The organism is Pseudomonas sp. GW822-FHT02G04, assembly GCF_058802085.1.
The window spans coordinates 1-91,740 of record NZ_JBXANU010000027.1; the positions used below are offsets into that span (position 1 = coordinate 1).

General features: G+C 60.4%; 77 protein-coding genes and 1 other RNA gene. 41 read left to right on the forward strand and 37 right to left on the reverse strand.

Annotated elements, in window-relative coordinates; translation table 11 throughout:
* Positions 1–90 precede the first annotated feature (90 nt).
* The 4 genes from guaD to xdhA all read right to left on the reverse strand — a co-directional run bounded on the left by guaD (position 91) and on the right by xdhA (position 6,222).
* Entirely contained in the window at positions 91–1,395 is a 1,305-nt protein-coding gene (guaD, locus tag AC1RO5_RS25365; protein WP_493178296.1) for a guanine deaminase, read from the reverse strand.
* 7 nt (positions 1,396–1,402) lie between these two features.
* Positions 1,403–2,254, reverse strand: a complete 852-nt coding sequence (gene xdhC / locus AC1RO5_RS25370) for a xanthine dehydrogenase accessory protein XdhC (RefSeq protein WP_493178297.1) — start codon at positions 2,252–2,254, stop codon at positions 1,403–1,405.
* Between the two features lie 124 nt (positions 2,255–2,378).
* Positions 2,379–4,775, reverse strand: coding sequence for a xanthine dehydrogenase molybdopterin binding subunit (xdhB, locus tag AC1RO5_RS25375; RefSeq protein ID WP_493178299.1), 2,397 nt, complete (start codon positions 4,773–4,775; stop codon positions 2,379–2,381).
* Positions 4,768–6,222: a xanthine dehydrogenase small subunit gene (gene xdhA / locus AC1RO5_RS25380; RefSeq protein ID WP_493178301.1), complete on the reverse strand. Its 1,455-nt coding sequence runs from the start codon at positions 6,220–6,222 to the stop codon at positions 4,768–4,770. The genes xdhB and xdhA overlap by 8 nt, the downstream gene beginning before the upstream one ends.
* Before the next feature lie 266 nt (positions 6,223–6,488).
* Here xdhA and AC1RO5_RS25385 point away from each other — a divergent pair, with 266 nt between their 5' ends.
* The 6 genes from AC1RO5_RS25385 (at position 6,489) to ffs (ending at position 15,891) form a co-directional block, all read left to right on the forward strand.
* Positions 6,489–7,148: a GntR family transcriptional regulator gene (locus tag AC1RO5_RS25385; protein WP_493178302.1), complete on the forward strand. Its 660-nt coding sequence runs from the start codon at positions 6,489–6,491 to the stop codon at positions 7,146–7,148.
* A gap of 2 nt (positions 7,149–7,150) precedes the next feature.
* A complete protein-coding gene (gene smc / locus AC1RO5_RS25390; protein ID WP_493178303.1) occupies positions 7,151–10,639 on the forward strand; it encodes a chromosome segregation protein SMC in 3,489 nt (1,162 codons plus the stop codon).
* Between the two features lie 258 nt (positions 10,640–10,897).
* Positions 10,898–11,749 carry a cell division protein ZipA gene (zipA, locus tag AC1RO5_RS25395; protein ID WP_477814470.1) on the forward strand — a complete coding sequence of 284 codons (852 nt, stop codon included), beginning with the start codon at positions 10,898–10,900 and terminating at the stop codon, positions 11,747–11,749.
* Between the two features lie 214 nt (positions 11,750–11,963).
* On the forward strand, positions 11,964–14,321 hold the full coding sequence (gene ligA / locus AC1RO5_RS25400) for an NAD-dependent DNA ligase LigA (RefSeq protein ID WP_493178305.1): 2,358 nt from the start codon (positions 11,964–11,966) through the stop codon (positions 14,319–14,321).
* A 154-nt stretch (positions 14,322–14,475) separates the two neighbouring features.
* On the forward strand, positions 14,476–15,639 hold the full coding sequence (locus tag AC1RO5_RS25405; RefSeq protein WP_493178306.1) for a zinc-binding metallopeptidase family protein: 1,164 nt from the start codon (positions 14,476–14,478) through the stop codon (positions 15,637–15,639).
* 155 nt (positions 15,640–15,794) lie between these two features.
* Positions 15,795–15,891, forward strand: an RNA gene (gene ffs, locus AC1RO5_RS25410) — signal recognition particle sRNA small type.
* A 183-nt stretch (positions 15,892–16,074) separates the two neighbouring features.
* Here ffs and AC1RO5_RS25415 read toward each other — a convergent pair.
* Entirely contained in the window at positions 16,075–16,389 is a 315-nt protein-coding gene (locus AC1RO5_RS25415) for a helix-turn-helix domain-containing protein (protein ID WP_007933342.1), read from the reverse strand.
* 405 nt (positions 16,390–16,794) lie between these two features.
* On the opposite strand from AC1RO5_RS25415, the gene AC1RO5_RS25420 reads away from it, so the two are divergent.
* On the forward strand, positions 16,795–18,495 hold the full coding sequence (locus tag AC1RO5_RS25420) for a putative bifunctional diguanylate cyclase/phosphodiesterase (protein WP_493178307.1): 1,701 nt from the start codon (positions 16,795–16,797) through the stop codon (positions 18,493–18,495).
* Between the two features lie 9 nt (positions 18,496–18,504).
* Here the strand turns inward: AC1RO5_RS25420 and AC1RO5_RS25425 are convergent, their stop codons facing one another.
* Positions 18,505–19,248, reverse strand: coding sequence for a substrate-binding periplasmic protein (locus AC1RO5_RS25425; protein ID WP_493178308.1), 744 nt, complete (start codon positions 19,246–19,248; stop codon positions 18,505–18,507).
* A 145-nt stretch (positions 19,249–19,393) separates the two neighbouring features.
* On the opposite strand from AC1RO5_RS25425, the gene dnaX reads away from it, so the two are divergent.
* From dnaX to AC1RO5_RS25445, 4 genes are all read left to right on the forward strand, one after another.
* Positions 19,394–21,481 carry a DNA polymerase III subunit gamma/tau gene (gene dnaX / locus AC1RO5_RS25430; protein ID WP_493178310.1) on the forward strand — a complete coding sequence of 696 codons (2,088 nt, stop codon included), beginning with the start codon at positions 19,394–19,396 and terminating at the stop codon, positions 21,479–21,481.
* 68 nt (positions 21,482–21,549) lie between these two features.
* The gene (locus AC1RO5_RS25435; RefSeq protein ID WP_007933349.1) at positions 21,550–21,888 is read left to right on the forward strand and encodes a YbaB/EbfC family nucleoid-associated protein; all 339 of its coding nucleotides are present in this window, start codon (positions 21,550–21,552) and stop codon (positions 21,886–21,888) included.
* A 328-nt stretch (positions 21,889–22,216) separates the two neighbouring features.
* Positions 22,217–22,819, forward strand: coding sequence for a recombination mediator RecR (recR, locus tag AC1RO5_RS25440; protein ID WP_019648283.1), 603 nt, complete (start codon positions 22,217–22,219; stop codon positions 22,817–22,819).
* 149 nt (positions 22,820–22,968) lie between these two features.
* Entirely contained in the window at positions 22,969–24,117 is a 1,149-nt protein-coding gene (locus AC1RO5_RS25445; protein ID WP_493178311.1) for an acyl-CoA dehydrogenase family protein, read from the forward strand.
* A gap of 63 nt (positions 24,118–24,180) precedes the next feature.
* Here the strand turns inward: AC1RO5_RS25445 and AC1RO5_RS25450 are convergent, their stop codons facing one another.
* The 16 genes from AC1RO5_RS25450 to ccoN (AC1RO5_RS25525) form a co-directional block, all read right to left on the reverse strand.
* The gene (locus AC1RO5_RS25450) at positions 24,181–24,729 is read right to left on the reverse strand and encodes an adenine phosphoribosyltransferase (RefSeq protein ID WP_086945126.1); all 549 of its coding nucleotides are present in this window, start codon (positions 24,727–24,729) and stop codon (positions 24,181–24,183) included.
* Between the two features lie 79 nt (positions 24,730–24,808).
* Entirely contained in the window at positions 24,809–25,543 is a 735-nt protein-coding gene (gene fnrA / locus AC1RO5_RS25455; RefSeq protein ID WP_007933357.1) for a Crp/Fnr family transcriptional regulator FnrA, read from the reverse strand.
* 92 nt (positions 25,544–25,635) lie between these two features.
* On the reverse strand, positions 25,636–27,018 hold the full coding sequence (gene hemN / locus AC1RO5_RS25460) for an oxygen-independent coproporphyrinogen III oxidase (protein ID WP_493178313.1): 1,383 nt from the start codon (positions 27,016–27,018) through the stop codon (positions 25,636–25,638).
* Positions 27,019–27,210: 192 nt separating this feature from the next.
* Positions 27,211–27,894 (reverse strand): sulfite exporter TauE/SafE family protein, encoded by a 684-nt coding sequence (locus AC1RO5_RS25465; RefSeq protein ID WP_493178315.1) that lies wholly within the window; start codon positions 27,892–27,894, stop codon positions 27,211–27,213.
* A complete protein-coding gene (gene ccoS / locus AC1RO5_RS25470; RefSeq protein WP_019648288.1) occupies positions 27,887–28,105 on the reverse strand; it encodes a cbb3-type cytochrome oxidase assembly protein CcoS in 219 nt (72 codons plus the stop codon). The genes AC1RO5_RS25465 and ccoS overlap by 8 nt, the downstream gene beginning before the upstream one ends.
* 22 nt (positions 28,106–28,127) lie before the next feature.
* Positions 28,128–30,578, reverse strand: a complete 2,451-nt coding sequence (locus tag AC1RO5_RS25475; RefSeq protein WP_493178316.1) for a heavy metal translocating P-type ATPase — start codon at positions 30,576–30,578, stop codon at positions 28,128–28,130.
* Between the two features lie 136 nt (positions 30,579–30,714).
* The gene (locus AC1RO5_RS25480; RefSeq protein WP_493178317.1) at positions 30,715–31,254 is read right to left on the reverse strand and encodes a FixH family protein; all 540 of its coding nucleotides are present in this window, start codon (positions 31,252–31,254) and stop codon (positions 30,715–30,717) included.
* An 11-nt stretch (positions 31,255–31,265) separates the two neighbouring features.
* Positions 31,266–32,681, reverse strand: a complete 1,416-nt coding sequence (gene ccoG / locus AC1RO5_RS25485) for a cytochrome c oxidase accessory protein CcoG (protein ID WP_493178318.1) — start codon at positions 32,679–32,681, stop codon at positions 31,266–31,268.
* Positions 32,682–33,128: 447 nt separating this feature from the next.
* Positions 33,129–34,112, reverse strand: a complete 984-nt coding sequence (gene ccoP, locus AC1RO5_RS25490) for a cytochrome-c oxidase, cbb3-type subunit III (protein ID WP_258670150.1) — start codon at positions 34,110–34,112, stop codon at positions 33,129–33,131.
* Positions 34,109–34,294: a CcoQ/FixQ family Cbb3-type cytochrome c oxidase assembly chaperone gene (locus AC1RO5_RS25495; RefSeq protein WP_003175465.1), complete on the reverse strand. Its 186-nt coding sequence runs from the start codon at positions 34,292–34,294 to the stop codon at positions 34,109–34,111. Before AC1RO5_RS25495 ends, ccoP (AC1RO5_RS25490) begins: the two co-directional genes overlap by 4 nt.
* Positions 34,295–34,299: 5 nt before the next feature.
* A complete protein-coding gene (ccoO, locus tag AC1RO5_RS25500; RefSeq protein ID WP_018925301.1) occupies positions 34,300–34,908 on the reverse strand; it encodes a cytochrome-c oxidase, cbb3-type subunit II in 609 nt (202 codons plus the stop codon).
* Positions 34,908–36,350: a cytochrome-c oxidase, cbb3-type subunit I gene (gene ccoN / locus AC1RO5_RS25505; RefSeq protein WP_007942208.1), complete on the reverse strand. Its 1,443-nt coding sequence runs from the start codon at positions 36,348–36,350 to the stop codon at positions 34,908–34,910. The genes ccoO (AC1RO5_RS25500) and ccoN (AC1RO5_RS25505) overlap by 1 nt, the downstream gene beginning before the upstream one ends.
* 483 nt (positions 36,351–36,833) lie before the next feature.
* Positions 36,834–37,787 carry a cytochrome-c oxidase, cbb3-type subunit III gene (gene ccoP / locus AC1RO5_RS25510; protein ID WP_493178319.1) on the reverse strand — a complete coding sequence of 318 codons (954 nt, stop codon included), beginning with the start codon at positions 37,785–37,787 and terminating at the stop codon, positions 36,834–36,836.
* Positions 37,784–38,002 carry a cbb3-type cytochrome oxidase subunit 3 gene (locus AC1RO5_RS25515; protein WP_493178320.1) on the reverse strand — a complete coding sequence of 73 codons (219 nt, stop codon included), beginning with the start codon at positions 38,000–38,002 and terminating at the stop codon, positions 37,784–37,786. Before AC1RO5_RS25515 ends, ccoP (AC1RO5_RS25510) begins: the two co-directional genes overlap by 4 nt.
* Positions 38,003–38,005: 3 nt before the next feature.
* Positions 38,006–38,614, reverse strand: a complete 609-nt coding sequence (ccoO, locus tag AC1RO5_RS25520) for a cytochrome-c oxidase, cbb3-type subunit II (RefSeq protein ID WP_007942211.1) — start codon at positions 38,612–38,614, stop codon at positions 38,006–38,008.
* Between the two features lie 10 nt (positions 38,615–38,624).
* Entirely contained in the window at positions 38,625–40,049 is a 1,425-nt protein-coding gene (gene ccoN, locus AC1RO5_RS25525; RefSeq protein ID WP_007942213.1) for a cytochrome-c oxidase, cbb3-type subunit I, read from the reverse strand.
* A gap of 94 nt (positions 40,050–40,143) precedes the next feature.
* Between ccoN (AC1RO5_RS25525) and AC1RO5_RS25530 the strand changes: the two genes are divergently transcribed.
* Positions 40,144–40,821, forward strand: a complete 678-nt coding sequence (locus AC1RO5_RS25530; RefSeq protein WP_493178321.1) for an alpha/beta family hydrolase — start codon at positions 40,144–40,146, stop codon at positions 40,819–40,821.
* Between the two features lie 146 nt (positions 40,822–40,967).
* On the opposite strand, the gene AC1RO5_RS25535 is transcribed toward AC1RO5_RS25530, so the two are convergent.
* The 3 genes from AC1RO5_RS25535 to acnA form a co-directional block, all read right to left on the reverse strand.
* On the reverse strand, positions 40,968–42,533 hold the full coding sequence (locus AC1RO5_RS25535; protein WP_493178324.1) for a methyl-accepting chemotaxis protein: 1,566 nt from the start codon (positions 42,531–42,533) through the stop codon (positions 40,968–40,970).
* A gap of 103 nt (positions 42,534–42,636) precedes the next feature.
* On the reverse strand, positions 42,637–43,428 hold the full coding sequence (locus AC1RO5_RS25540; protein ID WP_493178326.1) for a CPBP family intramembrane glutamic endopeptidase: 792 nt from the start codon (positions 43,426–43,428) through the stop codon (positions 42,637–42,639).
* A gap of 112 nt (positions 43,429–43,540) precedes the next feature.
* Positions 43,541–46,282, reverse strand: coding sequence for an aconitate hydratase AcnA (gene acnA / locus AC1RO5_RS25545; protein ID WP_493178328.1), 2,742 nt, complete (start codon positions 46,280–46,282; stop codon positions 43,541–43,543).
* A 487-nt stretch (positions 46,283–46,769) separates the two neighbouring features.
* On the opposite strand from acnA, the gene rlmM reads away from it, so the two are divergent.
* Together rlmM and tusA are read left to right on the forward strand one after the other, a co-directional pair.
* Positions 46,770–47,843, forward strand: a complete 1,074-nt coding sequence (gene rlmM / locus AC1RO5_RS25550) for a 23S rRNA (cytidine(2498)-2'-O)-methyltransferase RlmM (protein WP_493178330.1) — start codon at positions 46,770–46,772, stop codon at positions 47,841–47,843.
* A 214-nt stretch (positions 47,844–48,057) separates the two neighbouring features.
* Positions 48,058–48,309 (forward strand): sulfurtransferase TusA, encoded by a 252-nt coding sequence (gene tusA, locus AC1RO5_RS25555; RefSeq protein ID WP_007907805.1) that lies wholly within the window; start codon positions 48,058–48,060, stop codon positions 48,307–48,309.
* Between the two features lie 48 nt (positions 48,310–48,357).
* Here the strand turns inward: tusA and AC1RO5_RS25560 are convergent, their stop codons facing one another.
* Positions 48,358–49,767, reverse strand: a complete 1,410-nt coding sequence (locus AC1RO5_RS25560) for an MATE family efflux transporter (RefSeq protein WP_305480510.1) — start codon at positions 49,765–49,767, stop codon at positions 48,358–48,360.
* A 347-nt stretch (positions 49,768–50,114) separates the two neighbouring features.
* Here AC1RO5_RS25560 and pdxB point away from each other — a divergent pair, with 347 nt between their 5' ends.
* Positions 50,115–51,257, forward strand: coding sequence for a 4-phosphoerythronate dehydrogenase PdxB (pdxB, locus tag AC1RO5_RS25565; RefSeq protein ID WP_493178331.1), 1,143 nt, complete (start codon positions 50,115–50,117; stop codon positions 51,255–51,257).
* A 91-nt stretch (positions 51,258–51,348) separates the two neighbouring features.
* Here the strand turns inward: pdxB and AC1RO5_RS25570 are convergent, their stop codons facing one another.
* A complete protein-coding gene (locus AC1RO5_RS25570; protein WP_477812169.1) occupies positions 51,349–51,528 on the reverse strand; it encodes a PA1571 family protein in 180 nt (59 codons plus the stop codon).
* A 268-nt stretch (positions 51,529–51,796) separates the two neighbouring features.
* On the opposite strand from AC1RO5_RS25570, the gene AC1RO5_RS25575 reads away from it, so the two are divergent.
* A complete protein-coding gene (locus AC1RO5_RS25575) occupies positions 51,797–53,581 on the forward strand; it encodes an ABC transporter transmembrane domain-containing protein (protein WP_493178332.1) in 1,785 nt (594 codons plus the stop codon).
* Positions 53,582–53,660: 79 nt separating this feature from the next.
* Here the strand turns inward: AC1RO5_RS25575 and AC1RO5_RS25580 are convergent, their stop codons facing one another.
* Complete coding sequence (locus AC1RO5_RS25580; protein ID WP_493178334.1) at positions 53,661–55,589, reverse strand: transglycosylase SLT domain-containing protein; 1,929 nt, start codon at positions 55,587–55,589, stop codon at positions 53,661–53,663.
* A 213-nt stretch (positions 55,590–55,802) separates the two neighbouring features.
* Between AC1RO5_RS25580 and AC1RO5_RS25585 the strand changes: the two genes are divergently transcribed.
* The gene (locus tag AC1RO5_RS25585) at positions 55,803–57,725 is read left to right on the forward strand and encodes an ATP-binding cassette domain-containing protein (protein WP_018925314.1); all 1,923 of its coding nucleotides are present in this window, start codon (positions 55,803–55,805) and stop codon (positions 57,723–57,725) included.
* An 81-nt stretch (positions 57,726–57,806) separates the two neighbouring features.
* Here the strand turns inward: AC1RO5_RS25585 and AC1RO5_RS25590 are convergent, their stop codons facing one another.
* A complete protein-coding gene (locus AC1RO5_RS25590; RefSeq protein ID WP_007933196.1) occupies positions 57,807–58,244 on the reverse strand; it encodes a universal stress protein in 438 nt (145 codons plus the stop codon).
* 104 nt (positions 58,245–58,348) lie between these two features.
* On the opposite strand from AC1RO5_RS25590, the gene AC1RO5_RS25595 reads away from it, so the two are divergent.
* From AC1RO5_RS25595 to AC1RO5_RS25625, 7 genes are all read left to right on the forward strand, one after another.
* Complete coding sequence (locus AC1RO5_RS25595) at positions 58,349–58,786, forward strand: hypothetical protein (RefSeq protein ID WP_007933194.1); 438 nt, start codon at positions 58,349–58,351, stop codon at positions 58,784–58,786.
* A 514-nt stretch (positions 58,787–59,300) separates the two neighbouring features.
* Positions 59,301–61,448, forward strand: coding sequence for a fatty acid oxidation complex subunit alpha FadB (gene fadB / locus AC1RO5_RS25600; protein WP_493178335.1), 2,148 nt, complete (start codon positions 59,301–59,303; stop codon positions 61,446–61,448).
* 30 nt (positions 61,449–61,478) lie between these two features.
* Positions 61,479–62,654, forward strand: a complete 1,176-nt coding sequence (gene fadA, locus AC1RO5_RS25605; protein ID WP_493178336.1) for an acetyl-CoA C-acyltransferase FadA — start codon at positions 61,479–61,481, stop codon at positions 62,652–62,654.
* Between the two features lie 99 nt (positions 62,655–62,753).
* Positions 62,754–62,990 carry a DUF1653 domain-containing protein gene (locus AC1RO5_RS25610; protein ID WP_493178337.1) on the forward strand — a complete coding sequence of 79 codons (237 nt, stop codon included), beginning with the start codon at positions 62,754–62,756 and terminating at the stop codon, positions 62,988–62,990.
* Positions 62,991–63,104: 114 nt separating this feature from the next.
* Positions 63,105–65,732 carry a type I DNA topoisomerase gene (gene topA, locus AC1RO5_RS25615; RefSeq protein ID WP_019648305.1) on the forward strand — a complete coding sequence of 876 codons (2,628 nt, stop codon included), beginning with the start codon at positions 63,105–63,107 and terminating at the stop codon, positions 65,730–65,732.
* A 142-nt stretch (positions 65,733–65,874) separates the two neighbouring features.
* Positions 65,875–66,399, forward strand: a complete 525-nt coding sequence (locus AC1RO5_RS25620; protein ID WP_493178339.1) for a DUF6586 family protein — start codon at positions 65,875–65,877, stop codon at positions 66,397–66,399.
* A 141-nt stretch (positions 66,400–66,540) separates the two neighbouring features.
* Positions 66,541–66,774, forward strand: coding sequence for a hypothetical protein (locus AC1RO5_RS25625; protein WP_007933173.1), 234 nt, complete (start codon positions 66,541–66,543; stop codon positions 66,772–66,774).
* 94 nt (positions 66,775–66,868) lie between these two features.
* On the opposite strand, the gene sulA is transcribed toward AC1RO5_RS25625, so the two are convergent.
* Positions 66,869–67,342 carry an SOS-induced cell division inhibitor SulA gene (sulA, locus tag AC1RO5_RS25630; protein WP_493178340.1) on the reverse strand — a complete coding sequence of 158 codons (474 nt, stop codon included), beginning with the start codon at positions 67,340–67,342 and terminating at the stop codon, positions 66,869–66,871.
* A 10-nt stretch (positions 67,343–67,352) separates the two neighbouring features.
* Positions 67,353–67,961 (reverse strand): transcriptional repressor LexA, encoded by a 609-nt coding sequence (gene lexA / locus AC1RO5_RS25635; RefSeq protein WP_007933171.1) that lies wholly within the window; start codon positions 67,959–67,961, stop codon positions 67,353–67,355.
* 229 nt (positions 67,962–68,190) lie between these two features.
* Between lexA and AC1RO5_RS25640 the strand changes: the two genes are divergently transcribed.
* The 7 genes from AC1RO5_RS25640 to qhpG all read left to right on the forward strand — a co-directional run bounded on the left by AC1RO5_RS25640 (position 68,191) and on the right by qhpG (position 76,541).
* Positions 68,191–68,898: a TetR/AcrR family transcriptional regulator gene (locus tag AC1RO5_RS25640; protein WP_493178342.1), complete on the forward strand. Its 708-nt coding sequence runs from the start codon at positions 68,191–68,193 to the stop codon at positions 68,896–68,898.
* A gap of 155 nt (positions 68,899–69,053) precedes the next feature.
* Positions 69,054–70,064: a beta-N-acetylhexosaminidase gene (nagZ, locus tag AC1RO5_RS25645; protein WP_019579917.1), complete on the forward strand. Its 1,011-nt coding sequence runs from the start codon at positions 69,054–69,056 to the stop codon at positions 70,062–70,064.
* A gap of 12 nt (positions 70,065–70,076) precedes the next feature.
* The gene (locus AC1RO5_RS25650; protein WP_007991412.1) at positions 70,077–70,814 is read left to right on the forward strand and encodes an S-methyl-5'-thioinosine phosphorylase; all 738 of its coding nucleotides are present in this window, start codon (positions 70,077–70,079) and stop codon (positions 70,812–70,814) included.
* A 145-nt stretch (positions 70,815–70,959) separates the two neighbouring features.
* Positions 70,960–72,864 (forward strand): sigma-54-dependent Fis family transcriptional regulator, encoded by a 1,905-nt coding sequence (locus AC1RO5_RS25655; protein ID WP_493178343.1) that lies wholly within the window; start codon positions 70,960–70,962, stop codon positions 72,862–72,864.
* Complete coding sequence (locus tag AC1RO5_RS25660) at positions 72,864–74,582, forward strand: ABC transporter ATP-binding protein (protein WP_493178345.1); 1,719 nt, start codon at positions 72,864–72,866, stop codon at positions 74,580–74,582. The genes AC1RO5_RS25655 and AC1RO5_RS25660 overlap by 1 nt, the downstream gene beginning before the upstream one ends.
* Positions 74,572–75,249, forward strand: coding sequence for a subtilisin-like serine protease QhpE (gene qhpE / locus AC1RO5_RS25665; RefSeq protein WP_493178346.1), 678 nt, complete (start codon positions 74,572–74,574; stop codon positions 75,247–75,249). The genes AC1RO5_RS25660 and qhpE overlap by 11 nt, the downstream gene beginning before the upstream one ends.
* The gene (gene qhpG / locus AC1RO5_RS25670; protein WP_493178348.1) at positions 75,246–76,541 is read left to right on the forward strand and encodes a flavin-dependent monooxygenase QhpG; all 1,296 of its coding nucleotides are present in this window, start codon (positions 75,246–75,248) and stop codon (positions 76,539–76,541) included. The genes qhpE and qhpG overlap by 4 nt, the downstream gene beginning before the upstream one ends.
* A 111-nt stretch (positions 76,542–76,652) precedes the next feature.
* Here qhpG and AC1RO5_RS25675 read toward each other — a convergent pair whose 3' ends face one another.
* Positions 76,653–78,143 carry an aldehyde dehydrogenase family protein gene (locus AC1RO5_RS25675; protein ID WP_493178349.1) on the reverse strand — a complete coding sequence of 497 codons (1,491 nt, stop codon included), beginning with the start codon at positions 78,141–78,143 and terminating at the stop codon, positions 76,653–76,655.
* 301 nt (positions 78,144–78,444) lie between these two features.
* Between AC1RO5_RS25675 and AC1RO5_RS25680 the strand changes: the two genes are divergently transcribed.
* Positions 78,445–78,696 (forward strand): DUF1652 domain-containing protein, encoded by a 252-nt coding sequence (locus tag AC1RO5_RS25680; protein WP_493178350.1) that lies wholly within the window; start codon positions 78,445–78,447, stop codon positions 78,694–78,696.
* 45 nt (positions 78,697–78,741) lie between these two features.
* Here AC1RO5_RS25680 and AC1RO5_RS25685 read toward each other — a convergent pair whose 3' ends face one another.
* The gene (locus AC1RO5_RS25685; RefSeq protein ID WP_493178351.1) at positions 78,742–79,098 is read right to left on the reverse strand and encodes a hypothetical protein; all 357 of its coding nucleotides are present in this window, start codon (positions 79,096–79,098) and stop codon (positions 78,742–78,744) included.
* A 346-nt stretch (positions 79,099–79,444) separates the two neighbouring features.
* Here AC1RO5_RS25685 and peaA point away from each other — a divergent pair, with 346 nt between their 5' ends.
* The 4 genes from peaA (at position 79,445) to peaD (ending at position 84,009) form a co-directional block, all read left to right on the forward strand.
* Positions 79,445–81,025, forward strand: coding sequence for a quinohemoprotein amine dehydrogenase subunit alpha (peaA, locus tag AC1RO5_RS25690; RefSeq protein ID WP_493178353.1), 1,581 nt, complete (start codon positions 79,445–79,447; stop codon positions 81,023–81,025).
* 87 nt (positions 81,026–81,112) lie between these two features.
* Positions 81,113–82,543 carry a quinohemoprotein amine dehydrogenase maturation protein gene (gene peaB, locus AC1RO5_RS25695; RefSeq protein WP_493178354.1) on the forward strand — a complete coding sequence of 477 codons (1,431 nt, stop codon included), beginning with the start codon at positions 81,113–81,115 and terminating at the stop codon, positions 82,541–82,543.
* 1 nt (position 82,544) lies between these two features.
* Entirely contained in the window at positions 82,545–82,868 is a 324-nt protein-coding gene (gene qhpC, locus AC1RO5_RS25700; RefSeq protein WP_007971075.1) for a quinohemoprotein amine dehydrogenase subunit gamma, read from the forward strand.
* Between the two features lie 22 nt (positions 82,869–82,890).
* On the forward strand, positions 82,891–84,009 hold the full coding sequence (gene peaD, locus AC1RO5_RS25705) for a quinohemoprotein amine dehydrogenase subunit beta (protein WP_493178355.1): 1,119 nt from the start codon (positions 82,891–82,893) through the stop codon (positions 84,007–84,009).
* Positions 84,010–84,165: 156 nt separating this feature from the next.
* On the opposite strand, the gene AC1RO5_RS25710 is transcribed toward peaD, so the two are convergent.
* Positions 84,166–84,567: a lysozyme inhibitor LprI family protein gene (locus tag AC1RO5_RS25710; protein ID WP_493178356.1), complete on the reverse strand. Its 402-nt coding sequence runs from the start codon at positions 84,565–84,567 to the stop codon at positions 84,166–84,168.
* Positions 84,568–84,775: 208 nt separating this feature from the next.
* Between AC1RO5_RS25710 and AC1RO5_RS25715 the strand changes: the two genes are divergently transcribed.
* The gene (locus AC1RO5_RS25715) at positions 84,776–85,264 is read left to right on the forward strand and encodes an SRPBCC family protein (RefSeq protein ID WP_493178358.1); all 489 of its coding nucleotides are present in this window, start codon (positions 84,776–84,778) and stop codon (positions 85,262–85,264) included.
* Positions 85,265–85,895: 631 nt separating this feature from the next.
* On the opposite strand, the gene AC1RO5_RS25720 is transcribed toward AC1RO5_RS25715, so the two are convergent.
* Positions 85,896–87,221, reverse strand: a complete 1,326-nt coding sequence (locus AC1RO5_RS25720) for an aminotransferase-like domain-containing protein (protein ID WP_493178359.1) — start codon at positions 87,219–87,221, stop codon at positions 85,896–85,898.
* Between the two features lie 89 nt (positions 87,222–87,310).
* Between AC1RO5_RS25720 and AC1RO5_RS25725 the strand changes: the two genes are divergently transcribed.
* Positions 87,311–87,940 carry a LysE family translocator gene (locus AC1RO5_RS25725; protein WP_493178361.1) on the forward strand — a complete coding sequence of 210 codons (630 nt, stop codon included), beginning with the start codon at positions 87,311–87,313 and terminating at the stop codon, positions 87,938–87,940.
* Between the two features lie 26 nt (positions 87,941–87,966).
* A complete protein-coding gene (locus AC1RO5_RS25730; RefSeq protein WP_019648322.1) occupies positions 87,967–88,305 on the forward strand; it encodes an antibiotic biosynthesis monooxygenase family protein in 339 nt (112 codons plus the stop codon).
* 73 nt (positions 88,306–88,378) lie between these two features.
* Here AC1RO5_RS25730 and inhA read toward each other — a convergent pair whose 3' ends face one another.
* The gene (gene inhA / locus AC1RO5_RS25735; RefSeq protein ID WP_493178363.1) at positions 88,379–89,065 is read right to left on the reverse strand and encodes an isonitrile hydratase; all 687 of its coding nucleotides are present in this window, start codon (positions 89,063–89,065) and stop codon (positions 88,379–88,381) included.
* Positions 89,066–89,155: 90 nt separating this feature from the next.
* On the opposite strand from inhA, the gene AC1RO5_RS25740 reads away from it, so the two are divergent.
* Entirely contained in the window at positions 89,156–90,148 is a 993-nt protein-coding gene (locus AC1RO5_RS25740) for a GlxA family transcriptional regulator (RefSeq protein WP_493178364.1), read from the forward strand.
* Between the two features lie 57 nt (positions 90,149–90,205).
* Here the strand turns inward: AC1RO5_RS25740 and AC1RO5_RS25745 are convergent, their stop codons facing one another.
* Entirely contained in the window at positions 90,206–90,595 is a 390-nt protein-coding gene (locus tag AC1RO5_RS25745) for a hypothetical protein (RefSeq protein WP_493178365.1), read from the reverse strand.
* A 687-nt stretch (positions 90,596–91,282) separates the two neighbouring features.
* On the opposite strand from AC1RO5_RS25745, the gene AC1RO5_RS25750 reads away from it, so the two are divergent.
* On the forward strand, positions 91,283–91,657 hold the full coding sequence (locus AC1RO5_RS25750; protein ID WP_493178367.1) for a DUF6124 family protein: 375 nt from the start codon (positions 91,283–91,285) through the stop codon (positions 91,655–91,657).
* Positions 91,658–91,740 lie beyond the last annotated feature (83 nt).

A 91,740-nucleotide genomic window follows, 5' to 3' on the forward strand; every position in this document is an offset into this window, starting at 1 on the left:
AGCAGGCACAGCAAGGGGGAGCAAGCTCCCCCTTTAGTTTTTACCGGACACTAGTGACGCGGAGCGTGGGAACGATCAGCCCTAAAAACTTTAACGCTGATGCACCAGATTCCCCGCCGCGTACGTCTGCAGAACAGTCCGGTCATCCCCCAGCGTCATCAACACAAACAACGTCTCGGCAATGTTATTGGCCTGCTTCAGGCGATAGCTCAGCAGCGGCGTCGCGTTGTAGTCCAGCACCAGGAAGTCCGCGTCGGTGCCCGGTTGCAGGGTGCCGATCTTGTCTTCCAGCCGCAGCGCGCGGGCGCCGCCGAGGGTGGCGAGGTACAGCGACTTGAACGGGCTCAGCCGTGCGCCTTGCAGCTGCATGACCTTGTACGCTTCGTTCAGGGTTTGCAGCAGCGAGAAACTGGTGCCGCCACCGACGTCGGTACCGAGGCCGACATTCAGCTTGTGCTTCTCGGCCATCGGCAGGTTGAACAAGCCGCTGCCGAGGAAGAAGTTCGAGGTCGGGCAGAAGGCGATGGCCGATCCGGTCTGCGCCAGGCGTGCGCATTCCTCGTCGCACAAGTGCACGCCGTGGGCGAACACCGAGCGCTCGCCGAGCAGTTGGTAGTGATCGTAGACGTCCAGGTAGCCCTTGCGCTCCGGGAACAGTTCCTTGACCCACTCGACTTCCTTGAGGTTTTCGCTGATGTGGGTCTGCATGTACAGATCCGGGTATTCGCTGAGCAACTGGCCGGCGAGGGTCAGTTGCTCCGGGGTGCTGGTCGGGGCGAAGCGCGGCGTGACCGCGTAGTGCAGGCGGCCCTTGCCGTGCCAGCGCTCGATAAGCGCCTTGCTTTCGACGTAGCTCGATTCGGCGGTGTCGGTCAGGTAGTCCGGCGCGTTGCGATCCATCATTACCTTGCCGGCGATCATCCGCAGATCCAGTTGCTCGGCAGCCTCGAAAAACGAGTTCACCGATTGCGGATGCACGCTGCCGAAGACCAGAGCGGTGGTGGTGCCGTTGCGCAGCAGTTCCTTGATGAAAATATCTGCCACTTCGTCAGCGTGGGCCTTGTCGGCGAACTGGCTTTCGCACGGAAAGGTGTAGGTGTTCAGCCAGTCCAGCAGTTGCTCGCCGTAGGCGCCGACCATGCCGGTTTGCGGCAGGTGAATGTGGGTGTCGATGAAGCCTGGGGTGATCAGCGCGTCCTGATAATGGGTGATCTCGATGTCGGCCGGCAGCGTCGGTAGCAATTCGCTGGCGTGGCCGATGGCGTTGATCTGGCCGTTCTCGACCACCAGCAGGCCGTCTTCGAAATATTCGTAGGAGGCTTCGATACCCACTTCGGCAGGGTCGGCGATGCTGTGCAGAATGGCGGCGCGGTAGGCTTTGCGAGTTAGAGGCATGGGGTTCTCAATTTTGGTTCAAAGCTTGGCTGCGGCGTGAAGCAGGCAGCAGTTTGGCGATCGATGATCCGGCGCTGGCGGTGTGCTGGCCGAAATTCGCGTTATAGGTGGCGATGATTTCGCCGGCGATGGAGATGGCGATTTCCACAGGCAACTTGCCTTTGACTTCGCCCAGCCCCATCGGGCAGCGCATGCGTTGCAGCACGGCGCTATCGAAACCACGATCACGCAGGCGGTGTTCGAACTTCACCCGTTTGGTCTTCGAACCGATCAGGCCGAAGTAGGCGAAGTCGTTGCGCTTGAGGATCGCGGCGGTGAGTTCGAGGTCGAGCTGGTGATTGTGGGTCATGACAATGCAGTAGCTGCCAGCGGGCAGGTCATCGACTTCATCCAGCGGTTCTTCGGTGACGATTTTGCGCACGCCGTGGGGGATCTGTTCGGGGAATTCGGCTTCCCGCGAATCGATCCAGCGCACCCGGCAGGGCAGGCTGGCGAGCAGCGGTACCAGCGCCCGACCGACGTGGCCGGCGCCGAACACAGCAATCTGCGCTTGTACCTGGCCCATCGGTTCGAACAGCAACACGGTCACGCCGCCGCAGCACTGACCCAGGCTGGCGCCGAGGCTGAAGCGCTCCAGATGGGTGTCCTGCCGACCGCTGGCAAGCATCTCGCGGCCGATCTGCATGGCCTTGTATTCCAGATGCCCGCCACCGATGGTGTCGAACGTTTGCGTGGCGCTGATGACCATCTTCGAGCCGGCATTGCGCGGCGTCGAGCCGAGCTCTTCGATGATGGTCACCAACACACAGGGTTCACCCCGGGTTTGCAGGTCGGCGAGGGCGTCGATCCAGTTGTACATGTTCACCTCTCAAGATCGTTCCCACGCTCGGCGTGGGAATGCATCTCTGGACGCTCCGCGTCCGCTGTTCACAATGCGACGCAGAGCGTCGCGGGCTGCATTCCCACGCAGAGCGTGGGAACGATCAAACCACTACCTCCGACTCAGTTTCGACGGCCTTCACCGCCTTCAACTGACGCATCTGCTCACAGCCCCACAACACCCGCTCCGGCGTCGCCGGCGCGTCGATTTTCGGTTGATGCCGGTAGTCGCCCAAACTCGCCACGGCGTCCTTGATCGCGCACCAGACGGCGATGCCGAGCATGAACGGCGGCTCACCCACGGCCTTGGAATGGAACACCGTGTCTTCCGGGTTCTTGCGGTTTTCCACCAGCTTCACCCGCAGGTCCAACGGCATGTCCGCCACCGCCGGGATCTTGTAGCTGGCCGGGCCGTTGGTCATCAGTTTGCCTTTGTCGTTCCACACCAGTTCTTCCATGGTCAGCCAGCCCATGCCCTGGATGAAACCACCCTCGACCTGACCGATGTCGATGGCCGGGTTCAACGAGGCGCCGACGTCGTGGAGGATGTCGGTGCGCAGCATCTTGTACTCGCCGGTCAGGGTGTCGACGATCACCTCGGCGCAGGCCGCGCCAAAGGCGTAGTAGTAGAACGGCCGACCGCGAGCCTGGCTGCGGTCGTAGTAGATTTTCGGGGTCTTGTAGAAGCCGGTGCTCGACAGCGACACCTGGGCGAAATACGCCTGCTGGATCAGCGCTTCGAACGTCAGGATGTGATCGCGAACCCGCACATGGCCGTTGTGGAACTCCACGTCTTCTTCGCTGACCTTGTATTGCCGCGCGGCAAATTCCACCAGGCGTTTCTTGATGATTTCTGCGGCGTTCTGCGCGGCTTTACCGTTGAGGTCGGCGCCGCTCGAAGCAGCAGTCGGCGAGGTGTTTGGCACCTTGTCGGTGTTGGTCGCGGTGATCTGCACCCGGTCCATTTCTACCTGGAATACTTCAGCCACGACTTGCGCAACCTTGGTGTTCAGGCCCTGGCCCATTTCGGTGCCGCCGTGGTTCAGGTGGATGCTGCCGTCGGTGTAGACGTGAATCAGCGCACCGGCCTGGTTGAGGAAACTGGCGGTGAAGGAAATACCGAATTTCACCGGGGTCAGCGCCAGGCCTTTTTTCAGGATCGGGCTATTGGCGTTGTAGCGACGGATCGCTTCGCGGCGCTCGGCGTACTGACTGCTGGCTTCCAGTTCGGCGGTCATTTCCTCGAGCATGTTGTGCTCGACGGTCTGGTAGTAATGGGTGACGTTGCGCTCGGTCTTGCCGTAGTAGTTGGCCTTGCGCACCGCCAGCGGGTCGAGGCCCAGATGGCGGGCAATCGCGTCCATCACTTCTTCGATGGCGACCATGCCTTGCGGGCCGCCGAAACCACGGTAAGCGGTGTTCGACGCGGTGTTGGTCTTGCAGCGGTGACCGTTGATGGTCGCATCGCCGAGGTAGTACGAGTTGTCGGCATGGAACATCGCACGGTCGACAATCGAGGCCGACAAATCCGGTGAGCAACCGCAGTTACCGGCCAGCTCCAGAGCGATGCCGTGCAGGCGGCCGGTGCTGTCGAAGCCCACGTCGTACTCAACGTAGAACGGGTGACGCTTGCCGGTCATCAGCATGTCTTCGACACGCGGCAGGCGCATTTTGGTCGGTTGACCGGTCAGGTGCGCAATCACCGCGCACAGGCACGCCGGGCTGGCCGCCTGGGTTTCCTTGCCGCCGAAACCACCGCCCATGCGGCGCATGTCGACGACGATCTTGTTCATCGACACGTCCAGCACTTCCGCCACCAGTTTCTGCACTTCGGTGGGGTTCTGGGTCGAGCAGTAAACGATCATCCCGCCGTCTTCAGTCGGCATCACCGAAGAGATCTGGGTTTCCAGATAAAAGTGTTCCTGGCCGCCGATGTGCAGCGTGCCCTGGATGCGATGCTCGGCAGTGGCCAAGGCATTGGCCGAATCGCCACGCTGATGTGTATGACTGTCGAGCACGAAATGGCGTTTGCGCAGGGCTTCGACCACGTCCAGAACCGGTTCGAGGTCTTCATATTCGATGATCGCCGCCATCGCGGCTTTGCGCGCGGTTTCCAGGTCTTTCGCGGCGACGGCGAGTACCGGTTGACCGACAAACTGCACGTCATCGATGGCCAGCAGCGGATCGCCCGGCAACAGCGGGCCGATGTCTTTCAGGCCCGGCACGTCTTCGTGGGTGATGGCGATGCGCACGCCTTCGAAGGCGTAGCAGGGCTTGGTGTCGATGCTGATGATTTTCGCGTGGGCGCGGTCTGACAGCCGCGCGTAAACGTGCAGCTGATTGGGGAATTCCAGCCGGTCGTCGATGTACTGCGCTTCACCGGACACGTGTTTTTCGGCGCTGTCGTGCTTGACGCTGCGGCCGACGCCGGTGGTCAGGTCCTTGGCGAACAATTCAGCCAGTTCGGCTTGGGTCTTCTCTACGGCGTGATGATTAGACATAAGCGGTCACCCGAGTCTCGATGTGCGGTGTTTGCAGTTCGATGAAGTATTTGCGCAGCAGGTTCTGCGCGCTGAGCAGGCGGTATTCCTTGCTGGCGCGGAAGTCCGAGAGCGGTGTGAAATCTTCGGCCAGTGCGGCGCAGGCGCGTTCAATGGTGGCGTTGTTGAACGGTGCGCCAACCAGCGCGGCTTCGCAGTTTTTCGCGCGTTTGGGGATGGCTGCCATGCCGCCGAAAGCAACGCGGGCGTCGGCGACTACGCCATCGTCGATGCGCAGGTTGAATGCCGCGCAGACCGCGGAAATATCATCGTCCAGACGCTTCGATACCTTGTAGGCGCGGAACAGTTGTTCAGCGCTGGCGCGGGGCACGATGATCTTCTCGATGAACTCGCTTTCCTGACGCGCGGTGACCCGGTAATCGATGAAGTAATCTTCCAGCGCCAGGGTGCGGCGGGTTTCACCTTTGCACAGCACGATCTGCGCGCCAAGGGCGATCAGCAGCGGTGGCGAGTCACCGATCGGCGAGGCGTTGCCAATGTTGCCGCCGAGGGTGCCTTGGTTGCGAATCTGCAGGGAAGCAAAGCGTTGCAGCAATTCGCCGAAGTCCGGGTACTCTGCTTTCAAGGCCTCGTAGCAATCGGAGAGGGCGGTGGCAGCGCCGATTTCCAGGCGATCGTCGAAGCGCTCGATGCGCTTCATTTCGGCGACGTTGCCGACGTAGATCATCACCGGCAAGGTGCGGTGGAATTGCGTGACTTCCAGCGCCAGGTCGGTACCGCCGGCCAGCAGGCGCGCCTGTGGATAAGCGTCGTAGAGGTCGGCCAGATCGGCCACGGTCAACGGCACCAGGCAGCGTTTGTCGCCACTGTTGAGTTCACCGATGTCGGTGGGGGCGATGGCTTTCAGGCGAGCGATGGTTTGCGCTTCGCGAGCATCGAACTGATCCGGTTGCTTGTCGCAGCAGGATTGCTCGGCGGCGGCCAGGATCGGCCGATAGCCGGTGCAGCGGCAGAGGTTGCCGGCCAGGGCTTCGTGGGCCTTGTGGGAGTCCGGTTGATCGCTGTTCTTTTGCAGGGCGAACAGCGACATGACAAAGCCCGGGGTGCAGAAGCCGCACTGCGAGCCGTGGCACTCGACCATGGCTTTTTGCACGCTGTGTAGCTGGCCTTGGTGCTTGAGGTCTTCGACGCTGATCAGTTGTTTGCCGTGCAGCGACGAAACAAAGGTCAGGCACGAGTTGAGGCTGCGATAGCGAATGTGTTCGCGGCCATCGTCATCCGTCTGCAGCTCGCCGACCACCACAGTGCACGCGCCACAGTCACCGCTGGCGCAGCCTTCTTTGGTGCCGGGTTTGCCCACATGTTCGCGCAAGTAATTGAGCACAGTCAGGTTCGGGTCCAGGGCGTGCTCGCTACGGAGTTCCTGGTTGAGTAAAAACTGGATCACGGATGGCCTCGCAGACTCATTATTGTTGTTAACCGACATGAACCGAATTTATCAGGTCTGACTTTTCGGTCAATGATTTTCTGACTTAAAGGTCAGGAAATAGCATTTTGTCGATCAACGACTCGTTCCTTCATTATTGACCCTCGCGGGATAGCCTGCTTTTTGCTTGAATCGTGCCAAAAACCGCTGGGTGGGCACTCCGCCATGACCCCTCAATTGCGCTACACTGCGCCGCTTGTGCAGATCGAAGAGTTTGAAGGACAACCATGACGTTCAAGGCGCCGGACAGCCTCGCCGAGCAAATCGCTCACCACCTCGCCGAACGTATCATTCGCGGCGAAATGAAGCCGGGGGAACGCATCCAGGAACAGAAGGTCACGCTGGCCCTCAATGTCAGCCGCGGTTCAGTCCGTGAGGCCTTGCTGATCCTCGAGCGCCGCCACTTGATCGCGATTTTGCCGCGACGTGGCGCCCACGTGACCGAACTGACGGCGCACAAGGTGCAGAGCCTGTGCACGCTGATGAGCGAGTTGTACATCTTGCTCGGCAACGCCGTGGCCAGCGGCTGGCAAGTCCAGGCTGACATGGCGCCGTTCGTGGAGATCCAGCAGCGCCTGACCGCCAGCTACGAGCGCCAGGACATCCGCACGTTCGTCGACGACAGCTTCAGCGTGATGCGTGCCGCGTATCCGTTCGCCAATAACCCGTACTTGCAGGAAACCGTCGAGAATCTGCAGCCGGCCATGAGCCGTGCGTATTTCCTCGCGCTGGACCAGCGCAAGGCCTCGATGAGCGAGTTCCTGGAGCTGTTCGAACGCCTGCTGGCCGCCGTGCTGGCCCGTGATGTTGCGCAGATCCGCGTGGTGCTGACGGCGTATGCCCAGCGCAGTTGCGATCTGGTGATTTCTGCCCTGACGGTCGCTTAAGCGTGCGGCTCAAGTGCATCAAACTGGCGGGGTTCAAATCCTTCGTCGACCCGACCACGGTGAACTTCCCCAGTAACATGGCGGCGGTGGTCGGGCCCAATGGTTGCGGCAAGTCGAACATCATCGACGCCGTGCGTTGGGTGATGGGCGAGAGCTCGGCCAAGAACTTGCGCGGCGAGTCGATGACCGACGTCATCTTCAACGGCTCCACCAGCCGTAAGCCGGTAAGCCAGGCGAGCATCGAGCTGGTGTTCGATAACTCCGACGGCACTTTGATCGGCGAATACGCCGCCTATGCGGAAATTTCCATCCGTCGCAAAGTGACCCGCGACAGCCAGAACAGTTATTTCCTCAACGGCGCCAAATGCCGTCGTCGTGACATCACTGACATTTTCCTCGGCACCGGTCTCGGCCCGCGCAGCTATTCGATCATCGAGCAGGGGATGATCTCCAAGCTGATCGAAGCCAAACCGGAAGACCTACGCAACTTTATCGAAGAAGCGGCGGGCATCTCCAAGTACAAGGAGCGCCGGCGCGAAACCGAAAACCGAATCCGCCGCACCCACGAAAACCTTGCCCGCCTGACCGACCTGCGCGAAGAGCTCGAGCGTCAGCTTGAACGCTTGCACCGCCAGGCCGAGGCAGCCAAGAAGTATCAGGAATACAAGGGCGAAGAGCGTCAGCTCAAGGCCCAGCTGTCGGCCCTGCGCTGGCAGGCGTTGAACGAACAGGTCGGCCAGCGCGAAGCGATCATTGGCACTCAGGAAATCACTTTTGAAGCCCTGGTGGCCGAGCAGCGCAACGCCGACGCGGCCATCGAACGCCTGCGTGACGGTCATCACGACCTGTCCGAACGCTTCAATCTGGTGCAGGGGCGCTTCTATTCGGTCGGCGGCGACATCGCCCGGGTCGAGCAGAGCATCCAGCACGGCCAGCAGCGCTTGCGTCAATTGCAGGACGATCTGAAAGAAGCCGAGCGCGCGCGGCTGGAAACCGAATCGCACCTGGGCCACGACCGCACTTTGCTGCTGACCTTGGGCGAAGAGCTGGACATGCTCACGCCGGAACAGGAAGTCACCAGCGCCGCTGCCGAAGAAGCCGCCGCCGCGCTGGAAGAGTCCGAAACCACCATGCATGGCTGGCAGGAGCAATGGGACACCTTCAACCTCACCGCCGCCGAGCCGCGTCGCCAGGCTGAAGTTCAGCAGTCGCGGATCCAGCAGCTGGAAACCAGCATGGAGCGATTGGCCGATCGCCAGAAGCGTCTGGCCGAAGAGCGCGCGCTGCTTTCGGCGGACCCGGAAGACGCGGCGATCATGGAACTCAGCGAGCAGTTGGCCGCGTCCGAGGCGACGCTGGAAGACTTGCAGGCCAGTGAAGAGGCGCAAGTCGAGCGTCTTGAGCAACTGCGCCAAGAGTTGCAGCAAGCGTTGTCGGCGCAGCAGCAAGCCCAAGGTGATTTGCAGCGGCTCAACGGTCGGCTGGCATCGCTGGAAGCCTTGCAGCAAGCCGCGCTCGATCCGGGCACCGGCACCGCCGAATGGCTGCGCGAACAGCATCTGGCGGATCGTCCGCGCCTGGCCGAAGGCCTGAAAGTTGAAGCGGGTTGGGAGCTGGCGGTGGAAACCGTGCTCGGCGCCGATCTGCAAGCGGTGCTGGTGGACGACTTCGGTGATTTCGATCTGGCCGGGTTTGCCCAAGGCGATTTGCGCCTGCTCAGCCCGGCCAGCGATGGCGTGCGCATGCCCGGCAGTTTGCTCGACAAGGTCGAGGCGCAGATCGATCTGTCGCCTTGGCTGGGGCAGGTCAAACCGGTCGACAGCCTTGAACAGGCCTTGGCCTTGCGCGGTCAATTGGCTGCCGGCCAAAGCCTGATCAGTCGCGACGGTTACTGGGTCGGCAGGCACTTTTTACGCGTGCGTCGGGCCAGCGAGGCAGAAAGCGGCGTGCTCGCCCGTGGCCAGGAAATCCAACGCCTGGGCCTTGAGCGCGAAGAGCGCGAAGCCACGGTCGAAACCCTGGAAACCCAGCTTCAGAACCTCAGGGCGCAACAGCGTCAGCAGGAAAACGGCCGCGAACATTTGCGCCGTCTGCTGCAAGACGAAGCGCGTCAGCAGGGTGAATTGAAAGCCCAGTTGTCGGCTGGTAAAGCCAAGGTCGAACAGTTGACCCTGCGCCGCACCCGTCTCGATGAAGAACTCACAGAGCTCAGCGAACAGCGTGCCCTGGAGCACGAAAACATCGGCGAAGCGCGCCTGCAATTGCAGGAAGCCCTCGACAGCATGGCGGTGGATACCGAGCAGCGCGAGTTGCTGCTGGCCCAGCGCGACAGCCTGCGCGAACGCCTCGACCGGGTGCGCCAGGAAGCCCGGCAGCACAAGGACCATGCGCATCAATTGGCGGTGCGCCTCGGTTCGCTGAAGGCCCAACACGATTCCACCCGTCAGGCTCTTGAGCGGCTGGAAATGCAGGCAGAGCGCCTGACCGAGAAGCGCGAACAGCTGAGCCTCAATCTGGAAGAGGGCGAGGCCCCGCTGGAAGAGCTGCGGCTGAAGCTCGAAGAGTTGCTCGACAAGCGCATGACCGTCGACGAAGAGCTCAAGACCGCGCAAATCGCCATGGAAGACGCCGACCGTGAACTGCGCGATGCTGAAAAGCGCCGGACTCAGGCCGAGCAGCAATCCCAGTTGATTCGCAGCCAGCTCGAACAGCAACGCATGGAATGGCAAGCATTGACGGTGCGGCGCAAGACCTTGCAGGATCAATTGCTCGAAGACGGCTACGACCTCAATGGCGTGCTCGCCACACTGGTGGCCGGGGCCAGCGAGAAAGACGCCGAAGAAGAACTCGAACGTATTGCCGCGCGGATTCAGCGCCTCGGCGCGATCAACCTGGCGGCCATCGACGAATACCAGCAACAATCCGAGCGTAAACGTTATCTGGATGCCCAGAACGACGATCTGGTGGAAGCACTGGACACCCTCGAGAACGTGATTCGCAAGATCGACAAGGAAACCCGAAACCGCTTCAAAGATACCTTTGATCAGATCAATGGCGGTTTACAGGCCCTTTTCCCAAAAGTTTTCGGTGGAGGCAGCGCCTATTTGGAACTGACGGGCGAAGATCTACTCGATACAGGGGTAACGATCATGGCGCGGCCGCCAGGAAAGAAGAACAGCACCATCCATTTGCTCTCCGGTGGCGAAAAAGCCCTGACCGCATTGGCCCTGGTATTTGCCATCTTCAAGTTGAATCCGGCGCCGTTCTGCATGCTCGATGAAGTTGACGCGCCATTGGATGACGCTAACGTTGGACGCTACGCACGGCTGGTCAAAGAGATGTCGCAGACGGTGCAGTTCATCTATATCACCCACAACAAGATCGCCATGGAAATGGCCGATCAATTGATGGGGGTGACGATGCACGAACCGGGTTGCTCGCGTCTGGTGGCAGTGGATGTGGAGGAGGCGATGGCCATGGTGGACGCCTGAGTCATTGCATGTAGGGCAGGTAATTTTGAGCTGTAGGGCTTTTTTACCTGGCTTGACTTGCTGGCCAATCGACATATTCGCGCAAGCCAATGTGACAGACGGTGTAAAGTTATCTTTGGTCGTGCTAGTTTAATGTCAATTTTTCGTATGCGTGGGCAAAACGCCTGTCAGAACATAGAGTTGGCGCCACGTTTTAAAGCGGTTTGCACAATGTAAACCCCTTATTTTTCAGCATTTTTTATAGAGGCACGGGATTACATGGAAATCGGTCTGCGCGAGTGGCTGATCGTCATCGGCATTATTGTCATTGCCGGTATTCTTTTCGATGGCTGGCGTCGCATGCGCGGCGGCAAGGGAAAACTGAAATTCCGTCTTGACCGAAGTCTGTCCAACCTGCCGGACGAGGACACCAGCGCCGAGCTGTTGGGCCCGCCCCGCGTGCTGGACACCCAGAAAGAACCGCAACTGGACGAGCACGACCTGCCGTCGGTGAGCATGCCTGCCCGTGAGCCTCGCGAATCGGGTTCCAAGCGCGGCAAGCGTGGCCATGGCGAACCTTCCCAGGGCGACTTGAACCTCAATCTGGACCTGGACGGCGGCCCGAGCTTCAGCAGCCGTGACAACGATTTCCCGGATGACAGCAAGTCCGCCAGCTCACCTGAAAAAGATCAGCCACAAGCCGAAGAAGTGCTGGTGATCAGTGTGATCTGCCGCGACCCGGCCGGCTTCAAGGGCCCGGCGCTGTTGCAGAACATTCTGGAAAGCGGTCTGCGTTTCGGCGAGATGGACATTTTCCACCGCCACGAAAGCATGGCCGGTAACGGCGAAGTGCTGTTCTCGATGGCTAACGCGGTCAAGCCGGGCGTTTTCGATCTGGATGATATCGACCACTTCAGCACCCCGGCGGTGAGCTTCTTCCTCGGCCTGCCAGGCCCGCGTCATCCGAAGCAAGCCTTCGACGTGATGGTGGCGGCGGCGCGCAAGCTGTCCCAGGAGCTGAACGGCGAACTGAAGGATGACCAGCGCAGCGTGTTGACTGCCCAAACGATTGAGCACTACCGTCAGCGCATCGTCGAGTTCGAACGCCGCGCATTGACCCAGAAGCGCTAATGAAAATGGCTGGGGCGGGCTTCTGTGGCGAGGGAGCTTGCTCCCGCTGGGCCGCGAAGCAGCCCCATCCAGATACACCGCATTCACTGGTTTTACGACGGCTTCGCCGCCGAGCGGGAGCAAGCTCCCTCGCCACAGTGTCCACAGCTTTGCGCTACCGTATTTAAAAGATTGAGCAGCCTCGGCTGCTCTTTTGCTTTATGAGAGAACACCCATGACTGCCGCCGAAACCCGCATTCTAGAGCTGCGCGCCGAGCTCGATCTGCACAACTATCGCTACCACGTGCTGGATGAACCGAGCATTCCGGACGCCGAATACGATCGCTTGTTCCACGAGCTCAAGGCCCTTGAAGCGGCCCATCCCGAGCTGATCACCAGTGACTCGCCGACCCAGCGTGTCGGCAGCGCGGCGCTGTCGGCGTTCACTCAGGTGCGTCATGAAGTGCCGATGCTCAGCCTTGGCAACGCCTTCGAAGAAACCGACATGCGCGAATTCGATCGCCGGGTGACGGAAGGGCTGGACCTGCCGGTCGGCGACCTGTTCGGTGGCGGCGCAGCGGTGGAGTACAGCTGCGAACCCAAGCTCGATGGCCTGGCGGTCAGCCTGCTGTATCAGGACGGTATGCTGGTGCGCGGCGCCACTCGTGGCGATGGCACCACGGGCGAAGACATCAGCGTCAACGTGCGCACCGTGCGCAATATCCCGCTCAAGCTGCATGGCAGCGGCTGGCCGGCGACCCTGGAAGTGCGTGGCGAAGTGTTCATGTCCAAGGCCGGTTTCGAGCGGCTCAACGCCACGCAACTGGAAGTCGGCGGCAAGACATTCGCCAACCCGCGTAACGCGGCGGCGGGCAGCTTGCGACAGCTGGATTCGAAGATCACCGCCAACCGTCCGCTGGAATTCTGCTGCTACGGCATCGGCCAGGTTTCCGCCGATATCGCTGACACGCACATTGGCAATCTGCAGCAACTCAAGGCCTGGGGCATGCCGATCAGTCATGAGTTGAAATCGGCTCATGGCATCGATGAGTGCCTGGATTACTACCGCGACATCGGCGAACGCCGCAATGCGCTGCCCTATGAAATCGACGGCGTGGTGTTCAAGGTCAACAGCATTGCCTCCCAGCGCGAACTGGGTTTCCGTGCTCGCGAACCGCGTTGGGCCATCGCGCATAAATTCCCGGCGATGGAAGAACTCACCGAGTTGCTCGATGTGGAGTTTCAGGTCGGCCGCACCGGTGCCGTGACGCCGGTGGCGCGCTTGAAACCGGTCAAGGTCGCCGGCGTTACAGTGGCCAATGCGACGTTGCACAACATGGATGAAGTCGCGCGGTTGGGGCTGATGATCGGCGACACCGTAATCATCCGTCGCGCCGGTGATGTGATTCCGCAAGTGGTGCAAGTGGTCCTCGAGCGCCGTCCTGAGGACGCCCGGCCGGTGCAGATTCCCGAGCAGTGCCCGGTCTGCGGTTCGCATGTCGAGCGCACGCAGCTGGTCAAGCGCAGCAAGGGTCGCGAGACCATCAGCGAAGGCGCGGTGTATCGCTGCGTCGGCCGTCTGGCCTGCGGTGCGCAACTCAAGCAAGCGATCATTCACTTCGTTTCGCGTCGCGCCATGGACATCGAAGGGTTGGGCGAGAAGAGCGTCGAGCAACTGGTGGACGAAGGTCTGGTGAGTTCGCCGGCCGATTTGTATGCGCTGACCTTTGAACAAATCGTCGACCTCGAAGGCTTTGCCGAGCTGTCGAGCAAGAACCTGCTCGGCGCTATCGAAGACAGCAAACGGCCGAGTCTGGCGCGGTTCATCTACGCCTTGGGCATTCCCGATGTCGGCGAAGAGACGGCCAAGGTGCTTGCGCGCTCTCTCGGCTCGCTGGAGCGGGTTCAGCAGGCGTTGCCGCAAGTGCTCACGTACCTGCCGGATGTCGGGCTGGAAGTGGCTTACGAGATTCACAGCTTCTTTGAAGATGCGCATAACCAGCAGGTTATTGCCGAGCTGCTGACGCACGGCTTGCAGATCCAGGATCAGGGCGAGCTGGGTGCCGAGTTCGCCGCCAGTACCACGCTTGGTGGCTTCCTCGACAAGTTGCACATTCCTTCGGTCGGGCCGGGCGGGGCGCAGAAACTGGCGGACAGGTTTGGGTCGCTGGATGGGGTTTTTGCTGCTGACTGGCTGGACATGCGTCAGACGCTGCCGGAGAAACAGGCAAACTCGGTGCGTGAGTTTTTTGCGGTAGCAGAAAACCGTCAGCTCGCCGAGGCCGCTGAAAAGCAGCTGCGCGATTTTGGCATGCATTGGCAGAGCGAGAAAAAAGTCGTCGAAGGACTGCCGCTGGCTGGGCAGACCTGGGTGCTGACCGGTTCGCTGGAACTGATGAGCCGCGATGTCGCCAAGGACAAACTTGAAAGCCTCGGTGCCAAGGTGGCCGGTTCGGTGTCGGCCAAGACCCATTGCGTGGTCGCCGGGCCGGGCGCGGGTTCGAAGCTGGCCAAGGCCAATGAGCTGGGGTTGAAGGTGCTGGATGAAGAGGCGTTTGTCGGGTTTCTTGGCAAACACAATATTTCGGTTTAACTGATCGTTCCCACGCTCTGCGTGGTAACGCATCCCGTGACGCTTTGCGTCACAGCGGACGCGGAGCGTCCGGGGCGGCATTCCCACGCAGAGCGTGGGAACGATCATTGCTGAGGAATGATCTAGTCTTGGCAGTCCCCAGAGAGAGATCGCCATGTACCGCTTCTTCGAACAGCTCAGCTCGCGCATCGCCGCGCCCTTTATGGGTGAGCATTCGCGCAACAGCAAGGTCTGGCATTGTCGCTGCGGGCAGTCGCTGTTCTTTCGCAACAGCCAGTGCCTGGCCTGTTCGGCGGCGCTGGGCTATCAGCCGCAGCAAAGTCGCTTGTCGTCGCTGCAACCCGGCCCGCAAGCGGATACCTGGTTGCTCGACGCCGACCCTGACGCCGGTATTTTCCGCCGTTGCGCCAATCTCGATTCCCCGGCTGCGTGCAACTGGTTATTGCTGGCCAATCATCACGATGGGTTGTGCATCGCCTGTAGCCTGAATCGCACCATCCCCGACCTGTCGATTCCCGAGAACCACGAGCGCTGGGGCAAAGTGGAAACCGCCAAGCGTCGTCTGGTGGCGCAGTTGCTCAGCCTGGGCTTGCAGGTCATTCCCAAAACGGTAGACGAAGAGACTGGTCTGGCCTTCGATTTCATCGGTATCGACCTCGAAGGCAAGCCGCCGACCACCGGGCACGCCAATGGTCTGATCACCCTCGATATCAAAGAAGCCGACGACGCCCACCGCGAGCAGGTTCGCGTGCAGATGCACGAGCCCTATCGCACGCTGCTTGGTCACTTTCGGCACGAGACGGGGCATTATTACTGGGACCGGCTGATCGCCAACAGTGCCTGGCTGGAACCGTTCCGCAGCCTGTTCGGCGACGAGCGTGCCAGCTACGCCGAGGCTCTTGAACAGCATTATCAACAAGGTGCGCCGCTCGACTGGCAGCAGCATTACGTCAGCGCCTACGCCACCATGCACCCTTGGGAAGACTGGGCGGAAACCTGGGCGCATTACCTGCACATGATGGATGCGGTGGACACCGCCCTGGGTTTTGGCATGAGTGCGCGGGAAATGGATTTCGACTATCAGCCGTTTCCGCCCAGCACGCTGTTCGACCCGCAACACCCCGGCGGTCCGGCGTTCCTGTCGTTCGTCAATGCGTGGATCGAGCTGGCCGGCATGCTCAACGAACTGTCACGCAGCATGGGCCAGCCGGATTTCTATCCGTTCGTCTTGCCGCCAGCGGTGATCGCCAGGCTGCACTTCATTCACCTGGTGATCCAGCAAGAGGGCGGCCGGGCGGATGAGGTGTTGGTGCAATAGGATCAAAGGATCGCGGCCTGGTCGCGATCTTTTGAAGGCCGGCGCATGTCCTTGAAGCGGCTCATATTTTTTAATCCGTCCGAACGGTTGTAACTTCGTCTCAGATAGGTACAATGGCGCGGCTCGCCGTCAGGTGAGCGTCGTTATGGTGACCCCATCGGTCCCCCCGCAACGATTACCCGTGAACCTGGTCAGATCCGGAAGGAAGCAGCCACAGCGGGAACATTGTGTGCCGGGGTGTGGCTGGTGGGGTTGCCTCCATAACGCAACACGAACCCTCTTTCGTGTTTTCTATCTAAAAATACTGTTTTGCTTTCCCTGCCATGGAGCTCATCCAGGGCGGTTTTTCGTCGTTTCCGAATGAAACAGCGGGATATAAAAAGGAGGCCGATCTGTCGCATTCGACAGGTCGGCCTCTTTTTTTGTTTATTAGCATTAAGGCTTGGACAAGGCCTGGTCAACCGCTGCGATCAGCTTTCCCAGATCCTTCGGGGTGGCTTTGTGTATGACGCTGAACAGGTACGCTCGCTGTTCATCTTCGTCGCCTAGATCTGCGAAAAAGGCTTTCAGCTTCACGCCCAGCACGTCGGCAAGCAGGAACAATGCTTCCACGCTGGGGGTATAGGTGCCAGTTTCGAAGCGGCTGATGGTTTTGGGGTCAAAACCGGTTTTTTCGCCGAGTTCAGCCTGAGTAAGCCCCGCGACCTTGCGGTAGCGTCGGATGGCTGGACCCAAACTTGAAATTTGCATCGCTCAATTCCCATTTAGAATCAAGAACTTAACGATAGATTTTTGCATTAGGCAACTGCATGATCCATCACCTTGCTTTGCAAAATGTGATGCATTTCGTAGAATCGCCGCTTCGGAGGGGTATTTGGTGATCTGCTGTCTGAAGTTTAGGCGATATGAAACAGCCAGCATTGTCTTCCCTTGCCGGGTGTGCAGAGTAGCCGTTGGCGGTCTGAAACCCTCGCGAAATGTTACCAGAGTCGGTGTTACTACCTTGCCCGATAGTTGATCTTCGGCGGTCCGGGGGCCATCAAATGCTGTTCATGGAGTGATAACGTGTCTCTGCGCTGTACGTCTCAAAACATCTCTTCCGGGCATCCTGCGCTGGTCGAGCGGTACCTCCGCTAGCGACAGTGAGCCTCACTCATGGATGAGAAATACCGCAGGGCCGTGGATGCCGCCGCAATTTTTTCCGAGACTGATCTGAACGGCCGGATTACTTACGTCAACGATCAATTTTGCGCCGTGTCCGGCTACAGCCGCGAGGAGTTGCTGGGGCAAAACCATCGCCTGCTGAACTCCGGCCTGCATTCCGCCGATTTCTTCGCTGCCATGTGGCGCACCATTGCCCTGGGTAATGTCTGGAAGGGCGAGATCTGTAATCGCGCCAAGGATGGCAGGTTGTATTGGGTCGACAGCACCATGGTGCCGGTGCTTGACGACACCACCGGGCTCGTTGACCGGTACCTGTCGATTCGTTTCGACATCAGCGAAAAACGCCAATTGCTGCAATCCCTGCAATGGCGGGTCGGGCATGACGTGCTGACCGGGCTGCCCAATCGCGCGTTTCTGTCGGATTTGCTGGATCAGGCGCTGGAATTCTCCCGGCATGAAAACATTCCGCTGGCGGTGTGCATGCTTGACCTCGACGGGTTCAAAGCGGTCAACGACGGCTACGGTCACGCCAGTGGCGATATGTTGCTGGTGGAAGTGGCCAAGCGTCTGCGCGACATTGTGCGCGGCGAAGATGTGGTGGCGCGACTGGCCGGTGACGAGTTCGTGCTGGTGTTGCGTTACGTGCGTGATCTGCCGGAATTACGCGCGGCGCTGAACCGCGTGCTGGGAGCGATCTCGGCGCCTTACACGCTGCACGGCAAGGACATCAATGTGTTTGCCAGTATCGGCGTCACCCTGTTTCCCCATGACAACGAAGATGCCGAAACCCTGCTGCGCCACGCCGACCAGGCGATGTACGTGGCCAAGCAGCGCGGGCGAAACCGCTTTCATCTGTTCGATGTGTTCAGGGATCAAGAGGTCAAGGCCACGCACCAGACTGTCGAGCGGGTGCGTCAGGCGCTGGTCGCCGGTGAATTGCGCCTGCATTTTCAACCCAAGGTGAACATGCGTCGTGGTGAGGTCGTCGGTTTCGAGGCCTTGCTGCGTTGGCAGCACCCACAAGACGGCATGGTGCCGCCCCGGGAGTTTTTGCCGCTGGTAGAGGATACCGACCTGATCATCGATATCGGCGAATGGGTGATGGATCAGGTGCTGGCGCAGTTGCACCGCTGGCAGCAAGCGGGGCAGGGCTGGCCGGTCAGTATCAATATCGCGGCGCGACATTTTCAGCGAGCGGATTTCGTCGACCGGCTCAGACAGGTGCTCGCTCGGCATGCTCAGGTTGCCCCGCGGATGCTCGACCTGGAAATCGTCGAGTCGGTGGCGATCGAGAATATCCAGCACGTCAGCGCCTGTTTGCAGGCCTGTCAGGCGTTGGGGGTGCAGTTTTCCCTGGGGGATTTCGGCACCGGTTATTCGTCCCTGAGTTATCTCAAGCGTTTACGCACCCAGACCATCAAGATCGACAAGTCATTTGTGCGCGACATTCTGATTGATCGGGATGACCTGGCCCTGACCACGGCGGTGATTGGCCTGGCCCGGGCATTCGGTCGGCAAGTGATTGCCGAGGGGCTGGAAAGCCTTGAGCACGGTGAGCTGTTGTTGCGGCTGGGGTGCGAAGTCGCTCAAGGCTATTTCATCGCTCGCCCGATGCCGCCCGCCGAGGTGCCGGCCTGGGTGGCGGGGTTTGTCGCCCCGTCGCAATGGCAGGCACTCGATCGAATAGCCTGACTCGCTCTGCTACGGGGCCGGGTTACCGGTATAGAGCCGGATGATGTCATTGATCTCCCCCGACATTTTCATTTGCTGCAACGTGCGCAGAATGCGTTGTACAGGCACTTTGGGGTCATTGCGCACGTAACAACTGACAGGCTCTTCCTGCACCAGCGCTACACTTTTCAGTTGCCGGTCGGGCAGCAGGCGCTGGTTGAACCAGTCCAGGGTCCATTGGTTGCTCACCGCATAGCGATAGCGTCCGGCCAGCAGCTTTTCCAGCACCTGCTCCTGATTGCGTGCGTCCTCGCGGTGCAGCCGGTCGGCATCGAACAGCGGTTGCAGGGTCGGGTAGCTGTAGCCGAGCACGGTGCCGATCGACTGTTGTGGCAGGTCCGCTGGATTGACAGAGTCGGGTGGGCCTTGCCGGCCAATCAGCATGTCGCGCTGAACCAGCAGCGGAACACTCCAGATATAGTCGCCGGACGGTGTCGGCAACCAGTCTTGTGAGACAAAACAGCGCACATCGGCTTCGCCGTGTTCCATGGCGTTCTGTACTCGCGGCCGCGGCAAGACATGAAATTGCGCCGGCGCGCCGACCTGAGTCGCGAGACTGAGCATGATGTCGTGCAGAATGCCCTGGGTCGGCCGGCCGTGCTCGATCTGCACCATGGGCATGGCCCAGCTGTCCGGCACGACAAAGCGCAACGGCGCTTCGGCGGCAGCGCCACTCAGGCTGACTAATAGCAGTGCCCCCAAGGCAAAACGCATAAACGCTCCGATATGGCTCAAGCCTGAGCCGATAAAAGCTCCTCAAAGTGCAGCTTAGCCAGAATAGACGAGCGCACCGGATGCAATTTTGGCCTTGCTCCGCTAGCATTAGCCGCTTCTGCTTCCTTCGCTGCGACGGTTTTCGATGAGTTATCAGGTTCTTGCACGTAAATGGCGTCCGCGCTCGTTCCGCGAAATGGTCGGCCAGACCCATGTGCTCAAGGCTCTGATCAATGCCTTGGACAGCCAGCGGCTGCACCACGCCTACCTGTTTACCGGTACCCGCGGGGTTGGCAAGACCACCATCGCGCGGATCATCGCCAAATGCCTTAACTGTGAAACAGGTATCACTTCGACGCCCTGTGGCGAGTGCTCGGTGTGCCGCGAAATCGATGAAGGCCGCTTCGTCGACCTGATCGAGATCGACGCCGCGAGCCGGACCAAGGTCGAAGACACCCGCGAACTGCTCGACAACGTGCAGTACGCGCCGAGCCGCGGGCGCTTCAAGGTCTACCTGATCGACGAAGTGCACATGCTCTCCAGCCATTCCTTCAATGCGCTGTTGAAAACCCTCGAAGAGCCGCCGCCCTACGTCAAGTTCATCCTGGCCACCACCGATCCGCAGAAACTTCCGGCAACGATTCTTTCGCGGTGCCTGCAGTTCTCCCTGAAGAACATGACCCCTGAGCGGGTGGTCGAGCATCTGAGCCATGTGCTGAGCGTCGAGAACGTGCCGTTCGAAGACGACGCGCTGTGGCTGCTGGGCCGCGCCGCCGACGGTTCGATGCGTGACGCCATGAGCCTGACCGACCAGGCCATCGCCTTCGGTGAAGGCAAGGTTCTGGCCGCCGACGTGCGGGCGATGCTCGGCACCCTCGATCACGGCCAGGTCTATGACGTCCTGCATGCGCTGATCGAAGGCGACGCCAAGGCGTTGCTCGAAGCCGTGCGCCATCTGGCCGAGCAAGGCCCGGACTGGAACGGCGTGCTCTCGGAAATTCTCAACGTGTTGCACCGTGTCGCCATCGCCCAGGCCCTGCCTGAAGGTGTCGACAATGGCCATGGCGACCGTGATCGCGTATTGGCACTGGCCCAGGCACTGCCGGCTGAAGATGTGCAGTTCTATTACCAGATGGGCCTGATCGGTCGCCGGGATTTGCCGCTGGCGCCGGATCCGCGCGGCGGCTTCGAAATGGTCCTGCTGCGAATGCTCGCATTCCGACCGGCAGACACCGAGGACGCTCCGAGGCAACCGCTAAAGCCAGTGGGGATCAGCCAGGCCACAGTTGATTCCGCAAACTCAGTGGCTGCCGCGCCGATTGTTGCGCCGGTAGCTGCTGCGGCCGTGGCACCGGCTCCGGTGGCGCCCGTGGTTGCACCCGCGCCTGTCCCGGCCGTTGCGCCTGAGCCCGTCGCGCCGGTGGTCGTGCCTGAACCCGAGCCAGTGGTCGAGCCCGTGGCGGTCGAAGAAGTCGTCGATCTGCCCTGGAACGATCCGGTAGAGCCCGAGGTTGTCCAGCAGCCTGCTGTCGAGCCGGTGCTGGAGACGGCCGGTGAACAACCCGAATTACCGCCGATGCCCATGCCGACGCCCGACAGCGTGGTGCCGGACGCTCCGGAATGGGCTGCTGCGCCGATCCCGGAACCCTCTGTGGCCCAAGTCGATGCTGCCACGCCTGGCATGGATCTGGACGACGAGCCGCCGCTGGACGAGGACTACATCGAGCCGGACATGGATTCGGCCTACAGCTACCTCGACGATCTGGCCAGTGAGCACACCGCCGGACCTGCGGCGGAGCCTGAGCCTGAACCGGCCGCGATGCCGGCCACCGGCCTGGCCCTGCAATGGCTGGAGTTGTTCCCGAAATTGCCGGTGTCCGGCATGACCGGCAGCATCGCCGCCAACTGCACGCTGATCGCCGTCGATGGCGACAGTTGGCTGTTGCACCTGGACCCGGCCCACAGCGCCCTGTTCAACGCGACGCAACAACGTCGTCTCAACGATGCGCTGAACCAGCACCACGGGCGCACGCTGACCCTGAGCATCGAGCTGATCAAGCCCGAGCAGGAAACCCCGGCCCAGGCAGCGTCCCGGCGTCGTGCCGACCGTCAGCGCGAGGCCGAGGAGTCGATCCATGGCGATCCGTTCATCCAGCAAATGATGCAGCAGTTCGGGGCGGTGGTCCGTCACGATACTATTGAACCTGTCGAGGCCCTGGTCAGTCAGGGCTAATAACTGAAGGCGCCTGGCTGCACTCGCCGAGCGCTGTTTTTATCCAAGTACTTTTTGAGGTGATTCCCATGATGAAAGGTGGCATGGCCGGCCTGATGAAGCAGGCGCAGCAGATGCAGGAAAAAATGGCCAAGATGCAGGAAGAGCTGGCCAACGCCGAAGTCACCGGTAAGGCCGGTGGCGATATGGTCACCGTGGTAATGACCGGTCGTCACGACGTCAAGCGCGTGACCATCGACCCAAGCCTGGTCGAAGGCCTGAGCGAAGACGACAAGGAGATGCTGGAGGCTGTATTCGCCGCCGCCGTCAACGATGCCGTGCGCAAGATCGAAGCCAACAGCCAGGACAAAATGGGCAGTATGACCGCTGGCATGCAACTGCCACCGGGTATGAAACTGCCATTCTGATTCGCCAACGCGCGTCGGATGGGTTAAAAAAATGCCAGGCATCGCGCCTGGCATTTTTGTTTCTGTCTGGTTTTTGCTAATCCCTGTGGCGAGGGAGCTTGCTCCCGCTGGGTCGCGAAGCGGCCCCAAAAGCTTTGCGACTGCTGCGCAGTCGAACGGGAGCAAGCTCCCTCGCCACAATGAAAGGTAGAAACATCGAACGCGCCACCCCCACAAAGGTCTGCTCCCTATATGGCCGGATTCATCGATCAAGGAGACGCTGCTATTTGACGCTAAACAGAGGCGCGGGTATAAACCGCGTCTCGTTGTTATGTCGGACTTTTTCCCCATGAGCTTCAGCCCTTTGATTCGCCAACTGATCGATGCCCTGCGAATTTTGCCGGGTGTGGGTCAGAAAACTGCCCAGCGCATGGCGTTGCAACTGCTTGAGCGCGATCGCAGCGGCGGTTCGCGACTGGCCCAGGCGCTGAGCCAGGCCATGGAAGGGGTGGGCCACTGCCGTTTGTGCCGCACGCTGACCGAAGACGATCTGTGCCCGCAATGCGCCGATCCACGCCGCGACGACACCTTGCTGTGTGTGGTGGAGGGTCCAATGGACGTTTACGCCGTGGAGCAGACCGGTTTCCGCGGTCGCTACTTTGTGCTCAAGGGCCACTTGTCGCCTCTGGACGGATTGGGGCCGGAAGCCATCGGCATTCCACAACTGATGGCGCGGATCGAAGAGGCGGGCACGTTTACCGAAGTCATCCTCGCCACCAACCCGACGGTGGAAGGCGAGGCCACGGCGCATTACATCGCCCAACTGCTCAGCAACAAAGGCCTGGTTGCCTCGCGCATTGCCCATGGCGTGCCGTTGGGTGGCGAGCTGGAACTGGTGGATGGCGGGACATTGGCGCATTCGTTTGCCGGGCGTAAGCCGATTTCGTTGTAATCGCATCAAAATCAAAAGATCGCAGCCTTCGGCGGCGCCCACAGGCGCGTAGGAGCTGCCGCAGGCTGCGATCTTTTGATCTTCAATCCTTACTTGAATACCAAGCAAGCGCTCGGTTAACTTCGCTGAACCTTCAGTGGAGTTCGCCGATGCCTGCCTTCCAGGAATACTTCGACCCCAGCCACCAATTGGTCCGCGACAGCGTCAGACGTTTCGTCGAGCGCGAGATTCTTCCGGACATCGATCAGTGGGAAGAAGCTGAAAGTTTCCCCCGTGAGCTCTACCTCAAGGCCGGCGCGGCGGGGATTCTGGGCATCGGCTATCCCGAAGCCTTGGGCGGTAGCCACGAAGGGGATGTGTTCGCCAAGATCGCCGCCAGTGAAGAACTGATGCGCTGCGGTTCCGGTGGTCTGGTCGCGGGGCTGGGCTCGCTGGACATCGGCCTGCCGCCGATCCTCAAGTGGGCCAGGCCCGAAGTCCGCGATCGCGTAGTGCCTCAGGTGCTGGCGGGCGAGAAGATCAGCGCCCTGGCCGTCACCGAGCCCAGCGGCGGCTCCGACGTCGCCAACCTGCAAACCCGCGCCGTGCGTGATGGCGACTTTTACCGGGTCAGCGGTAGCAAAACCTTCATTACCAGCGGCGTTCGCGCGGATTTCTACACCGTCGCGGTGCGCACTGGCGAGCCGGGTTTTGGCGGCATCAGTTTGCTGCTGATCGAGAAGGGCACGCCGGGTTTCACCGTCGGTCGTCAGTTGAAGAAAATGGGTTGGTGGGCGTCGGACACCGCCGAGCTGTTTTTCGATGATTGCCGGGTACCGGCCAGCCATTTGATCGGTGCCGAAAACGGGGGCTTTGCCTGCATCATGGGCAATTTCCAGAGCGAGCGTCTGGCTCTGGCGCTGATGGCCAACATGACCGCACAGTTGGCACTGGAGGAGAGCCTGAAATGGGCTGGTCAGCGTGAAGCTTTCGGCAAACCCATCGGCAAGTTCCAGGTGCTCAAGCACCGCCTCGCGGAAATGGCCACGGCATTGGAGGTGTCTCGGGAATTCACCTACCGTCAGGCGGCAAAAATGGCGGCCGGGCAGAGTGTGATCAAAGAGATTTCCATGGCGAAGAATTTTGCTACAGACACGGCGGATCGCATTACCACCGACGCGGTGCAGATTCTGGGTGGTTTGGGTTACATGCGCGAAAGTCTGGTGGAGCGGCTGTACCGCGATAACCGGATTCTGTCGATTGGCGGCGGGACGCGGGAAGTGATGAACGAGATTATCAGCAAGCAGATGGGGCTGTAGTTGGCGGTGCGGCAACTGACGCCATCGCGGGCAGGCCCGCGATGGCGGCCTTACGGACGCCGCTTACTTATCGCTCAACGCAAACTGCGTCAGACAGAAAGTCGCAATCCCCATGTCTTCCAGCCGTTGCGAACCACCCAGCTCCGGCAAGTCAATGATCGCCGCCGCTTCATGCACCCGCGCGCCCATGCGCCGAACCAGGTTGGCCGCCGCAATCAGCGTGCCGCCGGTGGCAATCAAGTCATCGAACAGCACCACCGAATCACCCTCGCACAGGCTGTCGGCGTGGACTTCGAGAAAGGCTTCGCCGTACTCGGTCGCGTAACCTTCGGCCAGCACGTCGGCGGGCAATTTGCCCTGCTTGCGGAACAGCACCAATGGCTTGTTCAGCTGATACGCCAATATCGAACCGATCAGGAAACCGCGCGCGTCCATGGCGCCGATGTGGGTGAAGTCGGCCTCGACGTAGCGATGGGCGAAGCTGTCCATCACCAGGCGCAGGGCTGTGGGCGACTGGAAGAGCGGAGTGATGTCGCGAAAGATCACGCCCGGCTTGGGGAAGTCGATCACGGGGCGGATCAGGGATTTGATGTCGAAGGAGTCGATGACCATCGTCGAAGTGTCCTGGCGGGCTGCAAACGTCGCAGTATAACGGCGGCTGAACCGTTTCGCTCAGCCGCCGTCGCGAGGATCAGCCTTCGATCGAGCCACCGGCCAGGGCGCAGAGCTGGATCGGGTCGAGGATGTGAACTTCCTTGCCCTCGGCGGCGATCAGTTCGTTTTGCTGGAAGCGGGTGAAGACCCGGGACACGGTTTCCACCGCCAGGCCCAGGTAATTGCCGATTTCGTTGCGCGACATGCTCAACCGGAACTGGTTGGCCGAGAACCCCCGGGCGCGGAAACGGGCCGACAGGTTGACCAGGAAGGTGGCAATGCGCTCGTCGGCGGTCTTCTTCGACAGCAGCAACATCATTTGCTGATCGTCACGAATCTCGCGGCTCATCACGCGCATCAACTGACGGCGCAGTTGTGGCAGTTGCAGGGCCAGTTCATCGAGGCGCTCGAACGGGATCTCGCACACCGAAGTGGTTTCCAGGGCTTGCGCCGAGACCGGGTGCTTTTCGGTGTCCATGCCCGACAGGCCGACCAGTTCACTCGGCAAATGGAAACCGGTGAGTTGTTCTTCGCCGCTATCGCTCAGGCTGAAGGTCTTCAGGGCGCCGGAGCGTACTGCATAAACGGAATCGAACGTGTCGCCCTGGCGAAACAGGAACTCGCCTTTTTTCAGCGGGCGCCCGCGTTTGACGATTTCGTCCAGCGCATCCATGTCTTCCAGATTCAGAGAAAGTGGCAGGCAGAGAGGGGCCAGGCTGCAATCCTTGCAATGGGCCTGGTTGTGAGCGCGCAGTTTTACTGGCTCGGACATTTCTTTAATCCTTGTGGGAAAGCACACATAAGCTGTAAGGGTACCCCACGGAAGGACATTCGGGCCAGCCTGCGACAATTTACCCTCATCCCCTAAATCACACGTGAAAAACGCTGGCGATTGCTGTGTCCCAGATATGCATCGAACACCATGCACACCGAACGCACCAGCAATCGCCCGGCGGGCAGCACGGTGATTCTTTCATTGTCCAGCTCAATCAATCCGTCCTTGGCCATGTCCTGCAGCTGTGGCCACAGCTCGCCGAAGTAACCACGAAAATCGATGTTGAAGGCCTGCTCGATGTCCGCGAACTCGAGGTTGAAATGGCAAATCAGTTGCTGAATCACCGCCCTGCGCAAGCGATCGTCGGCGTTGCACAGCAGGCCGCGGTTGGTTGCCAGTTGTGCGGACGCCAAAGCGTTCTGATACTGGTTCAGGTCGCTGCTGTTCTGGCAGTACAGGTCGCCGATCTGGCTGATGGCCGACACCCCCAGACCGATCAGGTCGCAATGACCGTGGGTGGTGTAGCCCTGGAAGTTGCGTTGCAGGGTCGACTCTTCCTGGGCAATCGCCAGTTCATCATCGGGCAGGGCGAAATGGTCCATGCCGATGTAGCGGTAACCGGCGGCCGTCAGTTGTTCGATGGTGCGCTGGAGCATTTCCAGTTTCTGCGCCGGCGCCGGTAGATCGTTGCTGTTGATCCGCCGTTGCGGCATGAAGCGCTCTGGCAGATGGGCGTAGTTGAACACCGAGAGCCGGTCCGGTTGCAGGCTGATGACTTCGTCGACGGTGCGGGCGAAGTTCTCGGGCGTCTGCTTCGGCAGGCCGTAGATCAGATCGATGTTGATCGAGCGAAATTGCAGGGTCCGGGCGGCGTCGATCACCGCGCGGGTTTCTTCCAGGCTTTGCAGGCGATTGACCGCCCGCTGTACCGCCGGGTCGAGGTCTTGCAGGCCGATGCTGACCCGGTTGAAGCCCAGTTCCCGGAGCAGGCCCATGGTCGACCAGTCGGCCTCGCGCGGGTCGATCTCGATGCCGTAGTCGCCGGAATCGTCGTCCAGCAGATTGAAATGCTTGCGCAGCCGGGCCATCAGCTGACGCAGTTCATCGTGGCTGAGAAAGGTCGGTGTGCCGCCGCCAAAATGCAGTTGCTCGACTTTTTGCGTGGGGTCGAGGTGGCAGGCGATCAGCTGGATTTCCTGTTCCAGGCGCTGCAAATAGGGCAGGGCACGGCCGCGGTCCTTGGTGATGACTTTGTTGCAGGCGCAGTAGTAGCAAATGTTCGCGCAGAACGGCACATGCACATACAGGGATAACGGCCGCAGCGCCTTGCGGCTGTCGCGCAAGGCATGAAACAGGTCGAAGGTGCCGACCTGGCTGTCGAATTGCACGGCCGTCGGATACGAGGTGTAGCGTGGCCCCGCCAGGTCGTAACGGCGGATCAGATCTGTGTCCCAACGAATGGCGTCGAGCATGCGGGCATTCCCCCGGATAGGCTGGCAGTGTCGGCGAGTCTAGGGGGGGCGGCGTTGCGGCATCTTGATTTGCATCAACGGTCGGGATTTGTGTTGTCAGTGAGGGCCTCTTCGCGGGCAAGCCTCGCTCCTACAAGGGGTTGCGGATGTCCTGTAGGAGCGAGGCTTGCCCGCGAAGGCCACACCACCAATCTAATGCCCCATCAACCAATGCTGATGCGGCCCCGGCAAGGTCCAGATGCCGAACACCATCACCAGCAAACCACCGGCCATACGCACGCTGCGTTTGCGCAATAACGCCGTGACCCGTTCGGCGGCCAGGCCTGTGGCGAGCAGCACCGGCCAGGTGCCCAGTCCGAAAGCCAGCATCAACAACGCACTGTCCAGCGCATTACCCTGACTCGCCGACCACAGCAATGTGCTGTAAACCAGCCCGCACGGCAGCCAGCCCCACAGTGCGCCGAGCAGCAAGGCGCGGGGCAGGTTCGATACGGGCAATAGTGTGTTGGCAATCGGCTGGATATGCCGCCACAGGCCGCGACCGAGGCTTTCGATGCGGGTCAAGCCGCTCCACCAACCGGCCAGGTACAGCCCCATGGCGATCAGCAGCAATCCGGCGAGGATGCGCATGAACATCGCCGCCGGGCTATTGGCCACGGCCCAACCGGCCAGGCCGATCAGCAGGCCGGCCGCGGCGTAGCTGAGAATCCGCCCCAGGTTGTAGGCCAGCAACAATCGGAAGCGTCTGCTGCGTTGTTCCTTGGGGATCGCCAGGGTCAACGCGCCCATCAAGCCGCCGCACATGCCCAGGCAATGGCCGCCACCGAGCAGGCCGAGGATCAGCGCAGAGACCAGCAGTGGCGCCAACTCAAGCATGGGGCGGCGCCTTGTCGTCCGGTTTGACCGGATGGCCGCTGGCCTCGTCGACCGCTGCCGTGTGCTTCGGGTCCTGGTCATCGAACAGGATGCTATGGGCCGGGCCGTCGAGGTCGTCGTACTGACCGCTGTCGACCGCCCAGAAGAAGATGTAGATAGCGATGGCCACGATCAGCAGCGCGGCCGGGATCATCACGTAGAGAGCTGGCATCTGGACTCCATGCCCGCGCGGCTCAAGCCGGCAGCGGACGGGTTTCTGGCGTGGCGCTGGTGGCTGGCGCGCTCGGCAAGCGAGTCAGGCGCAAAGCATTCAACACCACGGTCAACGAACTGATAGACATGCCGACCGCGGCCCATACCGGAGTGATCCAGCCGAGGGCGGCGAATGGCAACATGAGGCCATTGTACAGCGCTGCCCACAGCAAGTTCTCGATGATGACCCGACGGGTGCGACGGGCCAGGCTGAAGGCTTGCACCAGCGCGTCGAGGCGGTTCGACAGCAACACCGCGTCGGCACTGGTTTTTGCCAGATCGGTGGCCGAGCCCATCGCGACGCTGATGTCGGCGGCGGCCAGCACCGGCACGTCGTTGACCCCGTCACCGAGCATCAACACCTTGCGACCTTCCAGGTGCAGTTGTTGCAGCACCTGCAATTTATCGTCCGGACGCAAACCGCCACGGGCCTCGTCGATGCCCAGTTCGGCGGCGACGCTGGCGACCATCGGCGAGCTGTCGCCGGACAGCAGCAAGGTGCGCCAGCCGCGAGCCTTGCATGCCGCCAGCAGGGCGGGGGCGTCGGCGCGCAAACGGTCATCGAGGACAAACCACGCCAGTGGTCCCTGGCTGTCGCCGAGCAGCAGCCATTGGCCGGGTTCATCGGGCATCATCGGCACTTGAGCACCGCTGAGCTCGCAGACAAAACCCGCTTGGCCAATGCGCAGGCGTTGCGCGCCGACCAAGCCTTCAAGGCCCAGGCCTGGCGTGCTGTGGACTTCTTCGGCAGCCAGCGGCGCGCGGCCAAAAGCCCGGGCGATCGGGTGTTCGGAGCGGTTTTCCAGGGCGGCGGCGAGGCTCAGGCATTGATCGCTCGCCAGTGCCCCAAGCGGCCGGATCGAACGCAAGGCCAGACGACCTTCGGTGAGGGTGCCAGTCTTGTCGAAAATCACCGTGTCGATCTGGTTCAGGCCTTCCAGCACATGGCCGCGCGTCAGCAGCAAACCGAGTTTGTGCAGCGTGCCGGTGGCGGCGGTGAGGGCGGTCGGCGTGGCCAGGGACAATGCGCACGGGCATGTGGCAACCAGCATCGCCAGGACAATCCAGAACGCTCGCGATGAATCCAGCTCCCACCAGAGCAGGCCGATGGCGGCCACTGCGATAAGCGTCAGCAGTAAAAACCACTGCGCGGCGCGGTCGGCGATTTCCGCCAGCCGCGGCTTCTCAGCCTGGGCGCGATCCAGCAGACGGACGATGGCCGACAGGCGTGTGTCCTGACCCAGCGCCAGGACCTCCACGGTCAATGCACCTTCGACGTTCAAGGTGCCGGCGGTGACAGCGTCGCCCAGGGTCCGTGGTTGTGGCAGGTATTCGCCGGTGAGCAGGGATTCGTCGATGCTCGACTGACCATCGAGGATCTTGCCGTCGGCCGGCAGGATCGCGCCGGGGTGCACCAGTACCTGATCGCCCACGCGCAACTCACTGAGCAGGATCCGCTCGCTCTGGCCGTCAGCGCTCAGCCGCAGGCAGGAGGCGGGCAACAGATTAACCAGTTGTGCGGTCGCGGCGGCGGTGCGTTCCCGGGCGCGGCGTTCCAGATAACGTCCGGCTAGCAGGAACAGCGCAAACATCCCTACTGCATCGAAATACAGCTCGCCGACCCCGGTGATTGAGGTCCAGATCCCGGCGATATAGGCACTACCGATTGCCAGCGACACCGAGACGTCCATGGTCAGGTGCCGGGTGCGCAGATCGCGCATCGCCCCTTTGAAGAACGGCGCGCAGCTGTAGAACACGATCGGCGTAGTGAGAAACAACGCGACCCAGCGCAGGATGGTGTGCAACTCGGGGCTGAGGTCGATGTTGAATTCCGGCCAGGTGGCCATGGTCGCCATCATCGCCTGGAACCACAGCAACCCGGCAACGCCGAGTTGGCGCAGGGCCAGACGGTTTTCGCTGGCCAGTTGTTCGCTGGCGCGGTCGGCCTGATAAGGGTGAGCGGCGTAACCGATGTGGCGCAATTCGCTGAGCACCTGGCTCAACGGCAATTGCGCGTCGGCCCAGCGCACGTGCAGGCGATGGTTGGACAGGTTCAGACGTGCTTCGGCCACCGCCGGCAGGCTGCGAAGATGCTTTTCGATCAGCCAGCCGCAGGCGGCGCAACTGATGCCTTCCATCAACAGAGTGGTTTCGGCGAGTTCGCCTTCGTGGCGGACAAAGGGTTGCTGCACGTCGGCGCGATCATACAACGCCAACTCGTCCACCAACTGCACCGGCAAGGCGTCGGGGTTGGCCGAGGCTTCGCTGCGATGCTGGTAATAACTTTCCAGCCCACCGGCCACGATGGCCTCGGCCACCGCCTGGCAACCCGGGCAGCAGAACTCGCGGGTATCCCCGAGGACGGCGGCGGTAAAGCGACTGCCGGCCGGGACGGGCAGGGCGCAGTGGTAGCAGGGGGTTGGGGTAGTCATGAGGCGTTGTCCGATGATCGTTCCCGCGCTCTGCGTGGGAATGCCTCCCCGGACGCTCCGCGTCCGCTTCGGCTGGGACGCGGAGCGTCCCTGGCTGCGTTCCCCCGCAGAGCATGGGAACGATCAGAGGTCTGGCTTACTTCTTCAGGTCTTCGGCGCCTTGCAACGGCTCGTCACCGAGCAGCAGATCCTTGGCATGGCTGACCTGTTCTTCTTCGAACATGCGCCAGATCTTGTCATCCTGCACACCCAACAATTCAACGAAACGCCGGCCTTCGACCTTGTCGCTCAACTGGCCGATGTAGCGGCCCTGTTCGGTTTCGCTGCGGGCCAGGGTGATCTTGCGATCCTTCTCTGGCTGGGTCGGCGAAATCAGGTTCAGTTCAAGGGTTGCAGGCTTGCTGTTACCGCTCAGGCGCAAGTCAACTTCGCCGGTCACCTCATCCAGGTGCACGCTGGCACGCAGTTGCAGGGTCTGGGCCAGCAGTTCACGGTCCAGGGAGCGGTTGATGCCTTTGCCGGCCTCGTAATAGTTGTCGTTGACCAGGTTGTCCGGGTTGTTCACCGCGATGGTCACCATCGACAGGGTCAAGGTCACCGAGCAGGCCAGGATGGCGATGATGATCCACGGCCAAAGGTGCTTGTACCAGGGACTTGCGGCAGTTGCTGCGGGCATGATCACTTCTCTCAACGAATTTGTGGGCCGATGAATCGGCTCTTGGCTTCAACGTGGACGCTGGCGTCATCGGCATCCTTGAGGATGAATTTCACCTCGTTGGTGCTTGACGGCAGTTGCTCCGGTGAGCTGGACAACTCGACCGGCTGGCTGAAAATTTCCCCGGCGGCGACTTTGATCTCGCGCTTGCCTTGCAGCTTGAGGTCCGGCAGACCGGTGGCTTCCAGCACGTAGGTGTGGTCGCGCTGATCCTTGTTCATGATCTTCAGGCTGTAGACGTTTTCGATCCGGCCTTCGGCGTTCTCACGGTACAGCACGCGGTCTTTGCTGACATCGAAACCGACCAGCGAGCGCATGAAAAACGCGGTCACCAGCAACGCGATCATGGTCAGCAACACCAGGGCATAGCCGATCAGGCGCGGGCGCAGTTTATGGGTTTTTTGCCCCGACAGGTTGTGCTCGGTGGTGTAGCTGATCAGGCCGCGCGGGTAATCCATCTTGTCCATGATGCTGTCGCAGGCGTCGATGCACGCCGCGCAGCTGATGCATTCGATTTGCAGGCCGTCGCGGATGTCGATGCCGGTGGGGCAGACCTGGACGCACATGGTGCAGTCGATGCAATCGCCCAGGCCCTGAGCCTTGTAGTCGATACCTTTCTTGCGCGGGCCACGGCCTTCGCCACGGCGCGGGTCGTAGGAGACGATCAGCGTGTCCTTGTCGAACATCACGCTCTGGAAGCGTGCGTACGGGCACATGTAAATGCACACCTGTTCGCGTAACCAGCCGGCGTTGCCGTAGGTGGCGAGGGTGAAGAAACCGACCCAGAAATACGACCAGCCATCGGCTTCACCGGCGAAGAAATCGATCACCAGTTCGCGTATCGGCGAGAAGTAGCCAACGAAGGTCATGCCGGTTACGAAACCGATCAGCAGCCACATCATGTGCTTGCTGAATTTGCGCAGGAATTTGTTGGCGCTCATCGGCGCCTTGTCGAGCTTGATGCGCTGGTTGCGGTCGCCTTCGGTGACCTTTTCGCACCACATGAAGATCCAGGTCCAGACGCTTTGCGGGCAGGTGTAGCCGCACCAGACCCGACCGGCATACACAGTAATGAAGAACAGGCCGAAGGCGCTGATGATCAGAATGCCCGAGAGCAGGATGAAATCCTGAGGCCAGAAGGTCGCGCCAAAAATGAAGAACTTACGCTCCGGCAGGTTCCACCAGACGGCCTGATGACCGCCCCAGCTCAGCCACACCGTACCGAAATACAGCAGAAACAACGCGGCACCGCCCGTCATCCGCAGATTGCGGAACAGACCGGTGAAGGCGCGGGTGTAGATCTTTTCTCGAGAGGCGTAGAGGTCGACGCTGTTGTTTGCGTTCTTGGCAGGTGGAGTGACGTCGTGTACCGGAATCTGATTGCTCATCATTGCATCCCACGGCAGTGGAAAAATGCCTCGGTCAGTACGTGCCGACCGCGGTCAAAAAGAGGTGTTGCAGTGGCGCAATGATACGCCTGTAGCTCTAACTCAAGGGTGCGACCTTTGGTCACGTTGGTGGAAATCAACTGACAGTGTAATGACTTGAATCAATTGACTTGTGAATTATGGACGAGTTTTCGGGCAGGAGTGTTCAATCCGGCTTTCGTCTACGACAGCCACTTTCCGGTTGATCCCCATGTAGGAGCTGCCGAAGGCTGCGATCTTTTGATCTTCATTCAATTCATCCGAGCGGTATTTCTGAAGGTTAGAAAGCAAAGATCAAAAGATCGCAGCCTTCGGCAGCTCCTACACGTCGAGTGCACAGCGCAATCCAAACAAAACGGCCCCGCCAATTCTCATTGGCGGGGCCGTTTTTTGCTTCAAGCATTTGCCTTACTGGGCGTCTGCCACCGGCGCTTTTTCACCGTGCGACAGGCTGTAGACGTAAGCGGCCAACAGGTGAACCTTGTCGTTGCCTTGCAGCTGTTCTTGCGCAGGCATCTGGCCCTGACGGCCGTAACGGATGGTCTGCTGCAGTTGAGCGAAGCTCGAACCGTAGATGAACGCCGCCGGGTGAGTCAGGTTAGGGGCGCCCATGGCCGGGGTGCCTTTGCCTTCCGGACCGTGGCAAGCCACGCAGTTGGCAGCGAACAGTTTCTGGCCGGCAACCGGATCAGCCTTGGCGCCTTCCGGCAGTTTGCGGCCATCGAGGCTGGTCAGCACGTAAGCGGCAACGTCGCTGACGCCTTGTTCGCCGATCACTTCGGCCCAGGCCGGCATCACGGCATGACGGCCGCCCATGATGGTGGTCTTGATGGTTGCCGCTTCACCGCCCCAGCGCCAGTCGGCGTCGGTCAGGTTAGGGAAGCCATAAGCGCCCTTGGCGTCGGAACCGTGGCAGACCGAGCAGTTGGAGGCGAACAGGCGGCCACCCATCTTCAGGGCTTGCGGGTCCTTGGCGACTTCTTCGATTGGCATGGAAGCGAACTTGGCGAAGATCGGGCCGAACTTGGCGTCCGACCTGGCCATTTCCTTTTCCCACTCGTGGACGCCGGTCCAGCCGGTCTGGCCGTTGGCGAACGCGGTCTGCTTGTCGTTATCGAGGTAGCTGTAACCCGGCAGCAGGCCTTTCCAGTTACCCAGGCCTGGGTACAGGACCAGGTAGCCCAGGGCGAAGATGATGGTGCCCACGAACAGCATGAACCACCATTTCGGCAGTGGGTTGTCGTACTCCTCGATCCCGTCGAAGGAGTGGCCGACCGTCTCGTCGGTCTGCTCGGCGCGCTGGCCCTTGCGGGTGGACAGCAGCAGCCAGGTCAGGGCGAAGATGGTGCCGAGACTGAGGACTGTGACGTACAGACTCCAGAACGTAGTCATTCTTTGTTACTCCTAGAAGCTTGCTCGACGTGCTTGATGGCTTCGGGATCATCCGCGAAAGGCAGCAAGGTCGCGTCTTCAAACTCCGACTTGCGCTTGGGGCTGAATACCCACAACGCCAGACCGATGAAGGCCACCATCACAACAACGGTGCCCAGGCCACGAATCATCCCGATATCCATCTAAATCACCGTTTGCTTTTGATGATGGTGCCCAGGCCTTGCAGATAGGCCACCAGCGCGTCCATTTCGGTTTTGCCCTTCACAGCATCCTTGGCGCCGGCGATGTCTTCGTCGGTGTAAGGGACGCCGAGCGTGCGCAAGACTTCCATTTTCTTGGCGGTGTCTTTGCCGTCGAGCTTGTTTTCCACGAGGAACGGGTAAGCCGGCATTTTCGACTCAGGCACCACGTTGCGCGGGTTGTACAAGTGCGCACGCTGCCAGTCATCGGAGTAACGACCGCCGACACGGGCCAGGTCCGGACCGGTACGCTTGGAACCCCACAGGAACGGGTGGTCCCAGACGCTTTCACCGGCGACCGAGTAGTGGCCGTAGCGTTCGGTTTCAGCACGGAACGGGCGGATCATCTGCGAGTGGCAGCCGACACAACCGTTGGCGATGTAGATGTCGCGGCCTTCCAGTTCAAGGGCGGTACGAGGCTTCATGCCCTCGACCGGCTTGTTGGTAACGTCCTGGAAAAACAGCGGAACGATCTGGGTCAGGCCGCCGATGCTGACGGCGATAACCATGAAGAAGGCCAGCAGGCCAATATTCTTCTCGACTGCTTCATGCTTCATCAGTGAGCTCCAACTACAGCAATCTTGGCGGCGGCTTCAGCTTCAGCCGGGTCCGAGGCACGAACGGTACGGAACACGTTGTAGGCCATCAACAGCATGCCGCTGGCAAAGAACGCGCCGCCCAGGGCACGAACGATGAAACCAGGGTGGCTGGCTTGCAGCGCTTCCACGAACGAGTAGGTGAGGGTGCCGTCGTCGTTGATTGCACGCCACATCAGGCCCTGGGTGATGCCGTTGACCCACATCGACGCGATGTACAGCACGGTACCGATGGTCGCGAGCCAGAAGTGCGCGTTGATCAGGCCGGTGCTGTGCATTTGCGCACGGCCGAACAGTTTCGGGATCATGTGGTAGATGGCGCCGATCGAGATCATCGCTACCCAGCCCAAGGCGCCGGCGTGTACGTGGCCGATGGTCCAGTCGGTGTAGTGCGAGAGCGAGTTGACGGTCTTGATGGCCATCATCGGGCCTTCGAAGGTCGACATGCCGTAGAACGCCAGCGACACGACCAGGAAACGCAGGATCGGGTCGGTGCGCAGCTTATGCCAGGCGCCCGACAGGGTCATCATGCCGTTGATCATGCCGCCCCAGCTCGGAGCCAGCAGGATGATCGACATCGCCATGCCCAGCGACTGTGCCCAGTCCGGCAGTGCGGTGTAGTGCAGGTGGTGCGGACCGGCCCAGATGTACAGGGTGATCAGCGCCCAGAAGTGCACGATCGACAAACGATAGGAGTAGATCGGACGCTCGGCCTGTTTCGGCACGAAGTAGTACATCATCCCCAGGAAACCGGTGGTCAGGAAGAAGCCCACGGCGTTGTGGCCGTACCACCACTGGATCATTGCGTCGGTCGCACCCGCGTAGGCCGAGTAGGACTTGAACAGGCTGACCGGCAGCGACATGTGGTTGACGATGTGCAGCATCGCGGTCACGACGATGAAGGCACCGTAGAACCAGTTACCGACATAGATGTGCTTGGTCTTGCGCTTGACGATGGTGCCGAAGAACACCAGGCCGTAGGTGACCCAGACGATGGCCAGCAGAATAGCCAGGGGCCATTCCAGTTCCGCGTATTCCTTGGTGGTGGTGAAACCCATCGGCAAGGTCACGATCGCACCGACGATCACCGCTTGCCAACCCCAGAAGGTGAAGGCCGCGAGGCTGTCGGAGATCAGTCGCGTTTGGCAGGTTCGCTGCACGACGTAATAAGAAGTGGCAAACAGAGCACAACCACCGAAGGCGAAAATCACCAGGTTGGTGTGCAACGGGCGTAAGCGTCCAAAAGTCGTCCACGGCAGACCGAAGTTCAATTCCGGCCATACGAGCTGTGAGGCGATGAAGACACCAAGCCCCATGCCAAGGATCCCCCAGACCACCGTCATGATGGCGAACTGGCGGACTACCTTATAGTTATAAGCAGTCGGACTGATTGCTGTGCTCATTCTAAGGTTCCACGGTTTGGGTGTTTTATTAGGATTAAAAATCGGCCGCAAGTATGGAGAAAGCAGGGGGTCATTGCAACGCGCCATGACCTGGGTCAATGCTTTCAAAAGCTGATTCTGCGGCCTTTCCATGCGCCGTGTAAGGACAAAATTGCCCTCTGACAAAATGTCGCAGCGGATGAAAAAGGCGAGGGGCTCAGGTCAGTTGTAACTGCGTGTGTTCAAACGCAATGATCAAGGGACAGACGGCAATTTGCGCGACAGCCGGTATCTACCAGCCTTTGCGGCCTTTCATCGAACAGAATCGTCGAGCACATCGGGTAAAAATCGACCTGGAACCGACTCATGCCAGTCCGCACCGAGCAAGCTTAGACCCGAATCTGATGAACCGAAAGGAAGGGGATCGGGAGGGTGCGACAATGGGTCGCAAAGAGGCAGGGAACTGCCGCATTCCGCAGAATGCGGCAGCAGAGCGGTCAAAAATTATTCGCTTTTGCCTTGTGCCTGCAAACGCTCGGTGCTGACTCCGTGGGACAAGCTGTACACATAAGCGGCCAGCAATTGCACCTTGTCGTTGCCCAGCAGTTCGTTTTGCGCCGGCATATGGCCCTGGCGGCCATGGCGAATAGTCTGTTGCAGTTGCGCCAGGCTAGTACCGTAGATAAAACCGGCCGGGTGCGTCAGATTCGGCGCGCCCATGGCTTCAGTGCCCTGGCCGTTTGCCCCATGACAGGCTACGCAAGTGGTGCTGAACAGTTGCTGTCCGGCTTGCACGTCGGCACCACTGTCGGCCGGCAGCGGCAGGCCGGCCAGTTCGTGACGCACGTACGCCGCGACGTTTTTCACCCCCGCGTCCCCGAGGATTTCACCCCACGCCGGCATCGCGGCCATGCGACCGCCCATGATCGTGGTTTTGATCGTCTCGGCGCTCCCGCCCCAGCGCCAATCGCTGTCAGCCAGGTTGGGGAAGCCGAATGCGCCCTTGGCATCCGAGCCGTGGCACACCGAGCAGTTGGAGGCAAACAGGCGGCCGCCCATTTTCAGCGCTTGCGGGTCTTTCGCTACTTCTTCCACCGGCATTGCTGCGAATTTGGCGAAGATCGGCCCGAATTTGGCGTCCGCCTTGCTCATCTCCTTTTCCCATTCGTGCACGCCGGTCCAGCCGTTTTCATAACCGGGCAGGATGCCTTTCCAGTTGCCCAGGCCCGGATAAAGGATCAGGTAGCCGACCGAGAACACCAGCGTGCCGGCGAACAGCATGAACCACCACTGCGGCAGCGGGTTGTCGTACTCCTCGATGCCGTCGAAGCTGTGGCCCATGGTCTGGTCGACGCTGCCCTTGGTTTCGCCCCGGCGGGTGCCGATCAGCAGCCAGGTCAGGCCGATCAGGCTGCCGATGGTCAGTACGCAGATCCACGTACTCCAGAAGGTGGTCATGGCCGGGTACTCCTTGTTGTTGCAGATTCTTGGGTAGTGTCTTGTTGCGGCTCGTCGGCAAACGGCAGCAGGCGCGCTTCGGCGAATTGCGAGTTGCGCTTGCTGTTGAACACCCACAGCGTCAGGCCGACGAAGGCCACGAACACCACGACCGTGCCCAGGCCGCGGATCATTCCGCTGCTCATTTCGCTACTTATTCCAAAGATCATGGCCATGACTCACCTCTTGCTCTTGATGGCAGTGCCGAGCACTTGAAGGTAGGCGACCAGCGCGTCCATTTCGGTCTTGCCCTTGAGCGAAGCGACTGAGCCTGCAATGTCTTCGTCGGTGTACGGAACACCGAGGGTGCGCATGGCGCGGATCTTGGTTTCGGTGTGACTGCTGTCGAGCGGGTTGGCCACCAGCCATGGATACGCCGGCATCTTCGATTCCGGCACCACGTTGCGCGGGTTGTACAAGTGCGCGCGGTGCCAGTCTTCGGAGTAGCGCCCGCCGACTCGCGCCAGGTCCGGCCCGGTGCGCTTGGAGCCCCAGAGGAACGGGTGATCCCAAACGCTTTCCCCAGCCACCGAGTAGTGGCCATAACGCTCGGTTTCAGCGCGGAACGGACGGATCATCTGCGAGTGGCAACCGACGCAGCCTTCGCGGATGTAAATGTCACGACCTTCCAGTTGCAATGCGGTGTAGGGCTTCATGCCTTCCACCGGTTTGTTGGTCACGTCCTGGAAGAACAGCGGGACGATCTGGGTCAGGCCGCCGATGCTCACGGCGAACACCATCAGCAACATCAGCAGGCCGACGTTTTTCTCGATTGTTTCGTGTTTCATGGCGGACTCCTCAGGCGATCTGCGCGGCAGCGACGGCTTCGGCAGGCTGCGAGGCCCGCACGGTGCGCCAGGTGTTGTAAGCCATCAGCAACATGCCGCTGAGGAAGATCGCGCCGCCCACCAGTCGCACGATGAAGCCAGGGTGGCTGGCCACCAGGGTTTCGACGAAGGAGTAGGTCAGCGTGCCGTCCTCGTTGACCGCGCGCCACATCAGGCCCTGGGCGATGCCGTTGACCCACATCGAGGCGATGTACAACACGGTGCCGATGGTCGCGAGCCAGAAGTGCGCGTTGATCAGGCCGATGCTGTGCATCTGCTCGCGGCCGAAGACTTTCGGGATCATGTGATACAGCGCGCCGATGGAAATCATCGCTACCCAGCCGAGCGCGCCGGCGTGAACGTGGCCGATGGTCCAGTCGGTGTAGTGGGAGAGGGCATTGACCGTTTTGATCGCCATCATCGGCCCCTCGAAGGTCGACATGCCGTAGAACGCCAGGGACACCACGAGGAAACGCAGGATCGGGTCGCTGCGCAACTTATGCCAGGCACCCGAGAGGGTCATCATGCCGTTGATCATCCCGCCCCAGCTCGGCGCCAGCAGAATCAACGACATCACCATGCCCAGCGACTGTGCCCAGTCCGGCAGCGCGGTGTAGTGCAAGTGGTGAGGGCCTGCCCAGATGTACAGGGTGATCAGTGCCCAGAAGTGCACGATCGACAAGCGATAGGAATACACCGGGCGCTCGGCCTGTTTCGGCACGAAGTAGTACATCATCCCGAGGAAACCGGCGGTGAGGAAAAAGCCTACGGCGTTGTGGCCGTACCACCACTGCACCATGGCATCGGTCGCACCGGAGTACAGCGAGTAGGACTTGGTCAGACTCACCGGCAATTCCAGGTTGTTGACGATGTGCAGGATCGCCACGGTGATGATGAATCCACCGAAGAACCAGTTACCGACATAGATGTGTTTGGTCTTGCGCTGCATGATCGTGCCGAAGAACACGATGGCGTAGGCCACCCAGACGATGGTGATCAGGATGTCAATCGGCCATTCCAGTTCGGCGTATTCCTTGGAACTGGTGTAACCCAGCGGCAGGCTGATGGCCGCCAACAGGATCACCAGTTGCCAGCCCCAGAAGCAGAACGCGGCGATCTTCGGCGCGAACAGCCGAGTCTGGCAGGTGCGCTGTACCGAGTAAAAAGAACTGGCGAACAACGCGCAGCCGCCGAAGGCGAAGATCACCGCGTTGGTGTGCAACGGGCGCAACCGGCCGAAACTGGTCCATGGCAGATTGAAGTTGAGTTCGGGCCAGACCAACTGGGCGGCGAGAAAAACCCCGAGCCCCATGCCGACGATGCCCCACACCACCGTCATAATGGCGAATTGGCGGACCACCTTGTAGTTGTAGGCGGTACTGATAGAAGTGTTCATGGTTCCCCATCCACGGTTCAGCCGAAGGAGAACGCGTGCGCAAGGCAACGCTCCCTTCGCCTGGAGTTATAGGCAGACTAAAAGCGAGGCAAGCATGGACAAACAGCACAAGGCCAGTATTGACGGGGATCAATGGGCGCAGTGCGTGCGGGATCACGGATGGCTGTGGAATGCCGCGCTGACGCCAGCCTCGGCGACGCTGATTCTCGCCCATGGCGCGGGTGCGCCGATGGACAGCGGCTGGATGAACGACATGGCTGCACGCCTCGCCGATCAAGGCGTCAACGTATTGCGCTTCGAGTTTCCCTACATGGCGCAACGGCGAGTGGACGGCGGCAAGCGCCCACCGAATCCAGCACCGAAGTTGCTGGAATGCTGGCGCGAGGTGTACGCCGTGGTGCGACGCCATGTCACTGGGCTTCTGGCCATTGGCGGCAAGTCCATGGGCGGGCGGATGGCCAGTCTTTTGGCCGATGAGCTGGAAGCGGAGGCGCTGGTGTGTCTCGGTTATCCGTTTTATGCCGTCGGCAAACCGGAGAAACCTCGGGTTGAGCATTTGGCTGGGCTAAAGACACGGACGTTGATTGTGCAGGGTGAGCGGGATGCGCTGGGCAATCGTGAAGCCGTTGAGGCTTATACGTTGGCGCCGGGTATCGAGGTGTTCTGGCTGGCGGCGGGGGATCATGATTTGAAGCCATTGAAAGCTTCGGGGTTTAGCCATGAGCAGCATTTGGCGGATGTGGCGGAGAAGGTGGCTGCATTTCTTCAGTGAAGTTTGTGGTGACGACGAGGGCCTCTTCGCGGGCAAGTCGGATCGCCGCACCGCTCGCTCCTACAGATTATTGGCGTCCGTATTATCGGTGCATCACCTGTAGGAGCGAGGCTTGCCCGCGAAGGCGGTCTGCCTGACAACGAAGATCAGCGGTTAAACCGCTCCACCAACGAATACTGGGTATTCGCGGTCTTGGTCAGTTCTTCACTCAACAGCGCCGAGTTCTGTGCCTGTTCCGAGGTCTGGTCAGCCAGTTGCGAGATGTTGCTGATGTTGCGGCTGATTTCTTCGGCCACCGAACTTTGCTCTTCGGTCGCGGCAGCGATTTGGGTGGTCATGTCAGTGATGTGGGCCACCGCTTCGCTGATGCCCACCAGCGCCTGATCCGCTTCCAATACCCGCGCCACACCTTCTTCGGCCTGGCGATGGCCGGTCTCCATGGTTTGCACAGCCGAACTGGCGGTTTGTTGCAGCTTGGCGATCAGGGCGTGGATCTGCCCGGTGGATTCGCTGGTGCGTTGCGCCAATTGGCGCACTTCGTCGGCCACCACTGCAAAACCACGGCCCATCTCACCGGCACGCGCTGCTTCAATTGCGGCGTTCAAGGCGAGCAGGTTGGTCTGGTCGGCAATGCCTTTGATCACGTCGACCACGCCACCGATTTCGTCGCTGTCCTTGGCCAGTTGCGTAACGGTCAGGCCGGTCTCACCCACCACCACCGACAGGCGCTGAATGGCTTCGCGGGTTTCGCCTGCGATGTCGCGACCGCGACCGGTCAGGCGATTGGCTTCCTGAGTGGCGTCGGCGGTGCGCTGCACGTGGCTGGCGACTTCCTGAGTGGTGGCGGCCATCTGATTGACGGCGGTCGCCACTTGCTCGGTTTCGACGCGCTGACGTTCCAGGCCGGTGGAGCTGTTGTGGGCCAGGGTGTCGGACTGTTTCGCTTGCTCGGTCAGGTGCTCGGCGGTGTCCTGCAGACGGGTCAGGCAGGTTTTCAGGCGTGCTTCCTGGCTGAGGATCGACATCTCCAGACGCGCCTGGGCGCCACGGCTGTCGGTGTACATCTGCGCGATCAGCGGGTCGGACGTGGTCTGTTCGGCCAGGCGCAGCAAACGCTTGATGCCGCGCTGTTGCCAGCTCAAGCCCATCAAGCCCAACGGCACCGAAAGACCGGCGGCGAGGGCGAAGCCCCATTGCGACGTCAGGGTGGCGCCGATCATGAAACTCAACTGGCTGACCAGAATGAACGGCAGCCAGTCCTGAAGTACTGGCAACCACTTATCCGTTTGAGGAACGGCGGACTTGCCCTGGTTGATGCGTTGGTAGAGCGCTTCGGCACGGCGGATCTGCTCGGCGGTGGGTTTGACCCGCACCGACTCGTAACCGATCACCTGATTGCCGTCGAACACCGGTGTGACATAGGCGTTAACCCAATAGTGGTCACCGGTCTTGCAGCGATTCTTGACAATGCCCATCCATGGCAAGCCTTGTTTCAGTGTGTCCCACATGTGCGCGAACACCGCAGCCGGGACGTCGGGGTGACGAACCAGGTTATGCGGCGCACGGATCAGTTCCTCACGCGAAAACCCGCTGATTTCGATGAAAGCATCGTTGCAGTAGGTGATCATGCCCTTGGCATCGGTGGTGGAAATCAACCGTTGCTGAGCCGGGAAGGTCCGTTCGCGTTGTGTAATGGGCTGGTTGTTACGCATGGCTTTTTCAATCCGCAAGGCTTTGAAGAGGTATCGGCATCGTCAGGAGTTTATTGAAGTTTTTTTTCAATAATCAGTGGCGCGTCGCAAAACGACCGGCGCGTCATCCCGCGAGCATCGGATACGTGAACAAGCTGAAATGCAGCAGATTCAAACCAAAATGGGTGGCGATGGCCGCGGCCAACCCGCCGAAACGGTAGGCCAGGCCATAGCCGATACCGGCCAGGCTGGCCAGTAACACCCATTGCCAGCCAGCGCCCAGATGAACGAGGCCAAATAGCAATGATGCGAGCACCAGCGCGAGGCTTTCGCCATAAGGCAGGTGTTTAAACTGCCGGCTCAGACCGCCCTGGATGTAGCCGCGAAACAGCGCTTCTTCCACCAGCGTCACCAGCAACAGATTGTTCAGCATCCACAGCCAGGCCTGATCCGGCCATTTCGGTGCCCAACTGATCACGCCCAGCAATAGCGCACCACCCAGAGCCAGTACGGCACTCACGGTCAGGGCGAGGGCGGTGGCATACACCGACAGGCGCAGGGAGCGCCGGCCGATAATCCACGGACAAACCAGTAACAGCCAGAAGCCGATCAGGGGTTTGTCCTGATTCAGGTACATGGCGAACCGTACGGCATCGTCGGTGAAACGCTGGGGATCGATGGCGCGACCGTTGTAGAAACCGGGAAGCCAGTGTGTCGCCAGCGCCACCGCCAGGACGATGAACAAGCCGTGGCCGAGGTAGCGGCCGAGGGGAATCTGTTGTTGGCGAACGGCGAAACCGGCGGTCAGCAGTAACCCGAAAGAGATAGCAGCCAGCCAGCCGAGATGGCCGTAGATCAGAGCCAGGCCGTAGCCGAACGAGAGAAGTGCCAGATAGATCCATGGCAGAGCGATCATTTGAAGTCCTTGAGAGCGGAGGTGCCTGTTTTCTTGGGGCGCGCAATTATAGAGACATACGTCGCCCAAACAAAAACACCGCCCGAAGGCGGTGTCATTGTCAGCGGAGGCGTTACGAGGCAATCAACTGCCGCAACACGTAATGCAAAATCCCTCCGGCCTTGAAGTACTCCACTTCGTTCAGGGTATCGATCCGGCACAATACCTCGACCTTCTCCTGGCTGCCGTCTTCACGGGTGATGACCAGCGTCAGGTTCATCCGCGGGGGCAGTTCGACGCCCGTAAGGCCAAGAATGTCCAGGGTTTCCCTGCCGGTGAGGTTCAGGCTTTTGCGGTTCTGATCCAGCTTGAACTGCAACGGCAACACGCCCATACCCACCAGATTTGAACGGTGAATCCGCTCGAAGCTTTCAGCGATGACGGCTTTGACCCCCAGCAGGTTGGTACCCTTGGCCGCCCAGTCACGGCTCGAGCCGGTGCCGTATTCTTGCCCGGCGATTACCACCAGCGGCGTGCCCGACGCCTGGTAACGCATGGCCGCGTCGTAGATCGGCAGCTTTTCCCCGGTCGGAATGTAAATCGTGTTGCCGCCTTCTTCGCCACCGAGCATCTCGTTGCGAATGCGGATGTTGGCGAAGGTGCCGCGCATCATCACTTCATGGTTACCACGACGCGAACCGTAGGAGTTGAAGTCTCGTGGCTCCACCCCTTGCTCGCGCAGGTAACGGCCGGCAGGGCTGTCCGTCTTAATGTTACCGGCGGGGGAGATGTGGTCGGTGGTTACCGAATCGCCGAGCAGCGCGAGGACTTTCGCCCCTTCGACATCCTTGACCACCGGCGCAGGGCCGCCAATGTCATCGAAGAAGGGCGGATGCTGGATATAGGTCGAATCGTTGTTCCAGACATAAGTCGCCGCCTGCGGCACTTCGATGGCTTGCCACTGTTCGTCACCGGCGAACACTTCAGCGTACTCCTTGTGGAACATCGCGGTGTTCACCTGAGTCACCGCGTCGGCGATTTCCTTGGTGCTCGGCCAGATGTCTCGAAGGTAAACCGGGTGGCCGTCCTTGTCGTGACCCAAGGGCTCGCTGCTGATGTCGATGCGCACCGTGCCGGCCAATGCATAGGCGACGACCAGGGGCGGGGAGGCCAGCCAGTTGGTTTTCACCAGCGGATGCACGCGGCCTTCGAAGTTGCGGTTGCCCGAGAGCACTGAGGCGACGGTCAGGTCAGCTTTCTGGATGGCTTTTTCGATCGGCTCCGGCAACGGTCCGGAGTTGCCGATGCAGGTGGTGCAGCCATAACCGACCAGCGCAAAACCGAGTTGGTCGAGGTATTGGGTCAGGCCGGCTGCCTTGTAATAGTCGGTGACCACTTTCGAACCGGGGGCCAGGGAGCTCTTGACCCAGGGTTTGCGCTTGAGGCCTTTTTCCACGGCTTTTTTTGCCAATAGTCCAGCCGCCATCATCACGCTGGGGTTGGAGGTGTTGGTGCAGGAGGTGATCGCGGCAATCACCACCGCACCGTTTTTCAGCCGATGCGTATGGCCTTCGTGGGCGTAGTCGGCTTCACCGATCAGATCGGCGTTGCCTACCGCGACGCCACCGCCGCCCTCACTTTCGAGGCGACCTTCTTCCTTGCTGGTCGGTTTGATTTGCAGGCCGAGAAAGTCAGTGAACGCTTGCGCGACATCCGGCAACGAGACACGGTCTTGTGGGCGCTTCGGCCCGGCGAGGCTGGCTTCGACGCTGCCCATGTCCAGGGCCAGGCTGTCGGTGAACACCGGCTCCTTGCCGGGCAGGCGCCACAGGCCTTGAGTCTTGCTATAGGCCTCCACCAGTTTCACGGTTTGTGTGGTGCGGCCAGACAGACGCAAGTATTCCAGGGTCACCTCGTCCACCGGGAAGAAGCCGCAGGTGGCGCCGTATTCCGGAGCCATGTTGGCAATGGTCGCGCGGTCGGCCAGCGGCAGGTCGGCGAGGCCGTCGCCGTAGAACTCGACGAATTTCCCGACCACGCCTTTCTTGCGCAGCATCTGGGTGACGGTCAGCACCAGATCGGTGGCGGTGATGCCTTCCTTGAGCTTGCCGGTGAGTTTGAAGCCGATCACTTCCGGAATCAGCATCGACACCGGTTGGCCAAGCATCGCTGCTTCCGCTTCGATCCCGCCGACGCCCCAGCCGAGTACGCCGAGGCCGTTGATCATGGTGGTATGGGAATCGGTGCCGACCAGGGTGTCGGGGAAGGCATAGGTGCGGCCGTCCTCATCCTTGGTCCAGACGGTGCGACCCAGATATTCAAGGTTTACCTGGTGACAGATGCCGGTGCCCGGCGGCACCACACTGAAGTTGTCAAAGGCGCTTTGGCCCCAGCGCAGGAAGGCGTACCGCTCATGGTTGCGCTGCATTTCGATATCGACGTTCTGTTCGAAAGCGCTACTGCTGGCGAATTTGTCGACCATCACCGAGTGGTCGATCACCAGGTCCACCGGCGACAGCGGATTGATTCGCTGCGGGTCACCACCGGCCTTGGCCATGGCGGCGCGCATGGCGGCCAGGTCGACCACGGCCGGGACGCCGGTAAAGTCTTGCATCAATACCCGCGCGGGGCGGTATTGGATTTCGCGATCGGAGCGACGCTCCTTGAGCCAGGCGGCAATCGCCTTGAGGTCGGCGCCGGTGACGGTTTTCTCGTCCTCCCAGCGCAGCAGGTTTTCCAGCAGCACTTTCAACGACATTGGCAACTTGTCCAGATCACCCAGGCTCTTGGCGGCTTCGGGCAGGCTGAAGTAGTGATAGGTCTTGTCGTCGACTTGTAAGGTTTTAAGGGTTTTCAGGCTATCGAGGGACGGCATTGAAATGACTCCTTTAAGTCCACACGGCTACGGACGGAGGGAAGGGCAGAGGTTTAAACCTAGTCCTGTTTGGTGCTTAAGGCTAATAACTGGACTCTATGGTTAAGTCCAGGGTCTGTTGACGCTTGCTGACGAGCCGCGTTGCGATGCCAACGTGTGCGAGGCAAGGCGCGGGATGCCGCCAATGGTTGTTCCCTTGGCAAATCCTGCAACGCAGCCTCGCACACGTTGGCGCGCAACCCGAAGGGACGCGACCCATTTGGCGCTGGGCGGCGTTGCTCGGAACTTATTTGGAACAACCAAACTGCGTTCCTCGCGCCTTGCCCAGCGCCAAATGGGTCTGCGTCGCGGTCGTCAGCAAACGTCAACAGACCCTGGGTTCCGATCTCGGCTATCATGCGCCGGTTTTCGTGACAGGCTTTGCTTCAACGCAAGTCTGGGCATCGCGCAGTGGCGCAATTTTTCCGCCAACTGCCCAGGAGTAAGAATGAACACCCTCTTTATGCATTGCCGGCCGGGCTTCGAAGGCGAAGTCTGTTCCGAGATTTCCGAACATGCCGCGCGGCTGAACGTGGCCGGTTATGCCAAGGCCAAGACCGCCAGCGCCTATGCCGAATTCATCTGCACCGAAGAAGACGGCGCCGAGCGCCTGATGCGTGGCCAGCGTTTCGCCGACCTGATCTTCCCGCGCCAGTGGGCCCGTGGGATCTTTATCGATCTGCCGGAAACCGACCGCATCAGCGTGATCCTCGCGCACATGGCGGACTTCCCGCTGTGCGGCAGCCTGTGGCTGGAGATGGTCGACACCAACGATGGCAAAGAGCTGTCGAACTTCTGCAAGAAATTCGAAGTGCACCTGCGCAAGGCGCTGATGGCAGCCGGCAAACTGGTGGAGGACGCCAACAAGCCGCGGCTGCTGTTGACCTTCAAGAGCGGCCGCGAAGTATTCATGGGCCTGGCGGAGTCGAACAATTCGGCGATGTGGCCGATGGGCATTCCACGCCTGAAGTTTCCCCGTGAAGCGCCGAGCCGTTCGACGTTGAAGCTGGAAGAGGCCTGGCACCATTTCATCCCCCGCGACCAGTGGGATGAGCGTCTGCACAGCGACATGACCGGTGTCGACCTCGGCGCCGCACCTGGCGGCTGGACCTGGCAACTGGTCAACCGCGGCATGCTGGTGACCGCCATTGACAACGGCCCGATGGCCGAAAGCCTGATGGATACCGGTCTGGTGCAGCACTTGATGGCCGACGGTTTCACCTTCAAGCCCAAGCAACCGGTGGACTGGATGGTTTGCGACATCGTCGAGAAGCCGGCGCGCAACGCGGCGATGCTGGAAGAGTGGATTGGCGAGGGGCATTGCCGGGAAGCGGTGGTCAACCTCAAGCTGCCGATGAAACAGCGTTATGCCGAAGTGAAACGCTTGCTGGAGCGTATCGCCGAGGGGTTCAAGGCGCGGGGCATTCGGGTTGAAATCGGCTGCAAGCAGCTGTATCACGACCGTGAAGAAGTGACCTGCCATTTGCGCCGGCTTGACGTGAAAAAACCGAAATCCCGCTGATTGATGGAATGTACGCGGACCGATCGTTCCCACGCTCTGCGTGGGAACGCCGCCGGGGATGCTCCGCGTTCCACCTTTGGATGTGACGCGGAGCGTCACGGGATGCATTCCCACGCAGAGCGTGGGAACAATCAGGCATAACGGTGGCGTTCAGCCATAGATGACCGAACACCCGGCAATGCGCGACAATGCCGGCAAGTTTCAGGAGTAAACCATGAGTGAAATGATCGATACGCCGGTCGACGGCACCCTCGACGCCACCGGCCTCAATTGCCCGGAACCGGTGATGATGCTGCACCAGCATATCCGTGACCTGGTGCCCGGCGGCCTGCTGAAGGTGATCGCCACTGACCCGTCGACCCGTCGCGACATTCCCAAGTTCTGCGTGTTCCTTGACCACGAACTCGTCGCGCAGCATGAAGAGGCAGGCACCTACCTGTACTGGATCCGCAAGAAGCTCGCTTAACGGGCACAAAAAAAGGGCCTGCATGTGCAGGCCCTTTTTTGCGCTCGCTTAACCGGCCGAACGGCTGATGCGGATCCGCTTGCGTGCGCTGCGCGCCAGGCGGATCGACAGCATCAGCGCCGCGCAACTCAAGCCGACGATCAAACCCTGCCACAGCCCGCTCGGGCCGCTCGGCGCACCGAACCAATCGGTCAGGCCCAAGGCGTAACCCACCGGCAAACCGATGCCCCAATAAGCGAACAGCGTCAGGATCATCGTCACTCGCGTGTCCTGATAGCCGCGCAGTGCACCGGCCGCTGTCACCTGGATCGCATCGGAAAACTGGAACAGCGCCGAATACACAATCAGCATCGCGGCCACGTGAATCACCGTCGGGTCGGCGGTGTAGATCGCGGCGATGGGTTCACGCAGCAACAGCATCATGCTTGCGGAAATGCACGCATAAGCCAGCGCCGTGCCCATGCCGACCCCGGCGGCGAAGCGTGCTTCGCGTGGTTCTTCACGGCCAAGTGCCTGGCCGACCCGCACGGTCACAGCCATGCCGAGGGAGTAGGGGATCATGAACACCAGTGAGCTGAAATTCAGGGCTATCTGGTGCCCGGCGACCACGGTGGCGCCGAGGCTGCCGATCAGCAGGGCGATCACGGCAAAGATGCTCGACTCGGCGAACACCGCGATGCCGATCGGCAGGCCGATGCCCAGCAAGCGTTTGATCACCGCCCACTGCGGCCAGTCGAAACGGCTGAACAGCTGGCTCGACTGATAGGCCGGTGCCCAGCGCTCCCAGCCGGCCATGCCCAGCGCCATCACCCACATCACGATTGCCGTGGCCCAGCCGCAGCCGACACCGCCCATCGCCGGCACACCAAAGTGGCCATAGATGAAGATGTAATTGAGCGGAATGTTCAGCGCCAGCCCGCACAAGCCAAGGACCATGGCCGGACGCGTGCGACCCAGGCCATCACTGAAGCAGCGCAGTACGTGATAGAACGCGACGGCAGGCAGGCCGCTGGCGATGCCGTGCAGGTACTGCATGCACGGGCCGATCAGTTCGGGGTCGACCTTCATGATGTGCAGGATCGGTTCGGCGCTGAACAGCAGGCCGGTCGCCATCAAACCCACCACCAGCGCCAGCCACAAGGCCTGGCGCACGATCGGGCCGATCTCGCTATGAGTGCCGGCACCGAAGCGCTGGGCGACTTTCGGGGTGGTGGCCAGCAGCGTACCGGTCATCAACAGAAACACCGGCACCCAGATCGAGTTGCCGAGCGCGACGGCCGCGAGATCGCGAGGCCCGACCCGACCCGCCATCACCGCATCGACGAAGCCCATGGCGGTGGTCGCCAGTTGCGCGATCATGATCGGCAACGCCAGGCCGAGCAGGTTTTTCAGCTCCAGGCGAACCCGGGCCGGGCGGTTGAGGGAAATAGCGGCGGTGTGGTCAGTCACGGAATTCAAGGCGAAACGTCCAAAGGATTTTGATGCGCGAGGCAGCGCATTCTACGCCTTGACGCAATGGTCAGGAAAAATCCTGTGTTGCGGATTTGTAATCAGCTTTACAGGCATCGCCCACACCCTGTGGCGAGGGAGCTTGCTCCCGCTGGGCTGCGCAGCAGCGCCAAAATCAGCTACCCATTTCCTTCAGACACACCGCGGCATCAGTCTTTGCGACTGCTTCGCCCGGGCGCGGATCGGCCGGCGGGAGCAAGCTCCCTCGCCATAGGGGCGCAACTAAGGCGCGTAATACCTGCTGGCCCATCACCTCCATCTGCGCCTAAACTGCCGGTCCGCCAAAGGAGCCTGCCATGTTGATTGTTGCCGACGAAAATATCCCGCTGCTCGATGCTTTCTTTGAAAGCTTCGGTGAAATCCGCCGAGTGCCGGGACGTTCCATCGACCGCGCCACTGTCGAGCAGGCCGATGTGCTGCTGGTGCGCTCGGTGACCAACGTCAACCGTGAGTTGCTCGAAGGCAGCAAGGTGCGCTTTGTCGGCACGTGCACCATCGGCACCGATCATTTGGACCTGGACTACTTTCAGCAGGCCGGCATCATCTGGTCCAGTGCGCCAGGCTGCAATGCCCGGGGTGTCGTCGATTACGTGCTGGGCAGTCTGCTGACCCTGGCCGAAATCGAAGGCGCCGACCTGACTCAGCGCACTTACGGCGTGGTCGGCGCTGGCGAGGTGGGCGGGCGGCTGGTCAAGGTTCTGCAAGGCCTGGGCTGGAATGTGCTGGTTTGCGATCCGCCACGGCAAGCCACTGAAGGGGGCGATTACGTCAGTCTCGAGCAGATCATCGAACAATGCGATGTCGTCAGCCTGCACACGCCGCTGGACAAGCAAGGCCCTCAGGCAACCTGGCATCTGTTCGATAAAAACCGTTTGAACCAACTCAAACCCGGCACCTGGCTGATCAACGCCAGTCGTGGCCCGGTGATCGACAACGCTGCCCTGCGTCAGGTGCTGTTGCAACGTGAAGATCTGCAAGCGGTGCTGGATGTCTGGGAGGCTGAGCCTGAAGTCGATGTCGCGCTGGCGGAGTTGTGTGTCATCGCGACGCCGCACATTGCCGGCTACAGCCTCGACGGCAAACAGCGCGGGACGGCACAGATCTATCAGGCGTTTTGCGAGTTCCTTGGGCAGCCGGAACAGGTCAGCCTGAGCGACTTGCTGCCAGCACCATGGCTGTCGGCCGTGACGTTGAACGCCGACACCGATCCGGCCTGGGCGCTGGCGATGTTGTGCCGTGGCGTGTACGACCCGCGCCGTGACGACGCGGATTTTCGCCGCAGCCTTGTAGGCAATGTGAGCGAACAGCGTGCAGCGTTCGATGGGCTACGCAAGCATTACCCGCTGCGACGTGAGATCGATGGGTTGAAAGTGCGGATTGACGGGAATTCGCCGGCGTTGCAGCAGATTGTGGCGGCCTTAGGCGCAACCTCGATCTAAAGAAACTGACCGGCCCCTGCACAAGCCACGCGAAACAAACACCCATAAAAAACCCGGCCAACAGGGCCGGGTCAAGAAGACGGTGGCTATATCACTTTTGTTCGGCAGGCTTGACCAATCGCTTTTCCAGTTCGCGGCAAGCGTCCTGGATCATATTTTCAGTGATCGGTACTTCGCGTCCTTCCTCATCGATAATCGAGCAACCCAGAGACTGGTCTGGCTGTGTGCGGATCACTTGAATCTTGTCATCGCTGCTGTTTTGCAAGGACATGGCCTGTCTCCTCATCAGGTTGTGTGCTTACTGTAAAACCGCCAGGTGACCGGGCTGTGACAATTCCCTGCGATCTTTCAGGTCGGCATCTTCAGTCCATCAGAAATACCCTGACGTTTCCACCCGGACTTTAGACCAATAACCTCTAGCCACTAGTCTTGGTGGTCATAATTAACGTTACTCATTGTGATTTACAGCGTTCAAGCCGATTGACCGGTGTAGGCTTGATCGGGTCAAAACCCATTGGTTGCATCATCGGATGATCTTCATGCTCTCTGCCCGTCACCGCCGCGCCATTCGCCTGGCCAGCCGTTTCATCTCGCCTTACCGTTGGCCGGCCTTCGGCGCCTTGCTGGCGTTGATTGTCACTGCCGGCATCACCTTGTCCATGGGGCAGGGGATTCGCCTGCTGGTGGATCAGGGTTTCATGACCCAGTCACCGCATTTGCTCAATCAATCCATCGGCCTGTTCATGCTGCTGGTGATCGGTCTGGCGATCGGCACCTTTGTGCGGTTTTACCTGGTGTCGTGGATCGGCGAGCGCGTTGTCGCGGACATCCGCCGTCGGGTGTTCAACCACTTGGTCTACCTGCATCCAGGCTTCTATGAAGACAACCGCAGCTCCGAGATCCAGTCCCGGCTGACCGCCGATACCACGCTGCTGCAATCGGTGATTGGCTCTTCGCTGTCGCTGTTCCTGCGTAACGGGCTGATGGTGATCGGCGGGATTGTCTTGCTGTTTATCACCAACCCCAAACTCACCAGCATCGTGGTGATCGCATTGCCGCTGGTGGTCGCACCGATCCTGATTTTTGGCCGCCGGGTACGCACCCTGTCGCGACAGAGCCAGGACCGGATTGCCGACATTGGCAGTTATGTTTCCGAAACCCTGAGTCAGATCAAAACCGTGCAGGCCTACAACCATCAGGTGCAGGACGAGCAGCGTTTTGCCGCGACCGTGGAAGAGGCTTTCAACACCGCCCGCAAACGCATCTTCCAGCGAGCCTGGTTGATTACCCTGGTGATCCTGCTGGTGTTGGGCGCGGTCGGGGTGATGCTCTGGGTCGGCGGCATGGACGTCATCGCCGGGAGGATTTCCGCGGGTGAGCTGGCAGCGTTCGTCTTTTACAGCCTGATCGTCGGTGGCGCCTTCGGCACATTGAGTGAAGTGATCGGCGAATTGCAGCGAGCAGCGGGGGCGGCGGAACGGATTGCCGAGCTGTTGCGTTCGGAAAACATCATCCAGCCACCGACCCAAGGTCTGGTGACGTTGCCTGAACGGGTGAAGGGCGATCTGGAGCTGCACGATGTGCGCTTTTCCTACCCGTCGCGTCCTGAAAGCTATGCCGTCGATGGCTTGAGTCTGACGATCAACGCCGGCGAAACCCTTGCCTTGGTCGGGCCATCCGGTGCCGGCAAATCGACGGTGTATGACCTGCTGTTGCGCTTTTACGACCCCGCTGAAGGACGCATCCTGCTGGACGGTGTGCCGCTGACCCAACTCGACCCTCTGGACCTGCGTCGCTGCTTCGCCCTCGTCTCGCAAACCCCGGCGCTGTTCTTCGGCAGCATCGAAGAGAACATTCGCTACGGCCACCCGACGGCGACTTCGGCCCAGGTCCAGGAAGCCGCGAAAATCGCCTACGCCCACGACTTCATCGAGCAAATGCCCAACGGCTACCAGACCCACCTCGGCGACGCGGGTCTCGGTTTGTCCGGCGGGCAACGCCAACGCTTGGCCATCGCCCGGGCGCTGCTGGTGGACGCGCCGATCCTGCTGCTCGACGAAGCCACCAGCGCCCTCGACGCCCAGAGCGAGCACCTGATCCAGCAAGCCCTGCCCAGCCTGATGAAAAACCGCACCACACTGGTCATCGCCCATCGACTGGCCACGGTGAAAAACGCTGACAGGATTGCCGTGATGGACCAAGGGAAACTGGTGGCAGTGGGGACGCATCAGGAGTTGATTGCGAGCAATGCGTTGTATGCGCGGTTGGCGGCGTTGCAGTTTAGTGATGGGCTCCATGCCCCAACCGACCAAGTAACCGACTAAGTGACCGACCAAGTCGAGCACCATAAAAAATGCCCGCATCAATCGATGCGGGCATTTTTGTCAGCGTTTCAAAGCAGGCTCATTGATCGTCAAAGTAACGTTCATGCCAATCCACCAGCGGCTGCGGTGAATTGAGCTTCTGGCCGTAGATCACCGAATACGACAGCACGTTCTGCACGTACTGGCGGGTTTCGTCGAACGGGATGCTTTCCACCCACACATCGAAGCTCAGGTGGTCGGCGCCGCGCAGCCATTGACGCACGCGGCCGGGGCCGGCGTTGTAGGCGGCGGAGGCGAGGACGCGGTTGCCGTTGAACTGGCTATGGACCTGGCTCAGGTAGGCGGCACCGAGCTGGATATTTTTATCCGGATCGAGCACTTGCTGCGGCGAGGCCAGGGGAATGTTGAACTTGCGCGCGGTTTCCTTGGCGGTGCCGGGCATCAGTTGCATCAGGCCGCTGGCGCCGACGCCGGAGCGGGCGTCGTCCATGAAGGCGCTTTCTTGACGAGTGATGGCGAACACCCAGCTCGAGTGCAGGCCACGGACCTTGGCTTCACGCACCAGGGTATCGCGGTGAGCCATCGGGAAGCGGATGTCCAGGTCGTCCCAGTACTGCGCCTTGCTGATGGTGCGGATTGCCGGGAAATACCATTTCAGGTCATAGGCCAGTTTCGCCTGGGCGACCATTTCGTCTCGGCTGAAGTGCTGGCTGACGTGGTACCACTCGCGTCGACCATCGACGATCTGCCCGCGGGCATGGAACTCCAGCGCGCGGCGCACACCCGGGGTATTGCGCACCTTGTTGATCAGCGCCTGGCTGAGCACCAGCGGTTTGTTGATCAGCGAATAGGGAGACTGCGAGCGATCGGCGGCCAGGAAACCGTAGAAGTCGCGTTCGCGAGCCAGGCCCTTGTAAAGCGTTTGTGCTTGCGGATTCTGTGGCTGCGCCAGTTCCAGGGTGCGAGCCTGCCAGTAACGCCAGCGGTTGGTGGTGGCCAGGTCCTGAGGCAAGCGGCGGGTCAACTGATAGGCATCGTCCCAGCGGGCCAGACGCAACAGCAGGCGCAAGCGCCATTCCGAAACGGTGTTGTCCCGCAGTTCCGGGTCGTATTTGGTCATCACGTCCAGCGCGCGGCTGTCGAAACGTCGAGCGAGGGTCAGCCCGATTTCCCGGGCGATCGCGACTTTTTCATCACGGGAGAAGTGCATGCTGCTGGCGTAACCGTCGAGCAGGGCCATAGCCCTGTCCGGATCCTGACGGGCCAGGCGGCGCAGGCCAAGGCTGACGATATCGGACATCGGCTCATCGGCCGGGATAAAGCGCGATGGCTGATTCAGCAGTTCGGGTTTCTGCGCCACATCCACCAGCAGGCGACCGCGCGGGGCGAGGGTCGTCAGGCCATTGATCAGGCTGTTGGCCAGCGGGTAGTTGCTGGCCTGGGCGGCGAGCTTGGTGCGTTCCCAGCGTTTCTGTTCAGTCAGTTGACCATCGGCGGCCCACATGCCGAACGCTGCATCGCATGCCTCGGGCCGGGTTTTGCCGCTCAACCAGAGCTTGTCGGCGTTGGCGTAGCCTTCGGCCTTACGGTTATGGCTGATCAGATACTGCGCGTTCAGGCAGTCCAGTTCGGTGAAATTGAGCTTGGGGTCATAATATTTGACGAAGGTCGCCCAATCGCCGCGTTCGGCCAGCCAGCGCAACCAGCGCAATTTCATCCAGTTGGCTTGCGGCAGGTCACCGTGTTCGGCGAGGAAGTTCTCGATTTCGGCATTGCTCGCGGTTTTCAGCCGCGCGGTCAGTTCGTCATAGGCCAGGTAGGGGGTCAGCGGATAATCGCTGAGCGCCTGGTTATAACGGAAATAAGGGCCGGAATCGCCCTTGGCCAAGGCACGCTTGGCTTCGTCGTAATACTGGCGTTGGGTAGACAGGTCTACCGCCTGGGCGGATTGAACGGCAGCGGCTGTAAGAAGCAAACACGAAAAAAGACTGAAAAGGCGACTGCGCATGAGACGTCCGGGCAGAGAAATCATGACAAGTGCCAGCAGGAGCGGCACTGAATTGTCTGTAGCTTAGCCTTTTGCCAGCAACGGGCGAAAGCTTTGCCGAGCTGTCGGCACAAGTTCGCAACAATTGTTGTGCAGAGTGCTTCGACATTGAAATTGCCGGCCTTCTGTAGCCTCAAGTCAGGTAGAATGCGCGCCCGGTTTTTGGAGAAGCTCATGACCCTGCTCAAATTCAGCGATGTGTCCCTTGCTTTCGGCGCTATGCCGTTGTTGGACAAGGTGTCCTGGCAGATCGCCCGTGGTGAGCGGGTGTGCATCATCGGCCGCAACGGCACTGGCAAGTCCAGCATGATGAAGCTCGTCAAGGGCGACCAGAAGCCTGACGATGGCTCCGTTTGGCGCGCGCCCGGCCTCAAGATTGGCGAATTGCCGCAAGAATTGCCGGTAGCCGACGAGCGGACCGTGTTCGACGTGGTTGCCGAAGGCCTCGACGGCGTTGGCGCGTTGCTTGCCGAATACCACCACCTGAGCCAGAACATCGTCACCGACGCCGATCTGGACAAACTGATGCACGTCCAGCACGACCTCGAAGCCCGCGATGGCTGGCGCTTGCAGCAACTGGTCGACAGCACCTTGAGCCGTCTGCAGTTGCCTGCCGACAAGACCCTCGCCGAATTGTCCGGCGGCTGGCGTCGTCGCGTCCTGTTGGCTCAGGCGCTGGTTTCCGAACCGGACCTGCTGCTGCTCGACGAACCGACCAACCACCTGGATATCGGTGCCATTGCCTGGCTTGAAGAAGCGCTGAAGGATTTCCAGGGCGCCGTGCTGTTCATCACGCACGACCGTTCATTCCTGCAGAACCTTGCAACCCGTATCCTGGAACTGGATCGCGGCGGCTTGATCGACTGGAACGGCGATTACGCCAGCTTCCTCGTGCACAAAGAGGCCACGCTGGCCGCTGAAGAAACCGCCAACGCGCTGTTCGATAAAAAACTGGCCCAGGAAGAAGTCTGGATCCGCCAGGGCATCAAGGCGCGTCGCACCCGTAACGAAGGCCGTGTCCGTGCACTGAAAGCCCTGCGCGTCGAGCGTAGCGAGCGTCGTGAGCGTACCGGCAAGGCCAACATTCAGCTCGATACCGCCGACAAGTCCGGCAAGCAGGTGATGGTGCTCGAGAACGTGAGCTTCGCTCACCCGGGCGGCCCGTTCCTGATCAAGGATTTCTCCATGGTCCTGCAGCGCGGCGACCGCATCGGTCTGCTCGGCGCCAACGGTACCGGCAAGACCACGCTGTTGAAGCTGATGCTCAACGGTCTGCAACCGACCAGCGGCACAGTGGAAGAGGGGACGCGCATCGACGTGGCCTATTTCGACCAGTTGCGCCATCAGTTGGACCTGGAAAAGACCGTGATCGACAACGTCGCTGAAGGTCGCGACTTCATCGATATCGATGGCCAGAGCCGTCACGTGCTGAGCTACCTTGGCGACTTCCTGTTCAGCCCGCAGCGTGCCCGCACGCCGGTCAAGGCGCTGTCCGGTGGTGAGCGAGCGCGTCTGCTGCTGGCCAAACTGTTCAGCAAACCGGCGAACCTGCTGGTGCTCGACGAACCGACCAACGACCTCGACGTGGAAACCCTCGAACTGCTGGAAGAGGTCTTGCTGACCTTCAACGGCACTGTGCTGATGGTCAGCCACGACCGGGCATTCCTCGACAACGTGGTCACCAGCACCCTGGTCTTCGAAGGCGAAGGCAAGGTTCGCGAATACGTCGGTGGTTATCAGGACTGGCTGCGTCAGGGCGGCTCGCCGCGCCTGCTGGGCGTGACCGAGAGCAAGTCCGGCAAGGCCGACCTGAACTCGGCGGTCGTGACGGCCGAACCTGCGCCGGTTGCTGCAGTGGAAACGCCAGCGCCGGTGGCGAAGAAGAAGCTCAGCTACAAGTTGCAGCGTGAGCTGGAAGCCTTGCCTGGCCAGATCGAAGCCATGGAGCAGCAGATCGCGGTGGTTGAGGCGCAGATGGCGGACGCCGGCTTCTATCAGCGTCCTCCTGCCGAGACGGCTGCTGTGATCGCTCAGCTTGAGCAGTTACAGGCTGAACTCGACGTGATGGTCGAGCGCTGGGCCGAGCTGGATGCCTGATTGATGATCCGGCTATAAAAAAGCCCGGCTTCACTCGCGTGATTGTCGGGCTTTTCATAAGGGTTTTGTTGTTGCTTGTTGTCAGCTTTTTTGCAGGCGCACGGCAAGTACATCGCAAGGCGCGCCGTGCAGCACGTCATTGGCAGTGGAGCCGAGCAACAGTGCCAGGCCATGCCGGCCATGACTGCCCACCACGATCAGGTCGCACGTTTGCTCCTTGGCGAGATGGTGAATCTCCTGGCGCGGCTGGCCGTAGGTCAAGTGGCTGTATTCCTTGGAGAGCTCCGGGTATTTCAGGATCAACCGCTCAAGGCGCTCCTTGGCCTGATCGAACTGTTGCTGTTGCAACTGGGAAAGGTCCATCGGCACGTCGCCGCCAAAGGCCATGGCCATCGGCTCGACGATATGCACCAGGGACAGCTTTGCGCCATTGCTCACCGAAAGTTCGCGGGCGCGGTGGATTACAGGATCGCACTCTTCGGTTAGATCTACAGCGACCAGAATATGGTGGTAGGGCATGAGGTGCTCCTCCTGAGGATTGCAATATTGGTAAGTATGGCTGGTTTCAAGCGCATTGGTTTCAATGCGACTCAATGGGCTCATCAAGAATCGGGAGTACAGATATGACGGTCTGGATAGTGGTGTCAATCCTGCTGGTGGTGCTGAGCCCGCTGGCGTGGTTGCGGCCGTCTCGTGTCCAGAGCGGTCGCATGGCCCTGCGCATGGAGGCGCGGCGCATCGGCCTTGCCATGCAATTGGCGCCCCAGGAGTGGCCGCACTGGCTGAGCCAGGAGCCGCCAAGCCCTTGCGCCCAGTACCACCGACCGCGCCGTGGCACTCAGCCTGCGTGCTGGAGCTATTGGCAGAAGGCGCCGGGGGTGTGGGTCAATCAGTGGCAGGAAGTCTGCGAGGATGGAGTGCTGCTGAATCATTTCGAAAAATTGCCTGCCAACGTCTACAAGGTCGAAGCAGATAAGCAAATGATTGCCCTGTATTGGGGCGAGAAGGGTGAAGCCGAGGTTCTGCAACAGATCGACGCTACGCTCAAAGCACTCGCCTGAACCCCGATCTGCTACGGAAGGCAATAAAAAGCCCGACATCATCATCGGGCTGGGGTTGGCCAGGCAGGCCGGTAATTCTTTGTGGCACAGATCTTACGCTTGGCATTCGTCAAAAGCGTTCAAATTTTTTCTTCAGGGTCCCGCCAGCGTAGCCTGTTAAACACAGGTTGCCGCGAATTAGGGCGACTTTTCTAACTATTGATTCTATGAATGGCCTCACATGCATCCGCGTGTTGCAGGGCTTCGTGGTACGGAAGTGACCGGAAAGTCGCGTTTCAACCAGTATTTTGGGCGATTGACAATTGCCGGAAATTCCGTGAAGGTGACACACCCAAATCAAACGGGCGTATGAATTGAGCGTTTGTATTACAGACTGCTCCTACAGAATCCCGACTATCGCGTTGGCGGGTGTGCCGGGTGAGTTGGCGTTAGCATTGACGATAAACGTCCCTGCCGAGCCAGCCGCCTGCGTCCGACGTGTACTGTTCAGCTTCCATATCGTGGAGATCAGTTGATGATTTACGAAGGTAAAGCCATCACGGTTAAGGCTCTTGAAAGTGGCATCGTCGAACTGAAGTTCGACCTCAAGGGTGAGTCCGTCAACAAGTTCAACCGTCTTACCCTGAACGAACTGCGTCAGGCCGTAGACACCATCAAGGCAGATGCTTCGATCAAGGGTGTGATCGTCAGCAGTGGCAAGGACGTATTCATCGTCGGCGCCGACATCACCGAATTCGTCGACAACTTCAAGCTGCCGGATGCCGAGCTTGTTGCTGGCAACCTCGAAGCCAACAAGATTTTCAGCGATTTCGAAGACCTCAACGTCCCGACTGTCGCCGCGATCAATGGCATCGCACTGGGCGGCGGTCTGGAAATGTGCCTGGCGGCGGATTTCCGCGTCATGGCCAGCACCGCCAAAATCGGTCTGCCGGAAGTCAAGCTGGGCATCTACCCGGGCTTCGGCGGTACCGTACGTCTGCCGCGTATCATCGGTGCCGACAACGCCATCGAGTGGATTGCCGCCGGTAAGGAAAACCGTGCTGAAGACGCACTGAAAGTCGGTGCCGTCGACGCGGTGGTCGACTCGCAGAAGTTGCACGAAGCGGCGCTGAACCTGATCAAGGGCGCCATCTCCGGCAAGTTTGACTACAAGGCCAAGCGTCAGCCGAAGCTCGAAAAACTCAAGCTCAACGCCATTGAACAAATGATGTCGTTCGAAACCGCCAAAGGTTTCGTGGCCGGCCAGGCGGGTCCGAATTACCCGGCGCCAGTCGAAGCGATCAAGACCATCCAGAAAGCCGCGAACTTCGGTCGCGACAAGGCGCTGGAAGTCGAAGCCGCCGGTTTCGTCAAACTGGCCAAGACCTCTGCCGCGCAGAGCTTGATCGGTCTGTTCCTGAACGATCAGGAGCTGAAGAAAAAGGCCAAGGCCTACGACGAAATCGCCAAGGAAGTGAAGCAGGCTGCCGTATTGGGCGCCGGCATCATGGGTGGCGGTATCGCTTATCAGTCGGCCTCCAAAGGCACGCCGATCCTGATGAAGGACATCAACGAGCACGGTATCGAGCAAGGTCTGGCTGAAGCCGCCAAGCTGCTGGTTGGTCGCGTTGATAAAGGTCGCATGACCCCGGCGAAGATGGCCGAAGTGCTCAACGGTATTCGTCCGACCCTGTCCTACGGCGATTTCGGTCACGTCGATCTGGTCGTCGAAGCCGTGGTCGAGAACCCGAAGGTCAAGCAAGCCGTTCTGGCCGAAGTCGAAGACAAGGTCAAAGAGGACACCATCCTCGCGTCCAACACCTCGACTATTTCCATCACCTTGTTGGCCAAAGCCCTCAAGCGTCCGGAAAACTTCGTCGGCATGCACTTCTTCAACCCGGTGCACATGATGCCGCTGGTTGAAGTGATCCGTGGCGAGAAGTCCAGCGAAGTGGCCGTTGCCACCACCGTTGCCTACGCCAAGAAAATGGGCAAGAACCCGATCGTCGTCAACGACTGCCCGGGCTTCCTGGTCAACCGCGTGCTGTTCCCGTACTTCGGCGGTTTCGCCAAGCTGGTCAGCGCCGGCGTGGACTTCGTCCGTATCGACAAGGTCATGGAAAAATTCGGCTGGCCAATGGGCCCGGCATACCTGATGGACGTGGTCGGCATCGACACCGGCCACCATGGTCGTGACGTCATGGCTGAAGGCTTCCCGGATCGCATGAAGGACGATCGCCGTTCGGCCGTCGACGTGCTCTACGAAGCCAAGCGCCTGGGCCAGAAAAATGGCAAGGGCTTCTACGCCTACGAGACCGACAAGCGTGGCAAGCAGAAGAAAGTCGCCGATCCGTCGGTGCTGGAAGTGCTCAAGCCGATCGTGTTCGAACAGCGCGAAGTCACTGACGAAGACATCATCAACTGGATGATGATCCCGCTGTGCCTGGAAACCGTGCGTTGCCTGGAAGACGGCATCGTCGAAACCGCCGCCGAAGCCGACATGGGTCTGGTCTACGGTATTGGTTTCCCTCCATTCCGTGGCGGTGCGCTGCGCTACATCGATTCGATCGGTGTTGCAGAGTTCGTTGCCCTGGCTGACCAGTACGCTGATTTGGGCGCGCTGTACCACCCGACCGCGAAGCTGCGTGCAATGGCCAAGAACGGTCAGAGCTTCTTCGGTTAAGCGCCCACACTAGAGCGAGAGTGAAAGTATATGAGCTTGAATCCTAGAGACGTCGTGATTGTCGACTTCGGTCGTACGCCGATGGGCCGCTCCAAGGGCGGCATGCACCGTAACACCCGCGCCGAAGACATGTCGGCACACTTGATCAGCAAATTGCTGGAACGCAACGTCAAGGTCGACCCGAGCGAAGTCGAAGACGTGATCTGGGGCTGCGTTAACCAGACCCTGGAGCAGGGCTGGAACATCGCCCGCATGGCGTCCCTGATGACTCAGATCCCGCACACCTCGGCCGGCCAGACCGTCAGCCGTCTGTGTGGCTCGTCGATGAGTGCGCTGCACACTGCCGCACAAGCAATCATGACCGGCAACGGTGACGTGTTCGTCGTTGGCGGCGTCGAGCATATGGGTCATGTGAGCATGATGCACGGTGTCGATCCGAACCCGCACATGTCCCTGTACGCGGCGAAAGCCTCGGGCATGATGGGCCTGACCGCAGAAATGCTCGGCAAAATGCACGGCATTACTCGCGAACAGCAGGACGCCTTTGGCGTGCGCTCCCACCAACTTGCCCACAAGGCGACCGTGGAAGGCAAGTTCAAGGACGAAATCATCCCGATGCAGGGCTACGACGAGAACGGTTTCCTGAAACTGTTCGACTACGACGAAACCATTCGTCCGGAAACCACCCTGGAAAGCCTGGCGGCTCTGAAGCCAGCGTTTAATCCGAAGGGCGGCACCGTGACCGCTGGTACTTCGTCGCAGATCACCGACGGTGCTTCGTGCATGATCGTGATGTCGGCACAGCGTGCCCAGGACCTGGGCATCCAGCCGCTGGCGGTGATTCGTTCGATGGCGGTGGCGGGTGTGGACCCGGCGATCATGGGCTATGGTCCAGTACCGGCAACGCAGAAAGCATTGAAGCGCGCGGGCCTTGGCATCAACGATATCGACTTCTACGAGCTCAACGAAGCTTTCGCTGCACAGGCCCTGCCAGTGCTGAAAGATTTGAAAGTGCTCGACAAGATGAACGAGAAGGTTAACCTGCACGGCGGCGCGATCGCCCTGGGTCACCCGTTCGGTTGCTCCGGTGCACGTATTTCCGGCACCTTGCTGAACGTGATGAAGCAGAATGGCGGCACCTTCGGGGTGGCTACCATGTGCATTGGTCTCGGCCAAGGCATCTCCACCGTCTTCGAACGCGTTTAAGCGTTTCGTCGATGGAAGCCGGGGCCATGTGCCCCGGTTTTTGTTTTTCCGGATTTATTTTTGTTTTTATTTTGAAAAAATTTGAGTGAGGGCCAAAGCATGCCGATACAACCTGGGCTCTACCAGCATTACAAAGGTCCGCAGTACCGCGTATTCAGTGTTGCGCGGCATTCGGAAACCGAAGAAGAAGTGGTCTTCTACCAAGCCCTGTATGGCGATTACGGCTTTTGGGTACGCCCCTTGAGCATGTTCCTGGAGTCGGTCGAGGTTGACGGCGAACAGGTGCCACGCTTTGCTTTGGTGCAAGCCGAACCGAGCATTTTTCCGAAGTCATAAGGGGAGTGCGCGCAGAACCCTGCGCTTGACCTCACCTTGTAGCCACTATATATAGCGGTGCCGCGTCAGGCGCCAACCGCCTTTCACTTCTAGAATTCAGGAATTTTCTGATCCATGGGCAAATCGCTGGTCATTGTGGAATCCCCGGCTAAGGCCAAGACCATCAACAAGTATCTGGGTAACCAATACGTGGTGAAGTCGAGTATCGGCCATATCCGAGACCTGCCCACCAGCGGTTCGGCTAGCGCCAGCAAAGAGCCTGCCGCCAAGCGTGGCAAGGCCGCCGCAGGCGAAGGTCCGGTGCTCACGCCGAAAGAGAAAGCGCGCAAGCAGCTGGTCTCGCGCATGGGTGTCGATCCCGATCATGGCTGGAAAGCCAAGTACGAGATTCTCCCGGGCAAGGAAAAGGTTATCGAAGAGCTGCGCCGGCTCGCCAAAGATGCTGACACCATCTATCTCGCAACCGACTTGGATCGCGAGGGGGAAGCCATTGCCTGGCACCTGCGCGAAGCCATCGGTGGTGACGACAGCCGCTACAAGCGCGTGGTGTTCAACGAAATCACCAAAAAAGCGATCCAGGAAGCTTTCTCCCAACCGGGCGAGCTGGACATCGATCGCGTAAACGCTCAGCAGGCGCGTCGCTTCCTCGACCGCGTGGTGGGTTACATGGTTTCGCCGCTGCTGTGGGCCAAGGTCGCGCGTGGGCTGTCCGCCGGTCGCGTGCAATCGGTTGCCGTGAAGCTGGTGGTCGAGCGTGAGCGTGAAATCCGCGCGTTCAACCCGGAAGAGTACTGGGAAGTTCACGCTGACCTCGGCACCGCCAAGGGTGCGACTGTGCGCTTCGACGTGGCTCGCGAGAAAGGCGAAGCCTTCAAGCCGCTCAACGAGGCCCAGGCCATGGCCGCGCTGGAGAAGCTCAAGGCTTCCAGCTACAGCATCGTCAAGCGCGAAGACAAACCGACCAGCAGCAAGCCGTCGGCACCGTTCATCACCTCCACCCTGCAGCAGGCCGCGAGCAACCGCCTGGGCTTCGGTGTGAAGAAAACCATGATGATGGCCCAGCGTCTGTACGAAGCCGGCTACATCACTTATATGCGTACCGACTCCACCAACCTCTCGGCCGATGCCGTGACGATGGCGCGTACTTATATTGAAGGCGAATTCGGCAAGAAGTACCTGCCGGAAACCCCGAACGTCTATAGCAGCAAAGAAGGCGCACAAGAGGCTCACGAAGCGATTCGTCCGTCCGACGCCAATACCGAGCCAAGCAAGCTGTCGGGCATGGAGCGTGATGCCGAGCGGCTTTACGAGCTGATCTGGCGCCAGTTCCTCGCCTGCCAGATGCTACCGGCCCAATACCTGTCGACCACGGTCACCGTCGGTGCCGGTGACTTCGAGTTGCGCGCCAAGGGCCGCATCCTGAAGTTCGACGGTTACACCCGTGTCATGCCGCAAATCACCAAGCCTGGCGATGACGACGTGCTGCCGGACATGGCCCAGGGCGACGCGATGAAGCTGATCAAGCTTGATCCGACCCAGCACTTCACCAAGCCGCCGGCGCGTTACTCGGAAGCGAGCCTGGTAAAGGAGATGGAAAAGCGCGGCATCGGTCGTCCTTCGACCTACGCAGCGATCATTTCGACCATCCAGGACCGCGGCTACGTGGCGCTGCACAACCGTCGTTTCTATTCGGAAAAGATGGGCGACATCGTCACCGAGCGTCTGGCCGAGAGCTTCTCCAATCTCATGGACTACGGCTTCACCGCCGGCATGGAAGAGAATCTCGATGACGTGGCCCAGGGCGAGCGGGACTGGAAAAACGTGCTTGACGAGTTCTACGGCGACTTCAAGAAAAAACTCGAAGTGGCCGAAAGCGCCGAAGGCGGCATGCGCGCCAACCAGCCGGTGATGACTGATATTCCTTGTGTAGTGTGCGGTCGTCCGATGCAGATTCGTACTGCATCGACGGGCGTGTTCCTCGGTTGCTCGGGTTACAGCCTGCCGCCGAAAGAACGCTGCAAGGCCACCGTCAACCTGGTACCGGGCGACGAAATCGCTGCGGACGACGAGGGTGAGTCGGAGTCGCTGGTTCTGCGCGGCAAGCACCGTTGCCCGATCTGCAGTACGGCGATGGATGCTTACCTGCTCGACGAGAAGCGCAAGCTGCACATCTGCGGTAACAACCCGGATTGCGCAGGCTACGAAATCGAAGAGGGCACTTACCGCATCAAGGGCTACGAAGGTCCGAGCCTGGAATGCGACAAGTGCGGTAGCGAGATGCAGCTCAAGACCGGCCGTTTCGGCAAGTTCTTCGGTTGCACCAACGCAACCTGCAAGAACACCCGCAAGCTGCTGAAGAGCGGTGATGCGGCGCCGCCGAAGATGGATCCGGTGAAGATGCCTGAGCTCAAATGCGAAAAGGTCAACGACACCTACATCCTGCGTGACGGTGCTTCCGGCCTGTTCCTGGCGGCTAGCCAGTTCCCGAAAAACCGCGAGACCCGTGCGCCATTGGTCGTCGAGATCGTGCCGCACAAGGATGAGATCGATCCGAAGTACCACTTCCTCTGCGAAGCGCCGAAGAAAGATCCTGACGGTCTGCCAGCAGTGATCCGTTACAGCCGCAAGACCAAAGAGCAATACGTGCAGACAGAAGTCGACGGTAAGCCGACTGGCTGGAAAGCGTATTACGATGGCGGCAAGTGGACGGTTGAAGACAAGCGTCCAGCAGCCAAGGCTTAAAAGCCGCTGTACATAAAAAGGCCGCATGACAACCCTCGGGTTTTCATGCGGCCTTTTTGTTTTGGGCTTGCGGTGAGCTTGGGTGATCCACGACACTGTCAGACCTGCGTGAAGCAATTATTTCGTTGTGGAGGCTGCCGTCATGGCCCACGAACTCTATACCCGTACCAACCAGAAGATTTATTTCGCCGGCCTTTCGCTGGAAGCGCTCGCCAAGGCTGAAGAGGGGCGGGCGATGAACTCCCTGGCACTGATTCAGGCCGGGCGCGAATCGGCGTTGTTTCACCTGTACGGAGCGCTGTTGGGGCTGTGCCATGAAATCGCCGGTTTCTATCGCTTGCCTCAGGCCAATGCGCCGCGGGCAGAGATGCTGCTGACCCGCGAAGTACTCGAAACCATCGCTATTCCGGAAATGGCCGAGATGGTCGAGTTGGCGCAAAACCCTGAAACCTGGCTGGCCAAGCTGCTGTCGGCTTATGCCGCACTGTTTCAACCGCCTCGTGCTCCACACAAGCCCAAGGGCGATGTTACGCAGCCGCTCATTCTGGCGGTTAATCTGGACGAAGAGGAGACGCCTGAAGAGCTGAGCCGAGAAGAACTGGAGAGCTGGCGCCAGAGTCTGAAAAGCTTGGCGATCCGGTTTCGCGAAGGGCTGAACGAGTGCTGAAAGATTGAGTGCTCGGCGAATGGTCCGCTCAAAGAAGCGTGATGTCAGAAATTTCTCTTCGTGATGGCATCTGGTCAAGATCCCGAGCGAAGCTTGGCCGATGCCTATATAATCCCTGCCTTTCGTGGAGAACAGTCCTTTATGCCAACGTCCTTTCTAGAAATTGTCGAGTTACCAGACGGCCGAATCGAGCTGCGTAGGGCCGAGGACGAGGGTTCTCTGGTTACTTTGGATTTCTCCGAGGATGCCAAGGCTTTCCTGCAAGGCCAGCACGTGGAAGTCGCCAAGGCGATGTTGAGCGTCGGTGTTCAGATGGCAGGACGCCTGGTTGAAGGCGAATTTGATAAGGAAGAGGGGCCACGGGTTCTTCATTGATCCCGCCCGTCGGATTTTGCGGATACCTCTACAGACCGGCTTCTCTATCCTTGGAGAAGCCCCACGCTGTTCAGTGCAAACAGTGTTTTGTCAGTTAACCCAGCCGAATATTCAGACTTTGCGCATCCCCGGTACGGGCGGCGCTGATTAGCTGTTGCCGCGACGATGTGTTCAACGGGTTTAGCCAGCTGACGACCGTATGGCTGCGGCCAAGTCGCAAGGCTTCACAGGTCAGCTGTTGAGCGCTCTGCGTGCCGCGTGGTTGCAGCAGCAGAATGCGTTCACGGTTCAGGCCGGCGTCTCGCAGCCAGGCTTGGGTCAGGCTGGCGGGTGGGGCGATCAGTGTCAGCCAGCGAGCGTCCTGGTCCTGACTCAGCTCCCTGAGGATGGGTGCCAGAAGGTTCAGGCAATTCCCGGCCGCACCACGCAATGACAGCTCGCTGAAGACTTCGGGCTCGGCGCTCCAGGGCGACTCGACCACGTCTTTCAGGATCGGCGCCAGCGGCTGCGCCATGAACGCCTCGAACAACGGGAGTTGGGCTTGCTGTGAAGTGTGTGGGAACTGCATAAAGCCTCCTTTAGCGGCGAATCACGCCGACGCTCAAGCCTTCGATCACCAGTTCCTGATCTTTCAGGTTGACTTCGATAGGGGCGAATTCAGGGTTTTCGGCAATCAGCCAGACCTTGCTGCCGTCGCGTTTGAAGCGCTTGACGGTCACTTCATCGCCAATCCGCGCCACCACGATCTGCCCGTTACGGGCTTCGCGGGTGGTATGGACGGCCAGCAGGTCTCCGTCGAAAATGCCGACGTCCTTCATGCTCATGCCATGGACCCGCAACAGATAGTCAGCGCGAGGGTGGAAGAACGAAGGGTTGATGTTGCAGGATTCTTCGATGTGCTGCTGGGCGAGGATCGGAGCGCCCGCTGCCACTCGGCCGATGATCGGCAGGGTAGATTCGTCGGCCTTGGCTTCGAAGCCGGGGATGCGAATGCCGCGAGAGGCGCCCGGGGTCATCTCGATCGCGCCCTTGCGGGCCAGTGCCTTGAGGTGTTCTTCCGCCGCGTTGGGCGACTTGAAGCCCAGTTCCTGAGCGATTTCCGCGCGGGTCGGCGGGTAGCCGTTGTCTTCGAGGCAGCGTTTGATGAAGGCCAGAATCTCTGCTTGGCGTGGCGTCAGCTTTAGCATATTGATCGCTCTGTCTTTTTATACAGTGACTGGGATTATATACAGTGAACCGGTCTTGGCAATGCCCCTTTTTTTGCCGGCCGCTGGACGGTCATTCAGCTCTCCGATTGAAGCGCCAGTGTTGTATGGTTAAATAGCTGACCGACCATTCCCAAAACGAACCGCCAGACTTGACAAGGCCTGGGCTGAAACGTATGTTTCAAACAAGTGTTTGTCAGGCGGAGTAGCCATGGCCCAGTCGGAAACCGTTGAACGCATTCTCGATGCTGCCGAGCAATTGTTCGCGGAAAAAGGTTTCGCTGAAACCTCGTTGCGTCTGATCACCAGCAAGGCCGGTGTCAATCTGGCGGCGGTGAACTATCACTTCGGATCGAAGAAGGCGCTGATTCAGGCGGTCTTCTCGCGTTTTCTCGGGCCGTTCTGCCTCAGTCTCGATAAAGAGCTGGAGCGCCGTTCGGCCAAGCCTGAGAACAAACCGACCCTCGAAGAACTGCTGGAGATCCTCGTCGAGCAAGCCCTGGTGGTGCAGCCACGCAGCGGCAACGACTTGTCCATCTTCATGCGTTTGTTGGGGCTGGCTTTCAGTCAGAGCCAAGGGCACTTGCGTCGTTATCTGGAAGACATGTACGGCAAGGTTTTCCGCCGCTACATGCTGCTGGTCAACGAAGCCGCGCCACGCATTCCTCCGATCGAACTGTTCTGGCGCGTGCACTTCATGCTCGGTGCCGCGGCATTCAGCATGTCGGGGATCAAGGCCTTGCGCGCGATTGCCGAGACCGATTTCGGCGTCAACACTTCCATCGAGCAAGTGATGCGTCTGATGGTGCCATTCCTGGCTGCGGGCATGCGTGCCGAAACCGGCGTCACCGACACCGCCATGGCCACCGCACAGCTGCGTCCACGCAGCAAATCAACCCCGGTGGCCGCCAAGGTTTAACCGCACACGGGTGGGCGCGGCAGCTGACATCCGCTAAGCTAGCCGCCCATGCCGACTCTCGTTTTGAACCCCCTCATTGATATCGCCGACCTGCCGGGCTCAGCCCATGGCGGCGAATTCGTGCGAGCCGGGTTTATCGTAATCAAGGAATTCCCATGACTGCTGGCCTGCAAGGCTCGTTGATGGTGGACGTCGCCGGTACCTGGCTGACGTCTGAAGATCGCCAATTGTTGCGCCAGCCCGAAGTGGGCGGCCTGATCATTTTTGCCCGCAATATCGAACATCCGCGTCAGGTGCGTGAGTTGAGCGCCGCGATCCGCGCTATTCGTCCCGATCTGCTGCTGGCGGTGGACCAGGAGGGTGGTCGGGTTCAGCGACTGCGTCAGGGCTTCGTGCGACTGCCAGCCATGCGCGCCATCGCCGACAACCCGAATGCCGAATACCTGGCCGAGCAGTGCGGCTGGATCATGGCGACCGAAGTGCTCGCGGTCGGTCTCGACCTGAGCTTCGCCCCGGTGCTGGACCTGGATTACCAGCGCAGTGCGGTAGTTGGCACACGTTCGTTCGAAGGTGATCCCGAGCGCGCAGCCTTGCTCGCCGGTGCATTCATCCGCGGCATGAACAGCGCCGGGATGGCTGCCACCGGCAAGCATTTCCCCGGTCATGGCTGGGCCGAGGCCGATTCCCACGTTGCGATTCCCAACGACGAGCGCAGCCTCGAAGAGATCCGCGCCAACGACCTGGTGCCGTTCGCGCGATTGAGCAAGCAATTGGCCGCCGTCATGCCGGCCCACGTTATTTATCCACAAGTCGATTCCCAACCTGCCGGTTTCTCCCGTCGCTGGTTGCAGGACATCCTGCGCGGCGAGCTGCAGTTCGATGGCGTGATCTTCAGTGATGACCTGTCGATGGCCGGTGCCCACGTGGTCGGCGATGCCGCCAGTCGCATCGAAGCGGCGTTGACCGCCGGTTGCGACATGGGCCTGGTGTGCAACGACCGCGCGGCTGCCGAGTTGGCTTTGAGTGCCGCCCAGCGGTTGAAGGTCAAACCTTCGGCGCGTATCGCGCGGATGCGTGGGCAGGCGTACGCCAGCACCGAATACCGTCAAGACCCGCGCTGGCTGACGGCCGTCGGCGCGCTCAAAGAAGCTCAATTGATTGATTAAGGACTTTTCGTTATGACGGTTTACGCGATTATCGGTGGCACCGGCCTGACTCAACTCGAAGGCTTGAGCATTCGTCAGTCATTGGCGGTGGACACCCCTTACGGCGCGCCTTCGGCCGAGGTGCAGATTGGTGAATACGCCGGCAAGGAAGTGCTGTTTCTCGCACGTCACGGCCACCCACACCGCTTCCCTCCGCATCAGGTGAACTACCGCGCCAATCTGTGGGCCTTGAAGCAGGCCGGTGCCGAAGCGATTCTCGCGGTCAACGCCGTGGGCGGGATTCATGCCGCGATGGGCACCGGGCATTTCTGCGTGCCGCATCAATTGATCGACTACACCAGCGGTCGCGAACACACCTATTTCGCCGATGACCTGGAACACGTTACACACATCGACTTCAGCTATCCCTACAGCGAACCCCTGCGTCAGCAATTAATCGCGGCGTTGGCGGCTGAAGGCGTCGGCTATAGCAGTCACGGCGTGTACGCCTGCACTCAAGGGCCACGTCTGGAAACAGTTGCTGAAATCGCGAGGCTGGAACGTGACGGTTGCGACATCGTCGGCATGACCGGTATGCCGGAAGCCGCGTTGGCGCGTGAACTGGAACTGGACTATGCCTGTCTGGCGCTGGTGGTGAACCCGGCGGCGGGCAAATCGACGGCGGTCATTACCATGGCCGAGATTGAACAGGCACTGCATGATGGCATGGGCAAAGTGAAGTCGACGTTGGCGCGGGTATTGAAAGGCTAAGCTCGACACTCTCTGGTTTCAGTCATTATCGGATCGTGAAACACAAGCGCCGTAAGGCACTTGCCATCGCCCTGACGTTAACGTAAAGATTGCGGCAGGGCGCTGATCTTCAAAAAGCGCAGGGCGGACCGATCCGGAGCGCTTGATGACGCTAATAAAAACAACCCATCCCACGTTGCACCGCGAAGCCAGGCTGGCCCGGGAGAAGCTGCATCTCGAAGGCGCCGTCCCCGATGGGGTGTTGCGTGCGGAAATCGATGCGTCGTGGCGGCGCAGCCTCAGCCATGGCGTGCATTTCAATGCCAAGCATGAGCTGGCGCTGGAATCGAGCGCGAGCCTCGACGTGCTGCTGGCGAGCAATCGGTTGTTGATCGATGCGGCGATGCCGGCCATCGACTATCTGGCCGAGCGTCAGGGCAAGGAAGGGCTGATCATCCTCGCCAATTCCGACGCCACCATCCTCGCCGTCGAAGGGCGCGCCGACCGTCTCAAGGGCAGTGGCCTGCAAGACATCACCCTTGGTGCCTGCTGGAGCGAAGCCGCTCGCGGCACCAATGCGCTGGGCACCGCACTGGTGGAGGCCCGGCCAACCATGATCGATTGCGGCGAACATTACCTCGATCGCCTGACCGATTTTTCCTGCACCTCAGTGCCGATTTATTGCCCGCAAGGCGACATCCTCGGCGTGCTCGACCTGACCCGCGAAGGCCCGCTCGGCCGCGTTCACGACAGCACCGCGCTGCTGGCCATGGCTGTCAGCCAGATCGAAAGTCGCGTGTTCAACGCCAGTTATCCGGACCAGATCGTGCTGGCCTTCCACAGCCGTCGGCAATACCTCGAATCCCCTTGGCAGGGCTTGCTGGCGGTGAGCCTCGGCGGGCAGATTCTCGCCGTCAGTGCCCAGGCCTGCCAGTTGCTGCATGCAGAACGCTCGGCGCTGGTCGGTCGGCGCTGCGAAGAGTTTCTGGGTGTCGATGGTCTGCAATTGTTGTCGCGTTTGCATCAGGGTGGCGTCGGCAGTTTGCAAACCGCCAAAGGCGAATTCTTCTACAAAACCCTGCGCGCACCGCAACGGTCGATCAAAGTCAGCACCCCGGCGCGCACCCCAGCCAAAACCGCCAAGCCCCACCCCGATCTTGAATCCCTGGCCGGCAGTAACACCCGTTATGCACGAGCCCTGCGTATGGCCCGCCAAGGCCTGGCCAATGAATTGCCAGTGTTGCTGCTGGGCGAAACCGGCACTGGTAAAGAAGTCGTTGCCCGGGCGCTGCACATGGCTGGAGCGCGGTGCGACAAACCTTTCGTTGCGGTGAACTGCGCGGCCATTCCTGAAGGCCTGATCGAGTCGGAGCTGTTCGGTTACCGCGAAGGCGCTTTCACCGGCTCCCGTCGCGGCGGCATGATCGGACGTCTGCAACAGGCCCACGGCGGCACCTTGTTTCTCGACGAAATCGGCGACATGCCGCTGGCCCTGCAAGCGCGGCTCTTGCGCGTGCTACAGGACCGCAAAGTCGCCCCGCTGGGTGCCGGCGAAGAGCAAGACATCGACGTCGCACTGATCTGCGCCACCCACCGCGACCTCAAGCGTCTGGTGGAAGACAAACACTTCCGTGAAGACTTGTTCTACCGGGTCAACGGCATCAGCGTGATGCTCCCGGCCCTGCGCGAGCGCGATGACTTCAGCGGCCTGGTCAGTCGTTTGCTGGCCAGGCTCGATGCGCCGGCGGTGGTCCTGCATGACGATCTGAGTCGCTTGCTCGGCGGCTATCACTGGCCGGGCAACATCCGCCAACTGGAGATGGTGTTGCGCACCGCGCTGGCCATGCGCGAGCCGGGAGACACAGTGCTCACTCTCGACCATTTGCCCGACAGCATGCTCGACGAGTTGACTGCCGGCGAACGTCCCCAGAGCGGCAGTATTCGTGAACATGAACTGGAGCTGATTCGCCAGTCCCTGGACGCTCACCAAGGCAACGTCTCGGCCGCCGCCGATGCCTTGGGCATCAGCCGCGCGACCCTGTACCGCAAGCTCAAACAGTTGCGCTCGTGATGCAGCGCTTGATCGTGCGGCTGATCGACAGCCAGAACCCCGCCGCCCTGCAAGCGGCGTTGCGCTGGCTGTACAGTTTCGTGCGGCCCCATCGGCTGGCGATTGCCGGGCTGCTCGGGTTGTCGGTCTGTGCTTCGTCGCTGGTATTGGTGCAGCCCTGGCTGACCAAACTGCTGATCGACGACGGCCTGCTGGCACGCAACTTTCCAATGCTGGTGCTGATCGCCGGGTTGATGATCGTCGCCGGGTTGTTGGGCACGGCGCTGTCGGGCATCAATCGTTACCTGCACACGCGCCTGTCCGGACGGATTCTGTTTGCCCTGCGCGATGACCTTTACCGGCATTTGCAGAGGCTCTCGCCGAGTTTCTACGGCCAGCGGCGCATCGGCGATCTGATGTCGCGCCTCGATGGCGATGTCGCGGAGATTCAGCGCTTCGCCGTGGATTCTCTGTTTTCTGCCGTGTCGAGCGTGATTGGTCTGGTAGTCGCCGTGGCGATGCTGGTGACCCTGTCGTGGAAACTCTCGCTGCTGGCCCTGGTGCTGATTCCGCTCGACGTGCTGTGGCTGCGCTGGATGCGGCGCAAGGTCGAGCGCGATGTGCGGCAGTTGCGCGAGCGTTCGGCGGACATGTCCTCGTTCATGGTCGAGACCTTGCCGGTGATGAAATTCATCCAGTCCGCCGGTCAGCAACAGCGTGAAGCGCGGCGGCTGGAGGGGTTGGGCCAAGGGTATATGAGCCAGTTGTTGCGCCTGCAAGTCACCGAGTTTTTCACCCAAGCGGTGCCCGGCACACTGACCTCGCTGTCGCGGGCCTGTGCGTTTTTGATTGGCGGTTACTGGGTGGTGCAGGGGACTTGGCAGCTGGGCGCGCTGATCGCGTTTTCGACCTATCTGGGCATGGCCGTCGGCCCGGTTCAGAGCTTGCTCGGGCTTTACGTCGCGATTCAACGGATGACCGTCAGCCTCGGGCGGGTCATGGAGTTGCGCGGTGAAGAACCGACCGTCCTCACGCCGGTTACGCCGCAGCCGATGCCGACCTCTGGCGAGTTGCGCTTCGACGACGTGCACTTCAGCCATCCTGGCCGCCCGACGACCTTGCGTGGCATCGAGGCGCGAATTCCTTACGGTTTGAAAGTCGCTCTGAGCGGCGGTTCCGGTGTTGGTAAATCGACCCTGATCGACCTGTTGCAGCGGCACCACGATCCGCAGTCCGGTCGGGTGTTGCTGGGTGAGGTCGATCTGCGGGAGCTGGATCTGTTCCAGTTGCGTCGGCGGATTGCTGTGGTCAGCCAGGACATCGTCTTGTTTCGCGGCAGCCTCGCCGACAACCTGGCCTACGCCGTGCCGGATGCCAGTCGCCAGGCCATCGCCGAAGTCGCACGGCTGGCGCAACTCGACAGCCTGATCGAGTCTTTGCCCGAAGGCCTCGATAGCCCTTTGGGCGAACGTGGCCAGCAGTTGTCCGGTGGGCAGAAACAACGCATCGCCATTGCCCGGGCGCTGTTGCAGGATCCGTTGATTCTGGTGCTGGACGAAGCGACCTCGGCGGTCGACGAAGCCACCGAGCGCGAAGTGATCGAGGCGATCGACCGACTGTTCGCCGGGCGTACGCGGATTCTGATCAGCCATCGTCCCTCGACCCTGGCCGATGCCGATCTGCGCTTTGAATTGCTGGATGGCGTGCTCACCTCAAAAACGGTGCAGCATGAAGCCTGAGTTGCGGATTGGCGTGGTGGACAGCGGTCACTCGGCAGCACAACGGGTGCAAGTGGTTGCCGGTCGGCGGTTCTCGCTTCTGGAGGATGGGCTGGCGGAAAGTGAGTTACGCGATGATCCGCTTGGCCACGGTAGCGCGGTGATCGAGGCCATCGGCCGAAGGGCGCCTTCGGCGGTTTTCTGCGTGGCCCAGGTATTCGACCAGCGCGGGGTCACCAGCGCCTTGCAGATCGCCACGGCCATCGATTGGCTGGTGGCGCAGGATGTGCGGTTGATCAATCTGAGCCTCGGTTTGCGGCAGGATCGCAGCCTGCTGCGTGAAGCCTGTGCGGCAGCGGTGGCGCGAGGCGTGTTGCTCTGTGCATCCAGCCCCGCCCAGGGCGAAGGGGTGTTTCCGGCCAATTATCCACAGGTGCTGCGGGTCACCGGTGATGCCCGTTGCGCCGAGCAGGAATGGTCGTGGCTCAATAGCGCCCAGGCGGATTTCGCCGCGTGTGTTCACGGCACCTACCCGGGGCAGTCCGGTGCGAGCCTTGGCTGCGCGGCATTGAGCGGGCACATCGCAAGCTTCCTCGTTGCAAACCCCGAGGCGAGCAACGAACAGGTGGTCGATTGGCTGCGGGAGAATGCCCGTTATCGCGGCCCTGAACGGCGCTCTGGCGCATGAACGCGATTGTCATTCTTGGCGCCGGGCCTGCGGGAGCGGCGGTGGCCCTGGGGCTGCGACGGCTCGGGTACGCCGTGATGCTGGTCAGTGAGTGGCGACGGTTTGCCGCGCTGGAAGGAGTTTCCGTACGGGTGCTGGATGCGTTGCGTGGTGCGGGGCTGCATCGAGCGTTGGCGGATGCGACGGTGCCTTCCCAACGGCAGGTATCCTGGAACGGTCAGCAGCATGCGCAGAACATCGAATTTTTACTGGATCGCCCGAGCTTTGATCGAGGCTTGCGCGAGGATTTGCGGCTGGCCGGTGTCGAGCTGATCGAAGGCCGGGTGCTGACGGTGCAGTCGTCGGCTGCGGGGCATCGAATCGATATTGAAGGGCGCGAAGCGCTGGTCGCGGATTTTCTGGTGGAGGCCCGTGGACGCCAGGCGCCGGCCCTCGGCAAAGGCCGGCGGGGGCCGGAGACGCTCAGCTTGCTCAATCGCTGGCAAGGTGCGCCGGGCACCACCGCCAGTGCCGTGGAAAGCCTTGAGGACGGTTGGGCCTGGATGGCGCGGCGGGCCGACGGTCAGTGCTATTGGCAATGGACGGTGGACGTGGCCAGTGCCGAGTTGCCGGGCAAGGCGCTGTTGCTCGATTACTGCCGCCAGCGGCGCCAGGCTTCGGCGGTGGCTCGGGCATTTTTTGCCAGCGAAGCGGAAACCGATTTGCAGCTGCATGCGCGTAGCAGCACGGCGATTTTGTCGTCGCAGGTGTGCGGCGATCACTGGATTCGGGTCGGTGATGCGGCGATGGCGGTGGATCCGCTGTCGGGCAACGGCATCTTTCAATCATTGTCTTCGGCGTTGCAGGCTCCGACGGTGATCAACACGTTGTTGCGCAAGCCAGAGCGGGCATTGCTGGCACAGCGTTTTCATCAGCAGCGGGTCGAGCAGTTGTTTTTGCGTTTTGCGCGGATTGGCCGGGACTTTTATGCCGATGAGCAGCGCTGGCCGGATCAGCCGTTCTGGCAGACGCGGCGACAATGGCCGGATGCGCAAGTGGCCCATGCCGAGGCGGATTTTTCCTCGCTGAGGATTGAGCGAGCGCCGGTGTTGCGCGACGGTTATGTGGATGAGGCCGACGTGGTGATCACGGCGGATCAGCCGCTGGGGATCTGGCATGTGCAAGGGGTTGAGCTGGCACCGTTGGTGCGACGGTTGCGCAGCGAGCCAGCCGAGCAGGTGCTGGCCGGGCTGACGGTGGAGCAGGGGAGGATGGTTCGCAGTTGGTTGTTGGCTCAGGGGTTCAAGCCCTGAGATTTATTATGGACGGTCTGGCCCCTTCGCGGGCAAGCCTCGCTCCTACAGGATTACGCCCCTTGTAGGAGCGAGGCTTGCCCGCGAAGGCGGCCTGAAGAACGCCGCTGATCAGAGCTTGATCAACACCGACTTCAACTCGGTGTAATGCTCGATCGCCGCATACCCCATCTCACGCCCGACTCCCGACATCTTGTAGCCACCAAACGGTAGCGCCGGGTCCAGGGCGCTGTGGCAGTTGACCCACACCGAACCTGATTTGATCCGTGGAATCATTCGGTGCACCGCCGCCAAATCATTCGACCAGATACTCGCCCCCAGCCCATAAGGGCTGTCGTTGGCCATGCGCAGCGCATCGGCTTCATCATCGAACGGAATCGCCACCAGCACCGGGCCGAAGATCTCCTCCTGCACCAATGAGTGCTGTTGATCGACATCGACAATCACCGTCGGTTTGACGAAATACCCCGGCCCGAATTGCTCACCGCCGCAGGCGATGGTCGCGCCGCTTTCCCGGCCCATTTCGATGTAGCGGTAAACCCGCTCCTGTTGGCGCGCCGAGATCAGCGGGCCCATTTCGACACTGGGGTCCAGGCCGTTGCCCAGCTTCATGGCATTGGCAATGTCGCTGATGTCCGCGACCACATTGTCGAAATGCTTGCGCTGTACATACAGCCGGGAGCCGGCGCAGCAGACCTGGCCCTGGTTGAAGAAAATCGCACTGGCGGCACCCGCGGCGGCGGTCTTCAGGTCGGCATCGGCCATGACGATGGTCGGCGACTTGCCGCCCAGCTCCAGAGTGACCCGGGTCATGGACTCCATGGCGATTTTGCCGATCTGCTTGCCCACGGCGGTGGAACCGGTGAAGGTCAGTTTGTCGACCAGCGGGTTGTGGGTCAGGGCGGAACCCGCTGTGATGCCGGTGCCAGTGACCACGTTGAACACGCCCTCGGGGTAGCCGGCTTCCAGCACCAGTTCGGCGAGTTTTAGTGCAGTCAGCGGGGTTTCGTCGGCAGGTTTGAGCACCACGGTACAACCGGTGGCCAGGGCCGGACCGAGTTTCCAGCAGGCCAGCAACAGCGGGAAGTTCCAGGCGACGATGGCACCGACCACGCCCACCGCTTCGCGACGGATGAAACTGTGGAACTGGTCGTCGGGCATCAGCGGCAGCGACACGTCAACGCTGGAGCCTTCGATCTTGGTCGCCCAACCGGCCATGTAGCGCAGGAAGTCGATCGACAGCTGCACGTCCATCACTTGGGCCACGGCCGCGCTTTTACCGTTGTTCAGGCATTCGAGTTGCGCCAGCAGTTCGGCGTCGCGCTGCATCAGATCGGCGAGTTTCCACAGCAGGTTTTGCCGCTCCCGAGGGCGAGTGCGGGTCCAGGACGAATCGTCGAAAGCCTGACGGGCGGCAAACACCGCGCGGTCGACATCTTCGGGCGTGGCCCGTGGCACCGAGCACAGCACCTCGCCGGTGGCCGGGTTGTGCAGGGGCATGGTCTGGCCGTCGGCGGCCTCGACCCAGTCACCGCCAATGAGCATGCGTGGTGCGCGCTGGATGAAAGCCGAGGTAGCGGGAAGCAGATTTGGGAGGGGCATGGCAAGACCTCTTGTTGTGCGTGAGAACAGGGCTTTTTCAAGGGCTGGCTCAACGTCTGGCAATGGCTGTGCCAAGTGCTGGAAAGGGCAGGGAAACCTTTGACTGGCGGGACTTTCAGGACGCAAAGGGCTGTCGGCAGGGGGCTTTGTTTTTCGCAAATTGCGACAGAGGCTGAGACGACGAGCAGCCCTGTAAAAGTCTTGAGACATCCATTATTCGGTAATAGAATTTTCAGGCTCGGTGGGCGAAATGACGGAGCGTTTGCCCGGCAATTCATCTGGCCCTAGGGAGGTAGCGACGATGCTTTCAACCCTGGAGATTCAAAACATCATTGAGCACAGCTTTCTGCCGTCGGTCTGCACCTGCAGCATGGCGGTGGACCAGTCCCTGACGATTCGGGTCTGCAATTGCATGACCGGTGAAGTGGATCTGATTGCCACTCATGTTCCGGTCTGGACACTGGATAGCCCCTACGCGCTTGCGTCGCTGATCGCTGACCTGCGGCAAGAAATCGAGGCTCACAAAGGCGTTCACCCAACGTATTACAGCTGAGTTGGTATCACACCGCACCACGTTTGTGGTGCGGTGTCCGTGGTATCAGGCATGAATTTCCCGGGAAATATCATCGAACGTGTCGCTATCTACGGCAGCCAGTAATCGTCTGCCATCCTTGAGTGTGGCCAGGAAGGTCACTTCGGTTTCCTTGCCGGCCAACATGAAACCGGCAATCGCGCCGATCGGCCCCAACAACATGGCACCCGCCACGCCGAAGCCGATAGCATCCTTGATGTTGTTGATCGAATCCTCGTTGGCCACTTCTACACTCTTGAACAATGAGAGCGGGAGGGTGATGCCGGGCCACGGGTGAAGCGACGTCCTGAGCGTGAAAACGCCGTCCCTGTACTCTCCATCACCCTGCAGAAAGTCCCCCGCCAGGACCGTTATGCTTGCCATGTTCTTACCCTCTGACTGGCAATCGGTGAACCCTCATTTCGCGCCTGCACTGGAGCATCGTCAATCGCCGGGCGATGAAGTGTTCCGGTCGGGGACATCTATGCTTGTCTCACACTGCAACAGGTGTCGCGATATTAGACGCGGGCGATCTCGTTCAGACGCGCTCAATAGCCAGTGTTTTCACGTAACTAATTGAATTTTATGGTGATCGTCAAGCTGGCACGCTCCGTGTATTGCTCATCGCAGACGTTTCTCTTGCCTCCGTCAGCGGATCAAAGCCGACGGTAGAAACCATAAAAACGATAAGCCACAAAAATAAGAAAGCACCGTGCGAGGTTCGACGTTGATGAAGAGAAAACTCCGATCAGGCATGAGCGCCAGTCTGCTGGTAGTAGCCGCCTGTATGGCGCTGCACTCACCCCATAGCCTGGCAGCCCGCGACGCCCAGACCATCCTCAAGGAAACCTGTCAGGGCTGTCACACCCCCGAAGCCGATAACGCCTTGAGCCGCATCAGCCACCAGCGCAAAACCCCGGAAGGCTGGTTGATGAGCATCGCCCGGATGCAAACCATGCACGGTTTGCAGATCAGCGATGACGACCGCCGGACACTCGTCAAATACCTGGCCGACACTCAGGGCCTGGCACCGAGCGAGACCGATGGCGTGCGTTATGCGCTGGAGCGGCGGCTCAATACCGTCGAGAAGTTTGACGACCAGACCAGCCAGATGTGCGGTCGCTGCCACTCCGGCGCGCGGGTTGCCCTGCAACGCCGGCCTGCCCAGGAATGGGAGCGCCTGGTGAACTTCCACCTCGGCCAATGGCCGTCGCTGGAATACCAGGCGCTGGCGCGGGATCGTGACTGGTTTGATATCGCCCGCAAAGACATGGTGCCGCTGCTGGCCAAGCGTTATCCGCTGGACAACCCGGCCTGGAAAAAATGGCTGGGCAGCGCGCCGAAAAGCGCTGCGCTGGTGGGTGACTGGAGTTTCAGCGGCCACTTGCCGGGTAAAGGTGAATTGGCCGGGGTGATGAGCGTGACGGCCAACGGCAGCGACACCTTCAAGGTCAGCGTCAAAGGCCAGTACGCCGACGGCACGCCCTTCAACGGCGATGGCAGCGCGATTCTCTACACCGGCTACGAATGGCGCGGCAACGTGACCATTGATGGTGTGACCATGCGCCAGGTGTTCGCCGCCCAAGGCAATGCGATGCAGGGGCGGATGTTCGAAGCCGAGTACGACGAGCGCGGTCTGGATTTCGTCGCCGCCAAACAGGGTTCCCAGCGTTTGCTGGCGGTGCAGCCGGGTTATCTGAAGGCGGGCGCCGAGACAGAGGTGACGCTGGTCGGCAGTGGCCTCACCGGCAAACCGGACTTCGGCAAAGGCGTGGAAGTGCTCGAAGTCGTCGAGCAAAGCGCGGACCGGATCAAGGTCAGACTCAAGGCCGCCGCCAATGCCCAACCGGGCCTGCGCGCGGTGACTGTTGGCAGCCTGAAAGGCCCGAGCCTGTCGGTCTACAGCAAGATCGACTCGGTCAAAGTGGTGCCGGAGTTCTCGGTGGCGCGGATCGGCGAGGGCGGTGGTTCGACGCCGAAAGTCCAGGGCCGCTTCGATGCCGAAGCCTGGGGCAAGGGCGCTGACGGCAAGCCGTATCGCATCGGCGTGTTCCCGGCGCAATGGAAAGTCGAAGCCTTCGACGACCGCGCCAAGGAAGACGAAGACGTCAAGTTCGCCGGCACCATGCAGGCCGACGCTGGCGTGTTCAACCCGGGCGATGCCGGGCCGAACCCTGCGCGCAAGATGTCCACCAACAATGCCGGCAACCTCAAGGTGATCGCCGCCGTCGACGACGCAGGGAAATCCCTGACCGGCGAAGGCCATATGATCGTCACTGTGCAACGCTGGAACAATCCACCCATTCCATGATGTTGAAAACCTGACTTTTACGGTTTCAGACACTTTTTGGAATGACCGCAAGACCCCGCAAGAAGGGGCTTGCACAGGAGGTTTGCCATGGGCGCTATCTTGAATCTGGTCGAGCGTAATCTGCACGAAGTGCACGTCGATGCCGACCGCATGCTGCTTCACATTCCCAGCAGTTCGCTGTTCGCCAGCGATGAGCTGACCGGCACCATCATCGATACCTTGCGCGGTCCCGGCTGTTCCTCGGAAGATCTGATCCAGCGCTTGGCCGCACGTTTCAACGGCGAAGAAATCACCGAGACCCTGCGCGAGCTGATCTCGCTGGAACTGGTCAGCGACGGCTCGCCACTGACGCCGGACATCGGCACCAAACGGGTCGAGCGCACCGCGATCAATACCGTGGTGCTCAACGTCAACACCGGCTGCAATCTGAGCTGCACCTACTGCTACAAGGAAGACCTCGACAAGCCGTCGGCCGGCAAGAAAATGGACGTCGAAACCGCGGTCGCGTCGGTGGAAATGCTGCTGCGCGAATCCCCGGACGAAGAACGCTTCACCGTGGTGTTCTTCGGCGGGGAGCCGCTGAGCAATCGCAAGTTGATCGAGTACATGGTCGACTACTGTGAAAAGCGCTTCGCCGAGGCGGGCAAGTTCGTCGAATTCGTCATGACCACCAACGCCACGCTGCTCACCGAAGAGACCGTGGACTACCTCAATGCCCATCGCTTCGGGCTCTCGGTCAGTATCGACGGGCCGAAAACCGTGCACGACCGCAACCGCATCACCGTGGGCGGGCAGGGCACCTACGACGTGGTGCGGCGCAAGGCCGAAATGCTGCTGTCGCGCTACAACAGCCGTCCGGTGGGCGCGCGGGTGACCCTGACCACCGGCGTCACCGACGTCGAGACTATCTGGGATCACCTGTTCAATGAACTGGGTTTTGCCGAGGTCGGGTTTGCTCCGGTGACTTCTGGCGACATCAGCAGTTTCAATCTGTCCAGCGATGAACTGATCGAAGTTTTCGCCAATATGAAAAAGCTCGGTCGACGGTATCTGGAAGCGGCGCTGGAGCACCGCAATATCGGTTTCTCCAACCTTCACCAGTTGATCACCGACATCCATGAAGGCCACAAAAAAGCCCTGCCATGCGGCGCGGGCCTGAAGATGCTGGCGGTGGATCACAAGGGCGAATTGAACCTGTGCCATCGCTTCACCGGTTCGAGCCTGCCGACCTTCGGCAATGTCCACAGCGGCGTGAAACAGGTCGAGTTGAATGACTTCCTCTCACAACGCCTGGACCGCACCAACACCGGTTGCGAGGACTGCCAGATCCGCAACCTGTGCTCCGGCGGCTGCTACCACGAGAGCTACGCCCGATACGGCGACCCGACGCACCCGACCTATCACTACTGCGAACTGATGCGTGACTGGGTGGATTTCGGCATCGAGGTCTACACCCGGATCATGGCCAATAACCCTGCGTTTATCAGCAGCTACATCACTCCGCGCAAGGCTCACTGATATGAAACATCTCAAGGCAATCAATAACAAAGCGTTGAAGCTGGATCAGGCCGCGGATGAAAACCGCATCGAAGAAGTGGTGGCGATGAGTTCTGTCGCCGGCTGCGCCTCGACCACCGACCCGGGTTGGGAGATCGACGCCTTTGGTGGTGTGTCTTCGCTGTGCCAGCCGATGGAGGCCGATCTTTATGGCTGCTCCGACCCGTGCTGGTGGCCGGCCCAGGTGCCGGACATGATGAGCACCTACCCGGACTGGAACAAGGATGCCCAGGCGTCCAACGAAAACTGGCGCAACCTCGGCACTGTCTTTCCAAAAGACAAGTAATCGGACAGAGAAGGATTCCAGCATGCCTAGCATCAAAGCCTGCGGCCTGGCCGCGTTCGCCGTCCTGAGCGCTTGTTCGCTCACTGTTCTGGCCGATGAAAACACTGCTTTGCAAGATGGTCACGAGTACATGTTGACCACCAATTACCCGAACAACCTGCATGTCATTGATCTGGCCACCGACAGCCTGTTCAAGACCTGCAAAATGCCGGACGCCTTCGGCCCTGGCACCGTGCAGCTGTCGCCGGATCGCAAGACCGCTTACGTATTGAACAACCACTATGCGGATGTCTACGGCGTTGAGCTGGACAGCTGCAAGCAGGTATTCCACGCCAGCATCACCCAGAAACCGGGGGAGAAAGCACGCTCGATGTTCGCTTTCACCCTCAGTCATGACGGCAAGGAATTGTTCGCCATCGCCAACCCGACGTTGATGCTCAACGATCGCTACGAAGTGCAGCAACCGCGTCTCGATGTGTACGCGACCGACGCCGGCATGGACGCCAAACCCGTGCGCAGTTTCCCGGCACCACGGCAGTTGACCATCATGCAGAGCGGTGACGACGGCACGTTGTATGTGGCAGGCGCGGATGTTTACAAGGTTAATGTGAACACCGGCAAGTTCGACGTGCTGATCCCCAGCCGTCACTGGAAACGGGCCAACTACAGCGCACCGGACGTGCTCTACGTGTGGAACCAGCAGACCTATCGTCATGATTTCTCGCTGCTCTACACCGCCGCGAAATTCAAGGACAAGAAGCAGGACCCGGCCACCGCCGAGTACCTCTACGGGCTGTTCAGCATCGACCTGAAAACCGGCAAGACCGAAACCACCGACTTCGGTCCGCTGACGGAAATCTACTTCAGCGGCATGCGCTCGCCCAAGGATCCGAACCTGATGTTCGGCGTGCTCAATCGCTTGGCCAAGTACGACATCAAGCAGAAGAAAATGCTGCAGGCGGCGACGCTCGATCACTCCTACTACTGCATTTCCTTCAACAAGGACGGCAGCAAGATCTACCTGGCCGGGACGTTCAACGATGTGGCGATTTTCGATGCCGACAGCCTGAAGCCGATTGGCAGCATCAAGTTGCCGGGTGGGGATATGGCGATTACCACGGCGCAGGTTTTTGTTCGGTAACTACTGCGCCTGAGCGGACGCCTTCGCGGGCAAGTCGGATCGCCGCACCGCTCGCTCCTACATCGGATTTTGGTTGGATACACAATTTATGTACCGCCGAAGACCCCTGTAGGAGCGAGGCTTGCCCGCGAAGAGGCCCTCAAGAACGCCGCAGCATCAAGCCTCCGGCACCGGGCAACTCAAATCCCCTTCCTTACACTTCAAGTAAGTCTTGAACGCTTCGACCCGCGCCTTGGTCAGCTCCGTGGTGCAGTTGCTGTAGATCAGCGGATAAACACTGCCTCCCTCCACACCGGATGCCGAGAACTTGCACTCGGCATCGCGAAACGCAATCCATGAGCGCTGGGCACTGACCAACAGCTTCTTGGCGTCAGGGCTGTCCTTCAATCGCGTGGTGATCTGCTGGTAAAGCGCATTCAGCTCCTTGTCGGCCGCTTTGTTCTGCTGCGCCGCGCACTGATTCATCGTTGTCTGGTCGGTGGCGTTGTCGCAGTCGATGGCATGCGCAAGTGGGGTGAACAGCAGTGGCGTCAGCGCCAGGAGAAAACGTGGGGGCATGGTGGGCTCGCAGTGGTGGTGAAAATTGGGCTGCAGTGTAGCGAAGATGGAAGTTTCAGCTTGTAACGAGGCGCTTTCAGCCCAGAACTTATGGCCTAAATCGAGGCCGAATATTTCAGGTACGGTTGATTGCAGCAGCCGTTTGATACAACTTTTAGGTTGGTCTTCTGGTCTTTACGGGCCTACTGTTCAATACAGGAGGTGACTTATGAACCCAGCATCAGATCGCATCGAAAGGAAGATCCTGCTCAAGGCGCCGCGCTCGCGGGTCTGGCGCATGCTGGCCAATGCCGAAATGTTCGGACAATGGTTCGGTGTGGCACTCGAAGGCAAGCGCTTTGTCGCCGGCGAGTGGACCCAGGGGCAGATTACGTATCCTGGTTATGAGCACTTGTTGTGGAATGTACTGGTGGAGCGGGTCGAGCCGGAGCGGGTGTTCTCGTTTCGCTGGCACCCGTATGCGGTGGAACCGGAAGTCGATTACTCCCAGGAGCCCACCACGCTGGTGAAATTCGAACTCCAGGACATGGACGAAGGCACGCTGTTGACGGTCGTCGAGTCCGGTTTCGATCACGTTCCTCAGTCGCGCAGGCTCAAGGCGTTCCGCATGGACAGCCGTGGCTGGGATGAGCAGATGAACAATATCGAACAGTTTCTGACGAACAACGCCAAGACCCACGATCTTCAGGGCGGTTGATGGCTGCAGGTCTCGAAACTCGTGGCTTCGGCCCATGATGGTTGATACGTCCAAGAGTTTTCGGAAGGGCGGCTATGGCGAATGTCTTACACGCGGTAGTAGCTATGTCGTCTATTGCTGATTGGATCCGAAGCGTAATCTAGCCCCATCAACTGAAGCACAGGAAGTGCTCAGGGTCACGGATGATCGACCATAAGCAAGGATTGCTGCCGACAGGGAGTCGATATGGTCTTGGGAAAAACCCGCTTCGGCGGGTTTTTTTTCGTCTGCAGGAAATGCCGCCAGCCCAACCTGTAGGAGCGAGGCTTGCCCGCGAAGGAAGCGCCGCGCTGTATCAGCAGGACCGCGTCATCGTTTATCGCGGGCAAGCCTCGCTCCTACGACACAGGACGTGTTCCTGCTATAAGGGCTGTTTTTAGGCGCTGAGTGGTCAATGGCTTACACGCAGTCGCTGGTATGTCGTCTTTTGAAGCTTCATCGATGTGTTTAATCTGGATCCATCAACTGAACACAGGACGTGTTCAGGATCACGGATGATCGACCATACGCCAGGATGGCTACCGACAGGATGTCGCAATGGTCTTGAGAAACCCGCTTAGGCGGGTTTTTTTATGGGTGTCAGAAAAGTCCGTCAGATGTCCACGACTTCACGCAGAGTCTCCAGGGCGCGCTTCAACACGTCGAGGCTGATCGATCCCATGGCCACCCGCAGTGCAGGAGGCACATGAGTGGTCGTGGCAAAGGGATCGGCGCTGGTCACCTGCACACCCTTACGTTCCAGCTCGGCAACCACCGTTTCGGCCCGCAATCCTTCGGGCAATCTGAGCCAGAGGTAGTAGGACGCGGGATGCGCCACCAGTTCGCAGTTTTTCAGGATTTGCCGAGCCAGGTCCTGTCGCTGCCGGGCGTCCAGGCGCTTTTGCTCTTCGAGGTTGTCGACTTCGCCGCTATCGATCCAGCGGCAGGCCAGTGCGACGGTCAGCGACGGGGTGCTCCATGTCGACACGCGAATGGCTTGTTCCAGCGCTGGCATCATCGCTTTCGGTGCAACGATGAAACCGATGCGCAGGCCCGAGGCAACGCTTTTCGACAGCCCGCTGATGTACAGCGTGCGCTGCGGGGCCAGGGTAAACAGCGGTTTGGGCGCCGGTTCTGCGAGGAAGGCATAGGCACCGTCTTCGATGATCAGAAAGTCGTAGCGTTCGGCCAATTGCACCAGGCGTTCACGGTCGGCGATGGACATCACCGTCCCCAGCGGGTTGTGCATCGTCGGCATGCTGTAGAGCGCCCGCACGGGGCGCCGCTTGCACAGTGCTTCCAGGGCGTCGAGGTCGGTGTGCCCGGCGATTTGCGGCAGGGCTTCGAGGTCCAGCCGATGCGCTTGGGCCAGGGTTTTCAGGCCGGGGTAGGTGAGGGCGTCGAGGGCCAGAATATCTCCCGGTTTGAGCAGTGCCATCAGCGTCACGGCAAGACCTTGCTGGGCGCCGTTGACGATCAGCACCTGATCGCCCCCCACCCGAATGTCCCGATTGCGTAAATGCCGGGCCGCCGTCTGCCGTTCATGCGGCCGCCCGCCCTGAGGCGCGGAATGCAATAGCGCATCGATATCCCCGGAGGCGGCAATCGCTCGCAAACCCTCGCGCAATAACTCGTCCTGACCGGGTACCGACGGGTAATTGAAGGTCAGGTCCACCATGCCGACGCCCAGTGGTTGCTGTTCCAGCCCCAGTCCGCGTGGCAAGGACGTGTCGCGCACAAAGGTGCCACGGCCGGTCTCGCCGACCACCAGGCCGATCGCTTCCAGCTCGTGATAGACCCGCAATGCCGTGGCCAGGGCAATCCGTTCGCTCTGCATCAGCGCGCGAATGGTCGGCAATTGCGTGGCCGGCGGCAGTTCACCGCTGCGAATCTTCCCGGCGAACTGATCCACCAGGCGTTTGTAGCGAATACGGGTCATGGGTGAGTGCTCTTTGTATCTGGATCAATTTTTTGTTTGTATCAGATTGGCGCTCTAATCTACAGGCTTTCCAGGACGGAGACTGCGCTGTGATTGACCTTGCGACCTTATCGATTTTCGTCGGCGCGGTGATGCTGTTGCTGCTGTCACCCGGACCGAACATGGCCTTCGTAATCAGCCATGGTGCCAGTTATGGCTGGCGCGGTGGTGTGGCGTCGGGATTGGGCATTGGCCTGGCCGATCTGATCCTGACGGCGCTGACCGCGATGGGGGTTACGGCACTGGTTGCCAGTTGGCCGCCGGCCTTCGACCTGATCCGTTATGCCGGTGTCTTGTACCTGCTGTGGCTGGCGTTCAAGGCGTTGCAAAAGCCATCGGCCGGCGGCATGTCGGATGTTGCGCAGGTGCCGCTCAAGACCCTGCTGATCCGGGCGATGCTCAACAGCCTGTTGAACCCCAAGGCCTTGCTGTTTTTCATGGTGTTCCTGCCGCAATTCGTTAACACGCAACGAGGCTCGATTGCCGTACAGCTGGTGCTGCTGGGCATGGTGCTGACCCTGGTCAGTGGCGTGTTTCACACCCTGCTCGGGGTTTTCGGCAGCACGGTCAGCCGGCGTATTTCCAGCACGTCGACATTCGCCAGATGGCAGTCATTGGGGCTGGCCGCAGTACTGCTGTTACTCGCCGTCCGGCTGGCCCTGATGACTCGTCCGGCCTGACTCATTCGCTGAAAAGGAACCTCTGCATGTACATCGCATCGTTTATCTACAAACCCGGGCAACGGGACGAGGAGTTCAATCGGTTGAGCACGTTGATCGACGAAGTCGCGATCAGCATCGAAGGGTTCGTCGGCACCCAATCCTGGTGCTCGGCCGATGGCGAGTTGGTCAACGCCAGTTACTACTGGCAGGACGAAGCTTCTATCCGAGAATTCGCCAGCCATCCCAGGCACTTGGAGGCCAAGCGTCAGTACCGCAAGTGGTATGCGGGTTATCAAGTGGTGATCGCTAAAGTGGAGCGGGCTTATGGCGATGACTCGTTTGAGCTGTTTGTGCCGAATGGCCGGCGTGCGGCGAATGCTTGAGCGAGGTTTTCCGCGACGGATTTTCCTGCCTGAATGACTGGCTGCGGAGGGATAGCCCCCGCAGCCATCTCTTTCACTGGAGATCGAGTTTCGCCGCTGCACGTTCGGTGATTTCCGTGCGCAATTTCAACGACCCGGCAGCGCGTGTACGGGCTTCTTCCAGCACGCTAGCTGGCGCCGTTTCGGGGCTGCCCGACGCAAACGGCGGTGCCGGGGCGTATTCCAGCTGCAATTGCACCAGTTGCGCGGTGTCCTTATCGAACAATTCAGCGGCCAGGGTCAGGGCAAAGTCGATGCCTGCGGTGATCCCGCCACCGGTCAGCAGATTGCCGTCGCGTACTACTCGATCTTTCACCGGGATCGCCCCCAACAGCCCGAGCAATTCGTGATACGCCCAGTGAGTGGTGGCGCGCTTGCCCTTGAGCAACCCCGCCGCGCCAAGCACCAGGGCACCGGTGCAGACCGAGGTGACATACCGCGCCGTGGCGGCCTGAGCCTTGATGAAAGCCAGGGTTTGTTCATCTTCCATCAATGGCCCGACACCACCGCCACCGGGAACGCAGATCACATCCAGCGGCGGGCAATCGTCGAAGGTGATGGTCGGTTTCAACACCAGCCCGGTACTCGCGGTGACGGGCACCAGGTCCTTCCAGATCAGATGCACCTTCACATCCGGCAGTGAGGCCAGCACGTCATAAGGGCCGGTCAGGTCCAGTTGTTGAACCTGTGGAAACAACAGTAAACCGATCTGCAACGTCATGGCGTTTTTCTCCTGATTGGGGTGGACGGCTTCACTGTAGGCTCGTAGGATCTGGCGTATACGCCAATAACCCCACGAATTACGCCAAACATGCCGAGCCACCCGAAAACCATTCATGTGCTGGCCTTTGCCAACGTGCAAGTGCTCGATGTCACCGGGCCGTTGCAGGTGTTTGCCTCGGCCAACGACATTGCCCGCCAGCAAGGTCTGCCGCCGCCCTATGCGCCGTCAGTGATTGCCAGCGGTGGCGGGGCGGTGATGTCGTCGGCGGGGTTGGCGCTATTGGCAGAACCGCTGCCGGATCGGGGCAGCGACACCTTGATCATTGCCGGTGGCTGGGGCGTTTACGCGGCGGCGCAGGACGCGTCGCTGGTGGCGTGGGTGCGTGAGCATGCGCGAGATTGCCGGCGAGTGTCGTCGGTGTGCACCGGGGCGTTTTTGCTGGCAGCCAGCGGCTGGCTTGATGGTCGACGAGTAGTGACGCACTGGACCCGCTGCGAGCAATTGGCGCAGCAGCATCCCAAACTGCAGGTCGAACCCAACCCGATCTTCATCAACGACGGTCCGGTCTGGACCTCGGCCGGGGTTACTGCGGGCATTGACCTGGCGCTGGCCATGGTCGAACAGGATCTCGGCCGAACCATGGCCCTGGAAGTCGCCCGGCAACTGGTGGTGTTTCTCAAGCGTCCGGGGGGCCAGTCGCAGTTCAGCGTGACCCTGTCGTTGCAGAAAGAAGGCAACCGATTCGACGAGCTCCACGCCTGGATTAGCGAAAACCTCACCAAGGACCTCGGCATCCCGACCTTGGCCTTGCAGGCCGGGATGAGCGAGCGCAGCTTCGTCCGTCACTACCGCGCCGACACCGGCCAGACCCCGGCACGAGCCATTGAGCTGATTCGGGTCGAGACCGCCCGGCGCTTGCTCAGCGACACCGGCGTACCAATCAAACGGGTCGCGGTGCAATGCGGGTTTGGCAGCGAAGAAACCTTGCGTCGCAGTTTTCTGCGAGCCATGGGCGTGACACCGCAGGCTTATCGCGAGCGGTTTTCCGTCAGCCCTCCAGCAGATCCAGTAATGCCTTGAGCGTCGCCTTGGGCGCTTCCTCGGGAATGTTGTCAGATCGATCTGAGGCCTTACTTCTCAGGCTTCCACGTCCGCCATCTGATTGAAGTACTTCGACCGGTCCGGTGTAAACGTCACCACCATTTTGGTCCGGGAACAGGTCAACGCCCGTTCTGCGCTCAGATCAATATCCAGATCTTCCCCGCGCAACCCCTGCCATTGGGCGAGGTATTTCAGGGATCCGTATTTTTCGAGTTTCTTCAGGCTGCGGCTGACACCACCTTTCCAGCCCAGCACCGGGAGTTCGCCTGTGAGGCATTGGTTGGCGAGGTCGGGGAAGCGGGCGGCGCGTTGGCGACCGATCTCCCAGCATTTGATCAGGCCTTTGTCGGGGCCTTCCCACAATTCAGTCCGGTTCAGGCCTGATCGGAGTGGGGTATCGATGCTGCGATGGATGCGCTGGATCATTCTGGTTCCTTGAATTCGGGTTTTGTTGGACAGCTCCGCTGTGCCCGTTGAGCGTGGATGGTAGGGATGGATGTAGGTGCTGGCAACAAGGTATTTCCGGATGTAGGAATGAGTAACTGCGTGTTGATTGGGCAGGTTTGTTTAGTAAATGTAGGTGTTTGCCCTACACACTCTTGTGGCGAGGGGGCTTGCCCCCGTTCGGCTGCGCAGCAGTCGTAAAACCAGCAAACACGGTGCTTCTGGAGGAATGTGGTTGAGCATTCGAGGGGCCGCTACGCGACCCAACGGGGGCAAGCCCCCTCGCCACGGGAGGTCATTCCTGTCAGGCGGAGTGTGTTTAAGTTCATCGCGGGTAAGCCTCGATCCTACAAAAAGCGTCGTAAATGTGGATATTTCTGACGAGTTTTGGCGGTTGTAGGTTAGGAAAGGGAGCCGATAGTCTTTCCGGGTCGCTGCCAATTCAGCGACCGGGTTTGGTCACCCGTGCAATGTCAGGCGTACAAGCGCCAACGTGAGCATGTCGGCGCTTTTTCTTGTGCTTGTCGGTATGCTTCGCGGTGGGCTGTGCGCGGGGCACTTTCGAGTGCGCCGGGTGCCTGACTTCCCGGTTGACCAACCTGCGTACCGCCCACCACCCATCGTTTGGTCACGATGATGGTGAGCTTCATGAATGTCAGGAGTTACGCCATGATAAAAGACAGTCCCAATCCCCCAGAAACCGACGACGTTTCCCCCTACGAATCCCTCGATTCTAAAAAACTCAACGAAGCCGCCGAACGTGCGCTCGACCACTACCTCAAACCCACCCCGAAAAAAACCGAAAGCCGTAAGCCAAGCAAGATGTTTCTGGTTGCGCCGGACATGGACAACGAAAGTCTGTTGGCTCATGTCTGCGAATCACTGGCCTCAGCCAGCGTCATGACCAGCGACATTGCAGCCTATGTCGACGCCCCACAGCGGCATACGCTCCTGGCGATTCAGCAGGTCATCATGCTGGCCGAGCTGGCGGTGAATCGGATGCTGGATAACGTCGACATACCGAAGCCTGCGCCACACAGCTAACCCCCCTGTAGGGGGGGGGGGGGGGGGGGGGGGGGGGGGGGGGGGGGGGGGGGGGGGGGGGGGGGGGGGGGGGGGGGGGGGGG

Bases quoted from the DNA above. Each gene is read 5' to 3' on its own strand.
- guaD (WP_493178296.1), bottom strand. From the start codon at position 1,395: ATGCCTCTAACTCGCAAAGCCTACCGCGCCGCCATTCTGCACAGCATC.
- xdhC (WP_493178297.1), bottom strand. From the start codon at position 2,254: ATGTACAACTGGATCGACGCCCTCGCCGACCTGCAAACCCGGGGTGAA.
- xdhB (WP_493178299.1), bottom strand. From the start codon at position 4,775: ATGTCTAATCATCACGCCGTAGAGAAGACCCAAGCCGAACTGGCTGAA.
- AC1RO5_RS25385 (WP_493178302.1), top strand. From the start codon at position 6,489: ATGACGTTCAAGGCGCCGGACAGCCTCGCCGAGCAAATCGCTCACCAC.
- zipA (WP_477814470.1), top strand. From the start codon at position 10,898: ATGGAAATCGGTCTGCGCGAGTGGCTGATCGTCATCGGCATTATTGTC.
- ligA (WP_493178305.1), top strand. From the start codon at position 11,964: ATGACTGCCGCCGAAACCCGCATTCTAGAGCTGCGCGCCGAGCTCGAT.
- AC1RO5_RS25405 (WP_493178306.1), top strand. From the start codon at position 14,476: ATGTACCGCTTCTTCGAACAGCTCAGCTCGCGCATCGCCGCGCCCTTT.
- AC1RO5_RS25415 (WP_007933342.1), bottom strand. From the start codon at position 16,389: ATGCAAATTTCAAGTTTGGGTCCAGCCATCCGACGCTACCGCAAGGTC.
- AC1RO5_RS25420 (WP_493178307.1), top strand. From the start codon at position 16,795: ATGGATGAGAAATACCGCAGGGCCGTGGATGCCGCCGCAATTTTTTCC.
- AC1RO5_RS25425 (WP_493178308.1), bottom strand. From the start codon at position 19,248: ATGCGTTTTGCCTTGGGGGCACTGCTATTAGTCAGCCTGAGTGGCGCT.
- dnaX (WP_493178310.1), top strand. From the start codon at position 19,394: ATGAGTTATCAGGTTCTTGCACGTAAATGGCGTCCGCGCTCGTTCCGC.
- AC1RO5_RS25435 (WP_007933349.1), top strand. From the start codon at position 21,550: ATGATGAAAGGTGGCATGGCCGGCCTGATGAAGCAGGCGCAGCAGATG.
- recR (WP_019648283.1), top strand. From the start codon at position 22,217: ATGAGCTTCAGCCCTTTGATTCGCCAACTGATCGATGCCCTGCGAATT.
- AC1RO5_RS25445 (WP_493178311.1), top strand. From the start codon at position 22,969: ATGCCTGCCTTCCAGGAATACTTCGACCCCAGCCACCAATTGGTCCGC.
- AC1RO5_RS25450 (WP_086945126.1), bottom strand. From the start codon at position 24,729: ATGGTCATCGACTCCTTCGACATCAAATCCCTGATCCGCCCCGTGATC.
- fnrA (WP_007933357.1), bottom strand. From the start codon at position 25,543: ATGTCCGAGCCAGTAAAACTGCGCGCTCACAACCAGGCCCATTGCAAG.
- hemN (WP_493178313.1), bottom strand. From the start codon at position 27,018: ATGCTCGACGCCATTCGTTGGGACACAGATCTGATCCGCCGTTACGAC.
- AC1RO5_RS25465 (WP_493178315.1), bottom strand. From the start codon at position 27,894: ATGCTTGAGTTGGCGCCACTGCTGGTCTCTGCGCTGATCCTCGGCCTG.
- ccoS (WP_019648288.1), bottom strand. From the start codon at position 28,105: ATGCCAGCTCTCTACGTGATGATCCCGGCCGCGCTGCTGATCGTGGCC.
- AC1RO5_RS25475 (WP_493178316.1), bottom strand. From the start codon at position 30,578: ATGACTACCCCAACCCCCTGCTACCACTGCGCCCTGCCCGTCCCGGCC.
- AC1RO5_RS25480 (WP_493178317.1), bottom strand. From the start codon at position 31,254: ATGCCCGCAGCAACTGCCGCAAGTCCCTGGTACAAGCACCTTTGGCCG.
- ccoG (WP_493178318.1), bottom strand. From the start codon at position 32,681: ATGAGCAATCAGATTCCGGTACACGACGTCACTCCACCTGCCAAGAAC.
- ccoP (WP_258670150.1), bottom strand. From the start codon at position 34,112: ATGACTACGTTCTGGAGTCTGTACGTCACAGTCCTCAGTCTCGGCACC.
- AC1RO5_RS25495 (WP_003175465.1), bottom strand. From the start codon at position 34,294: ATGGATATCGGGATGATTCGTGGCCTGGGCACCGTTGTTGTGATGGTG.
- ccoO (WP_018925301.1), bottom strand. From the start codon at position 34,908: ATGAAGCATGAAGCAGTCGAGAAGAATATTGGCCTGCTGGCCTTCTTC.
- ccoN (WP_007942208.1), bottom strand. From the start codon at position 36,350: ATGAGCACAGCAATCAGTCCGACTGCTTATAACTATAAGGTAGTCCGC.
- ccoP (WP_493178319.1), bottom strand. From the start codon at position 37,787: ATGACCACCTTCTGGAGTACGTGGATCTGCGTACTGACCATCGGCAGC.
- AC1RO5_RS25515 (WP_493178320.1), bottom strand. From the start codon at position 38,002: ATGGCCATGATCTTTGGAATAAGTAGCGAAATGAGCAGCGGAATGATC.
- ccoO (WP_007942211.1), bottom strand. From the start codon at position 38,614: ATGAAACACGAAACAATCGAGAAAAACGTCGGCCTGCTGATGTTGCTG.
- ccoN (WP_007942213.1), bottom strand. From the start codon at position 40,049: ATGAACACTTCTATCAGTACCGCCTACAACTACAAGGTGGTCCGCCAA.
- AC1RO5_RS25530 (WP_493178321.1), top strand. From the start codon at position 40,144: ATGGACAAACAGCACAAGGCCAGTATTGACGGGGATCAATGGGCGCAG.
- AC1RO5_RS25535 (WP_493178324.1), bottom strand. From the start codon at position 42,533: ATGCGTAACAACCAGCCCATTACACAACGCGAACGGACCTTCCCGGCT.
- AC1RO5_RS25540 (WP_493178326.1), bottom strand. From the start codon at position 43,428: ATGATCGCTCTGCCATGGATCTATCTGGCACTTCTCTCGTTCGGCTAC.
- acnA (WP_493178328.1), bottom strand. From the start codon at position 46,282: ATGCCGTCCCTCGATAGCCTGAAAACCCTTAAAACCTTACAAGTCGAC.
- rlmM (WP_493178330.1), top strand. From the start codon at position 46,770: ATGAACACCCTCTTTATGCATTGCCGGCCGGGCTTCGAAGGCGAAGTC.
- tusA (WP_007907805.1), top strand. From the start codon at position 48,058: ATGAGTGAAATGATCGATACGCCGGTCGACGGCACCCTCGACGCCACC.
- pdxB (WP_493178331.1), top strand. From the start codon at position 50,115: ATGTTGATTGTTGCCGACGAAAATATCCCGCTGCTCGATGCTTTCTTT.
- AC1RO5_RS25570 (WP_477812169.1), bottom strand. From the start codon at position 51,528: ATGTCCTTGCAAAACAGCAGCGATGACAAGATTCAAGTGATCCGCACA.
- AC1RO5_RS25575 (WP_493178332.1), top strand. From the start codon at position 51,797: ATGCTCTCTGCCCGTCACCGCCGCGCCATTCGCCTGGCCAGCCGTTTC.
- AC1RO5_RS25580 (WP_493178334.1), bottom strand. From the start codon at position 55,589: ATGCGCAGTCGCCTTTTCAGTCTTTTTTCGTGTTTGCTTCTTACAGCC.
- AC1RO5_RS25585 (WP_018925314.1), top strand. From the start codon at position 55,803: ATGACCCTGCTCAAATTCAGCGATGTGTCCCTTGCTTTCGGCGCTATG.
- AC1RO5_RS25590 (WP_007933196.1), bottom strand. From the start codon at position 58,244: ATGCCCTACCACCATATTCTGGTCGCTGTAGATCTAACCGAAGAGTGC.
- AC1RO5_RS25595 (WP_007933194.1), top strand. From the start codon at position 58,349: ATGACGGTCTGGATAGTGGTGTCAATCCTGCTGGTGGTGCTGAGCCCG.
- fadB (WP_493178335.1), top strand. From the start codon at position 59,301: ATGATTTACGAAGGTAAAGCCATCACGGTTAAGGCTCTTGAAAGTGGC.
- fadA (WP_493178336.1), top strand. From the start codon at position 61,479: ATGAGCTTGAATCCTAGAGACGTCGTGATTGTCGACTTCGGTCGTACG.
- AC1RO5_RS25610 (WP_493178337.1), top strand. From the start codon at position 62,754: ATGCCGATACAACCTGGGCTCTACCAGCATTACAAAGGTCCGCAGTAC.
- topA (WP_019648305.1), top strand. From the start codon at position 63,105: ATGGGCAAATCGCTGGTCATTGTGGAATCCCCGGCTAAGGCCAAGACC.
- AC1RO5_RS25620 (WP_493178339.1), top strand. From the start codon at position 65,875: ATGGCCCACGAACTCTATACCCGTACCAACCAGAAGATTTATTTCGCC.
- AC1RO5_RS25625 (WP_007933173.1), top strand. From the start codon at position 66,541: ATGCCAACGTCCTTTCTAGAAATTGTCGAGTTACCAGACGGCCGAATC.
- sulA (WP_493178340.1), bottom strand. From the start codon at position 67,342: ATGCAGTTCCCACACACTTCACAGCAAGCCCAACTCCCGTTGTTCGAG.
- lexA (WP_007933171.1), bottom strand. From the start codon at position 67,961: ATGCTAAAGCTGACGCCACGCCAAGCAGAGATTCTGGCCTTCATCAAA.
- AC1RO5_RS25640 (WP_493178342.1), top strand. From the start codon at position 68,191: ATGGCCCAGTCGGAAACCGTTGAACGCATTCTCGATGCTGCCGAGCAA.
- nagZ (WP_019579917.1), top strand. From the start codon at position 69,054: ATGACTGCTGGCCTGCAAGGCTCGTTGATGGTGGACGTCGCCGGTACC.
- AC1RO5_RS25650 (WP_007991412.1), top strand. From the start codon at position 70,077: ATGACGGTTTACGCGATTATCGGTGGCACCGGCCTGACTCAACTCGAA.
- AC1RO5_RS25655 (WP_493178343.1), top strand. From the start codon at position 70,960: ATGACGCTAATAAAAACAACCCATCCCACGTTGCACCGCGAAGCCAGG.
- AC1RO5_RS25660 (WP_493178345.1), top strand. From the start codon at position 72,864: ATGCAGCGCTTGATCGTGCGGCTGATCGACAGCCAGAACCCCGCCGCC.
- qhpE (WP_493178346.1), top strand. From the start codon at position 74,572: ATGAAGCCTGAGTTGCGGATTGGCGTGGTGGACAGCGGTCACTCGGCA.
- qhpG (WP_493178348.1), top strand. From the start codon at position 75,246: ATGAACGCGATTGTCATTCTTGGCGCCGGGCCTGCGGGAGCGGCGGTG.
- AC1RO5_RS25675 (WP_493178349.1), bottom strand. From the start codon at position 78,143: ATGCCCCTCCCAAATCTGCTTCCCGCTACCTCGGCTTTCATCCAGCGC.
- AC1RO5_RS25680 (WP_493178350.1), top strand. From the start codon at position 78,445: ATGCTTTCAACCCTGGAGATTCAAAACATCATTGAGCACAGCTTTCTG.
- AC1RO5_RS25685 (WP_493178351.1), bottom strand. From the start codon at position 79,098: ATGGCAAGCATAACGGTCCTGGCGGGGGACTTTCTGCAGGGTGATGGA.
- peaA (WP_493178353.1), top strand. From the start codon at position 79,445: ATGAAGAGAAAACTCCGATCAGGCATGAGCGCCAGTCTGCTGGTAGTA.
- peaB (WP_493178354.1), top strand. From the start codon at position 81,113: ATGGGCGCTATCTTGAATCTGGTCGAGCGTAATCTGCACGAAGTGCAC.
- qhpC (WP_007971075.1), top strand. From the start codon at position 82,545: ATGAAACATCTCAAGGCAATCAATAACAAAGCGTTGAAGCTGGATCAG.
- peaD (WP_493178355.1), top strand. From the start codon at position 82,891: ATGCCTAGCATCAAAGCCTGCGGCCTGGCCGCGTTCGCCGTCCTGAGC.
- AC1RO5_RS25710 (WP_493178356.1), bottom strand. From the start codon at position 84,567: ATGCCCCCACGTTTTCTCCTGGCGCTGACGCCACTGCTGTTCACCCCA.
- AC1RO5_RS25715 (WP_493178358.1), top strand. From the start codon at position 84,776: ATGAACCCAGCATCAGATCGCATCGAAAGGAAGATCCTGCTCAAGGCG.
- AC1RO5_RS25720 (WP_493178359.1), bottom strand. From the start codon at position 87,221: ATGACCCGTATTCGCTACAAACGCCTGGTGGATCAGTTCGCCGGGAAG.
- AC1RO5_RS25730 (WP_019648322.1), top strand. From the start codon at position 87,967: ATGTACATCGCATCGTTTATCTACAAACCCGGGCAACGGGACGAGGAG.
- inhA (WP_493178363.1), bottom strand. From the start codon at position 89,065: ATGACGTTGCAGATCGGTTTACTGTTGTTTCCACAGGTTCAACAACTG.
- AC1RO5_RS25740 (WP_493178364.1), top strand. From the start codon at position 89,156: ATGCCGAGCCACCCGAAAACCATTCATGTGCTGGCCTTTGCCAACGTG.
- AC1RO5_RS25745 (WP_493178365.1), bottom strand. From the start codon at position 90,595: ATGATCCAGCGCATCCATCGCAGCATCGATACCCCACTCCGATCAGGC.
- AC1RO5_RS25750 (WP_493178367.1), top strand. From the start codon at position 91,283: ATGATAAAAGACAGTCCCAATCCCCCAGAAACCGACGACGTTTCCCCC.